The 115,343-nt window shown below is 70.0% G+C and carries 93 protein-coding genes, 1 tRNA gene and 1 pseudogene (2 of these 95 running past the window's edge); 48 read left to right on the top strand and 47 right to left on the bottom strand.

Translation table 11 applies throughout. The annotated features are described in order from the left end of the window. The 4 genes from AB0J93_RS21755 to AB0J93_RS21740 form a co-directional block, all read right to left on the bottom strand. Window positions 1–337 carry the 5' portion of a hypothetical protein gene (locus AB0J93_RS21755; RefSeq protein ID WP_363924134.1) on the bottom strand. 308 nt of this gene lie to the left of the window's left edge, so 337 of the gene's 645 nt are visible here — the first part of the coding sequence; it begins with the start codon at window positions 335–337; the stop codon falls past the left edge of the window. 251 nt (window positions 338–588) lie between these two features. Further along, complete coding sequence (locus AB0J93_RS21750) at window positions 589–1,128, bottom strand: hypothetical protein (RefSeq protein WP_363924133.1); 540 nt, start codon at window positions 1,126–1,128, stop codon at window positions 589–591. After that, window positions 1,103–1,570 carry a hypothetical protein gene (locus tag AB0J93_RS21745; RefSeq protein ID WP_363924132.1) on the bottom strand — a complete coding sequence of 156 codons (468 nt, stop codon included), beginning with the start codon at window positions 1,568–1,570 and terminating at the stop codon, window positions 1,103–1,105. Before AB0J93_RS21745 ends, AB0J93_RS21750 begins: the two co-directional genes overlap by 26 nt. 951 nt (window positions 1,571–2,521) lie before the next feature. Next, window positions 2,522–3,154 carry a helix-turn-helix domain-containing protein gene (locus AB0J93_RS21740; RefSeq protein ID WP_363924131.1) on the bottom strand — a complete coding sequence of 211 codons (633 nt, stop codon included), beginning with the start codon at window positions 3,152–3,154 and terminating at the stop codon, window positions 2,522–2,524. On the opposite strand from AB0J93_RS21740, the gene AB0J93_RS21735 reads away from it, so the two are divergent. Further along, complete coding sequence (locus AB0J93_RS21735) at window positions 3,126–3,530, top strand: nuclear transport factor 2 family protein (protein ID WP_363924130.1); 405 nt, start codon at window positions 3,126–3,128, stop codon at window positions 3,528–3,530. The two genes, AB0J93_RS21740 and AB0J93_RS21735, sit on opposite strands and share 29 nt — an antisense overlap. Before the next feature lie 45 nt (window positions 3,531–3,575). Here the strand turns inward: AB0J93_RS21735 and AB0J93_RS21730 are convergent, their stop codons facing one another. From AB0J93_RS21730 to AB0J93_RS21720, 3 genes are all read right to left on the bottom strand, one after another. After that, a complete protein-coding gene (locus AB0J93_RS21730) occupies window positions 3,576–4,139 on the bottom strand; it encodes a histidine phosphatase family protein (RefSeq protein ID WP_363924129.1) in 564 nt (187 codons plus the stop codon). Window positions 4,140–4,383: 244 nt separating this feature from the next. Further along, window positions 4,384–5,037 (bottom strand): SAM-dependent methyltransferase, encoded by a 654-nt coding sequence (locus tag AB0J93_RS21725; RefSeq protein WP_363924128.1) that lies wholly within the window; start codon window positions 5,035–5,037, stop codon window positions 4,384–4,386. A gap of 87 nt (window positions 5,038–5,124) precedes the next feature. After that, window positions 5,125–5,589 (bottom strand): hypothetical protein, encoded by a 465-nt coding sequence (locus AB0J93_RS21720; protein WP_363924127.1) that lies wholly within the window; start codon window positions 5,587–5,589, stop codon window positions 5,125–5,127. Window positions 5,590–5,643: 54 nt separating this feature from the next. Between AB0J93_RS21720 and AB0J93_RS21715 the strand changes: the two genes are divergently transcribed. Beyond that, window positions 5,644–6,180 (top strand): hypothetical protein, encoded by a 537-nt coding sequence (locus AB0J93_RS21715; protein WP_363924126.1) that lies wholly within the window; start codon window positions 5,644–5,646, stop codon window positions 6,178–6,180. 7 nt (window positions 6,181–6,187) lie between these two features. On the opposite strand, the gene AB0J93_RS21710 is transcribed toward AB0J93_RS21715, so the two are convergent. Beyond that, window positions 6,188–6,562, bottom strand: a complete 375-nt coding sequence (locus tag AB0J93_RS21710) for a VOC family protein (RefSeq protein WP_363924125.1) — start codon at window positions 6,560–6,562, stop codon at window positions 6,188–6,190. 83 nt (window positions 6,563–6,645) lie between these two features. After that, window positions 6,646–7,169: pseudogene (pyrE, locus tag AB0J93_RS21705) on the bottom strand (orotate phosphoribosyltransferase). Window positions 7,170–7,432: 263 nt separating this feature from the next. Between pyrE and AB0J93_RS21700 the strand changes: the two are divergent. Continuing rightward, the gene (locus AB0J93_RS21700; protein ID WP_363924185.1) at window positions 7,433–7,900 is read left to right on the top strand and encodes a hypothetical protein; all 468 of its coding nucleotides are present in this window, start codon (window positions 7,433–7,435) and stop codon (window positions 7,898–7,900) included. 228 nt (window positions 7,901–8,128) lie between these two features. Here the strand turns inward: AB0J93_RS21700 and AB0J93_RS21695 are convergent, their stop codons facing one another. Next, on the bottom strand, window positions 8,129–8,608 hold the full coding sequence (locus tag AB0J93_RS21695) for a barstar family protein (protein WP_363924124.1): 480 nt from the start codon (window positions 8,606–8,608) through the stop codon (window positions 8,129–8,131). Between the two features lie 277 nt (window positions 8,609–8,885). On the opposite strand from AB0J93_RS21695, the gene AB0J93_RS21690 reads away from it, so the two are divergent. Then, complete coding sequence (locus AB0J93_RS21690; protein ID WP_363924123.1) at window positions 8,886–9,398, top strand: hypothetical protein; 513 nt, start codon at window positions 8,886–8,888, stop codon at window positions 9,396–9,398. Window positions 9,399–9,526: 128 nt separating this feature from the next. On the opposite strand, the gene AB0J93_RS21685 is transcribed toward AB0J93_RS21690, so the two are convergent. Further along, a complete protein-coding gene (locus AB0J93_RS21685; protein ID WP_363924122.1) occupies window positions 9,527–9,817 on the bottom strand; it encodes a hypothetical protein in 291 nt (96 codons plus the stop codon). 97 nt (window positions 9,818–9,914) lie between these two features. On the opposite strand from AB0J93_RS21685, the gene AB0J93_RS21680 reads away from it, so the two are divergent. Then, entirely contained in the window at window positions 9,915–10,292 is a 378-nt protein-coding gene (locus AB0J93_RS21680; protein ID WP_363924121.1) for a hypothetical protein, read from the top strand. A 273-nt stretch (window positions 10,293–10,565) separates the two neighbouring features. Here AB0J93_RS21680 and AB0J93_RS21675 read toward each other — a convergent pair. Beyond that, a tRNA-Leu gene (locus AB0J93_RS21675) sits at window positions 10,566–10,649 on the bottom strand. Between the two features lie 216 nt (window positions 10,650–10,865). Here AB0J93_RS21675 and AB0J93_RS21670 point away from each other — a divergent pair. The 5 genes from AB0J93_RS21670 (at window position 10,866) to AB0J93_RS21650 (ending at window position 20,980) form a co-directional block, all read left to right on the top strand. After that, window positions 10,866–13,700, top strand: coding sequence for a tetratricopeptide repeat protein (locus AB0J93_RS21670; protein WP_363924120.1), 2,835 nt, complete (start codon window positions 10,866–10,868; stop codon window positions 13,698–13,700). 209 nt (window positions 13,701–13,909) lie between these two features. Continuing rightward, window positions 13,910–16,534 carry a fibronectin type III domain-containing protein gene (locus tag AB0J93_RS21665; RefSeq protein ID WP_363924119.1) on the top strand — a complete coding sequence of 875 codons (2,625 nt, stop codon included), beginning with the start codon at window positions 13,910–13,912 and terminating at the stop codon, window positions 16,532–16,534. A gap of 25 nt (window positions 16,535–16,559) precedes the next feature. Further along, entirely contained in the window at window positions 16,560–17,555 is a 996-nt protein-coding gene (locus AB0J93_RS21660) for a MoxR family ATPase (RefSeq protein ID WP_204002867.1), read from the top strand. 15 nt (window positions 17,556–17,570) lie between these two features. After that, window positions 17,571–18,731, top strand: a complete 1,161-nt coding sequence (locus AB0J93_RS21655; protein WP_363924118.1) for a DUF58 domain-containing protein — start codon at window positions 17,571–17,573, stop codon at window positions 18,729–18,731. Then, the gene (locus AB0J93_RS21650) at window positions 18,725–20,980 is read left to right on the top strand and encodes a transglutaminaseTgpA domain-containing protein (protein ID WP_363924117.1); all 2,256 of its coding nucleotides are present in this window, start codon (window positions 18,725–18,727) and stop codon (window positions 20,978–20,980) included. The genes AB0J93_RS21655 and AB0J93_RS21650 overlap by 7 nt, the downstream gene beginning before the upstream one ends. 34 nt (window positions 20,981–21,014) lie before the next feature. Here the strand turns inward: AB0J93_RS21650 and AB0J93_RS21645 are convergent, their stop codons facing one another. Together AB0J93_RS21645 and AB0J93_RS21640 are read right to left on the bottom strand one after the other, a co-directional pair. Further along, window positions 21,015–21,851 carry an SDR family oxidoreductase gene (locus AB0J93_RS21645; protein WP_363924116.1) on the bottom strand — a complete coding sequence of 279 codons (837 nt, stop codon included), beginning with the start codon at window positions 21,849–21,851 and terminating at the stop codon, window positions 21,015–21,017. Next, entirely contained in the window at window positions 21,848–22,828 is a 981-nt protein-coding gene (locus AB0J93_RS21640) for an LLM class F420-dependent oxidoreductase (RefSeq protein WP_363924184.1), read from the bottom strand. The genes AB0J93_RS21645 and AB0J93_RS21640 overlap by 4 nt, the downstream gene beginning before the upstream one ends. A 104-nt stretch (window positions 22,829–22,932) precedes the next feature. On the opposite strand from AB0J93_RS21640, the gene AB0J93_RS21635 reads away from it, so the two are divergent. Continuing rightward, the gene (locus AB0J93_RS21635) at window positions 22,933–23,796 is read left to right on the top strand and encodes a DUF1028 domain-containing protein (protein ID WP_363924115.1); all 864 of its coding nucleotides are present in this window, start codon (window positions 22,933–22,935) and stop codon (window positions 23,794–23,796) included. Between the two features lie 124 nt (window positions 23,797–23,920). Here the strand turns inward: AB0J93_RS21635 and AB0J93_RS21630 are convergent, their stop codons facing one another. Both AB0J93_RS21630 and AB0J93_RS21625 read right to left on the bottom strand, forming a co-directional pair. Further along, the gene (locus tag AB0J93_RS21630; protein WP_363924114.1) at window positions 23,921–24,658 is read right to left on the bottom strand and encodes a maleylpyruvate isomerase N-terminal domain-containing protein; all 738 of its coding nucleotides are present in this window, start codon (window positions 24,656–24,658) and stop codon (window positions 23,921–23,923) included. Window positions 24,659–24,662: 4 nt separating this feature from the next. Continuing rightward, window positions 24,663–25,550, bottom strand: a complete 888-nt coding sequence (locus AB0J93_RS21625) for a phosphatase PAP2 family protein (protein ID WP_363924113.1) — start codon at window positions 25,548–25,550, stop codon at window positions 24,663–24,665. Between the two features lie 82 nt (window positions 25,551–25,632). Here AB0J93_RS21625 and AB0J93_RS21620 point away from each other — a divergent pair, with 82 nt between their 5' ends. After that, the gene (locus AB0J93_RS21620; RefSeq protein ID WP_363924112.1) at window positions 25,633–26,358 is read left to right on the top strand and encodes a DUF3159 domain-containing protein; all 726 of its coding nucleotides are present in this window, start codon (window positions 25,633–25,635) and stop codon (window positions 26,356–26,358) included. A gap of 277 nt (window positions 26,359–26,635) precedes the next feature. Here AB0J93_RS21620 and AB0J93_RS21615 read toward each other — a convergent pair whose 3' ends face one another. After that, the gene (locus AB0J93_RS21615) at window positions 26,636–29,536 is read right to left on the bottom strand and encodes a glycoside hydrolase family 48 protein (protein WP_363924111.1); all 2,901 of its coding nucleotides are present in this window, start codon (window positions 29,534–29,536) and stop codon (window positions 26,636–26,638) included. Between the two features lie 965 nt (window positions 29,537–30,501). On the opposite strand from AB0J93_RS21615, the gene AB0J93_RS21610 reads away from it, so the two are divergent. After that, window positions 30,502–31,995 carry a GH1 family beta-glucosidase gene (locus AB0J93_RS21610; RefSeq protein WP_363924110.1) on the top strand — a complete coding sequence of 498 codons (1,494 nt, stop codon included), beginning with the start codon at window positions 30,502–30,504 and terminating at the stop codon, window positions 31,993–31,995. 60 nt (window positions 31,996–32,055) lie between these two features. Continuing rightward, window positions 32,056–33,279: an MFS transporter gene (locus tag AB0J93_RS21605; RefSeq protein ID WP_363924109.1), complete on the top strand. Its 1,224-nt coding sequence runs from the start codon at window positions 32,056–32,058 to the stop codon at window positions 33,277–33,279. On the opposite strand, the gene AB0J93_RS21600 is transcribed toward AB0J93_RS21605, so the two are convergent. Further along, a complete protein-coding gene (locus AB0J93_RS21600) occupies window positions 33,271–33,711 on the bottom strand; it encodes a MerR family transcriptional regulator (RefSeq protein ID WP_363924108.1) in 441 nt (146 codons plus the stop codon). The genes AB0J93_RS21605 and AB0J93_RS21600 overlap by 9 nt on opposite strands. Window positions 33,712–33,740: 29 nt before the next feature. Between AB0J93_RS21600 and AB0J93_RS21595 the strand changes: the two genes are divergently transcribed. Beyond that, window positions 33,741–34,415 carry a class I SAM-dependent methyltransferase gene (locus tag AB0J93_RS21595; RefSeq protein WP_363924107.1) on the top strand — a complete coding sequence of 225 codons (675 nt, stop codon included), beginning with the start codon at window positions 33,741–33,743 and terminating at the stop codon, window positions 34,413–34,415. 30 nt (window positions 34,416–34,445) lie between these two features. On the opposite strand, the gene AB0J93_RS21590 is transcribed toward AB0J93_RS21595, so the two are convergent. The 3 genes from AB0J93_RS21590 to AB0J93_RS21580 all read right to left on the bottom strand — a co-directional run bounded on the left by AB0J93_RS21590 (window position 34,446) and on the right by AB0J93_RS21580 (window position 38,888). Then, window positions 34,446–34,859: a roadblock/LC7 domain-containing protein gene (locus AB0J93_RS21590; RefSeq protein ID WP_155218583.1), complete on the bottom strand. Its 414-nt coding sequence runs from the start codon at window positions 34,857–34,859 to the stop codon at window positions 34,446–34,448. Between the two features lie 5 nt (window positions 34,860–34,864). After that, a complete protein-coding gene (locus AB0J93_RS21585; protein WP_363924106.1) occupies window positions 34,865–37,381 on the bottom strand; it encodes a nitrate- and nitrite sensing domain-containing protein in 2,517 nt (838 codons plus the stop codon). Window positions 37,382–37,505: 124 nt separating this feature from the next. Beyond that, window positions 37,506–38,888, bottom strand: a complete 1,383-nt coding sequence (locus tag AB0J93_RS21580; protein ID WP_363924105.1) for an FGGY family carbohydrate kinase — start codon at window positions 38,886–38,888, stop codon at window positions 37,506–37,508. 254 nt (window positions 38,889–39,142) lie between these two features. Here AB0J93_RS21580 and AB0J93_RS21575 point away from each other — a divergent pair, with 254 nt between their 5' ends. Beyond that, the gene (locus AB0J93_RS21575) at window positions 39,143–41,053 is read left to right on the top strand and encodes an anthranilate synthase family protein (protein ID WP_363924104.1); all 1,911 of its coding nucleotides are present in this window, start codon (window positions 39,143–39,145) and stop codon (window positions 41,051–41,053) included. Window positions 41,054–41,147: 94 nt separating this feature from the next. On the opposite strand, the gene wrbA is transcribed toward AB0J93_RS21575, so the two are convergent. After that, a complete protein-coding gene (gene wrbA / locus AB0J93_RS21570) occupies window positions 41,148–41,765 on the bottom strand; it encodes an NAD(P)H:quinone oxidoreductase (protein ID WP_363924103.1) in 618 nt (205 codons plus the stop codon). A gap of 200 nt (window positions 41,766–41,965) precedes the next feature. Here wrbA and AB0J93_RS21565 point away from each other — a divergent pair, with 200 nt between their 5' ends. The 3 genes from AB0J93_RS21565 to AB0J93_RS21555 all read left to right on the top strand — a co-directional run bounded on the left by AB0J93_RS21565 (window position 41,966) and on the right by AB0J93_RS21555 (window position 44,487). Further along, entirely contained in the window at window positions 41,966–42,454 is a 489-nt protein-coding gene (locus tag AB0J93_RS21565; protein WP_363924102.1) for a GNAT family N-acetyltransferase, read from the top strand. A 43-nt stretch (window positions 42,455–42,497) separates the two neighbouring features. After that, window positions 42,498–43,088, top strand: a complete 591-nt coding sequence (locus AB0J93_RS21560) for an HAD-IA family hydrolase (protein WP_363924101.1) — start codon at window positions 42,498–42,500, stop codon at window positions 43,086–43,088. Window positions 43,089–43,332: 244 nt separating this feature from the next. Continuing rightward, window positions 43,333–44,487, top strand: a complete 1,155-nt coding sequence (locus tag AB0J93_RS21555) for a winged helix DNA-binding domain-containing protein (RefSeq protein WP_363924100.1) — start codon at window positions 43,333–43,335, stop codon at window positions 44,485–44,487. Here AB0J93_RS21555 and AB0J93_RS21550 read toward each other — a convergent pair. Beyond that, window positions 44,471–44,884, bottom strand: coding sequence for a hypothetical protein (locus tag AB0J93_RS21550; RefSeq protein ID WP_363924098.1), 414 nt, complete (start codon window positions 44,882–44,884; stop codon window positions 44,471–44,473). The genes AB0J93_RS21555 and AB0J93_RS21550 overlap by 17 nt on opposite strands. Before the next feature lie 344 nt (window positions 44,885–45,228). On the opposite strand from AB0J93_RS21550, the gene AB0J93_RS21545 reads away from it, so the two are divergent. From AB0J93_RS21545 to AB0J93_RS21535, 3 genes are all read left to right on the top strand, one after another. Beyond that, the gene (locus AB0J93_RS21545) at window positions 45,229–48,123 is read left to right on the top strand and encodes an AAA family ATPase (protein ID WP_363924097.1); all 2,895 of its coding nucleotides are present in this window, start codon (window positions 45,229–45,231) and stop codon (window positions 48,121–48,123) included. An 81-nt stretch (window positions 48,124–48,204) separates the two neighbouring features. Beyond that, the gene (locus tag AB0J93_RS21540; RefSeq protein WP_363924096.1) at window positions 48,205–48,357 is read left to right on the top strand and encodes a hypothetical protein; all 153 of its coding nucleotides are present in this window, start codon (window positions 48,205–48,207) and stop codon (window positions 48,355–48,357) included. A 14-nt stretch (window positions 48,358–48,371) separates the two neighbouring features. Beyond that, window positions 48,372–54,557: a S8 family serine peptidase gene (locus AB0J93_RS21535; protein ID WP_363924095.1), complete on the top strand. Its 6,186-nt coding sequence runs from the start codon at window positions 48,372–48,374 to the stop codon at window positions 54,555–54,557. 136 nt (window positions 54,558–54,693) lie between these two features. Here AB0J93_RS21535 and AB0J93_RS21530 read toward each other — a convergent pair whose 3' ends face one another. Continuing rightward, the gene (locus tag AB0J93_RS21530) at window positions 54,694–55,563 is read right to left on the bottom strand and encodes an alpha/beta hydrolase (RefSeq protein ID WP_363924094.1); all 870 of its coding nucleotides are present in this window, start codon (window positions 55,561–55,563) and stop codon (window positions 54,694–54,696) included. Next, complete coding sequence (locus AB0J93_RS21525) at window positions 55,560–56,063, bottom strand: hypothetical protein (protein ID WP_363924093.1); 504 nt, start codon at window positions 56,061–56,063, stop codon at window positions 55,560–55,562. The genes AB0J93_RS21530 and AB0J93_RS21525 overlap by 4 nt, the downstream gene beginning before the upstream one ends. A 92-nt stretch (window positions 56,064–56,155) precedes the next feature. Between AB0J93_RS21525 and AB0J93_RS21520 the strand changes: the two genes are divergently transcribed. Next, complete coding sequence (locus tag AB0J93_RS21520; protein ID WP_363924092.1) at window positions 56,156–56,734, top strand: TetR/AcrR family transcriptional regulator; 579 nt, start codon at window positions 56,156–56,158, stop codon at window positions 56,732–56,734. A 199-nt stretch (window positions 56,735–56,933) separates the two neighbouring features. Beyond that, the gene (locus AB0J93_RS21515) at window positions 56,934–57,947 is read left to right on the top strand and encodes a reductase (protein ID WP_363924091.1); all 1,014 of its coding nucleotides are present in this window, start codon (window positions 56,934–56,936) and stop codon (window positions 57,945–57,947) included. 262 nt (window positions 57,948–58,209) lie between these two features. On the opposite strand, the gene AB0J93_RS21510 is transcribed toward AB0J93_RS21515, so the two are convergent. Both AB0J93_RS21510 and AB0J93_RS21505 read right to left on the bottom strand, forming a co-directional pair. After that, window positions 58,210–58,401, bottom strand: a complete 192-nt coding sequence (locus AB0J93_RS21510) for a DUF397 domain-containing protein (protein WP_363924090.1) — start codon at window positions 58,399–58,401, stop codon at window positions 58,210–58,212. Further along, window positions 58,388–59,194, bottom strand: coding sequence for a helix-turn-helix transcriptional regulator (locus AB0J93_RS21505; RefSeq protein WP_363924089.1), 807 nt, complete (start codon window positions 59,192–59,194; stop codon window positions 58,388–58,390). Before AB0J93_RS21505 ends, AB0J93_RS21510 begins: the two co-directional genes overlap by 14 nt. Window positions 59,195–59,509: 315 nt before the next feature. Here AB0J93_RS21505 and AB0J93_RS21500 point away from each other — a divergent pair, with 315 nt between their 5' ends. Next, window positions 59,510–59,806 carry a hypothetical protein gene (locus AB0J93_RS21500; protein WP_363924088.1) on the top strand — a complete coding sequence of 99 codons (297 nt, stop codon included), beginning with the start codon at window positions 59,510–59,512 and terminating at the stop codon, window positions 59,804–59,806. Next, on the top strand, window positions 59,803–60,057 hold the full coding sequence (locus tag AB0J93_RS21495) for a flavin reductase (protein ID WP_363924087.1): 255 nt from the start codon (window positions 59,803–59,805) through the stop codon (window positions 60,055–60,057). The genes AB0J93_RS21500 and AB0J93_RS21495 overlap by 4 nt, the downstream gene beginning before the upstream one ends. A 64-nt stretch (window positions 60,058–60,121) precedes the next feature. Here the strand turns inward: AB0J93_RS21495 and AB0J93_RS21490 are convergent, their stop codons facing one another. Then, complete coding sequence (locus tag AB0J93_RS21490) at window positions 60,122–60,880, bottom strand: IclR family transcriptional regulator (protein WP_363924086.1); 759 nt, start codon at window positions 60,878–60,880, stop codon at window positions 60,122–60,124. Window positions 60,881–61,041: 161 nt separating this feature from the next. On the opposite strand from AB0J93_RS21490, the gene AB0J93_RS21485 reads away from it, so the two are divergent. The 6 genes from AB0J93_RS21485 to AB0J93_RS21460 all read left to right on the top strand — a co-directional run bounded on the left by AB0J93_RS21485 (window position 61,042) and on the right by AB0J93_RS21460 (window position 68,851). Further along, window positions 61,042–62,226: a fumarylacetoacetate hydrolase family protein gene (locus AB0J93_RS21485; protein WP_363924085.1), complete on the top strand. Its 1,185-nt coding sequence runs from the start codon at window positions 61,042–61,044 to the stop codon at window positions 62,224–62,226. Beyond that, window positions 62,223–63,746, top strand: a complete 1,524-nt coding sequence (locus AB0J93_RS21480) for an aldehyde dehydrogenase (NADP(+)) (protein WP_363924084.1) — start codon at window positions 62,223–62,225, stop codon at window positions 63,744–63,746. Before AB0J93_RS21485 ends, AB0J93_RS21480 begins: the two co-directional genes overlap by 4 nt. Window positions 63,747–63,795: 49 nt before the next feature. After that, window positions 63,796–65,136 (top strand): extracellular solute-binding protein, encoded by a 1,341-nt coding sequence (locus tag AB0J93_RS21475; protein WP_363924083.1) that lies wholly within the window; start codon window positions 63,796–63,798, stop codon window positions 65,134–65,136. A 76-nt stretch (window positions 65,137–65,212) separates the two neighbouring features. Continuing rightward, window positions 65,213–66,154, top strand: coding sequence for a sugar ABC transporter permease (locus tag AB0J93_RS21470; protein WP_363924082.1), 942 nt, complete (start codon window positions 65,213–65,215; stop codon window positions 66,152–66,154). Next, window positions 66,154–67,038: a carbohydrate ABC transporter permease gene (locus tag AB0J93_RS21465; RefSeq protein WP_363924081.1), complete on the top strand. Its 885-nt coding sequence runs from the start codon at window positions 66,154–66,156 to the stop codon at window positions 67,036–67,038. Before AB0J93_RS21470 ends, AB0J93_RS21465 begins: the two co-directional genes overlap by 1 nt. 85 nt (window positions 67,039–67,123) lie before the next feature. Beyond that, window positions 67,124–68,851 carry an IlvD/Edd family dehydratase gene (locus AB0J93_RS21460; RefSeq protein WP_363924080.1) on the top strand — a complete coding sequence of 576 codons (1,728 nt, stop codon included), beginning with the start codon at window positions 67,124–67,126 and terminating at the stop codon, window positions 68,849–68,851. A 69-nt stretch (window positions 68,852–68,920) separates the two neighbouring features. On the opposite strand, the gene ugpC is transcribed toward AB0J93_RS21460, so the two are convergent. From ugpC to AB0J93_RS21440, 4 genes are all read right to left on the bottom strand, one after another. Continuing rightward, complete coding sequence (ugpC, locus tag AB0J93_RS21455; RefSeq protein ID WP_363924079.1) at window positions 68,921–70,129, bottom strand: sn-glycerol-3-phosphate ABC transporter ATP-binding protein UgpC; 1,209 nt, start codon at window positions 70,127–70,129, stop codon at window positions 68,921–68,923. A 10-nt stretch (window positions 70,130–70,139) separates the two neighbouring features. Continuing rightward, on the bottom strand, window positions 70,140–70,973 hold the full coding sequence (locus tag AB0J93_RS21450; RefSeq protein WP_357582498.1) for a carbohydrate ABC transporter permease: 834 nt from the start codon (window positions 70,971–70,973) through the stop codon (window positions 70,140–70,142). 1 nt (window position 70,974) lies between these two features. After that, window positions 70,975–71,973, bottom strand: coding sequence for a sugar ABC transporter permease (locus AB0J93_RS21445; RefSeq protein WP_363924078.1), 999 nt, complete (start codon window positions 71,971–71,973; stop codon window positions 70,975–70,977). Between the two features lie 76 nt (window positions 71,974–72,049). Beyond that, on the bottom strand, window positions 72,050–73,339 hold the full coding sequence (locus AB0J93_RS21440) for an ABC transporter substrate-binding protein (protein WP_363924077.1): 1,290 nt from the start codon (window positions 73,337–73,339) through the stop codon (window positions 72,050–72,052). Between the two features lie 307 nt (window positions 73,340–73,646). On the opposite strand from AB0J93_RS21440, the gene AB0J93_RS21435 reads away from it, so the two are divergent. From AB0J93_RS21435 to AB0J93_RS21425, 3 genes are all read left to right on the top strand, one after another. Next, window positions 73,647–74,342 (top strand): VOC family protein, encoded by a 696-nt coding sequence (locus AB0J93_RS21435; protein WP_363924076.1) that lies wholly within the window; start codon window positions 73,647–73,649, stop codon window positions 74,340–74,342. Between the two features lie 190 nt (window positions 74,343–74,532). Beyond that, window positions 74,533–74,964, top strand: a complete 432-nt coding sequence (locus tag AB0J93_RS21430) for a hypothetical protein (protein ID WP_363924183.1) — start codon at window positions 74,533–74,535, stop codon at window positions 74,962–74,964. A gap of 47 nt (window positions 74,965–75,011) precedes the next feature. Then, window positions 75,012–75,281, top strand: a complete 270-nt coding sequence (locus tag AB0J93_RS21425; RefSeq protein WP_332907863.1) for a hypothetical protein — start codon at window positions 75,012–75,014, stop codon at window positions 75,279–75,281. Window positions 75,282–75,284: 3 nt separating this feature from the next. Here AB0J93_RS21425 and AB0J93_RS21420 read toward each other — a convergent pair whose 3' ends face one another. The 5 genes from AB0J93_RS21420 to AB0J93_RS21400 all read right to left on the bottom strand — a co-directional run bounded on the left by AB0J93_RS21420 (window position 75,285) and on the right by AB0J93_RS21400 (window position 81,236). Continuing rightward, entirely contained in the window at window positions 75,285–77,105 is a 1,821-nt protein-coding gene (locus AB0J93_RS21420) for an AfsR/SARP family transcriptional regulator (RefSeq protein WP_363924075.1), read from the bottom strand. A 190-nt stretch (window positions 77,106–77,295) separates the two neighbouring features. Beyond that, on the bottom strand, window positions 77,296–77,991 hold the full coding sequence (locus AB0J93_RS21415) for a hypothetical protein (protein ID WP_363924074.1): 696 nt from the start codon (window positions 77,989–77,991) through the stop codon (window positions 77,296–77,298). Window positions 77,992–78,062: 71 nt separating this feature from the next. After that, complete coding sequence (locus AB0J93_RS21410) at window positions 78,063–78,266, bottom strand: hypothetical protein (RefSeq protein ID WP_363924073.1); 204 nt, start codon at window positions 78,264–78,266, stop codon at window positions 78,063–78,065. A gap of 690 nt (window positions 78,267–78,956) precedes the next feature. Beyond that, on the bottom strand, window positions 78,957–80,129 hold the full coding sequence (locus tag AB0J93_RS21405) for a hypothetical protein (RefSeq protein WP_363924072.1): 1,173 nt from the start codon (window positions 80,127–80,129) through the stop codon (window positions 78,957–78,959). A gap of 465 nt (window positions 80,130–80,594) precedes the next feature. Further along, window positions 80,595–81,236, bottom strand: coding sequence for a hypothetical protein (locus AB0J93_RS21400; RefSeq protein ID WP_363924071.1), 642 nt, complete (start codon window positions 81,234–81,236; stop codon window positions 80,595–80,597). Between the two features lie 798 nt (window positions 81,237–82,034). On the opposite strand from AB0J93_RS21400, the gene AB0J93_RS21395 reads away from it, so the two are divergent. Next, window positions 82,035–82,175 carry a hypothetical protein gene (locus AB0J93_RS21395; RefSeq protein ID WP_363924070.1) on the top strand — a complete coding sequence of 47 codons (141 nt, stop codon included), beginning with the start codon at window positions 82,035–82,037 and terminating at the stop codon, window positions 82,173–82,175. A gap of 158 nt (window positions 82,176–82,333) precedes the next feature. On the opposite strand, the gene AB0J93_RS21390 is transcribed toward AB0J93_RS21395, so the two are convergent. The 7 genes from AB0J93_RS21390 to AB0J93_RS21360 form a co-directional block, all read right to left on the bottom strand. Next, window positions 82,334–82,792 carry a hypothetical protein gene (locus tag AB0J93_RS21390; protein ID WP_363924069.1) on the bottom strand — a complete coding sequence of 153 codons (459 nt, stop codon included), beginning with the start codon at window positions 82,790–82,792 and terminating at the stop codon, window positions 82,334–82,336. Then, entirely contained in the window at window positions 82,789–91,497 is an 8,709-nt protein-coding gene (locus tag AB0J93_RS21385) for a DNRLRE domain-containing protein (RefSeq protein ID WP_363924068.1), read from the bottom strand. Before AB0J93_RS21385 ends, AB0J93_RS21390 begins: the two co-directional genes overlap by 4 nt. Window positions 91,498–91,662: 165 nt before the next feature. Beyond that, window positions 91,663–92,367, bottom strand: coding sequence for an HAD family hydrolase (locus tag AB0J93_RS21380; RefSeq protein ID WP_363924067.1), 705 nt, complete (start codon window positions 92,365–92,367; stop codon window positions 91,663–91,665). A gap of 131 nt (window positions 92,368–92,498) precedes the next feature. Continuing rightward, complete coding sequence (locus AB0J93_RS21375) at window positions 92,499–93,506, bottom strand: acetyltransferase (RefSeq protein ID WP_363924066.1); 1,008 nt, start codon at window positions 93,504–93,506, stop codon at window positions 92,499–92,501. A 292-nt stretch (window positions 93,507–93,798) separates the two neighbouring features. Then, the gene (locus AB0J93_RS21370) at window positions 93,799–94,371 is read right to left on the bottom strand and encodes a TetR/AcrR family transcriptional regulator (protein ID WP_363924065.1); all 573 of its coding nucleotides are present in this window, start codon (window positions 94,369–94,371) and stop codon (window positions 93,799–93,801) included. Window positions 94,372–94,438: 67 nt separating this feature from the next. Further along, a complete protein-coding gene (locus tag AB0J93_RS21365) occupies window positions 94,439–94,789 on the bottom strand; it encodes a cupin domain-containing protein (protein WP_363924064.1) in 351 nt (116 codons plus the stop codon). A 70-nt stretch (window positions 94,790–94,859) separates the two neighbouring features. Further along, complete coding sequence (locus tag AB0J93_RS21360; protein WP_363924063.1) at window positions 94,860–97,562, bottom strand: glucosidase; 2,703 nt, start codon at window positions 97,560–97,562, stop codon at window positions 94,860–94,862. A gap of 41 nt (window positions 97,563–97,603) precedes the next feature. Here AB0J93_RS21360 and AB0J93_RS21355 point away from each other — a divergent pair, with 41 nt between their 5' ends. From AB0J93_RS21355 to AB0J93_RS21340, 4 genes are all read left to right on the top strand, one after another. Beyond that, complete coding sequence (locus AB0J93_RS21355) at window positions 97,604–99,535, top strand: amylo-alpha-1,6-glucosidase (protein ID WP_363924061.1); 1,932 nt, start codon at window positions 97,604–97,606, stop codon at window positions 99,533–99,535. A 140-nt stretch (window positions 99,536–99,675) separates the two neighbouring features. Beyond that, a complete protein-coding gene (locus AB0J93_RS21350) occupies window positions 99,676–101,007 on the top strand; it encodes a glycosyltransferase family 4 protein (protein ID WP_363924060.1) in 1,332 nt (443 codons plus the stop codon). A gap of 133 nt (window positions 101,008–101,140) precedes the next feature. Further along, on the top strand, window positions 101,141–102,970 hold the full coding sequence (locus tag AB0J93_RS21345; RefSeq protein WP_363924059.1) for a protein kinase: 1,830 nt from the start codon (window positions 101,141–101,143) through the stop codon (window positions 102,968–102,970). Between the two features lie 57 nt (window positions 102,971–103,027). Further along, window positions 103,028–103,606 (top strand): DUF1707 domain-containing protein, encoded by a 579-nt coding sequence (locus AB0J93_RS21340; protein WP_363924058.1) that lies wholly within the window; start codon window positions 103,028–103,030, stop codon window positions 103,604–103,606. 53 nt (window positions 103,607–103,659) lie between these two features. On the opposite strand, the gene AB0J93_RS21335 is transcribed toward AB0J93_RS21340, so the two are convergent. After that, a complete protein-coding gene (locus AB0J93_RS21335) occupies window positions 103,660–104,046 on the bottom strand; it encodes a VOC family protein (protein ID WP_363924057.1) in 387 nt (128 codons plus the stop codon). Window positions 104,047–104,317: 271 nt separating this feature from the next. Between AB0J93_RS21335 and AB0J93_RS21330 the strand changes: the two genes are divergently transcribed. The 8 genes from AB0J93_RS21330 (at window position 104,318) to AB0J93_RS21295 (ending at window position 114,177) form a co-directional block, all read left to right on the top strand. Next, window positions 104,318–105,127 (top strand): metal-dependent hydrolase, encoded by an 810-nt coding sequence (locus tag AB0J93_RS21330; RefSeq protein WP_363924056.1) that lies wholly within the window; start codon window positions 104,318–104,320, stop codon window positions 105,125–105,127. A gap of 23 nt (window positions 105,128–105,150) precedes the next feature. Further along, window positions 105,151–106,041, top strand: a complete 891-nt coding sequence (locus tag AB0J93_RS21325) for an amidohydrolase family protein (RefSeq protein WP_363924182.1) — start codon at window positions 105,151–105,153, stop codon at window positions 106,039–106,041. 128 nt (window positions 106,042–106,169) lie between these two features. After that, complete coding sequence (locus tag AB0J93_RS21320; protein WP_363924055.1) at window positions 106,170–107,282, top strand: LacI family DNA-binding transcriptional regulator; 1,113 nt, start codon at window positions 106,170–106,172, stop codon at window positions 107,280–107,282. Window positions 107,283–107,319: 37 nt separating this feature from the next. Beyond that, window positions 107,320–108,615, top strand: coding sequence for an extracellular solute-binding protein (locus AB0J93_RS21315; protein WP_363924054.1), 1,296 nt, complete (start codon window positions 107,320–107,322; stop codon window positions 108,613–108,615). A 57-nt stretch (window positions 108,616–108,672) separates the two neighbouring features. After that, window positions 108,673–109,650 carry a sugar ABC transporter permease gene (locus AB0J93_RS21310; protein ID WP_363924053.1) on the top strand — a complete coding sequence of 326 codons (978 nt, stop codon included), beginning with the start codon at window positions 108,673–108,675 and terminating at the stop codon, window positions 109,648–109,650. Continuing rightward, complete coding sequence (locus AB0J93_RS21305) at window positions 109,650–110,525, top strand: carbohydrate ABC transporter permease (protein ID WP_363924052.1); 876 nt, start codon at window positions 109,650–109,652, stop codon at window positions 110,523–110,525. Before AB0J93_RS21310 ends, AB0J93_RS21305 begins: the two co-directional genes overlap by 1 nt. Continuing rightward, on the top strand, window positions 110,522–112,753 hold the full coding sequence (yicI, locus tag AB0J93_RS21300) for an alpha-xylosidase (protein ID WP_363924051.1): 2,232 nt from the start codon (window positions 110,522–110,524) through the stop codon (window positions 112,751–112,753). Before AB0J93_RS21305 ends, yicI begins: the two co-directional genes overlap by 4 nt. Next, window positions 112,750–114,177 carry a GH1 family beta-glucosidase gene (locus AB0J93_RS21295; protein ID WP_363924050.1) on the top strand — a complete coding sequence of 476 codons (1,428 nt, stop codon included), beginning with the start codon at window positions 112,750–112,752 and terminating at the stop codon, window positions 114,175–114,177. Before yicI ends, AB0J93_RS21295 begins: the two co-directional genes overlap by 4 nt. Window positions 114,178–114,253: 76 nt before the next feature. On the opposite strand, the gene AB0J93_RS21290 is transcribed toward AB0J93_RS21295, so the two are convergent. Both AB0J93_RS21290 and AB0J93_RS21285 read right to left on the bottom strand, forming a co-directional pair. Beyond that, window positions 114,254–114,847 carry an NTP transferase domain-containing protein gene (locus AB0J93_RS21290; protein WP_363924049.1) on the bottom strand — a complete coding sequence of 198 codons (594 nt, stop codon included), beginning with the start codon at window positions 114,845–114,847 and terminating at the stop codon, window positions 114,254–114,256. A 144-nt stretch (window positions 114,848–114,991) separates the two neighbouring features. Further along, a protein-coding gene (locus tag AB0J93_RS21285) for a glycosyltransferase 87 family protein (protein ID WP_363924048.1) crosses the window boundary here: on the bottom strand, window positions 114,992–115,343 show its end. It continues 899 nt past the right edge of the window; the window shows 352 of its 1,251 coding nt (coding positions 900–1,251); its start codon lies off the right edge, out of view — the gene reads right to left on this strand; its stop codon occupies window positions 114,992–114,994.

The raw sequence follows: 115,343 nt of genomic DNA, 5'->3' as shown, positions 1-115,343 counted from the left end.
GCAATGACCGCCACACCGCATCCAGGTAGCCGTCAATGGCGTCCTGCTCGGCTTCGGGCCAGGCGCGCCACTGCTCGCGACGCAGCTTGCCCAACATGATTGCTGGGTCGAGTTCCGTGGAGGTGGCCAAGCGCCCCAGCAGCAGGGGCAGCAGACTCTTCAGGTCGTCACGGCTGCCGACCGTATTGCCGAGGCTGATGGCCAAAGAGAACAAGTCCTGACCGTCGACCGGCGCCTGCCCCCGGCAATGCGGGCAGCCATCGAGCACCGCGCTGTCCGGGTACCGGACGAACGCCTCCTGGAGTCGTGCTACCGCCACAATCAGATCGCCGTCCACCGGCCGATTTTCGCAGCCCGCACCGGTTCAACATCGGCGACCTCGGCGAGGAACACGGCCACCGCCTGTTGCGCGGCAAGTGAGACAGCTCCTCCTCTTGTTGTCGCCAGAGCCTTCGATCGGGCATGGACGACCACGACGGTGGGACTGGCCAGCGCCAGCGACCGTGCGATAGGGCATCAGTGGCTCAGACAGCGTGAAAAAGTCGGTTGATCAGCTGCGCACAACTCCCGCGTAGAACGTGTGCCTGATCAAACGGGACGCCAGCCGCTCAGACGCCATGGCTCGCCGGTGGTGTACGGCTCTGGCTCGCCTGATACGGCCAGAGCAAGCCCGGAATCGGTGGTCAGGTGCAGCCAGCCGTCTTCGTCGATCCACGCGGTGTCGATCGTTGTGTTGTTGAGTGCCGCGGCTGTGGTCAGCCAACGAATGTCGTTCTCTACGCCGCCGCTGGTGGAGGTGGTTGTCTCGATGGTCCAGGAAGCGTCGATGTACAGGCGAGTCTCCTGGGCGGGTGTGGATCGGTTGTCGCAGAGCCCGACGAACGGCCATGTCTGCCGAACTCCGATCTCCACCACGAAGGAGCCCACGATCTGGTCAACATCCATGAGCACATGATCCTGCACCTGGTCACCGGTGCACTGATCTGTAGCCGCGAAGCGTTCGTCACCGAGGGTGATAGTGGAGCCGGCCGACATTCGCGTGCGATCGGATCGAAGAGCGCGCGGCTGTCGTCCCGTACAGGTGCTCACCTTGCGGTGGAAGTCATTCCAAAGCCGCTCGCGCCGCATCGAGGAAGTTCAGACGAGGTTCTTCGAGTAGATCCCGGACACTCTGACCTTCAGGCGCTCCCTGCCACACCGCGCCGTTGAGCAACAGGAAGTAGACGCGGGCTGCGTCGTGCACCGGGATGGGAAACAGCAGCCGGATCATCCGCTCCGCGACCCAGAAGCGGTTCATCACATCCTGCGTCCGTGTCGGCCATGCATCGCCGTCCTGCCACTGCATTGGCCGGGAAAACGCGCAGCGCTCGGCCTCGGCCCCGACGTCTACGAACCGTTCCAACATCGCCAGTCGCTCAGCTCGCCGCCTCTCCGCCAGCGCAAGATCCTGTTTGTATTGCTCGATTTGCGCGGCCGTTCGTTGCGTCGTCCGCTGCACCATATAGGACAGACCGCCACCGATCGCGACTCCGCCCAAGGATATCGCCGCCGTCCATATCTCGACTGCCATGGAGGCATCATGGCCGGGACCGCAGAGCGGCGTCGACCCGCATGCGGCGGACAGAGACCCGGCAATCTGCCGAGGACCGACCGTAAGGTCCAGCCGGACAGACAGGCCAGCGTGTCGCCCACCGCAGGGCGATACACCAACCCTGGGCCTTCCGAGGACCGTATCCGCTCATGCCGCCGGGCGGGCGCGCTGAGGAGACCGGCCCCTTAGGGGAGTCCTGCCGTAGACGGTCGACGGGAGAGCCGACTCTCAACGTTCGGTCGTGACGATGGCGGTGACCAACAGCAGGACGCCGATCGTGATCTGCGTGCACAGGGCACCGAAGAAGAGCTTCGGGCGGCTGACGAACAGACGAAGTACTCGGAATGGCCCCGGCAGCGTTCTGCCTACTCGTAGCCGACGCTCGACCCACAGCCGTAGGACGAGATTTCCGAGGGCGAACGTAAGGAACAGAACCCCGAGGAGACCGAGCGGAGCCTTCGGTGATGCGTCTGCGGAGCTGCTAAGGCCAATGGGGATCACAGACCGACGCTCGCACGGCTTTCGAGCCTTGTAAAGATCGTCAGCACGTCACTATCGCTTGTCGACCGGACGGCGGCATCCGTCCTGACGAATTATGCGGGAGTGACTGACTGCCTCGATCTGTCAACTCCGACTGCCCGCATCTGCCGCCGATCGCGCGCTACGCGTGTCACCACAGCTGGATCGAGCCTGCGCCCGGTCGTAGCCGATTTGCGGATGCTCGATCAAGCATCGGAAGGTGCATCGGGCAGCCCGGCCGCTGTGGTCGAGGTAGGGTCGCTGGCCCAGCGCGTCGGCGGCGTCCGGGCGTTCACCGCTGACTCGACCACCTGCGTAGTGAGGACATCCCGCAGTGGTACCGCGTCGCCTTGACGACGATTCGGTCGATCGGTGCCTGCCAAGGGCGCGCCTGATCCACGACGCTGGCGGTCAGTCTTGCTTCAGGCCGGCGAAGATGACCGTGAGCGTACGGGCTTGCAGCTGCTCGTCCCATCCACCGTGCAGGGCCCCCTGGCACACGCTGGCAAGGAGCGCCATCACCTCGGGTAGCCGTATCGGGGCGGCTACGGCCCCGGTGGCCTGGGCCTGTTCCAGCAGCTTGCCCACCGCCTCCTCAAGGTGACCGACCGCGTCCGGCAGCCGGATGTCCACTCCCGACCCGGCAAGCAGGTCGACGACGGTTTTCTTCGCTGCGGCCTGCGCCACGAGATGCGTGAAAAACGCGAAGAGGTCATGTTTTCCGGCCTCCTCGACGAGCTGCGCGAGCAGCCGCTTCATGAGCGCGGCGAGCAGGTCGTTCTTAGTGGGGAAGTGACGAAAGACCGTGCCGATGGCAACGCCGGCCCTTCGGGCCACCTGCTCGGTTGAGGCGCGCGTGCCGAACTCGGCGAAGACCGCCTCGGCGGCGTCCAGGATGCGTGCTCGGTTGCGCTGCGCGTCGGCACGCAGCGGTGGCCCCTCTACCAAAATGAGTCTCCACTCATTATCCTCGGTCCTGCAAGTCGAGTCATGACTCATTATCCAGGAGGACGACATGACACCAAGCGAGATCTTCGACAGCATGCGCGCGCGATGGCTCGCGAACCTGCCCACCTACGACGCAGATTCGCTCGCCGACGACGTGGTGATCGAGACGCCGTTCGCCGCACCCGGCCGCACTACGCGCATCGAGGGGAAGCAACGCGTCCTTGAGTACACGCAAGCGGGCCGGGCGCTGTTCCCGGTCCGGTTCGACGACTGCCGCAACGTGGTCGTGTACGAGACCGCTGACCCCGAGGTGATCGTGGTTGAATACGAACTGGTCGGCATGCACACGGCGACCGGGGTAACCGCCTCGGCGCCGTTCATCGGAGTGCTGCGGACCCGGGACGGCAAACTGGCCCACTGGCGCGAGTACCAGCACACCCTCGCCATCGCTCAAACCGTCGGGCAGGCATAGGCCTGGATCAAGATCCGGCTGCCCATGGCGATGAGCGAATGCCGGCTACAGGTGCCCAGTGTCGTTGAAGCTGACCAAGGTCGGCGGTCGGTCGGAATCCCACTGCACGATGGTGATGGCGCAGTTGGCCTGGTTGAGGCCAATCCACCGCCACTCCGGGGCGTCAAGCATGTGGCGGACGAACCACCCGATGACGAAGTTGTGCGTGATCAGCAGTTCGTGCCGGTCGGTGTCGCCGGCGACACCGAAATGTGCGACGGCAGCTTGCAGGGCCGTGGCGTCTTCGTCGCGTTCGTCGTGGGGCACGCCGTCGAGCCAGGCGTGCCACTGGTCCGGGTATCGGCCGCGTTGCCCTGCTGAGGGCACCGGCGTTCGGTCCGCTACGAACTCGCAGCCGTGTCGCGGCACCTGTGGGAGGTGGCCGGCGACGACGTCGGCGGTCTGACTCGCCCGCGCCAACGGGCTGTGATGGATCGCCGAGAAAGGCACTGTGCGCAGCCGCCGGCCCAGCCGGTCCGCCTGCTCGCGGCCGAGTTGGGAAAGGCCTCCGTCCAAGGCCGCCGGATCCTGCTCGCCATGGCGAACGAGGTACAGCTGTGTACGAGCCACCGTGGGCCACCCTTAAGGTCCTTGTGCGACGAAGAGCACGATAGATCAGGGAGGCACGAGACGATGGGGCCGAGAACGCGGCTAGGTGCACTCTTCTGGCCGCGCTTGGTCAGCTAGCGCTTCTACCCGGAGCGGTAGCGGGTGTCGGTCGGCTGGCCTTGGGCGCGGTAGCGGGTCCGGGACGAGCGGATGTCTTACCCGTCGCTGGTTGTTGTCGTTGGACGGCCAGGGGGAGCGCCGGCAGTCAGATGAAGCTGAACATTCGTGTGCCGGACGGCATCGGTGGGACAGTTGCGGGGCGGGTGGTGAGCCGGTGCATGCCGACCCGGAATCTGGCGTCGGCGGGGCTGGTGAAGGACATTTCGCTGAAGCCGTGCTCGGCGAAGCAGGCGCGGACGTCGTGACTGGGGTCGTGGCCGTCGTCGGTGCGGCCTCGGGTCCAGATCACGATGCCATCGGCGAGGACAAGGGTGTGCAGCATCGCGATGGTCCGGCGTACGTCGTTGACCGTGATGTTGCCGAACACGCCGCAGGCCAGGAGCAGATTTGCGGGCTGGATGTCCACGTAGGTGTCCGTCGCGCCGGCGTCTGCGGTGCGCACGTCGATCCGGGGCAGGCCGAGGCCGATGGCTGCGGTGCGGGCGCGCTGTGACAGTGTCGGGTCACGTTCGATGAGCAGGGCGTCGACGGTGCGACCGCCGTCATGTTCGGCAAGGACCGGCAGCACGTCGCGTCCGTCACCGGCGCAGATGCTGATCAACCGTTGGACGCCGTGTTCATCGTGGGGTGCTTCGGCCAGTGCCCGGCGAAGGTCGTGCTGGACGACGCGCAGTCTGCGCGCCAGCGACGAGTTCGGGGAGTCGTACTCGTGGTGCCACCGGAGCCAGTCCTTGGTCACGACGGCATTCGACCAGCAACGAACGACGAGATCCGTAGGGGACGCCTGCCCCGGCCACGTCCGGTCCACCGGTCGCCCTGCCCTGGGCTACCGATGTGCGGCGTTCTGTGCGGGCTGGAGGGTGGCGGCGATGAGGCGGAGTTGTTCCGGCGACAGTTCACCTCCGTGACGGCGGTAGGTGTGCCGTCCGAGGCTGACGAGGGCGTCGTCGACGTATGTCCATCGGCACGGTGCCCAGTACCTGCGGCTGTTGAGCAGTTGGTCGCTGACCTGACGCACGTCGGATCGGGCGCCGAGCGTGGCCAAGGCTTCCGCGACCAGGTCGACGGCCTTGTGCGGGCGGCTGCTGTCGGCGCAGGCCGGAACGAGCAGGAGCAGCCGCTCGGCCGGGGTGTGATCCGGATCCGGCTGATGCGCTGCGGCGACGACTTCCGGCCATGCGAACGCCGGCCCGCGGAAGTGTCCTTCCATGGCGGCGAGGCGGATCGACGCGTCGCCGGTGCCTGGATCGAGCACGTAGTCGACGCCGCCCTCGTCTTCGACGTTGCGCATGATGACATGCAGGCGACCGGGCCCGGACAGTGGTAGCGAGAACACCGGCCATCTGTGCGGGTCGAGGAAGACGTCGACGATCTGCTCCAGGTCGGCTGGATCGACGTCGAAGGCATCCGGTGCCGGCCCGCGATCCAAGTTTGTCTTGACGAGGAGTTGCCCCGGCTGATCGACGTCGCTTTACGGCATCCCACCGCCGTCGCTCGTGACGCCTGCGTTGTAGCCCTGGTTGTCGTCTCCGCCGTATCCCTTGCCGCGGATATTGCCCCTGTGCCGGTGACGCTGGTCGCGTCCGCTCTGGCGGATGGCGCGGCGAGCTGCCCTCAGCGTTCGATCGGACCTATCCGCGTTTGCCCGTTGTCGGAGAAACAGCGCGAGGCCGGCAATGACAAGAAGGACGGCGACCAGCGACCCGACGATGAACCACGCCCCTCTATTCATGGCACCGATCGTAGGTACGACAACAAGGCTGCCGTCGCCGACCTTGGACAGCCGTCGACTGACGGCAGGAAAGCCTCTTGCGCTGCTGCCCGGCGGTACAGACGACAAGATCAGGTGCACGCTCATGGCCGCGAAGTGGTCGTCACTTGAAGTGATGTCAACGTTGGCTTGGTACGAGGCAGAATGGGTGCCCAGCCGGGTCGAGGAGTATCCGGAACCGGTCTCCACCCGGTTGGTGCTCGGGCTTGGCCGCACCCAGTTCCAGCAGCATGGCCTCAGCCGCGCCGATGTCCTCGACTGCGAAGTCAAGGTGCAGTTGCTGGGGGACGCTCTGCCCGGGCCAGTGTGGCGGCTGGTAGTCGTTGACTCGCTGAAAGCCAATGAACAGCCCGTCCTCCCGGGATAGCCCGGCAAACTCGTCGTCTGACTTGGGGTGCAGTGCGTGTCCGGTGACCCGCTGGTAGAACGCGGCCAGTTCCAGTGGGTCGGCGCAGTCGAGCGTGATCGCCACGAGGGTCAGCGTCGAGCGCACGGCCACTCCTTCAGGCCTCATGGATCGGCTCTCCCGACATCGCCGCATACTCTCATGCGCGAATCGAGTCGGCACCGGAGTTGTCACGCCATCAGGGATGCTTCCAAGTCGTGTCGGGTAAGGGCGGCGTGGAGTTGTAGCGCCTCGGCTGCCAGGTTCTCGCGACCGCCTTGTTCACGGTCGACGGCGCAGACCACGGTGTCCACTTGGGCGCCGATGGCGCGGAGTTGTCCGCACGACGCCAGTAAGGCGCCTCCGGTGGTGACGACGTCTTCGATCAGGACGATCCGCCGTCCGTTCACGGGACCGCCTTCGGCGACCTTGCTGGTGCCGTACTCCTTGGCGTGCTTTCGTACGAAGACCGTGGGCAGCCCGGTCAGTTGTGACATCACGGTGGCGAGGGGATACCGCCCATCTCCATCCCTGCCAACACGTCGCACTCCGGTAGCAGTGCCACCATCGCTTCGGCGACCTCGCGCAACAGATCCGGCTCTCCCTCGAACAGGTACTTGTCGACGTACTCCTCGCTGACCTGCCCGGAGCGCAGACGGAACCGTCCGGTCAGATGGCAGGTGTCGTAGACGCGGCGCGCAAGCGGGTAGGTCACCCCCTCAGCCTCGCATCCGGGCCTGAATCGGGAACACCGTGCCGGTGGCAGCATCGTCAGAATCGTTGTGTCCTGAGCTCTTACGTGTACGCGCCTCTGCCGCACCAACTGTGCGTCATCGAAGGTGACGCCGGTGCCGGTCGCCGGCGTCCGGAACGGGCCGTTGGGCGGGAGTCGACGGACTGGGTGTCTGCACGACACCGGATTTGCCCTGCGCGGCTGGCCGACATCGGCGCTGGCGCGGGTCATAAGCTCGCTGGGTGATGGGCGAGGAAACTACGGAACGTGTCATCGATCGCCTGATCCTGGCGTTGGCGGCGCAACTCGACACGTCGGGACGACCGGTCCTGGCGGCCAGCGCCGCCGAGGCGCTCGCCGACTTGAGCAGAGCCCAGGCCGATGTCATCTTCGGCCAGGCGGGCCATCTGGTTCACTACGGCGCGGACACCGAACCGCTGAAGACTCTCATCCACGCGATCACGGCCATCCAACGCGATGAGGCTCCGGCGGATGCTGCGGTCAAGCCGGGTGACGAAGTGCGACTCGTGGGCGAACTGCCCGAGAGCCTTACCGACTACGACGAGACGTGGCTACGCGGGACCACGTTCGTCGTCCGCTACGTCGACACGAACGCGATGGTCGACGTGCAGCCGGACCTGACCGAGGATTACCTGATAGCGACGGTGCCGGCCGCCAGCGTGGAACCCATGCGAAAGCAGAACATTCCGTAGCATCGCCGCATCGGCTCAGGTACGACTGTCGTCCATGCGGCCGGAGGATACGTCGGCGCTAACCATGATGTGGGACGCCTGAGGGCGAGCGTGCCTGCTCACATCCGCTTCTGGCGCCGACCGGGCATCGTCCGTCGGTGACATCGTCGCACTCCGTGCGCTGTGGTTCGACGGCTGGAGTCCTCGGCAACCCGGTCGCCGTCGCCGGACTTGCGAGAGGTTCGGATTTCAGTGCCTCTTCTGGAGTGCTCGGCTGATGTCTTGCCGCAGATGCACCGCTTCTTCGTCCCGGTCACACAGCAGCAGGACCTTGAACGGGACGACCTTTCCCTCCGGTTGCCGGAGAGGGCTGGCCCAGTGGTGAACTGCCCGGGCGAGGACGCGGAAAAGTGTGTGCCGGTCCTGGGAACTGTCCCGCAGCAGCTCAGGAGCGTTGTCGATGATCACCAGGTAACCTGCCGCCGGCAGCCAGTGCAAATCTCTGAGGCAGTCGGACAGTGCGTCCCAGTTCCAGCCGAAGTAGCTGGGAAAGAGCAAGGCGTCCGAGAAGTCGTAGAAGACCTGACCGGCATCCGCCATCCTCGGGCCGTCGAGGCGGGCGACCACGAACCTGCCGGACGCCGGTAGCACCGCGGCCAACTCCACCAGCGAACCACGCGAGCAGACCACGAGCGGTTCCCTGGAGCGATGCCACGCTTCGTCCGTCATCCTGTCCACCTCGATCGACGTCCCCCACAGCAACTACGGCACCGTGCGCCAGCCGCACCAGCTCCAGTCTGCGAGGAAAGCGAAGCAGCAGGATAGAGCCGCCCGCCGGACGACCGGATCTGCCGCTCCGGGTGGACTGGTGTTCATCACCGGTCGTGACGCACGGTGATGTATGACTACCTCTCCTGCTTCCGCTTCCCCTGTCGTGCTGGCCGATCAACTCGTTGTGCACGCCGCGGTGTCGGCTTTCCTGGGCCGCTACCGTGGCCAGACTCGCGTGCACACCGAGTCCGACCTACGTGTCTTCCTACGCTGGTGCACCAACCACGACCTGGACCCGCTGGCCACGGTGCGGGTGGATATCGAACGGTACGTGCGCTGGCTGCAAGACGTCCGCCGGTACCAGCCCTCGACCGTGTCCCGGCGCCTGTCGGTCGTGGTCGGTTTCTACCGGGTCTGCGTCATCGACGCGATCCTGGAGCACTCGCCGGCCGACTACGTCCGCCGCCCCACCGTGCCGGCCGAGTCACCGACCCTCGGACTCGGGCACCTCCAGTTCGAAGCCCTGATCACCACCGCCCGCAAATCTTCGAACGCGAACGACTTCGCTCTCATCGCCCTCCTGGGCCTACTCGGCCTGCGGATCTTCGAAGCCTGCGGGTCGAACATCGCCGACCTCGGTGAGGAACACGGCCACCGACGTACACCCACGGCACCTGGGGAGCAGGCGAATCGCGCGGGCAGCCCTGCTCGGTCGGCAGGCTCGGCGTCGGCCTCCGCGGCTGTTTGAGCGAGCTGACGTACTTGCATCAGGGACGGCAAGGTGATCGGTCGGTGCCATAGGGTTACCGGCATGGGCATTGACGAGACGCTGGACCACCAGGGCATGGCGATCGAGCTCATCGACGCCTTCACCGCTCACGCGCCGCTGGCCTGACCGCTCTCACCAAGACTGGGCGAGCCGAGCAGCTGCGAGCCCGACAGGCGCTGTACGACTACATCGACAAGATCTGGGAGCAGGCGAAGGCCCGTGGCCTGAACCCGGCGATCCGGCCAGAATGGAACGTCGTCGCCGGGCTGCGTGATCTGACCAACGCGCTGGTCGAACAGGCAGACCAGGCCGAAGCCGAAGCCGACGACGAGGACTGACCCGGCAATGAGCGCCGGCCACGAACACGACGAGGCGATCCGGAGACTGATCGCCAGCATTGGGCAGGTCGGGCGGGTCTCCGGCAGCGAACCGTGGCGCGCAGTGCTGCTCCGGCTGACAGGCAACCGGTGGCCGCAGCGACGCGGTTGGCCGGTTGTGCCCTGGCTGGCTACGCCGTGGCAGGACACCGTCTCGGCGGAGCGGCCCGGCTGGCGGATGCGAGCGGCGAACCTACGCGGCCGCACCGACGACGGCCTCGATCGCGACGAATTCGCCTTCGCCGTCGACTACCAGCTTTGCCGCCGGTGCCGGATCGGCTGGGTGGAGCAGCCCTACACCCAGCCCGCCTACCAGCGGCGTGGCCTTGCCGCCGCAGGTATGGCAGCGCTACACGAGGAGAATCCCGGCTTCACCTGGCACAACCCTGGGCGGGCACATCGACGGCTCCCGCCCTTCTGGGACACCATCGGCGCCGACATTCCCGACGGCTACCGGCCGCGCACCGTATGCGAGCAGGTCACCGCGGGCGGCTAACGGCGCGCTCACCCACCCCGCTGGCGATCCGACGCCCAGCTCCGGGCCGGTCGGCCGCTTTTCGGCGTAGCTAAGGCTCGCCCCATCCCGCAGGGGCTGACCCAGGCCAGCACGCCCACGGCGGTCATGGTAAGCGCCGACCGAAATGCGCCGCTGATGGCCAATGTATCGATGCGGAACTCGCACCCACCGGTGCACGCCCAGCTGCCCGTACCAACAGCCTGTAGTATCAGTGCATGCGCACTCAAAGTGCGCACCAATGCGGAAAATCTGTGTCCGAGGGGGGACTTGAACCCCCACGCCCTATACGGGCACTAGCACCTCAAGCTAGCGCGTCTGCCATTCCGCCACCCGGACCTACTTGCCCAGCCTACCGTGTCAGCCTTGGTGATCCCATCATCCGTAGGCCGCCCGGTGGGCTGCACGGGGAGTTACTGTACACGCCGCAGGTGGATCATGCACATCGGCATCGGGGGCCTCGCCCGGCCGTCCTCGCAGGGTCCTGCGGTGGGCTTTCGGCGGGTGTGTGCGCCGGGTAGCGTCGAGGTGCCCGTACCCGGCAGCATGGGCCTCGTGCCCCATGCCTCTCCCCTGGCCGTCGCTCAGCAACGGGCTCTCGCGCTGCGTGGTGCGGGTAACCTCGCCGCCGCCCGTGACCTGCTGGTCGATGCGGTCGAGTCCACTCGGCCGCCGTTCAGCAAAGATCATCCGGACGTGCTCAGCACCGCTCATCTGCTGGCCAGGCTGCATCGGGAGGCGGACGACCCGAGCGCGGCCCGACGGGTGCTGGAGGAGGCGTTCGCCGCCGGGGAGCGCCGCTGGCCGCATGCCGATCCGCTGATGCTGGCGTTGGCCTTCGAGCTGGGGTCCGTCGCGGACGAGCTGGGCAATCGCCACGAGGCACGCCGGAACTACACCCGCGTGGCCGCCGCCGGCCCCGCCGTGCTCGGTGCCGACCATCCGGCGGTACGGACGGCACGGGAGTATCTCGGCGACGCCGCGCCCGCCCCTCAGCCTGCGGTCCCCGCTGCCCCCCAGCCTGGTCCAGCGAGCCAGCCTTCCCGGGGAGCGCTGGACGAACCGACGGTGTCCCTGGCCGCGCTCTCCACGCTGTGGAAGCCACACGACGCGTCGACGGCAGCACCGGCACGTCCCGCCTCCGCTTCGACGTCGCCATCTGCCGCCATCGATCATCCCATTTCCGGCGGTCCTGGAGCAGCGACCGTCCCTCCCCCGCCCAGCTCACCACTCGAGTCCGCCGTGCTGTCGGCACCGGTCGTTCCCGGGACACCGCCGACCTCGGCCGAGCCGGGACGGCCCGCCCCACCACCGATTCCGTCACCACCCACCGTGCCACCAACCGCGCTGCCGCAGATCCCGCCGGCGTCCACCACGGTGCCGCAGATCCCGCCGCCCACCGTGCCACCAACCGTGGCGTCGCAGGTCCCACCATCACCCGCGGCGCCACCGACGGTCGCGCCGCAGGTCCTGAGGCCAACCTCACCATCACCCGCTACGCCGCCTGGCCCACCTCGCGTACCGCCGTCGATGGTGCCGCCGTCAGTTACGACGCCGTCCGCCCCACCGCCGACCGGCGTGCCTGCGCCGCCGGTGGTGCCGCAGGCGCGGACGGCTTTTCATGATCAGTCGACTCACCCGGTTGCACCTCCGGTCGACCGGGCCCGATCGGCTGGGGCGCCACCCGCGCCGGTGGTTTCGGCTGCCGCCCTGGCCGGGCCGGCAAGCGGGGTGCCGGCCCCGTCGTCGCCCGCTCCGCCCTACCCCGCACCGTCGGTCGCGCCGCCCGGCCCGTCTCCGGCCGGACCGGCTCCGCGCCAGCCGATCGAGGACGACGAACAGACCGGCGTACTGCGGTCCTCCCCGGCCGCCGGCGGGGCGGCGGGCGTCGAGTCTGCCTCGACCGGGCATCCCGAGTGGGCCCGGCCCACTATCCGGGTGCAGCAGATCGGGCCCCTGCTGGAGGAGGAAGCGGCACGGGCCGGCCGTACGCCTGAGCCTCCGGCACCGGCGGACGGTATGTCCTCACCGGTGAGCGCGTCCCCGGCCTGGTCATCGGCGGTCACCGAGCCGCCGGCCGAGGGGCAGCCGGTCAGTGCGCCACCTGCCTCGGCCTGGTCGGTCAGCGCGCTACCGGCGCTGGGGCAGCCCGCCGAGGCGGCCTGGAGCCAGGCCCAGCCGATCAGCGCACCACCGGTCAGCGCACCACCCGTGAGCGCACCACCGATCAGCGCACCACCCGTCAGCGCGCCACCGACCAGCGCGCCGCCGGGTACGCCCGGGCCTCCGCAGGGCACCGCACCGGTCAGCCCGACGGCCGGCCCGCACGACCTGACCGCACCGTTGCCGCAACCCGGCCCGACCAACGCACCACAAGGCTGGGCACCGACAAGCGGTCCACCCCTCAACGCGCCGCCCGTGAGTGCGCCACCGGGTACGCCCGTGCCTCCGCAGGGCACCGCACCGGTCAGTCCGACGGCCGGCCCGCACGACCTGACCGCACCGTTGCCGCAACCCGGCCCGACCAGCGCACCACCCGGCTGGGCACCGCCGGCCAGCGGACCACCCGGCTACCCACCGCCGACCGGTGGGCCATCTGGGTATGCGCCGACCAGCGGAGCGCCCACCAGCGGGCCGGGCGGCTACCCGCCGACCGGCGGAGCCGCCCACCCCGTACCTCCGTCGTACGGGTCGGTGAACGGTGCCGGCTCGTACGAGGGCCCGGGTGGCGGACCCAACCCGTACGGGCCGGGGAGTGGTGTACAGCAGCGTGACCCCCGGCTGGCGGGTCCGGGTCATGGAGCCCAGCCGCCCGGCGCACCGACGTATCCGCAGTCCGGCGGTCACGGTGCGCCGCCGCCCTATCCGGGTCCGGCCGCGCCGCCGGCCTGGGGCCAGTCCGGTGCTCACCATCCGGGGATCGCCGCGCCGTACCAGGGGCCGTTGGCGATGCCGACGGCGGAGCCGGCGCCGGGTCGTAACCGGGTGGCGATCGTGGTGGCGGTGCTGGCGGTGCTGGTGGCTCTGGCCGCGGTGATCGGGGTGGGTTTGTTGGTCCTGGACCGACAGGCCGCACCGCCGTCGGAACCTTCGTCGGCGCCGACGTCGCCGCCGGGTTCGGTCGGTCCGCCTCCCGGTAACCTGACGATGCGCGACGACACTACGACGATCACGTTGACCTGGACCGACCCGTCGGACGGGCTGGTGCCGTTCATGGTGGCCGGTGGGCGCACCGGGCAGTCGCTGGGCATGATGGCCACGGTGGACCCGGGTCGGACCAGCTACACGGTCAACGGGTTGAGCACGCGGGTGAACTACTGCTTCGCGGTGCTCGCCGTCTACGACACCGACCAGTTCGCCACCTCCGACCAGGTGTGCACGTCGCGGTAGGCCGACCGGACCTGACCGAGTGGCGGTGCGAGCGGTCCCGGTCGGACGGTCGTGGCGGGACACGCCGACGACACGCCACGCTGGGTGTCCACAGCCGGACGGTGCGGGTTCCCGGGGTCCGCAGGGTGACCATATGATGGCTCCCGGCTCAGGGGAGGGGTCGCCGTCCGGGGCGCCACCTGCCGAGACGACACGGGAGGCTGCCGGCTGTGGCGAGCATCGACGAGGCCGTTCCGACCCGCACCCCACGATCCCGGTCCCGGGTACGCGGTGGTCTCGTCACCGTGGGTACGGTGCTGGCGCTGCTGGCGGCGATGGGGCTGACCGTGCTCGGTCTGGGTTCGGCGGACAACGCGGTGGCCAACTACGACGCGAGTTCGTGGCTGTGGAGTGCGGCGCGCAGTGAGTTGGCGCGGGTCAACGGGGTCACCGCCCGGGTGGACACCCGGATGGAGGTGCCGGCGGCGCGGCGGCATCCGATGCAGGTGACGCAGACGGACCGGCTGCTGGTGCTGCGGGATCTGAACACGGGTCAGATCAGCGCGTTGGATCTGGCCACGTTGCAGATCACCGCTACCACGCCGACCACTCCCGGGCTCGGGGTGAGTGTGGCGTTGCACGAGGACGCGGCGTTCGTGGTGGACGCGGTCCAGGGTGTGGTGCGGCAGTTGGATCCGCGCTCGCTGGCCCCGGTGGGCGAGCCGGTGCGCTATCCGCCGGGGATCACCGGTGGCGCGTTCGACGGTGCGGGCCGGCTCTGGGTCGCGGTGCCGGCGGAGGGCACTGTCTCGGCGATCACTCCGGCGGTGCTGCCGTCGGAGGCGGCGGACTCGCCTGTGGGTTCACCGCGGGTGCAGACGTACGACGTGGCGGAGGCGAGCCACGAGCTGGTCGTCTCCACCTTGGACGACGGGGTGGCGGTGCTGGACCGCACCGCCGGGGCGTTGGTGACCGTCGTGGACGGTACGACCCGGCGCACGCCGTTGGCGTCGACGTTGACCGGGCCGGGCATCCTGCCGGTGCGTACCAGCGGGCCGGTGGTGCCGGTGACGGTGCCCGGGCAGCGGCAGGTGCACGCGATCGGCGACGGCGGCCAGGTGCGGTCGTTCACGGTGCCGGGCGATGGTGACCGGCTCGGTCCGGCGGTGGCCTGGGCCGGGCGGTTCTACTGCGCGGACGAGGCGGCGGGCACGGTGTACGCGTTCGACGCGGCAGGCCAGCTGACCGACACGATCCGGGGCCGGTGGGGTGGCCCGCTGGAGCTGGAGGTGCGGGAGAACTACCTGTTCATCAACGCACCGGACGCGGCGACCGCGCGGGTGGTCGATGATTCGCACCAGGTGCGGGAGGTCGACAAGTACGCCAACGACGTGCTCGGTGGCGATCCGCCGCCGGAGCCTCCGCCGCCACCTCCGCCGCCGCCGCCGAAGAAGCCTCAGGTGAACAAGCCGGGTGCGCCGCGCAACGTGAGCGCGGCGGCCGGCGACGCGCAGGCCAGGGTGAGTTGGCGGCCGGCGGCGGCCAACGGCGCCGAGATCATCCGGTACGTGGTGGAGGGTGCCGGGCAGCGCCTGGAGGTGGGCGCGAACCAGCGGTCGGTGGAGGTCACCGAGCTGACAAACGGTGAGACGTACCGGTTCTCGGTGCATGCGGTGAACGCGAAGGGCGCCGGTCCGGCCCGGACCAGCAATCCGGTGACGCCGACCGCGGACGTGCCGGACGCGCCGACCGAGGTGACCGCCGAGGCGCGGGCGGACGGGACGGTGGTGGTGACGTGGCCGGAGGCGAACGGTCAGGGCAACACGATCGCCCGGTACGCGGTGTCGGCGACCTCGGCGGGCGCGAACGCCCCGGTCGGTGAGGCAACCGGCACCGAGTTGGTGGTGAAGGCCGGTGAGCTGGAGTACGGCACGCAGTACGCGTTCACGGTCGTCTCGGTCAATGACAAGGGCGCGGCGTCGGAGGCGTCCCCGGTGAGCAACACGGTGGTGCCGTTCACGGTTCCCGGTGAGCCGGTGGAGTTGCGGGCGAGCACGGTGGCCGACCAGCCGGGGACGGTGGCGGTGCAGTGGGCGCCGGCGGTGGCCAACGGCCGGCCGGTGACCGGCTACGTGGTCGAGGTGGGTGACAAGCGCAGCGAGGTCACCGACACCCGGGCGACGGTCGGTGGGCTCGGTGACGGGCAGAACGTGACGGTGCGGGTCCGGGCGGTCAACGAGGCCGGCGAGGGTGCGCAGGCCACGACGACGGCGCGTACGGTGGCCGCGCCCCGGGTGACGGTGACCGGTTCGTCGGCGACCGCGACGGCGGCGACCGTGACGTTCACCGTGGACGCCGGTGGTGGCCAGGCCAGTTGTACGCTGTCCCGGTCGGGTCAGCCGGCGAAGAGTGGCCCGTGTTCGAGCATCACGATGAGCGGGTTGGCGCCCGGCACCAGCTACACGTTCACGGTGACGGCGACCAACGCCGCCGGCAGCGGCACCGCCACCAGAGCGCAACAGACCGACGCCCTGTACGGCATCGCCACCTGCGAGAACGGCCCCGACGGCGACCAGCGCACCTACTGCAACCGGGACCGCGACGGCCGCAACGGCAACGAGATCTTCTCGGTGCCCCGGCAGGACAACGACCGCCAGGTCGGCTGGGCGGAGCCGGGCACCCGGTTGAAGGCGTACTGCAAGGTGCGGGGCACGGACATCGACTCCTGGATCTACAACGACAACAAGCAGAGCACCTGGTGGGTGCAGGTCGAGTACAGGGGACGTAACTACATCCCCTGGGCCTGGCTCAACCTGGAGGGCGGCGACGACATAAACGTTCTGCCCACCTGCTGATCCACCCCAGGCGAGGAGCACCACGGTGAACAGCCAGGAACCGCTCACCCAGCAGGAGGTGCAGGGCTTCGCCGCCCTGGCCGCCCGGCTGGCCGAGAACGTCAACACGGTGGTGCTCGGCAAACCGCAGGTGGTGCGGCTGGCGTTGACCGCGTTGTTCGCCCAGGGGCACGTGCTGCTGGAGGACGTGCCCGGGGTGGGCAAGACGACCCTGGCGCGGGCGATCGCGGCGACGGTGAAGGGGCAGTGGCGGCGGATCCAGTTCACGCCGGACCTGCTGCCCTCCGACGTGTCCGGGGTGACCATCTTCAACCAGGCCACCCGGGGCTTCGAGTTCCACCCCGGCCCGGTCTTCGCCAACATCGTCATCGCCGACGAGATCAACCGGGCGTCGCCGAAGACGCAGTCGGCGCTGCTGGAGGTGATGGAGGAGCGGACGGTCACCGTCGACGGGGTGCGGCATCCGGTGCCGCAGCCGTTCCTGGTGGTGGCCACCCAGAACCCGGTGGAGATGGACGGTACGTACCGGCTGCCCGAGGCGCAGCTGGACCGGTTCCTGGTGAAGTTGTCGGTGGGGTATCCGGACGAGTCGGTGGAGGTGGAGGTGCTGCGCGGGGCGACGGTCCGCTCCCCCGAGGCACTCGCGGCGGTGACCGACACCGCCACCGTGGGCGAGATGGTGCGGATGGCCCGGCGGGTGCACATCGCCGAGCCGCTGTACGCGTACGCGGTGCGGCTGGCGGCGGCCACGCGCACCCATCCGCAGGTTCGCGTCGGGGTCAGTCCACGCGGGGTGATCGCGTTGACCCGGGCGGCGTGCGCGTACGCGTTGATCGACGGCCGGGGCTGGATCATGCCGGAGGATCTGAAGACGCTCACCGAGCCGGTCTTCGCGCACCGGCTGCTGCTCACTCCCGATGCCCAGGTGCGCGGGGTGACCGCCGCGGACGTGCTGCGGCAGGCGGTCGCCTCGGTGCCGGTGCCGCTGCCGTCGGGCCAGCCGGCCCCGGCGCACCACTGACCGGCGAGGTCTGGCGTGGGGATCACCGCCCGGGGCATCGGTCTGCTCGTCGCGGCCGTGCTGCTGCTGGGTGCGGGTTTCCGGTTCGGGTACCCGGAGTTGACGTTGCTCGGCGCGGCGGCCGGAACCGCCGTGGCGGTGGCCCTGGTCGCCGCGGCCCGGCGGCCCCGGCTGCTGGTGTCCCGGCAGGCCGATCCGGACCGGGTGGCCCGGGGCGAGCCGGCCGCGATGACGTTGACCGTCCGCAACGCGGGCCGGATGGGGGCGGCGAGCATGCTGGCCACCGACCGCTGCGGTGACCAGGTGGTGCCGGTGCCGGTGCTGCGGCTGCGACCCGGCGCGGACACCACGGTCAGCTACCCGGTGCCGACGAGCCGGCGCGGGGTGGTGCCGGTCGGGCCGCTGCGGGTGACCCGCCGCGACCCGCTCGGCCTGGTGGTGCTGGCCCGCTCCTACGGCGAGGTCGTGCCGGTGTGGGTGCACCCGCGTGTGCATCCGCTGCGGGCGGTGCCCACCGGCGCGGGCCGCAGTCTCGACGGGCGGGTCGACGCGGTGCCGCACGGTTCGATCACCTTCGACTCGCTGCGCGACTACGTCGTCGGCGACGAGTTGCGTCGTGTGCACTGGCGCACCAGCGCCCGGGTGGGTGAGCTGATGGTGCGGGAGAACGTGGACACCAGCCTGCCCCGGATCGTGGTGCTGCTGGACAACCGGGCCGTCGCGCATCCGGATCGGGTCGGCGGGGTGGCGGAGTCGTTCGAGTCGGCCTGTGAGGCGGCGGCGTCGGTGGTCACCGCGGCGGTCCGTGAGGACCTGCCGGTGGTGCTGCTGTTCGTCGCCGCCGAGGACACTTCCGCCGGATCGATCGGTACCGGTCCGAGTGGACCGCTGGACCGGCTGGCGGCGGTGGCACTGACCGGCGAGGGCACGCTGGAGGCCGCGGCGGCGCGGCTGCGCCGCGACCGGCTCGGCGACACCCTTGTCGTGCTCACCGGACCGGGCGCGGCCGAGGATCTGGGGCACGTCGGCGCGCTGCGCGGCGCGTACCCGTCGGTGTTGGTCGGGATCTTCGGGGCGGGGCAGCCGACGCCGCCGGGCGCGGCCGGCCTGGTCGTCGTCGACGCGGCCGACGGGGCGGCCTTCGCCGCCGAGTGGGACGGGGTACGCCGGTGGTGAGGCTGCTGCGGGCGGTGGCGGTGCCGGCCACGCTTGTCGTGCTGGTCACGCTGGCCGGTGTGGTGCTCGGCCGGGTGTACGCGGGGTCGCTGCTGACGATGCTGGTGGCCGGCGCGGCGGTCGGGTCGGTGCTGGTAAGCGTGGTGACCCGGCGGCTGCCGTCGTGGCTGGTGGCGCCGGTGTCGGTGCTGGCCATGCTCGGGTGGACGGCGGTCTGCCTGCGGGTGGCCGCCGCCGACGCGCAGGTGCCGGGCGGGTTCGTCGAGGTGGCCGGCGACGCCGCCCGTAACGCCATTCCCCGGCTGCTGACCGCGATGATCCCGGTGGAGGCCACGCCGGACACGGTTCTGCTGCCGGTGGTGGCCGCCTGGCTGGCCGGGTTGGCCGGCGCGGAGGTGGCGTTGCGGGCCGGGCGGGTGCTGCTGGGCTACCTGCCGCCGGTGCTGCTGCATGTCGGTGCGGTGTACGTGGTCGGGCCGAACGCGCAGCCGGCGATCGGTGCGACGGTGGCGTTGGTGGTGACGGCCGCGCTCGGGTTGGCGGTGTCGTCCCGACCGGCGGGCGGTGACCCCGCCGACGGGCTCGCCCCGGCGGTGCGGTCCGGGGTACGGGCCCGACTGGCGCTGGCCTCGGCCGCCGGTACGGCAGTGGTGGTGGCGCTGGCGGCGTTGCTCGGCCCGGCGGTGGCCGCCCTGGTGGACACCCGGCCGGTGGATCCCCGGCGGTATGTGGAGCCGCCGCAGGTGGAGACGCTTGACGAGAATCCGCTGATCCGGATCTCCGGTTGGGCGTTGAACCCGGAGCAGGAACTGTTCCAGGTGGCGACCGACTTCCCCGGCGGATCCGGCCCAGCCGACCCGGCCGACGGTGCGGCGACGGGCAGTGCCGGGGTGCGGATCCGGCTGGCCGTGCTCAGCGACTACGACGGGGTCACCTGGCGGGTGGGCGCGACCTACCGCAACGCCGGCCGGATCCTGCCCGCCCGCGAGCCGGCCCCGCACGCCACGGTCGAAACCGTGCGGCAGGAGATCACCGTGGGTGACCTGAGTGGACGGCTGCTGCCTGCGGTGCCCACCCCACGCGAGGTCAGTGGCGCCCGGGTCGCCTACGACCCGGGCACCGGCACGCTGATCCGTCCCGACGGTCTCGCCCCCGGCCTGCGCTACACGGTGACCTCGGCCCGGGAACGCCCCGACGCCAACCTGCTGGCCACCGCGAACACCCCGGCCGGCGACGCGGTGGCCCGGGTGCTGCACGTCCCCGACGGGGCCCCCGAGCAGTTGCGGCGGCTGGCCACCCAGTTGGCCGAGGAGAACGGCGCGCCGTACGCGCGGGCGGCGGCGATCGAGCAGTGGCTGGCCGAGCACTACCGGCTGGTCGCCGACGCGCCGAGTGGCCACGCCTACCCGAATCTGGCGTTCTTCCTGTTCGGGCCGCGCAACGGTGGCGGGCAGCGCGGCACGTCCGAACAGTTCGCGGCGTCGTTCGCGGTGCTGGGTCGGCTCGCCGGGCTACCGACCCGGGTGGTGGTCGGCTTCGCCGCCCCCGGGTCGGGTCCGGTGCGGGCCGCCGACGCGTACGCCTGGCCGGAGGTGCTCTTCGACGGCCTCGGTTGGGTGTCGTTCGACCCGCTGCCCCGACCGGACGAGCAGCCCCGCCCGGTGGAGGAGGACTTCCGCCCCCAGCCGGAGGACCCGCCACCGTCGGAGCAGCCGGAGCCCACCCTGGAGCCGACCGCCTCGCCACCGGCGCAGGCCGCTCCCGGTGGACCCACCGACAGCGGCGGCGTCCCGACGCCGGTGCTGGTCGCTGGCACCGGCGGTGCTCTGCTGCTCGTCGTCGTGGCGCTGCTGGTCACCCTCGCCGGGCTGCGCCGGGCGCAGACCCGGGCCCGGTTGCACCGGGGCGACCCCGGCCACCGCATCGCCGGCGCCTGGCGGGAGCTGACCGACACGTTGCGGTTGGCCGGCCGGCCGGTCGCCGCCGACCTGTCCGCCACCGAGGTCGCCGCGCAGGCCCGGCAGGCCCTGACCGACGTCCGGCCGCCGGCCGCGGCGTACGGGGCAGTCGATGAGCTGGCCCGGCTGGTCAACCAGGTCAGCTTCGCTCCCGGCACGGCCGACGAGGAGCAGGCCGGTGCCGCCGCCGCGGCGGCCACCGCCTACACCGGGGCGGTACGAGCGGCGCGTCCCCGCTGGCGGCGACTGCTCTGGTCGGTGCACCCGGGCCCGCTGCGCTGGCGCCGCTGAGCCTTGCCCCGGGTGCCATTGCCGAGAACGCCACCTACGGTGATGCTGCCGGCTTCGGCGGCGGCGGCGCGTCCTGATCGACGGCGCGCAACCGGCGGACGAGTTTGCGCAGGCCGGACTGCCAGCCGTCGGGGTCCTCGGCGCGACGGCGGGCGTAGTCGGCGACCTCCGGGTGCGGCAGGATCAGGAACCGCTCCTCCGCCATGCCCGCCACCGCCGCCGCAGCCACGTCGTCCGGGCTGAGCACCGCGCCGGAGGCCGCGATGACCCGGGCACCCAGATGACCGGCGGCCAGTCCGTCGGCCAGCATCGCCGTGTCGACCCCCTGCGGGCACAGCGCGCTGACCCGGATGCCCTGGTCGCGGTAGGTCACCGACAGCCACTCGGCGAATCCCACGGCGGCGTGCTTGGTGGTGGTGTACGCGGCGTCACCGACGGCGGTCAGCACCCCCGCCGCCGAGCAGGTGTGGAGCAGGTAGCCGCTGCCCCGGGCGAGCATCGCCGGCAGCACCGCCCGGGCGGCGTACACGTGGGCGAGCACGTTGACCTGCCAGGACCGTTCCCAGCCGGCGTCGTCGACCTCCACTCCCCCACCGCTGCTCACCCCGGCGTTGGCGCAGAGCACGTCGATCCGGCCGTGGCGGCGCTCGGTGTCGGTGACCAGGGCGCGTACCTGCTCCTCGTCGGTGACGTCGACGGCGACCCCACGGGCCCGCGGGCCTACGGCTGCGGCGACCGCCTCGGTCGCGGCACCGTCCAGGTCGGCCAGGACCAGCACGGCGGCTCCCTCCGCGGCGAACCGCCGGGCCAGCGCCGCACCGATCCCCCCGGCCCCGCCGGTGATCACCACTACCCGGTCGGTGAGGTTCACACCGACTCCTTCGCGTCGCGCCCGAGCCGGGTGACAAGCGTGGCCAGGGCCACCGGATCGGTGGCGGTGACCTCCGGCGTGGGCAGCAACGCCAGCACCGGTACGTCCACCCCGGCGTCGACGTACCGACTCACCTGTGCCCGGCACTGCTCGGGTGAGCCGTGCAGGATCAACGCGTCGACCACCTCGTCCGGGATCGCGGCCAGGGCACCGCGCCGGTCGCCCGCCGCCCACGCCGCCCACATGTCGGCCAGCGCCTCCTGCCGACCGAGCCAGCGGTGGAACTCCGCGTACGCGGGCACGGTCAGATAGCTGGTGATCATCCGCCGGCCGAGGGTGCGGGCGTACCCGGCATCCTCGGTGGGACAGACGAAGATCCGGGCGACCACCTCGAAATGCGGACGCCGGTGCCCCAACTCGGCCACCGCCCGGGGCACGTCGGTGGCGGCGAGCCAGTTGAGGATCACTCCGTCGGCCTCGGCGGCGGCCAGCCGCAGCATGCCCGGACGCAACGCGGCCAGCAGCAGCGGCGGCGGCACCACCGGCGGCCGTTCCAGGGTGAACCGGCGGACGGCGAAGGTGTCGAAGGCACCGTCGACGGTCTCGCCGCGCAGCGCCGCCCGCAGGAAACGCAGCACGTCGCGGGTGCGCCGGAACGGTTCGGTGAACTCCACGGCGTTCCAGTCGGAGACCACCACCGGCGAGGACGCGCCGATGCCGAGGGCGAACCGGCCGGGGGCGACGTCGGCGAGCGCGGCGGCGCTCATCGCCAGCAGGCCGGGGCCGCGGGTGAAGGCCGGTGTGATCGCGGTGCCCAGCCGCAGCCCGGGCTGCCAGGCGGCGGCCAACGTCAGCGGCGTGAACGCGTCGGCCCCGTTGACCTCGGAGGACCATACGTCGGTGTAGCCGGCGTCGGCGAGGGCCGCGTACACCGCGGCGTGGTCAGCGAGCGGGATCCCGCCCAACGGCACCGTCATTGCCCATCGCGTCGTCATCGGTCGATGGTGCCCGCCCCGGCGTCGTCGGGCAAGGTCGTCGCGGCGGCGGCCACAGGACCGTCACCAGCGTTAACCTTCCGAGCGTGACCTTCTCGCTCGTGGCCCGCTCCGACGACGGCCGGCTGCACGGCATCGTCGTGGCCAGCCGTTTCCTGGCTGCCGGGGCCCTCGTGCCGGGCGCCGCAGCCGACGTCGGCGCGATCGCCACCCAGGCGCACGTGAACCTGGCCTACCGGCCGCAGGGGCTGGCGCTGCTGCGGACCGGTGTATCCGCCGCCGGTGTGGTGGCCGGCCTGGTCGCCGCCGACCCGGAACGCGATCATCGGCAGCTCGGTGTGGTGGCGGCCACCGGGCCGGGTGCCACCTGGACCGGTGAGCACTGCCGGGGCTGGGCCGGTGGGCAGACCGGCGACGGCTGGGCGGCGCAGGGGAACATCCTCACCGGTCCGCAGGTCGTCGACGCGCTCCGCGACGCCTGGCTGGCCGGCACCGGCCTGCCGTTCGCGCAGCGGCTGCTCGCGGCGCTGCGCGCCGGCGAGGCCGCCGGCGGCGACCGGCGGGGCCGGCAGAGCGCGGGGCTGCTGGTGGTGCGCCGTGGCGGCGGGTACGGCGGCACCGGCGACGCCATGATCGACCTGCGGGTCGACGACCATCCCGACCCGATCACCGAACTCGACCGGCTGCTGGCGGTGCACACGCTGCTGTTCACCCGGCCCGATCCGGCCACCCTGCTGGACCTGACCGGTGCGCTGGCCGGCGAGGTCGCCGGTCTGCTGACCGCGCTCGGGTACCCGGCCGATCCGGCGGAGCCCGAGGACTCGTTGGTCGCCTGGGCCGGGTTGGAGAACCTGGAGGAGCGGCTGGCGCCCGGCCGGATCGACCCGGTGGTCCTGGCTCACCTGCGTGCCGCCGCCCCGCACGTGCCGGCACCCCGCACCGCCGCCTGACCCACCACCGGCCGGCCATGCCCGGGCAGCAGCGGCAGCCCGACACCGCCACGCCGACGCCTGACATACCGGCTACCGGGCCAGCGGCGGCTCGCGCGGGCGGTGCGCGGCGGTCGGGTGCCGGTCAGCCGCCGAAGGCGAGCAGTCGGATGCCGGCGGCGTCGAGGGCGTCCTGCTCGGCCCGGCTGCGGGGGCTGCGGCCGGTGGCCTTGCGGATCAGGGTCAGCCGGTCCCAGCCGAGATCCGCCGGCAGTGCCCGCCCGCCGGTGAGCAGGTCGCCGATCACCCGGGCGGCGGTGGGGGTCAGCCAGGGCGGCCGGTCCAGCGCCTCGGCCAGGTCGAGGCCGTGCACGCCGACCTCCACCACCCGGGTACGCAGGAACTCCGGCACCGTCATCGCGTCGCCGTGCCGGGTGCGTACCACCCGGTCGGCGGGATGGGCGTCTACCGCGGCGAGGGTGGCCCGCCACGCCCGGTCGAAGTCCGCGGCGAGCACCGCACCGGGCCGGCTCGGCGGGGATCCGGCACTGCCCGAGGCAGCCCCGCCCCGGGCGGCCTCGACACGGGCGGACTCGACACGGGCGGACTCGACACGGGCGGACTCGACACGGGCGGCGTCCACCTCCGGGAGGAACTTCGCCGCACCGAAGTAGCCGGCGGCGTCGACCTCGGCCGGACCGGGCACCGTGGCGCGCAGCATGTCGGCCAGCCGGCCGGCTCCGGTGCGGACGTGGGCCAGCAGGTCGGCCACCGTCCACGGCGTGCAGCGGGTCGGGCGGTCGAGGTCCGCCCGGTCGAGGGTACGCAGCACCGTGCCGAGCCGGTCGCACTCGTCGTGGAACGCCGACCGTACGACGCTCATCCGGTCAGCCCTTGTAGCGGGGCACGAGACGGTGCACGGCGGTGAGCACCAGCGCCATCACCACCGCCATGGAGCCGGCGATGCCGGCGGCGCTGCCCGCGTAGCCGACGAACAGCGGACGGCGGGACAACTCCACCGCCGGGGTGGACCGCAGGCCCACCAGCCACCACAGGGCCAGCGCGCAGCCGGCGATCGCGAGCAACCCGGCCGCGCCCAGCAGCAGGGCGGTGAGCCGGTGCGCGTCACCGGGCGCGACCTCCGCCCGTTCCCGCTGGGTGACCAGCAGCAGCAGGCCGGCCAGCGCCGCCCAGACCCCGACCACCAGGAACGCGGCGACCGCGTCGCTGGGCCGGTGCCAGCCCGCCGACAGGGTCGCCACCCCGGCGGTCGCGGCGTAGCCGGCACCGATCACGGCGCCGCCCGCCCGCACCTTCGCCGGGAGCACGAGCACCAGGGCCACCGCCACCGAGCCGGCGACCGTGGTGTGCCCGCTGGGCAGGCTGTTGCCGACGAACGCCCGTTCCAGGTCGATGCCGTAGTCGGGACGGCTCAGTCCGTACTTGAGCAGTTGGGTGGTGACGTTGGCGCCCGCGATCAGCAGGGTCGCCGCGACGGCCAGGGCGACCCGACCTCGGATCAGCGCGATGAACCCGATCATCACGGTGACCGCCAGCAGCGACACCACGGACATGGCGTTGAGGATCCGGTCGACCGGTTCCTCGATGTGGTCGCGGCCGATCCGGTTACCGGTGAGGGCCACCGTGTCGATCCACTGGCCGATCTCCGTGTGCAGGGCGAATCGCCAGACGGCGATGAAGGCCGCCGTCTGGATCAGGGCCAGCACGACCAGCCAGACCGCAGTACCACCCCTGGGCGTCACGCGCACCCGCACAACTTAGCGGCACGCCACCGGCGTCCGGCCGGTGGCCCGTCCGTGGCGTGGAGATAGGTTGGCCGCAGGTGAAGGAGGGCACGTGACCGGTACGTCGGAGCGGGACGTCGCCGTGGCCGGGCGACCCGAGTCACTTGCCGATCTGCTCGGCGGGCGCCGGGGAGCGGTGGACGCCACCGTGCCGCCGGTCGCGTTCGCGGTGGGCTGGCTGGTGTCCGGCCGGTCGGTCATGGTCGGGGTGGTGGCGGCGCTTGTCGCCGGGGCGGTGGTGGCCGGCTGGCGGTTGCGTCGCGGTGACCGGCCCCGGTCGGTGCTGGTCGGGCTGCTCGCGGTCTGCGTGGCCGCGCTGGTGGCGGTGCGCACCGGGCGGGCCGAGGACTTCTTCCTCGTGCAGGTGCTGGCCAACGCCGCCAGCGCGCTGGCGTGGGCGGTGAGCATCATCGTGCGCTGGCCGCTGCTGGGGGTGGTCGTCGGCACCGCGCTGAGGCAGCGCGGACGCTGGCGCCGTGACCCGGCGCTACTGCGGGCGTACGGACGGGCCAGTTGGGTGTGGACGGGGACCTACCTGCTGCGGGTGGCGGTGTTCGTGCCGCTGTATCTCGGTGGTCACGTGCTCGCCCTGACCGCGGCCCGGGTGGGGCTGACCTGGCCGCTGATCGCGGCGGCATTGGCGGGCAGTTGGGCCGTGGTGCGCCGGTCGCTGCCGGCCGGTCATCCGGGGCTGCGACACCCGGTGACGCCGCCGACCGAGCCGGCCGCGAGAACGTCGGACGACGGCGAGCCGCACGCACCGGGGCTGGGACAATAAGGGAGAGGCCGCCACGGGGGGAGCGGCCTCTCCGGTGATGTACGTTACTCCGTCCCGGGCCGGGTTGTGATCCCGGGGCGGTCACTTTTTTTCGCTATGTGCGCGCCGTGCCCGGCGGGTCGGGTGGTGGGGTGGGCCGACCGCTCCGCTGCGTCGGCCAGAGGGCCGACCCACCCCGGCCTGACCGTGGGTGTCAGGCCGTCAACCGGACCTGCCTCTACCCCCGAGGCCCGGCCGGTGCCTCCGGGTGGGTCAATGCCCACCCGGAGGAGTTCGTTCAGCCGTTGGGGAACAACTTCCCGTAGTCGGCGTAGGCCATGGCGACGTCCGCCTGGGCCCAGAAGCGGTGGTAACGGAACTCGGGCTCCGGCCCACCGTCGAGGTACGCCTGCACCTTCGGCCACGCCGGGTCGTTCTTGTAGAACGACCGGATGTCGACGAAGCTCTTGCCCGGGGCGATCACGTCACCGTTGGGCATCTCGCCGGTCCAGCCCGGCGGGATGTACAGGCCCTGCCCGGTGGAGGCGTCGTAGACGTCGTCGAAGCGCCGGTAGTCGCCACGCTTCTCCACCGTCGAGACACCCTGGGCGTCACTGTGGGCGTGCAGCGCGTCCAGCAGCCCCTTGGCGGTTTCCTTCGCCTCGGTGTTGCCCGACTTCGCCGCGTACGCGATCAGCGTGCGGGCGTAGGCGGCGGCGACGCCGACGTCCTGGCCCTTGACCGTCACCTCGACGTGCAGGTTGTTGTTCGGCTGCGGGTTGCTCGGGTTCCAGTTGTTGGGCTGGCCGGTCCACTCCATGTCCGACGGGATGGACCAGTCCTCACCCAGCGTGGTGTGCTCGATCGCCCACGGCACCCACTTGTCCAGCAGCGCCTTGGCCTTGGCGTTGCCGCTTACCAGGTACAGCTCGGCGATGCGCTGCATCGACCAGGCCTGCATGCCGAACCACTGGTTCGACGGCGGGTCGTTGTAGACCGGGTCCTCGTCGTAGAACATGCCGTAGAAGGTGGCCGTGCCGGCCGGCGGCGTGCCGTAGTGCCCGCCCCAGCTGTTGGTCGCGCCACCGGCGATGCCGCCCTCGGCGGACTGGAGCCAGGTGTAGAGCTCCAACTGCCGGTTGAGGCTGTTGGTCCAGTCCGCCGCTGCCGTCGGCGAGCGCGGCTTGAGCTCGTCGACGTTTGTCAGCGCCCAGGCCGCGAACGGGTTCTGGTAGCCGAAGTGGCTGTGGCTGGAACCGATCCGCCAGGACCAGTTCTGGCTGGTCTCGTACGCGCCGCCCCAGGCGTAATACCAGGACAGCAGGTAGTGGGCGGAATCGCGGCCGGAGCCGGCCGGGCAGGCGCTGGCCCCGACGCAGTTGCCGACCCGCTTGAAGTACTTGTCGAACAGGGCGTACCGCAGGTAGTCACCCATCTTGGCGGCCTTGGTCACGGTGGCCGCGACGTCGGCCGCCTTGTTCTGCTCCTTGGCCCAGGTCAGCGCCCAGTACGCGGCCTGCACGGCGCGGGCGTCGGCGTCCGGGGCGTTTGTGTACTTCCACTGCTTGGCCGGCGCCTGCGACTCCTTGATGAACAGGTCCAGGTAGCCGTACTGACCGCCGTGGGCGAAGGTGTCGCAGGACGGCTGCGGCACGGTCTCCCACACCGACTCCTGGGTGCCCCGCTGGAAGGTGTTGATGTAGGCGGGGCGGGTGGTGCCGTCGCCGCAGCGGCCGTAGCCGTAGACGTTGTCGACGTCCAGCAGCCAGTGCATGCCGTAGACGGAGCCGGTGTTGTAGGTCGACCGGAGCTCCGAGCGCAGCGGGTCCTGGCCGACCGGCACGTTCGAGTCCAGCTGCGACGGGTACTGGCTGGGCAGGTCGTGCTCGGCGGCGTAGGTGGCGTCACCGGCGGAGCCGGCGGTCGGCTGGTCGGCGTCGGACGGGATGATGTACCGCTCCATCACCGTCCAGGCGTTGTTGAACGGCGTCCAGTTCTGAGTCACCCGACCGTAGTAGGCCTCCAGCCACAGCCAGAAGCTGAACGCCTCGGAGGTGGTCTCGTGGCCGTGGTCCGGCGCCTCGACGATGAGCGTCTCGATGGAGTGGTACGGCACGCCCTCCGGGCTGAAGTAGCCCGAGTTCTTGATCTTGTTGTACTGGGTGAGGAAGCGCTGCACGTACTCGTCGTCCCCGCCGGGCACGTCGTTGTCGATCTCGGTGACGGTGACCGTCGCCGGGGTGTGCCCGGTGGCCGAGGCGGTGATCGTGGCGGTGCCACCGACGGTGTCTTCGTCCTCCGCCGCCCGGACGGTCACGTCGACGCCGGTGTTCCAGTTCGACGTGGTCAGCGTCGCCGAGGTCGGCGTGACGGTGACGTCCGTGTCGCCGGTACGCGCCAGGCTCACCGCGACGTTCGCGGTGGGCGCCCGGCTCAGCTTGAGGTTGAACGTCGAGTCGCCGCCCTCGGGGACGGTCACCGCGGTCGGCGTGGCGACCAGGGCCGGCGAGGTGGAGCCGGCGACGGTGAACGACCGCTCGGCGATCGCGGACAGCCCGCTGTTGTCGTACGCCCGGGCCTGCACCGTGTAGTCACCGGCCGGCAGGCTCTCCAGGGTGTACGCGTACGGCGCGCTGGTGTCGGTGTTGACCAGCAGCCCGTTGCGGTAGAACTCGACCCGGGCGATGGTGCCGTCCGGGTCGCTGGCGGTGGCGGTCAGCGGCACGGTCGCCGGGGCCGTGAACGGGCCGGCGGGCACCGACAGGCTGACCGTCGGAGGCTGCTGCGCCGTACCACCGCAGGTGACCCCGTTTACCGAGAACGAGGTCGGCTTCGCGTTGGTGCCGGAGTAGGAGCCGTTGAAGCCGATGCTGGTGCTGCCGCCGGCCGGGATGTTGCCGTTCCAGGATTCGTTGACGGCGGTGACCTCGTTGCCGCTCTGGCTCCACCGGGCCGACCAGCCCTGGGTGACCCGCTGGTTGCCGGGGAAGGCGAACTTCAGGGTCCAGCCGTTGATCGCGTCGCCGGTGTTTCTGATGGTGACGTTGGCGGTGAAGCCGTTGCTCCAGTCATTTGTCGTATAAACCACGTCGCAGGCCGGTGCGGCCTGTGCGGCGGCGGCGGGGACGGTCGCCCCACCGATCGCCAGCGCCGCGGCGGCGAGCCACGCCAGGCGCCGACGTCTAGCCAGGTTTCTCATCTGCGCGGTGTCTCCTCGGACCAGGCCGGTGGCGGTGGTGCCCCGGCGGTGGCGCCTCGGGGACGACGGGTCCGCCGAGGTGCCAGTGGATGGTGGTCGCTGCGGCCCGGGTGGGGCCGGCGCGGCGGGGCGCCCCATGGGACGGCAACTGCTCCCGCTGCTGGCAGGACGCCGTACCGGACGAGCCGGAAGCCCTCGGCGACCCGCGCTCACGCGTACCTTGGCTCCGCGCGGTCGATCGACAGTGTGCCATGGAAGCGCTCCCAACGCTAGCAAGGGAACTTCCGGAAACACTGAGTTGTTTCGATCTCGTTTTGGGGCTTTCACAAAGCCGTGACGGGCGTTACAGTCGCAGCAACGTCGATGGGAGCGCTTCCATCGACAGAGTTCCACCCGGAATATCGCCCGGGGTCGTGCCCACGGCTCCGGGGAACAGACCACAGGCCGACGGCGGGCCAGCCCGGACACCGCCGCCAGCCGTCACCCCACCACAGTGGAGGGAGGTGGATCCTCAGCCACTCGCGTGGCCCGGCTCCCGCGCGACACGCACAACTGGGACGCCAATCCGAACGTGCGTGTACCGCAACACGGTGGGGACGGGGGTTGCCCTCCCCCGTCCCCACACTAAACCCCCGTTCACGATGGGAAAAGAGGCCGACGGGTCAGACGCGCACCACCCGCGCGCCCCGCACGGCAGTCGACCCGCCCGCCGACCGCCATCCGCGACGCCCCGCCGACCGCCCGGGCGCGCACCACCGGTCCGCCCGCGGCAATCGGCGCACCCGGTCCCGCCGCACCAGCTGCCCGACCGGCACAGCGCCCTTCCCCACCCCACGTCACCCGCCACCGGGGCAGTCCGCCCCACCCCTCGCGACGACTCGGCCCGGCGGGGACCGCCTACCCTCTACCCTTTGTTGGGAGCGCTCCCGGGCTCAGGCGGTCGTCCCCATCCACGAGGAGAACCCATGTCGATACTCACCAGGCGGCACCTGCTGCGCCGCGCGGCGCTCTCGGCCACCACCGCCACCCCGGTCAGCGCAGTGCTCGGCACCACCGCCGCGGCCACCACGGCCACCGGTCTGGCCGGCTGCCAGCCCGGCGACCCGGCCGACCACACGGCCACCGCGTCGAACCCGGCCACCCGACGGTCCTTCCCGCCCGACTTCGGTTGGGGCGCCGCGACCTCCGCCTACCAGATCGAGGGTGCCGCCAAGGAGGACGGCCGCGGCGAATCGATCTGGGACACGTTCAGCCGCGCACCGGGACGCACCCGCAACGGCGACACCGGCGACGTGGCCGCCGACCACTACCAACGTTATGCCGAAGACCTCGATCTGATGCGCGACCTGGGGCTGCGCAGCTACCGGTTCTCCATCTCCTGGCCGCGCATCCAGCCCGACGGAACCGGCGCCGCCAACCAACGCGGCCTCGACTTCTACCGTCGCCTCGTCGACGGTCTGCACGAACGCGGGATCGCCCCGATGGCCACGCTGTTCCACTGGGACCTGCCGCAGAGCCTGCAGGACACCGGTGGCTGGGAGTCCCGCGACGTCGCCAAACGATTCGCCGACTACGCCGGCATCGTCTTCGACGCCCTCGGCGACCGGGTGCCCGTCTGGCTGACCATCAACGAGCCGAAGACCGTGGTGCAGAACGGCTATATCTTCGGCCACCACGCCCCCGGCCGGCAGGATCCCGACGCGGCGTACCTGGTCGCCCACCACCTTCAACTCGCCCACGGCCTCGCCGTCCGCGCCCTGCGCGCCACCGGCGGCAAGAGCCGCATCGGCCCCGCCTTCAACCTGCACCCCTGCTACCCCGCCGACGACTCCGCCGCCGCAGCGGAGACCGCCCGCCTCTACGACGGCTACGAGAACCGCCTCTACCTCGACTCCGCGTTGACCGGCAGCTATCCGTCCGACGTGCTGGCCGACCTCGGCCCCGGCAGCCGGATGGTCCGCGGCATCCGCGACGGCGACCTGGAGATCATCTCCGCCCCGATCGACCTGCTCGCCGTGCAGTACTACACCCCGATCTACGTCACCGCCGACGGCGGCACGGTACGCCGCTGGCCCACCTCCGAGGCGGACTGGCAGCAGATCTACCCGGACGGGATGTACGACATCCTGACCCGGGTCACCCGCGACTACGGGCCGATCCCCCTCACCGTCACCGAGAACGGCCTGCCCACCCCCGACGAACTCAGCGCCGACGGCACCGTCGAGGACGACGGCCGCGTGACGTTCCTCCGCGACCACCTGACCGCCGCCCACCGGGCCATCGCCGAGGGCGTGCCGCTGGAGAGCTTCCACGTCTGGTCCCTGCTCGACAACTTCGAATGGGCCGAGGGCTACGAGCAGCGCTGGGGGTTGATCTACGTCGACTACCCCACCCAGCGTCGGGTGTTCAAGCGCAGCGCCCACTGGTACCGCCAGGTCATCGCGGACAACGCGGTCTGACCCCGTCAGCTCGGCGGCGGCCCGGCTCCGGGCCGCCGCCGAGGCACGTACCATCTCCGCATGCGTGATCGCCACCGTCTGGGCCGGCCGTTCTGGACCTTCTGGAGCGCCGCCGCGCTGGCCAACCTCGGCGACGGCATCCGGGTGGCCGCCTTCCCGCTGCTGGCCGCCGCACTCACCGACGACCCGCTGGCCGTCGCTGCCGTCGCCGCCGCCCAGTTCCTGCCGTGGCTCGTCTCCGGGCTGCTCGCCGGTGCCCTTGCCGACCGCCGAGGGGCTCGCACGCTGCTCGCCGCCGCCGACACCGGCCGCGTCGTCGTGCTGGCCGCGCTGGCCACCACCGTCGCCCTGGGCTGGGCCACCATCGCGCTCGTCGTCGCCGCCGCGTTCCTGCTCGGCGTCGGCGAGACCATCCGGGACACCGCCGCCCAGACCGCCGTACCCAGGCTCGTCACCGACGCGCAGCTGGAAAAGGCCAACGGGCGCCTGGTCGCCGGGGAGATCGTCGGCAACGAGTTCGTCGGTCCACCGGTGGGTGCCCTGCTGTTCGTGCTCGGTGCCGCCATCCCGTTCGCCGTCAACGGAGCCACCCTGGCCCTGGCGGTGATGCTCGTGCTCTCCCTGCCGCTGACCCTGGCGCACCGGGCCACCCCGGACACCAGCGACGCCGCGCCGGCCACCGACGGCCACGGGGTCCTGGCCGGCCTGCGCTGGCTCGTCCGCCAGCCGATGCTACGCACCCTGGTGCTCGTCACCGCCGCCGTGGCCGCCGCGGACACCGCCTGGTTCGCGATCTTCGTGCTCTACGCCCGCGACGCCCTCGGCCTCGGCGCGTTCGGTTTCGGCCTGCTGCTGGCCACCGGCGCGGCCGGTGGACTGATCGGCTCGTTCGCCGCCGACCGTCTCGTCGCCCGCTTCCAGCACCGGTCCGTGTTGACCTGGTCCATGGCCGTCACCGCCGGCGTACCGGTCCTGCTGGCCGTCGTCGGGCACCGCGCCGTCGCGGTGGTCGTGGTGGTCACCACCAGCGCCGCGTTCGCCGTGCTCAACGTCGCCGCGCTGTCGGTACGCCAACGACTGGTGCCGGGCGGGCTGCTCGGTCGGGTCATCGCCGCCTCCCGGCTGGTCACCTACAGCTGCACCGCGCTGGGTGCGCTGGCCGGTGGTGCGCTGGCCGCGCGAGCCGGCATCGAGGCGCCGTTCCTGTTCAGCGGCGTCGTCGCCGTGGCCGCCACCGTCGCCTGGTGGGTCGCCTCCCGCCCCACCACCCTCGGCCTACGCTAGCGTCGGCCACGCCTCACCGTCGTGCCGTAACCCGGCCGGCAGACGGGCGGCCACCTTCTCCCGCAGCCGGGGACAGACGGTGATGTCCTCGGCGTCGCAAGACGCCGCGTGCTCGATGACGGCCAACGACTCCTGAGCCGCCGCGATCCGGCTGCGCAGCAGGTCACCGTGCCGCTGGTACAGGGCCACCCGCGCCTGCTTGTCGGCCGCCTCGGTGAGCAGGTAGCGGGTCTGGTCCAGCGTCAGCCCCGCCTCCTTGGCCAGCAGGACGAGGGCGACCCGGGTGGCGTCGACCGAGCCGTACACCCGCCGTCCACCGGGATCCCTGGCCGGTGTGAGCAGCCCCATCTGCTCCCAGTGCCGCAGCACGTGGGGGGCCAGCCCGTACATCGCCGCCAGCTCACCGATGGCCATCTCCCGCCTTGACTTCATGTCGACATGAAGATGCACCGTGGCCCGTGATGTCAAGCATCCGGCAACAGTCCGGATCGAACGTGCCGCAGGAGAAAGCAATGTCGCTCGCCAAACGGCTGCACGCCGTCGTCCATCCCTCCCGCCACACCGGCTTCGACCGGCGTCGCAGCGTCTCCTACGACCGGATGTCGCGCTGGGCGCTACGCGGCCTGTATCGAAGGGTCGCCGCCGACGTCGCGGCGGTCGCACCGCAGTCGGCGATGATCCTGGACATCGGCACCGGTCCGGGGCGGCTGCTGCACGAACTCGCCGACCGCCGCCCCGACCTCACGCTGACCGGTGTCGACCCGTCGCCGCACATGATCCAGGTGGCCGAGCAGGCAGCGACGAGCCGCTCACTGGGCCACCGCGTCCGGTTCCAGATCGCCGACGTGGCGGACCTGCCCCATCCCGACGGCAGCGTCGAGGTGGTCGTCTCGACGCTGAGCCTGCACCACTGGCCCGACCTCGCCGCGGCCGCCACCGAGCTGGCCCGGGTCCTCCGGCCCGGCGGCCGGCTCATGATCTACGACTTCCGGTTCGCCCCACTCGACCAGGCGCTCACCGTGCTGCGCTCCCAAAACGCCTTCACGCCGGCCGACATCGGCAGAACGCCGGTCCGCGCCGGCTGGTACCCGGTGACGCCGTTCGCCAGGGTGAACGCGTCGCGGATGCCACGGTGAGACCAATCGGCCGGCCGGCAAGCCGACGGCTCAGCGGGGCAGTGCCTGCTGAAGCTCGGCGCGCAGGGCCGGGGTCAGCATCTCGCCGGCCTGCTTGGCCAGCCGGGCCATCTCGTAGCCCACCACGCCGATGTCGGCGTCCGCCGCCGCCAGGGTGGCCAGGATGGAGCCGTCGCGTACCTGCATCACCAGGAAATAGCCCCGCCCCATCTCCACCACGGTCTGCTTGACCACGTCCCCGTCGAACATCTGGGCGGCACCGGCGGTGATGCTCATCAGTCCCGAGGTCACCGCGGCGAGCTTGTCGGCGTGGTCCCGTGGCAGGTGGTCGGATATCGCGACCAACAGCCCGTCGGAGGAGACCACCACCGCGTGCGCCACCCCGGGCACCCGCTCCGCGAACGCGCTGACCAGCCAGCTCAGGTCGCGAGCCTCCTGCGACATCCCCGTCACTTCCGTCCTCCTTCGCTCCACGCCCCGAGCGGTGGCACGGGTATCTCGGTGGTCTCCTCAGCCTCGGCCCGCCGTACCCCGCTGTACAACCTGGACAACATCCCACCGACGGCTTCCGGGTCCGGTTCGTTGCGGGCCGCCGGCTGCTGCCCCGGACGGGCCGGCTGGGTCACCGCACTGAGCTGCGCCATCGGCACCCGCACCGGCAGGCCCCGCTCGTTCGTCCCGGCGGTCACCGGCACGGCCGGCGGTGCCGGTGCGCCGGCACCGACCGCGGGTACGACCGACGAGGGGCCCTCCCGCGACCACCAGCCGCTCCCTCCACTGGCCGGTGCGACGGCGGGGGCGAGCACGTCCTCGGCGCGTACCGGTACCGGGTGGGCCTGACGGGGCACCGTGGTCGGACGCCGTCCGGCCACCGGCAGATCCGCCAGCCCCGGGTCGGCCGGGGTGACCGGGCGAGGCGTCGCGCCGGGCAGCCCACGCGGCGCCGGCACCGGGTCCAGGCTCGGCGGCGGCGCCGCCGCGAGCAACGGACGCGGCAGCCGTACCCGGGCCACCAGCCCACCGGCACCGCCGTGCAACCGCACCTCGATGCCGTGCCGAGCGGCGAGGTGACTGACCACGAACAAACCCATCCGCTCGACCGTCGCGACGTCCGCGGCCGGCGGGGCGGCCAGCACCCCGTTCGCCTCCGCCAGTGCCGTCGCGCTCATACCGAGGCCCTGGTCGGCGATCTCGATCACCGCCCCGGTCCCCTCCACCCGGGCCATCACCTGCACGATGGTGTCCGGACGGGAGAAGGCGGTCGCGTTCTCCAGCAGCTCGGCGAGCAGGTGCACCAGCTCACCCACCGCGTGCCCGACCACGTGCAGGTCCGCCACCGCCTCGTGCCGCACCCGCTGGTACTGCTCGATCTCGGCGCTGGCCGCGAGCAGCACCGCGCTCAGCCCGATCGGCCGGTTCCACCGGCGGGTCGACTCGGTGCCGGCGAGCACCAGCAGGCTCTCGTCGTTACGGCGCATCCGGGCGGCGAGGTGATCCAGCTTGAACAGGTTCTCCAGCTGCTCGGGGTCGCCCTCCTCGCGCTCCAGGTCGTCGAGCAGCTCCAGCTGCCGCTCCACCAGTACCTGGCTGCGTCGGGCGAGGTTGATGAACATCGCGTTGACGTTGCGGCGCATGTTCGCCTGGTCGACCGCCACCCCGACGGCGCTGCGGTGTACCGCGACGAACGCCTCGGCCAGTTCACCGATCTCGTCGAGCGACCGCACCACGGCCGGCGAGACGTCGATCGGCGGTACGCCGCCGGAGACCGACCGCAGCCGGGCCAGCGCCTCGGGCAGTTCGATCTGCGCGATCCGCAGCGCCTGCGAACGCAGCAGCCGGATCGACCGGGCCAACGACCGACCGATCAGCACCGAGATCAGCACCGCCACCAGCAGAACCGTGATGATCACGCCGACGACCAGCAGCGTCTCCCGCAACTGGGTCTCGCTCGCGTCGTCGGCCTGCCCCGCCGAGGCCGACAACACGTCCGCCTCGAAGCTCTGCAACAGCTCGTGGCGGGCCTCGCTGGCCGTCCACCACTGCTCCGCGTCCAGCACCGACGACCCGGACGTGCCCTGCGACAGCGCCTGCTCCTCCATCCGGGAGGCGGCGATGAAGGCCGGATCCAGGCTCATCTCGTCGTAGCGGGTGACCTGTGCGCTCGTCGCCGCGATCCGGAACGCGCCGAGGGCGGTCAGCTGCCGCGCCCGCAGGTCGGGCAACTGGGCCGCGTCCTCGGAGTCGTAGCTGCCGACCCGGGCCGCCGAGTACAGCTCCGCCCGGACCCGGGAGGAGAGTTCCTTCGCCCGGGCGAACTGCACGTACCGCAGCACCGCATCGGCCAGTTCCGGCCGGTCGGCGCCGGGCGTCGGCTGGGCGAGCAGATTCAGCAGCGCGTCGATCGCCCGGTGGTAGTTACCGATGATGGTGTCGTCGCTGAGCACCACCGTGGTCAGCGTGTTCCGGATGTAGCCGACCTGCTGGTACGCCTGCGACGCCACCACGTAGACGTCCCGCCACGAGGCGTCCGCCTCGGCCAACGGCTCGGCCGCCGCACGCAGTTCCGCCGCCGCCTGGTCGGCGGCCTCGCGGTAGGGCTGCAACACTGCCAGCCGCTCCTCGCTCGCCTCCTCGTCGGTGGCCGCACGCAGCGCGGGCAGCTCCCCGGCCGTACGGTCGCGCTCCAGCTGCAACCGGTGGGTCAACGCGGTGATCTCGCGTCCGATGCCGACCTGGGCGGCGAAGTCACCCAGCACGCTGGCGCGGCTGACCAGGCTCTGGGTCTGCACGCCCGCCAGCACCAGGAAGGCGACCGACGGAATGACCAGCACCGTGGCCAGCTTGGTACGCATCCGCCAGTCCTGCAGGCGCAGGGCGGAGCGACGCCGGTGGGGTACCACCCGGACGTCGAACCGACGCCGGCGGTGCTGCGACACCCCGTGCGCCTGCTCCGGTCCTACACCCACCCGCTCCTCCTCCCCCACGCGTCCGCCGCGGTCCGGGGAGCGCGGTCCATCCAACCAGGCCCGAGAGCAGTGTCAACGCCCTGCCCTTATGAACGGTTAAGGAAGGGTACTGCTGGTCGCCACCCTATGCCGAGGTCGCCGAGTCTTGATCATCCGTCCGGCCGATGTCGGCCACCACCACGGCATCGGCGATCCGGCCGGTGGCCACCAGCGCTGCGCCGGTGGCACCGATCTCCGGGTGCCGCGCGAAGTGCACCGGCCGGGGGGCCAGCACCGCCGCGAACGCCTGCCGCCACCAGGTCGAGGCGGCTATCGCACCGCCGCCGAGGACCACCTCGACCGGCCGACCCACCGTGGACTCCAGCACCACCAGGTCGTCGACGACCTGCTGGCACACCCCGTACATGAGCCCGGCCAGCATCTCCACCGCGGTGGTGCCGAAGCCCAGCCCCCGCAGCTCGCCCAGCCCGGCAGGGCGAATGCCCGGCGGACGGTCACCGCCGAAGCGGACGTTGGCCGGCAGGCCGCCGTCGGGCGGCAACAGAGCCAGCGCCTCCTCCAGCGCCCGGCCGGTCGGCAGCCGCAGCTCCCGGTCCGCCCAGGCGAACAGGTTCCCGCCCGAGGAGTACGCGGCCCCGGTCACCACATGGTCGTGGTCGACGCGGTAGCGCCACAACCGATGCGGCAGAACGGTCGACTCGGCGGGCGTCGACATCCGCTGCAACAGCCGCACCGCCGAGGACGTGCCCACGGTCACCGCCGCCCGGGCCGGGTCGACGCAGCCGGAGCCGACGTTGGAGGCGGCACCGTCACCGAGCGGTGGCGCCCACCGGGCCCGGGCCAGAGCCGGCCACCGCCGGCCGTACTCGGCGCGCAGCCCACCGTGCCAGCCGCGGGGGGCCAGTTCGGGAAGGTCCGCACCGTCGCTACCGGCCAGCGCGCAGGCCTCCGGGTCCCAATCCAGGGTGTGCAGGTCCAGCAGGCCGGTGCCGGACGCCTGGGACATCGACATCGGCGCCTCGGCGAGCAGCCCGCCGAGCACGTACTCGACCAGCCCGGTGAACCGGGCCACCCGGTCCCCGGCGCGGGCCCGCAGCCAGGGCAGCCGCACCGACCAGTAGCAGCGGTGCCACCAGGTGCCGGTGCGCTGGTGGAAGGCGTCCGGGTCGGCCGGGCCGACCGCCGTGGCCGACGGTTCGGGCCGGGTGTCCAGCCAGGTCAGCACTGGGCCGAGCGGCTCGTCGTCGGTGCCCAACGGCACCACCGAGTGCCACTGGCCGCTGATCGCCACCAGCTCCACCCCGTCCAGCCACCCCTGCCCGTGCAGCTCGTCCAGGCACTCGATCAGGCAGGCCAGGTAGTCACGGGCGTCCAGGGTGCCGGCGCCCTCGTCGTCGACGGTGACCAGCATGCGGCGACGAGCCAGCGCCCCCGGCAACGGTTGCGCGCCGTCCAGCACGAGCCCACGCACCGACGAGGTGCCCAGGTCCAGCGCGAGAATCTTCATCGCCGGTCAACGTACCCGGTGATCGCGACGCCACAACGCTGCCGCGCACCGGGTCCGCCGATCGGCTTCCACGCCGACCGTCCGACGCGTAGAGTGTTCCCATGCTCGCGCGATTGACCTGCTGGTGGCCCGCCGACCCGGCGGCCCTCCCCCGCGCGTAGCTTCACCCACGCGGCCGCCCGACGAGGCGGCCGCCGGTCATGTCCCGGTTCCCGGGCCGCCCCCGACGGTGGTCACCCGGCCCGAGGAGACCGATGCACCAGCTCACCGACCTGCTCAACGCGCTCGCCGCCGGCCTCGACCCCGGCCCGTTCGCCCTGTTACACCGCGAGGGCACCGAGCATCTCGACCTGTTCACCGGCACCGTGACGACCGTCGACCGGCTCGCCGACATCCCCCTGCCCGCCGCCTCCCCCGGCCCGGCGACGCTGGCCCTGGTGCCGTACCGGCAGGTCGCCGAGCGGGGCTTCGCCTGTGTCGACGACGGGGTACCGCTGGAATGCCTGCGCATCGACCACCGCCACCGGCTACCGCTGGCCGGCGTGCTGGCGGCGCTGCCGACCGCCCCGGTACGCACCAGCGGCGCCGCCTTCGACATCAGCGACGACGAGTACGCCGACATCGTGGCCCGGGTGCTGGCCGACGAGATCGGCCACGGCGAGGGCGCCAACTTCGTCATCCACCGCACCCTGCGCGCCCAGGTGCAGGGCGCCCCGCTGACCGCCGCGCTGGCCGCGTTGCGCTCGCTGCTGACCCGGGAGCGCGGAGCGTACTGGACGTTCGTGGTGCACACCGGGGCACGCACCCTGGTCGGTGCCAGCCCGGAGCGGCACGTCAGTGTCGACGACGGTCTGGTGATGATGAATCCGATCAGCGGCACCTTCCGGCACACCGGTGCCGGCGCCGACCGAGCCGCGCTGCTGCGCTTCCTCGCCGACACCAAGGAGACCGAGGAGCTGTACATGGTCCTCGACGAGGAGTTGAAGATGATGGCCACCGTCGCCGAGCGGGGTGGGCAGGTCGTCGGGCCGTACCTGAAGGAGATGTCGCACCTGGCGCACACGGAGTACCTGCTGGCCGGACAGGGCTCGAAGGACGTCCGCGAGGTGCTGCGGGAGACGATGTTCGCGCCGACGGTGACCGGCAGTCCGATGGAGAACGCCTGCCGGGTGATCGCTCGGCACGAACGCACCGGACGCCGGTACTACTCCGGGGTGCTGGCCCTGCTCGGTCACGACGAGACGGGCCGGCAGACCCTCGACGCGCCCATCCTGATCCGTACCGCCGAGATCTCCCCCACCGGTGAGCTGCGGGTACCGGTCGGTGCGACCCTGGTCCGCCACTCCACCCCCGCCGCCGAGGTCGCCGAGACCCACGCCAAGGCCGCCGGCGTGCTGGCCGCCCTCGGTCTCGGCCCGCAGGCACCGGCCGGGCCGCACTCGACGCACCGGCTCGCCGACGACCCGCAGGTACGCGCCGCCCTCGCCGCCCGCAACGCACCGCTGGCCCGGTTCTGGCTGGACCAGCGGCCACCGGGCGCCCTGGCCCTGCCCGCCCTGGCCGGACGCCGGGCCCTCATCGTCGACGGGGAGGACACCTTCACCGGGATGCTTGCCCATCAGCTCGGCGCCCTCGGGCTGTCGGTGACCGTCCGGCCGTGGCACGACGAGCAACACTTCGGGGCGTACGACCTGGTGGTGGTCGGCCCGGGCCCCGGCGACCCGGGCGGTGACACGGAGAAGATGACCAGGCTGCGCACCCTGCTCACGCACCTGCTGGACGCCGGGCACCCGACGCTCGCCGTCTGTCTCGGCCACCAGCTTCTCGCCGGTCTGCTCGGGCTGCCCGTGCACCGTCGGGACGCGCCCTACCAAGGGCTGCAACGCACGGTCCCCATCTTCGGCACACCCCGCCGGGTCGGCTTCTACGCCACCTTCACCGCCCGCGCCACCACCGACCACCACGACGGCCCGTACGGACCGGTGGAGCTGGCCCGCGACGAGGCCGACGGCGCGGTGCACGCGCTGCGCGGGCGCGGTTTCGCCGGGGTGCAGTTCCACCCCGAGTCGGTGCTCAGCCCGGACGGGGTGGCGGTCCTGACCGACCTGCTGCGCGACCTGCTGCCGGCCCCGGCCGGTGAGTTGTCCCCGGCGGTGCAGGCATAGCCGCCCCGATCCCGGGTAGCGCTGTGGACGGCCGACGGTCCGGGCGGGTCTGAGAGCCCCCGCCCGGACCGTCGGTCCGGTCGTACCGGACCGCTCAGGCGGCCAGACCCTGCTTGAGCGCCGCACTGATGCTGACCGCCCGCTTGGCGGTCAGCGCGGTCGCCCCCAGCGCGACGTGGTCGGGCGCGGTCTCGCCGTTGTTGCTGGTGTGCGAGGCGCCGTACGGGTTGCCGGCGGTGAACTGGCTCGGCTCGGTGTACCCGGGGGTGACCACGATCCCGCCCCAGTGGTAGAAGACGTGGAACAGCGACAGCAGGGTCGACTCCTGCCCGCCGTGCTCGGTGGCCGTGGAGGTGAAGCCCGAGTAGACCTTGTTGGCCAGCGCACCCTGCGCCCACAACGGGCCGGTGGTGTCGATGAACTGCTTGAGCTGGGCGGCGACCAGTCCGTAGCGGGTCGGCGAACCGAAGATCACCACATCCGCCCAGCTGAGGTCGTCGAGCTGCGCCTCCTCCACGTCCTGGGTCTCCAACCGGTGCGCCTCCCATCCCGAGTTGGAGCGGATCGCCTCGTCCGGTGCCAGCTCGCGTACCTTGCGCAGCCGCACCTCCGCACCCGCCTCACCGGCCGCCTCCGCTGCCGCCAGCGCCATCTGGTAGGTGATGCCAGTCGCGCTGTAGTAGATCACTGCCACCTTGACCTGTGCCGCCATCGCTCGTCCTTCCTTCTCGGGATCAGCTTCGGCGACTACCCGATGGTTGCGCCGACAAACACCGGGCGGTGTCCACCGGTCGACGGAAGCGGCGTTCACCGCATCGTCGTGATGGCCGCCGGCCCGCTGCGGACCGGGGCCACCAGACCGGTGGTTTTCCGGTGGCCGGCACCGGCGGCGTGCTGGCAGGCTGTCCGGTGATGGAGATCAGGATCGCGACCGCCGACGACTGGCCCGGCATCTGGCCGTTCCTGCGGCAGATCGTCGCCGCGGGTGAGACGTACACCTGGCCCCGGGACGTCGACGAGGCACGGGCCCGGCGGATGTGGCTGGTGCCCCCGCCCGGCCGCACCGTGGTCGCGGTCGACCGGGACGGCACGGTCCTCGGCTCGGCGAAGCTGACCCCCAACCAGCTCGGTCCCGGGGCGCACGTCGCCAACGCCAGCTTCATGGTCGCTCCGGCGGCGGCCGGGCGTGGGATCGGGCGGGCCCTCGGCGAGCACGTGCTGGACCTGGCCCGCGCCGGCGGCTACCGGGCGATGCAGTTCAACGCGGTGGTGGCGGTCAACACCCGCGCGGTGGCGCTGTGGCGCTGGCTCGGCTTCGAGGTGGTGGGACGGATCCCGGACGGCTTCCGACATCCCACGGACGGCTACGTCGACCTGCTGGTGATGTACCGACGGCTCTGAGCCGGCAGGCCGGACGTCGCGTGCCGCCGGATAGCCTGGGCCGGTGATGCTGCCCCTGCCGACCGGCGAGTTCCAGGCGTACCTGTTCGACTGCGACGGCACGATCGTCGACTCGATGCCCCAGCACTACACCGCCTGGCGGGACACCCTCGACCTGTGGGGCTGTGCCTTCCCCGAGGACCTCTTCTACGCCTGGGCCGGGCGACCGACCGCGGACATCGTCGTCGCCCTCAACGAACAACACGGCCTGGACATGCCGGTGGAGACGGTCGTCGCGCACCGGGAGACGCGTTTCCAGCAGCTACTGCCCACCGCCACCGGCATCCCCGGGGTGCTGCGGCACATCGACGACGCGCACGGACGCATCCCGTTCGCGGTGGTCTCCGGAAGCACCCGGCAGGCCGTGACCGCCTCGCTGGACGCGCTGGGCATCCGCGACCGGTTCGACCTGCTGGTCTGCGCCGGCGACTACACCCGCCCCAAGCCCGACCCGGAGCCGTTCCTGCGCGCCGCCGAACTGCTCGGCGTACCGCCGAGGTCCTGCCTGGTCTTCGAGGACGCGGACCTGGGCATCGAGGCCGCGACCGCGGCGGGTATGGCCGCCGTCCGGGTGCCGCCGCCCCGCCGGGGCTGAGCGCGAGCACCGCCCGGCTTTGCTCAAGATATCCGCAAGTTGCGCGGAACACAGTTCTCGGCCAGGTAGGAAAACGTCATCCTGATGGCACCGGTGCCGGCGATTCCGTCGCCGCCCCGCACCGGTCGCCTGAACGGGGGATCGCGCTCCGCCACCAACGGCGCTGGCGTAGCGCGATCAGGGGAACCGCTCGGTCCACCGGGCCGGCCGTGTTGTCGGTGGCCGCGCCTATGCTGCCGTCGACATGGGTTCCGGCAGGAAGGCGGCCGACGTCGTGGCACTCCCCGATACGAGCGCGCTCAGCGGTTCCGAGGCCCTCGCGCTACGGATGACGAGCCTCCTGCTGCGCCCCCACCCCACCATCGTCCCGCCGACCAATGTGGCCGACGTGGTGGAGTGGTTCGGTGCGATGCAGGCACAGGACCTGGCCAGCGGCATGTGGTCGCTGGGCGTACGGCTACCCGGGTCCACCCACGCCGACGTGCACGCCGCACTGGAGCACCGGGAGGCCCTACGGACCTGGCCGATGCGCGGCACCATCCACCTGGTGCCGGCCCGCGACGCCCGCTGGCTGCTGGAGCTGACCGGCGTACGCGCGCTCGCCGGGGCGGCGAGGCGACGTGAATTCCTCGGCCTGTCGGAGGCGGAGGCGGACCGGGCGGCCGACGTGCTGGGCGAGACGCTCGCCGGCGGCGGCCGACTGACCCGCGCCGAGTGCGTCGCCGCGCTTGTCGCGGCCGGCATCGACGGCGCCGGCCAGCGCGGCTACCACCTGCTGTGGTACGCGGCCCAACGCGGTGTCACCTGCATCGCCCCCAACGTCGGCACCGAGCAGACCTTCACCCTGCTCGACGAGTGGGCACCCGGCCAGCGACAGCTCGACCGCGACGAGGCGCTGGCCACCCTGGCGCTGCGCTACTTCCGCAGCCACGGTCCCACCACCCGGCAGGACTTCGCCGGCTGGACGGGCCTGACCGCCGCCGACGCCAAGCGCGGCATCGCCGCCGCCGGTGCCGACCTGACCACCGTCCTGGTCGACGGCGTCGAGGCGGTGCTGCACACGCCGCTGCTGGACGCACCCCGCGCCGAGGTGGACGACGTGCTGGCCCTGCCCGGCTTCGACGAATACCTGCTCGGCTACAAGGACCGCGCGCTGATGCTCGCCCCGGAGCACAAGCAGGCCATCATCCCCGGCGGAAACGGTGTCTTCCAGGCCACCGTCGTGGTCGGTGGCCGAGTGGTCGGCACCTGGAAACGCAGCCTGGCCAAGACCCGCGTCACCCTGACCGTGCACCCGCTGGCCGACCTCGACGCGGTCCGCCGCAAGCAGGTCGAGCAGGCGCTGCACCGGTACGCCGACTTCCTCGCCCTACCGCCCCGGGTCAATTGGAGCGACTGAACCGCGGATACTGCGAGCCGGCCACGGCGGCCAGGCTGGCGAGCCCCGCCAACACCGCGACCGGTCCGCCAGGTCCGAGCACCGGGCGGACCGCGGGGACGACCGGGCCGAGGAACACGTCGGCGTAGTTGGTCATGACAACGACGGCGGCCACGACCGTGACGACACCGAGCCCACCGGCCACCAGCGGCAGCCAGCCGCGACGGCCCGGCTGGACGACCGCCCACCCGGTGAGCACGTTGAGCAGCACGGCCGCGCTGGCGTACCCGGCCCATCCCGGGAACTCGGTCAGACGTACGGCCCGGTCCCCGTACCAGGCCCAGGGCAGGCCGAAGGCCGCGACGACGGCGGCGACCGCACCGGACACGGCGATGGCCCGAACGACAACCCTGGACATCATGCCTTCCCCTCAGTCTGCGGACCATGCCACGGGCGCGGCGCCGGCCGGGCGCACAGTCGAGGATGAGATCGCACCGGCCGCCACGAGTGAAGTCCTGCGGAGAGAGCATCGTATTCGCCCTGGGGCGTTTTCTCGGTCCTCCCATCCGGGCATCGCGCATCGGCGAGGCCAACTGGGTGCGCGCAGAGCGCTACCTGATCCGGCACTCCGGCTGAGGATCCGCAACGGGATTCGCCGCGATGGCACTTGTGCCCGAGCAGCCAAAAGCGAGATCATCACGCATGCTCGACCCCTCACCCGAGGACGACGGGACTTCGCCGACTGTTGCTACGCCGGCCTTCGTGGGTCGCGATCGGGAGATGGCGGCGCTGCGGGGTGCCGTGGCCCGGCCACCGGCGATCGTGCTGGTGGAGGGCGAGGCGGGGATCGGGAAGAGCCGGCTGCTGCGCGAATGGTTGGCGGCGCCGGACCAGCGCACCGCCTTGGTCTCGGTGTGCCCACCGCTTCGCGAGTCGCTGACCCTGGGACCGATCGTCGACGCGTTCCGTGGGGTCGACACTCCGGTGTCGCGATTGCCGCTCACCGCGCTTGCGGGTGCGTTACGGCCCCTGTTCCCTGAATGGTCCTCGGACCTGCCGCCCGCACTGCAACCCCTGGACGACGCGAAGGCGGCACGGCATCGCCTGTTCCGCGCCCTGGACGAGCTGCTGGGGGCGCTGCGGGTCGACGTTCTCGTGCTCGAGGACGCTCACTGGGCCGACGAGGTGACCTTGGAGTTTCTGCTGTTCGTCGCCTCTCGGCAGCAAACGGACGGGCCAAGCCTCGTGATCTCCTACCGGCCCGAGGAGGTGGGCGACGGGTCGCTGTTGTTGCGGCTGACGTCCCGGTTGCCTGCCGGCGTGACCCAGCTGAGGATCGCCCTGGCGCCGATGCGACCCGACGACACGGCAGCGCTGGTGTCCTCGATGCTGGACGGCAACCCGGTATCGCACGAGTTCGCGACGTTCATGCACGAGCGGACCGGTGGCGTTCCGCTGGCGCTGGAGGAGTCGGTGCGCCTCGCGTGCGACCGTGCCGACCTCGTCTTCCGCGACGGGCAGTGGGTCCGGCTGAAGCTGCGCGAGCTACGGGTGCCGCCAACGGTGCGCGACTCCACCCGGGAGCGGGTGGGTCGTCTGTCGCCGACGGCGCAGCAGGTGTTGCGGGCCGCGGCCACGTTGGCTGAACGGTCATCGGTGGCCACGATCGCGGCGACCGCCGGCCTGCCACCCGCCGCGTGTCAGGGCGCCATCGCGGAGGCGGCCGACGCCGGCGTCCTGGACGCAGACGACCGCGGCCAGTGGCGGTTCCGGCATGTGCTGGCCGCCACGGCTGTCTATGAAGCGATCCCGTTGACCGACCGTAGACACTTCCACCTGCTGGCCGGCCGCGCCCTGGAGAACATCCATCCGCAGCCGGTAGCACGCCTTGCCCACCACTTCCGGGAGGCGGGCGAAACCCGGCGCTGGGCGCGATACGCCGAACAGGGTGCCGAGCGGGCCATGGCCTCGGGTGACCACACCAAGGCGGTCGACTTGCTTGTCGATCTGTTGAGGTATGCCGTACTGCCGCCGGTAGATCGGACCCGGGTCGCGCGCATCGCCGGAGTGGCCGCACTGGGCCGTCGCGAACCGGTCGACGAGGTCTACCACCGCGTGATCCGTACCCTGCGCTCGGTGCTGGAGACCCCCGGCCTCTCCGCCCGCCAGCAGGCCGAGATCCGCAACCCCCTGGGTCGGCTCCTGATCCGCGGGGGTGAGGCGCAGGCCGCACTCAGCGAGCTGGAGCAGGCGGTGGCAAACCTCGACCATGACCCGGTCGAGGCGGCTCGGGCGATGACCTACCTCGGATGGGCCTATGCGGGACCGTGGCCGGCGTCGACTCATCGGCGTTGGCTTGATCGCGCCGCCGAACTCACCACCGAAGTCGACTCTCCCGCCGAGCGGCTGAACCTGGCCGGCAACCGAGCTGCGGCGTTGCTCATGCTCGGCGAAGAGGAGGCCTGGGACGTCGTTGCTGCATTACCCATCGACGGTGCGGCCTCGGCAGAGCGTCTCGACGTGGCCCGCATCCACACGAATGTCGGGACGGGCGCTCTGATCTGGGGTCGGTACGCCGACGCGGCGGAACACCTCGCCGTGGCCATCCGCCTTGCCGAGGTCGAGCAGGCGTCCCGGTTGCAGCACAACGTCCGACTCGAACAGGCCAACCTGGCGTGGCTCACCGGCCGGTGGGAGGGTCTCGCGGAACAGAGCGCGGCACTCGCCGACGCCGACCGCGACCGGCCGGCGCACTACCTCGGCAGTATCCGGCTCGCGGCGCGGCTGGCAGCCGCAGCCGGACGGCGGCGTGCCGCGGAGGAGCAGTTCCGCCTGGTTCTCGAAGAGGCCGCCCGTCTCGGCGCAGCCGACGACACGATGGAGGCCGCCGCCGCGCTGGCCAGACTGTGGCTGACGGACGGAAACAGCGGCCGGGCGCTGCAGGTCACGAACGAGCCGATGGACACCGTCCGGAGAAAAGGCATCTGGATCTGGGCGACGGACCTCGTTCCCGCCCGGATCGAGGCGCACCTTGCCGCTGGCGACCTCACGACCGCGACCCGCCTGGGCGACCAGCTCGCCAGGGGACTGCGGGGCCGAACGGCGCCTGCGCCCCGCGCCGCGCTCGCCGTATGCCGTGCCCTGCTGCTCGCCGCGACCGGAGACCACGCCCGCACGGCGGCGGCATACGATCGGGCGGCGCGCGCCTGGAGCGCATTGCCGCGCCCCTACGACGCCATGCTCGCTCGGGAACGTCAGGCCGAGGCACTCATCGCGCAAGGCCAGATCGAACACGGCCGAGAGCTGCTGGCCGCACAGTACGAGCAACTGTTTAGGCTCGGGGCCCGCGGCGACGCAGACCGTGTGGCACAGCGGCTTCGCGAACACGGTGCCGAGGTTCCGCGACTGTGGCGCGGTGGCCGACGAGGGTACGGCGACCAGCTCTCACCGCGCGAGCTTGACGTGGTTCAACTGGTTGTCGCCGGCAAGACCAACCGGGAGATCAGCCGGATCCTGGCCAAGTCCCCGGCCACGGTGGATCAACAGCTGCGTGCGGCGATGCGCAAGCTGAAGGTGACCTCCCGGACCGCGCTCGCGGTCAAGGCAGTCGAGGCTGGAGTGTTCGCCGAAGAGGACTCCCTCGACGCCCCGTCGTGAAAATTGACGTATCCGCTGGATAGCGACGGCCACTCGGTCCACCCGAGCATGGCTCCATGATCCATAGCCCTATGGCAATGCATGCCTGAGCAACCATCCGCGCGTGACGATGCCGCCATCGAGCACCCGCCACCAACCGAGCTGCCCCGCGAGCCGCGCGTCAGCGCCCCCGACGCCCACGACGCCGACGGTGGCGACGACCACGAGAACCACGACCCCTACCAACCCCTGTAGGCCGAAGGATCCACATGAAACTCAAAGCCCTAGCGGCTTCGCTGGCCGCAGCAGTCGGCCTGAGCATGATCCAGGCAGCACCGGCGTCCGCCGCCGAGCCGGATCCAGGCGCCGCCGCCAGCAAGATCGCCTCAGACCTGAAGGACCGGTTCCGCACGGCTCCGGCTTCCGACTTCTGGATCACGTTCGGCACCGCAGCCGACCTTGAGCCGGCGAAGAAAGTCACCGACTGGAACGCTCGCGGTCAGTTCGTCTACGACGCGCTGGCCACAGCGGCGAAGGACGCCCTGGATTCCGTCTCCGCCGAACTCGACCGGGCAGGCGTCGAATACACCTCCTACCCGATCGTCAACACGGTGCTCGTCAAGGGGGGCAGCGAAAAGCTCGCCCTGGACGTGGCCACGAAGAAGCAGGTCGCCGAGATCCAGGCGACGCCGCAGGTCGCGCTGATCGAGCCCGTCGACGAGAAGGGCCCAGCCGACCAGGCTGCCCGCCCCGCCGACCCGAAGGCCGCCGCCGAGGAAGGCACCTCCACGTGGGGTCTGGACGCCATCCGGGCCCCCCAGGCGTGGGCCATGGGCGCCACCGGTGCGGGTATCACCGTGTCCAACATCGACACGGGCGTCCAATTCGACCACCCCGCCCTGATGCACCAGTACCGCGGCACGAAGCCCGACGGCACCTTCGACCACAACTACAACTGGATGGCCACCCGGGGCACGTGCACGGGTACCCCCTGCGACGACGACGGACACGGCACGCACACCATGGGCACCATGGTCGGCGACGACGGCACCAACCACGTCGGCGTCGCCCCGGACGCGCGGTGGATCGCGACAGACGGCTGCTGCGACAGCACCGGCGTCGAGTCGCTGCTGCGGTCCGGCTGGTGGCTGCTCGCCCCGACCGACGTCCACGGTGACAACCCCGACCCGTCCAAGCGCCCGCACGTCATCAACAACTCGTGGGGCCAGTCGCTCGAGCACAGCTTCGACGACTTCTTCCAGGCCATCGACGGGGCCTGGAGCGCCGCGGGCATCTTCAGCGTCTGGTCATCGGGCAACACCGCGCCGTACGCGGCCTGCGACACCGTCTCCTCGCCCGGAGCCGCCGCGAGTGCCTACTCCGTGGGCGCCTCCCGGTCGGACGGCACGCTCGCGTCGTTCTCCCGCAAGGGCGAGGGTGAGGGTGGCCGGATCAAGCCCGAGATCTCCGCTCCGGGCGACGGCGTCCGGTCGTCCTACCCGAACAACAGCTACGCCCAACTGTCCGGCACCTCGATGGCGGCACCCCACGTCGCCGGCTCCGTCGCGGCGCTGTGGAGCTACGAGCCGACCCTCATCGGACAGGTCGAGCAGACCCGCCGCCTGCTCGCCGAGTCGGCCGTCGACGTCGACGACACCGAGTGCGGCGGCACCGCCGACTTCAACAACAAGTACGGCGAGGGCCGGCTCGACCTCGTCCGCCTGATCGAGCTCGCGCCCCGTAACGGCGGCACCCTCACCGGTGTCGTCACCGCCGACGGTGCCCCGGTCCCCGCCGCCGAGGTGACGATCAGCGGGTCGTTCAGCCGGTCGATCGGAACCGACAAGGACGGTCGGTTCACCACGAACCTGCCGGTCGGCGACTACCAGCTCAGTACCAAGGCCTTCGGCTACCTGACCGCGACCGCAGACGTCACGATCACCCTCGGCCAGGACACCTCCATCAAGCTGCCACTCACGGCCGCCGCGAGGCACGACATCAGCGGCAGGGTCGTCGACGAGAAGAAACAGCCCGTCCCGAACGCCGACGTCTCCGTCAAGGACACCCCGCTGAAGCCGGTACGCACCGATGCCAACGGCGCGTTCACGATCACCGCTGTCCCCGAGGGCGGGTACACGCTCAACGTCAAGCCCAACGCCTGCTTCTCGCCCACGACCGTCCCGCTGACCGTCGGCGCGCAGAACGAGTCGCGGGAGATTCCCGTCGGGCTCGTCGTCGACGGGGGCGGCTACAGCTGCGCCGTCTCCGAGGGCGAGTACCTGCGCGGCACCGACCCGGTCGCGTTCACCAGTGGCGTGTGGGCGACGGTACAGCTGCCGTTCCCGGTCGCGCTCTACAACGGCAGTCACGACACCCTCGATGTCAGCCTGCGCGGCGTGGTTTCTCCGGGCATCAGCGGACCCGGCACCGGCGGTGCGGGCGTATTCCCGTTCTACGTTCAATCCCCCGTCCAGTTCGCCCCCGGCGGGGGCGTCTTCACGGCAGCCACCAACGTCGGCGGTGAGGACGCGTTCGTCGTCGAGTTCCGCAACGCCAGGATCTGGGCCTATCCGATCCGGTCGGAGTACACGGAGCCGGTCAACTTTTCGGCCACGCTGACCCGCTCGGGCACCGTGATCTTCGGGTACGGCGACGGCGTCGGAACCGACGACCCGGTGACCGCCGGCGTCCGCACCATCACCGGCATGCAGGGCTGGGCCGGCGTCGACGGCATCCGTTTCTCCGACAACGCCCCGGTGCTGCACGACGGGATGATCGTCACCTACGACATGCCTGACTTCGGGTACCTCGACGCGACCGTCGTCGACCAGAACGACGGGCTGCCGGTGGCCGGGGCCAAGGTCTCTTTCACGAACGAGAACGGGCTCGTCGAGACCGTCACGACCGACGGGACGGGCATCGTGCATCGGCAGCTTCCGGTCGGCGACTACACCATGACGGTCGACAAGCCGAACTACCCGAGCGCGGCATTCCCCTTCACCCTCGACAAGCTCTACGCGAATGCCAAGATCGACGTACGGCTGACCACGGGTGTCGCCGGCCTGAAGGCCGACGGCCTCGACGCGCTGTTGGGTACCGACCAGAACGGCGTGGGATCGCTGACGCTTACCAACAACGGTTCCGCTCCGCTCACGTATGACCTGGCCGAGGCCGCGCGCCACCCCGACCTCGACGCCGCGGGCGCCACCACGCGCACCGGGAAGGGCGCGGACAGCACGATCGACCTCACCGCGTGGCAGGCCGGTGCGAGCGGCATGAAGCCGTCGAACGTCGACGGCAAGACGGCGACGTCGAGCACCGCGGAAGCACAGGCGGCCGGCAAGGTCGGCACGACCGCCGGCGGCGACGTCATCACCCGGATCCCCATCCCACGCACGAACGAAAACCTGGCGACCACCGGCATCGGGTACGACGGCGACGTCTGGGTCCACGACTACAACGCGCGGACCAACACCGCCTACACGGTGGCAGGCAAGCCCACCGGGAAGGTCTTCGACGCGTCGTGGAACCCCGCATACCGGGCTTTCGACATGGCGCTCGACACCAAGACCGGTGACATGTGCCAGATGGAGGACAGCCCCGCCAGCTACATCCACTGCTTCGACCGGAAGACCGGGAAGAAGACCCGGCAGATCAAGGGTGACTGGTCGACGCTGCAACTGAGCGGACTCGCCTACAACCCGAAGACGGACGTGTTCTACGTCGGCGGCCGGGCGAACGGCAGGATCGGGACCGTCGCCGGGACGTCGCACGACAACCCGGGTGCGCTGCTGTCCTTCTGCGCCCCACCGCTGCCCGAGGTGATCGGCTTGGCCTACAACCAGACGTCCGACACCATCTGGTACACCGACTTCACCTCGAATCGGCCCACCCGCCTGCTACAGGTCGACCCCGACGACTGCTCGCTGGTGAACGCGTGGTGGTTCCCCGGCCAGAAGCCACGCCAGGGCGGCGGCCTCGAGACCGACGCGACCGGTGCGCTGTGGGCGGCGGACCAACTCGCCGATGATGTCGTGCTGGTTGACGTCGAGGACGACCTGTTGACCGACCTGCCGTGGCTGTCGCTCTCCTCGACCGGCGGCAGCCTCGCCCCGGGTGAGTCGACGACCGTCAAGGTCTCGATCTCCTCGAAGGACACCAAGCCAGGAGTCCTCGGCGCGAACATCGTGGTCAGGTCCAACTCCGGACGCCAGTCCAAGACCTACGTCCCGGTGACGCTCACGACCACGAAGTACCAGGTCGGCGTCAACGCCGGCGGCACCTCGTTCACCGACGCCTCCGGCTACATCTGGTCCGCCGACCAGGCCGCGGGCAAGAAGGCGTGGGGCTACGAGGGCAAGACGAAGGTCGCCACCACGAAGGCCGGGATCGAGGGCACGACGGACGACGCCCTGTTCCAGTCGCAGCGCACCACGCGGCAGAAGGAGCTGTTCTACCGCTTCCCCAACGCGCCCAGGGGCAGCTATGCGATCGATCTCGGGTTTGCCGAGATCGAGAAGGTGGCCAAGGGGAAGCGGGTGTTCGACGTCCTCGTGAACGGATCGCTGGCGGAGTACGCGTACGACGCCGCCGCGGTCGTGGGGTCGAACACCGCCGACTGGCGCACCGCCGTCGTGCAGCACGAGGGTGGTCCGCTGACCGTGGAACTGCGGGGGTCCAAGGGACTACGGACCCCGACCATTGCCGCGCTGCGGGTGACGCGCGACCCGCGCGCGGACACGGCGGAGCCGGAGCCTCAGCCCGAGCAGCCGGAACCGGGCCCCGTGCCGGTGGCCCCCGCCGGTCGCTCGTACTCGGTGACGGTGACCGACGGGCTCTACCGCCAGGGCACAAAGGAGTCCGGGTGGCACGGCGATGACGTCTGCGGGGTGCTGTGGTTCGACTCCAGCTTCCTGTTCCCGTTCTACGACACGGCCTGGGATGGCGTGTGCGTGACGACGAACGGCACGCTTGTCTTCGACCGCTCCAGCACCCTGAGAAACAACACGGCCCTGCCGTCGCGCAGTCCGATCGACGCGATCTATCCGCTCTGGGACGACCTCATCGTCGACGCCCAGGCAGGCATCTACCTCGGTACGACCGAGGTGGACGGGCTGGCGGCGCAGATCATCGAATGGCGCAACGTCACCTTCGACAGTGACCTGACGGCTCGTGTGAGCTTCTCGGTCACCCTGGTCGCGGACGGGCGGGTCCAGATCGGGTACGGCGAGGGTGTCGGCGGAGAGAATCCCCTCACCCGAGGGGCGTCGGCGACGGTCGGCCTGGAGAGCCTGACGCGCAACCCCGCGAGCCAGTACTCCTTCAACGAACCGATCCTGAAGGCCGGCCTGGGGCTGGAGTACACCCTCCCGGCCGCGGGCACGATCGAGGGCACGGTCACCGACGCGAACGACGGCAAGCCGATCGCGGGGGCGATCGTCACGCTCGACGGGCCGAGCGGCGAACGGGTCCTCACGGCCGACGAGAAGGGTCGGTGGAAGGCCCAGGCGCTGGTCGGCGAGAACTCCGTGCAGGTCTCGGTGCCGAACTACGTCACCGTCAGCCACCCGGTGACCATCGCCGAGAAGGATCAGGCCGAGGTGGTCAACACTGCGTTGACCACGGGCGTCGCCACCGTCACGGCAGGTGACCTCGACTGGCTCCTCGACAGGGACCAGAAGGCGACGGCCGACGTGACCGTGACAAACACCGGCTCCGCCCCGCTCGAGGTGCGGATCAGCGAGCAGAAGCGCACCAGCGACGGCGGACACGAGGCCGCCGACCTGCCGTGGCTGACCCTCACTGGCGCGGCGGCAACCGGCACGGTCGAGCTCGCGGTCGGCGAGTCCACCACGGTCACGGCGACGGCCGACAACGCCGACGTCGAGCCCGGCCTGCTCGCCGGCGGCGTGCTCGTGGCGTCGAACGCCGGCAAGGGCGAGGCCCAGCTCAAGCAGGTCCGCGTGGCGACCTCGGCCTACTGGAAGGGCGTCAACGTCGGCGGTTCCGGGTACGTCGGCACCGACGGCTTCGTCTGGTCGCCCGACCAGCGGCTCGATTCGCGCCCGTGGGGCTACGTCGGCGGCAAGGCGCGTGCCACAAAGGCCGACATCGCCGGCACCGAGGACGATGCACTTTTCCGCACCCAGCGGACCGGCGAGACGTTCAGCTACGTGTTCAAGAACGCCCCCGCCGGGAAGTACCGAATCGCCCTCGACTTCGCGGAAATCGAGAAGGTCAAGCCCGGCAAGCGTGCCTTCGATGTTCTGGTCGACGGCAAGGTCGCGCTGCACGACCACGATGTGCAGGCGAAGGTGGGTGCGCGGACCGCCGACGTGAACACGGTCACCGTCGAGCACGCCGGTGGCGATCTGAAGGTCGAGCTTCGCCGCGAGAAGGGCGAGCGCGACCCGATCCTCAACGCCCTCAAGGTCCAGCAGGACCCGCGCCTGTGAGGTAGCCGTACCCATCTGTCAACAGTGGTCAGAGCCTCCACGAACGGATCGCCGTGGGGGCTCTGACCACAACTATGAGGACTGACCAACGCCGCCACCCTGCGTTACCACCCGTCCACCGCTGGTGCCGACCCGCTCAGGATCTCGGGTCGGTGGTCAGGAAGGCGCGCACCGTGGCGGTGATGCTCGGCCAGTCAGCGGCGAACTCGTAGAAGTGATGGTCCGCCTGGCTTTCGAGCAGCTCCGCTCCGGAGATCCCGGCGACCAGGGCCTCGGCGTGCGCGAACGGCACCGCACCGTCGCGGCGGCTGGCGATCACCAGGGCCGGTTGGGTGACCTGCGCGGTGAGGTCGTCGCGGGGCCGCATGTCGTTGCGGAAGCCGGTGCCGGAGCGCATCCGGGAAAAGAGCCAGACCAACTGCGTACGCTGCGCCGGGGTCAACTCGGCCAGCACCTGATCCGCCGGCAGGGTGGCCAGGCCGGCGAGCAACTGCCGCAGACCTCGTTCCGGCGCGCGGCGCAACAGAGCCCGCATTCCACCCCACGTCATGCCCTCGGTGCGGGGCGCGAACATCAGCCGCGCCAACAGCCGGGTGCGGCGGTCCGGATAGGGCAGCGGCCCCAACGCGCCTTGCAGAATCAGCCGCTCCACCAGGATTGGGTGACGGGCCGCGAAGGCCACCGCGGTCGGCCCGCCCGCGGAGATGCCGACCGCCGCCGTGACCCGCTGGAAGCCCAGGTGCCGGCACAGCTCGGCGGTCACGTCGGCGAAGCCGGGCACGGTTGTCCCGGTGGTGACGGGGGTGCGGCCGTACCCCGGACGCGACGGCGCCAGCACTGAGATGTGCGCCTCGGCGTAGACCCGCTCGTCCAAGGTCAGACCGGCACGCATGTGACCACCGTGAAACACCACGACGACCGCGTCCCCGCGCTGGTCCAGCCGATACTCCACCGGGCCGGCGGACAGGGTCACGGTGTTCGTCGGCCGCTCCATCATGGAGGTCATCGGGTCGACACCCCGCTGCAGACCTTGCCCGCCGCGATCCGGGACGCCGCCTTGCGCAGAACGCCGGGCACGAGCCGGCGATGCAGGACCGACAGCGGGGGCCAGACCAGGTGCGCCAGCCAGCGGTCGTAGCGTAGGAATGTTCCCAGAGCCACGCTGTCACCGGACGCCTGGACGACCAGGTTGGCGGCCAGGAACCAAGAAGCAGCCTCGAGTCGGATCCATCCGTCACCCTGCTCGCCGATCCGCCAGCCGGCTACGGTGTCCGCCGACGGGGTCCGGCTCAGCCGCAGGCCCATCAGGCCCCGCCACAGAAACAGCTCGATGGCGTCGGGTGTGTCACCGAACATCACGCGGGCCCATTGTTCGACCGTCGCGGCGGCGTTGGTCGGCAGCACGAAGTGGTCGGCGTAATCGATCCGGGACAGGGAGCTGAGGGTACGCACCGACGCGGGCAGACGTTCGGCCCCGACGGTGGCGACGGCGGCTCCTACGGTCATGGGGACAGCTCCATTCGTAATATACGGTGCCGTATATAGCTACTGTAGCGGCCATATACGGTGGTGTACACAACAGAACGAGGTGAGACGCAGTGGCTGTCACCCGCACGCCCCGCGACAGGTGGATCGAGGAGGGCCTGCTGGTCTTGGCCGAGGGCGGCCCGGACGCCGTCCGGGTCGAGGTGCTCGCGAAGCGGCTCGGTGTCACCAAGGGCGGCTTCTACGGCTTCTTCGACGACCGTGAGACGCTGCTACGCGCGATGCTCGACGTGTGGGAGCGCGAGAGCACGGACGAGGTGATCGCGCGCGTCCAGCGTGAGGGTGGCGACCCGCGCAGCCAGATCCAGCGGGCCGGCGTGCTCACGTTCTCGAGTAGCCGGTTGCTGCCGATCGACCTCGCGATCCGCGCCTGGGCGCGGCGCGATGAGGTGGTCGCCGAGCGGCTTCGCGCGGTGGACAACCGGCGGATGGCGCTGCTACGCCAGATGATCGGCGCCTTCTATTCGGACCCGGAGGAAATCGAGGCCCGCGCCCTGCTCGCCTTCTGCATGGCGATCGGCGTGCACTTCCTGGCCGCCGATCACGAGCAGCGCACCCGAAGTGACGTTGCGCAGCGTGCGGTCGACCTGTTGTTCGATCGCGCGCCCCGATCCGCCGCGACGGCCGAGTAGGCGACAACATCAGAGATGTTGTCGCATCAAGCCGCTGCGAGGCGACAACATCCCCGTAGTTGCGGGCGGCCCGGTGAGCGACGAACGCGCGCCACGCGGACGGGGCGAAGGTCAACGCCGGGCCGCGCCGTCGGCCTCGTGTTCTGCCTACGGCAGAGTCCGTTGGCTACGTCGCGCCACCGCTGCTTGGCTGGGCACCATGCAGACACTGGTGCTGGGCGGGACGGCGTGGCTGGGGCAAGAGGTGGCCCGGCAGGCCGTCGCTCGGGGACATTCCGTCACCTGCCTGGCCCGTGGGGAGAGCGGGGCGGTGCCGGACGGCGCGGTTCTCGTCCGCGCGGACCGCAGCGACCCGACGGCGTACGACGCGCTGCGTGACCGTGACTGGGATGCCGTCATCGAGGTGTCGTGGCAGCCGGGCTTCGTCCGACAGGCCCTGCGCGCACTTGGCGACCGGGCCCGGCACTGGAGTTGCGTCTCGTCGGTCAGCGCCTACGCCAGCCACGACACGCCTGGCGCCGACGAGTCGGCGGCCACCCTGCCGGCTACGATCCGTGACACGGTCGACCGCGAGGAGTACGGCGAGGCGAAGGTTGCCTGCGAGCAGTTCTCCGCCACCACGGTGGGAGAACGGTTGCTGGTGGCCCGCGCCGGGCTGATCGGCGGCCCCGGCGACCACACCGATCGCTCCGGCTACTGGGTCGCCCGTGCCGCCCGCGACCCCGAGGCACCCATGCTGGTACCCCGCACCCCCGACCTGCCGACCCAGGTGGTCGACGTGCGCGATCTGGCCGCCTGGCTGCTGGACAGCGCAACGGCCGGCACCGTCGGCACGTTCAACGCGGTCGGGCCGGTGGTGCCCTTCGGTGAATGGATCGCCCGGTGCCGCGCCGTCGGCGGGCACACCGGCCCGGCGGTCGACGTCGACGCTGACTGGCTGGTGGCCCAGGGCGTGGCCCAGTACATGGGCCCGGAGTCGCTGCCGATGTGGCTTGTCGAACCGGGCTGGTCCGGCTGGTCGGCGCGCAGCGGCGCGGCGGCGGTCGACGCCGGGCTGCGCCACCGGCCGCGCCCGGACCTGCTGGCGGACACCCTCGCCTGGGAGCGGCAGGCCGGGCTGCACCGCGACCGACGCGCCGGCCTGAGCGCCGGCCGAGAGTCCGAACTGCTCGACGCCCTGGCCCGGTCGAGCGGCCCTCGGTCAGCCTGCTGAGGGCTGCTGCCGGACAACCGACGCTGTAGCTGGCCGAGGAGCGACATCATCAGGGATGTTGTCGTGTCAAGCCACCGCGAGGCAGCAACATCCCCGTAGTTGTAGGCGGCCCGGCGGGCGTCACCGGCGAGCGACGCACCTACCGGCACGAGGCCGTGTGTGTTCCCAACGGTTGCTCACAGCGCCGTGCCATGTCGGCGTGTCGCGCTGCCAGCGCAAAGCGCCCGCCCCGCGAAGGGACTGACACCCCCGCGTGTCTGGGTCAGGCCCGATCGGTGAGCGGGGCGACGAACGCGCGCCACGCGGACGGGGCGAAGGTCAGCGCCGGGCCGGTCGGGTCCTTCGAGTCGCGGACACCGACGACGCCGGGAAGATTGTCGGCAACCTCAACGCAGTTGCCGCCGCTCGCACCGCTGCGGGTGCTCTTGCGCCACCGGGCGTTACTGAGGTCCATGATGGCTCTCAACTTCCTTCAACAGTTCGATGGACTGCCGGCGTGGTAGCGCCTCGTTCCGCACGCTCTCCCACCTCGCTTGAAGCGTAGCCACCTCATCATCCTTGTCAACGACATCCCCGCCGAGCTGGTTCTCAAGGTGGGCGACCCAGACACCCTCACCAAACCGTGCCAGCGCGAACGGTCCAGATAGTCCGACGTGCAGGCCGCCGCCAAGGGGGATGACGTGAACGTGAACGTGCGGAAGCTCGGCCATTGCGATCAAGTGGGCGACTTGCTGGGCCATGATCCCGCCCAAGCCGTCGCCGGTACGGCGAAGCGCGGCCTCGTCCAGCACGGCGACGAACTGCGGCGGGCGTGCGCCGGTCAGGATCGCCTGTCTGTCCAGACGCGCCTTGACGCGCTGCTCGACCTCGTCATCGGTCAGGCTGTCCACGGTCCGCAGTACCGCACGGGCGTAGTGCTCCACCTGCAACAGGCCCGGGATCAGGTTGGGCTCGAAGTAGCGGAGCTGCGTCGCACCGCGCTCGGCGTCGAGCCATGGCAGGAACCAGGACGGTGTGCCGAGCTTCATCGCCAGTCGCTCGAAAAGGCCACCGGTGCTCAGCGCGCGGTCGGCGCCTCGGGCGAAGTCCAAGGTCAATGCCCGGGTGCCGCCTTCAACGGCGCTGACGTGGGAGGCACTGAAGCCGGCGCTCCGACCAAATGCCTCCTGCGTCATGCCGGCCGCGCCCCGCGCCCGTCGGATCTCGCCCACGATGAAGGCCGCCACGGGGTTTGGCATGTCAGGCATTCAGGGCTCCCCACACTGAAGGTCAACTACCCACGTCGCCACGGAGTCAGCGGCCGTTTCGCCAGCTCAGCCCGGACGGCGAAAGCACCTTCCGAGAGTAACGGCCTCCATACCAGAGTGTCACCAGCGGAACCGCGGGCGTGGCACGGCCCGTCGGCGGGACCAGCACGGGGCCGCCCGACGGGCGAGCACTCTCGGGCGGCCCTCCCACACTCCGTGTCGACTGAGGAGGCCCGCCGTGCCCGTGCCGAAGCCCACCACCGCCGTACCCGCGTCCCGTCGGCCCGCCCGGCTCGGCCGTCGCCATGTCCGGTGATGCGGGAGGACGGCACGCCTCGGGTCTCGCCCGGCGTGTACCTCCTGGACCGGGCAGCTTCCCCACAGTTCGCCAGCCCGATCCTGGTTCGGGTGATCCGCGAGCTGCCAGACCGGCACCCGCCGTACGGCTGGACCTGGGTCGACTGTTATCAGCTCGACCGGCACGGCGACGCCACGGAGAAGCGGCAGTTGTTCGTGATGCCACAGGGGATGCGTCAGGTGTACCTGGCACCGGTCCCGTACGCCGCGCGGCGGCCCCCGTCCCGCTCCCGCGCCGCGCGGACACGCGGATGAGCACCGGGCCGGATGAGCATGTGCCGTCCCGTCCCACCTGGCGCTGCCGGGCCTGCGGGATCGCCTGGCCCTGTTCCTCGGCGAAGCTGCGCCTGCTCGCCGAGTACCGGGACAACATGCCGGGCCTGATGGTCTATCTCGTGACGGTGCGCGAGGAGGCCGCCGAGCAGCTCGCCGGGCTGAACGGCGGCGGGCCGCCTGTCGACCTGCACCGGCGGTTCACCGACTGGGTGCCGGTCCGGTCCAGATAGGCGGCCCGCCCCGGGTCCGCGCACTCCCCCGACGCGCGCCCGGGGCGGGCTCCGCCGCCTGGGCTCAGTCGATGTCGGGGGTGTGGCCGAGTTCGCCGGAGATCTGGGTCGCTGTGTCGAGCAGCAGGGGAAGGCTGTCCTTCAGCTTGTCGAGGCTCGCGATGACCTCGATCGCGGTCATCGAGGCGGCGGCGATGACCTGCCCGCGCGAGTCCCTGATCGGCGCCGCCACGCACATGACGTACGTGTCGTGTTCGCCGTTGTCGACGGCCCAGCCCTGTTCCCGGATGCGGACGAGTTCGGCTTCGAGCGACTCGCGGTCGGCGTACGTGGTGGGGGTGAATCGTTCGAAGACGACGTGGGAGAGGAGTCGGTCGCGTTCCTCCGTGGGCAGGTACGCCAGAATGATCTTGCCGACGGCGCTCGCATAGATCGAGACCGCGCGCCCGATCCGCGACGGCAGCTTGACGGCGTCGAAGGCCGGACTGTCGACCTTGTCGATGTAGATGATCTCGTCGCCGGTCAACTGTGCCAGGTGCACGGTGTGGCCGGTCTCGCGCTGGAGCGCACGCAGCGGCGCGGCTGCGAACTGGCGCAGGTCCATCGAGCCCAGGGCGAGTTCCGACAGTTCGATGATGCCGCTGCCGAGCACGTACGTCCCGGCGCCGGTGCGGCGGACGAAGCGCGCCGATTCGAGCGTCTGGAGGATCCGCAGGGCGGTGGACTTGTGGACCCCCAGGACCTCCGCCGCCTCGGTGAGTGACAGCGGATGCTCCGCGGCGCGACGGATCAGGTCGACCGCACGGCGAATCGATTGCGACAAGGCGATGTCTCCCTCTGCGCGGCGACCCCGACGGCCGCCGGTTGCATCATATGCAATGTAGTCCGCTCCAACTGCAACCGACTGTTGACACCGTTGCATATAACGCTACGATCGTTGCAGATTTCGGCTCGGCGACTCTGACCTGTTGCAGGGGAGCGACGATGCGCAAGGAGCCCTGGTTCGGAAGTGCCGCTGAGGCGTTGCCGGACGACGTCGACCACAGCGTCCTCATCGGCCGGATCTGGGACCCGTCCGTCGACGGCCCCTCACCCGTGACCGTCCGCGACGGCGAGGTCATCGACGTCAGCCACCGGTTCCCGACCGTCCGGGACATCTGCGAGCTGCCGGACCCCGCCAGGACGGTGGCCGGGTTGGACGGGCCGCGGGTCGGCGGCTTCGACGAGCTACTGGCCAACACCGGCGCCACCAACCGTGACCGAAGCCGGCCCTGGCTGCTCGCACCGGTCGACCTGCAAGCGCTCAAGGCCGCTGGCGTGACCTTTCCCGTCTCGATGATCGAACGGGTCATCGAGGAACGGGCCCGGGGAGACCTGACTCGCGCGGCGGACATCCGTCGCCGGATGCTCGCCGACATCGAGGCCGACCTGCACAGCCTGGTCCCCGGCTCGGCAGCGGCGGAACGGCTCAAGACCGCACTGATCGCGGAGGGCATCTGGAGTCAGTACCTGGAGGTGGGGATCGGGCCGGACGCCGAGATATTCACCAAGGGTCAGCCCCTCTCCGCCGTCGGCACCGCCGTCCCGGTCGGCGTGCTCGCCGCGTCCACCTGGAACAACCCGGAACCCGAGGTCGCACTGATCGTCCAGTCCAGCGGCCGGATCGTCGGCGCCACCCTGGGCAATGACGTCAACCTGCGGGATGTCGAGGGTCGCTCGGCGCTCCTGCTCCCCCTGGCGAAGGACAACAACGCCTCGTGCGCCCTCGGTCCGTTGATCCGGCTGTTCGACGAGCGGTTTCCGCTCAGTCGGGTACGCGAACTCGAGGTGGCTCTCCAGGTCCACGGGGTGGACGACTTCCGCCTGGCGGCAACCTCGGAAATGGCTCGGATGTCACGCGACCCGGCGGCGCTGGTGCGGCAGTTGATCGGCCCCCATCACCAGTATCCCGACGGCGCTGTGCTGATGCTCGGCACCATGTTCGCCCCCACCCAGGACCGCGAACGCCCCGGTGAGGGCTTCACCCACAAGGTCGACGACGTGGTGCGGATCAGTTGCCCGGCGCTCGGCACCCTGGTCAACCGGGTGCGGCACGCCGAGCAGTGCGAACCCTGGCGGTTCGGCGTCCGCGATCTCATGAGCAATCTGGCGAGGAGAGAACTGCTGTGAACGTCACCACCACCGATCCGCGCGACGGCCGACATCACCCGACCGATCTCACCGAGACGGACGAGCCTGGCGTGGCGACGATCGCAGGTCAGGCGTCCCGGGCGGCACAGTGGCTGTTCGGCCTGGGCAGGCTCGGCCGGGCGCAACTGCTGGAAGCGGTCGCCACCTCCCTGGAGTCCCGTCGCGGGGACCTGGTCGCGGCCGCGGAGGCGGAGACCGGGTTGGGTCAGGCGCGACTCGACTCGGAACTGACCCGGGCGGCGATCCAGTTCCGGATGTTCGCGGATGTGCTGCGCGACGGTGGGTACCTGGAGGCGGCCATCGATCACGCCGCCGACACGCCACTCGGGCCCGGCCCGGACCTACGGCGGATGCTCGTACCCCTCGGGCCGGTGGCCGTCTTCGGCGCCAGCAACTTCCCGTTCGCCTTCTCCGTCGCCGGCGGCGACACCGCCTCGGCGCTCGCCGCCGGCTGTCCCACGGTGGCGAAGGCTCACCCGTCCCATCCGCTGACCTCGCGTGCCTCCGCCGACGCGATCGAGTCGGCCGTGCGCGACCTGGGTGGGCCCGAGGGTGTGCTCACAGCCGTGTACGGGGAGCAGGCCGGCCGTTGGCTGGTGCGCCAGCCGGCGATCCGGGCGGCGGCCCTGACCGGCTCCGTCGGCGCGGCCCGCGCCATCCAGGCGGCCATCGACGAACGCACAGACCCCATTCCGCTGTACGCCGAACTGAGCAGCGTGAACCCGATCGTCGTCCTGCCCGAGGCGGCGGCCAGCCGGGGAAACCAGATCGCCGACGGGCTGTTCGCCTCCTTCACCGCCTCGGGCGGTCAGCTCTGCACCAAGCCGGGGCTGGCGTTCCTTCCGGCAGACCCGGGCGGAGACCGACTGGTCGAAGCGCTCCGCGGGAAGGTCGCCTCCGCTGGCGGAATGGTCCTGCTTAACCAGCGCATCCGGGACGCGTACGAGAGCGGGGTCATCGCGTTGGAGAAGGCCGGTGCTCGCCTCTCGGCGCAGCCCCGGATCGACGCTGGCGCGGGCTTCACGGTGGCACCGACGCTCCTGGAGGTCGACCTGCCGGGCCTGACCGCCGAGATCGCCGACGAGTGCTTCGGCCCGCTCATGGTCGTGGTCCGCTACCGCGACGTCGCCGAGCTCGACGCCGCGCTGGCGACCGTACCGCCGTCGCTCACCGGTTCCGTCCACAGCGGACCGGGCGATGACACCGAGGCCGTACGCACGTTGGTGGACGTCTTCGCCGCCCGCTCGGGTCGCATCGTCTTCGACGGCTATCCCACCGGTGTCCGGGTGTCGTGGGCGCAGCACCACGGTGGGCCCTGGCCGTCGACGAATGCCGTGCACACCTCGGTGGGCGCCACGTCGATCCGACGGTTCCTGCGCCCGCTGGCGTGGCAGAACGCCCCGGAATGGATCCTCCCCGAGGAACTGCGAGACGAGTACACCGCCATCCCCCGCCGAGTCGACGGGAGGTGGGTGCCAGGGATCGATCCCCAGCCGTGATGTCGACGCTTGGAACCTCGTGCACCGCGAGCCGAAGGGAACCACGTCAATGAAGACGAGACGAACACTCGCCACGGTAGCGATGCTCGCCGCCGCGAGCGGCCTGGTCGCCTGCTCCTCCGACGAAGGCGGAAGCGACGCGAGCAACTGTACGAACACGATCACCAAGCCGGACCTGCCGGTTGTCACGATGTGGGCCTGGTATCCCAACATGCAACTGGTCGTAGACAACTTCAACAAGACCAACGACGAGGTGCAGGTCTGCTGGACCAACGTCGGGCAGGGCGGCGACCAGTACGACAAGTTCCAGACGGCCATCTCGGCGGGCACCGGCGCACCCGACGTGATCATGGTCGAGATGGACCGGATCCCGACCTTCCAGATCCAGAACGCGCTCGTCGACATCAGCGGGTACGGCCTCGGCGCGGTCCGGGCCAACTACGGCGACGGCGCCTGGAAGGACGTCTCGGTCGGCGACGCGGTCTACGGCGTGCCGGTCGACGGCGGCCCGCTGGCGATGATCTACCGCAAGGACATCTTCGATAAGTACGGCATCACCCCGCCGCAGACCTGGGCCGAGTACGAGCAGGCCGCGCAGAAGGTGAAGGACGCCGGCGGACCGCTCTTCGGTGACCTCGGCGCGAACGTCCCGGCGCTGATGATGGCGCTACAGATCCAGAAGGGCGCTGCCCCGTTCACCTACGATCCCGCCCAGCCGGAATCGATCGGGGTGCGGCTCAACGACCCGGCATCCAAGGACGTGCTGGACTACTGGGGCGGCCTGGTCCGCAAGGGCCTGGTCGGGACGCAGGACCAGTTCACCCCGGAGTACATCTCGGGGGTCATCAACGGCAACTACGCGACCTACATCTCGGCCGCCTGGGCACCCGGTTACCTGACCGGCGCCGGTGTCGGTCAGGGACAGGACACCGGCACGTTCGCGGTGGCGCCGCTGCCGCAGTGGGATTCGAACAACCCGGTCCAGGTGAACTGGGGCGGGTCGGCCTTCTCGGTCACCAGCCAGTCCAAGAAGCCGGACCTCGCGGCCAAGGCAGCCTACGGCCTCTACGCCGACGAGGAGTCGCTCACCGACGGCTGGACCAACCAGATCATCTTCCCGCTCAACCTGACCGCGCTCAACAATCCCGAGTTCGTCGATCTCAAGGTGGCGTTCTTCGACGGCCAGCAGGCGAACAAGGAGGTGTACGTCCCCGCCGCCAACGCCTACCAGGGCGTCGTCTACAGCCCCTTCGGCCAGTACTACTTCGATGCCATGACCAAGCAGATCAGCGAGATGAGCGCCGGCTCCATCACCGGTTCGCAGGCTGCCGACCGGCTCCAGGAGGACGTGACGAAGCACGCCACTGAACAAGGGTTCACCGTCCAGTGACCGACCGGGTGGGCCGCGCCGTCCTCCCCCGGCCGGCCCACCCTCGCCCCCAGCGGCCCTCGTCCCGGAGCCCGAGATGACATCGTTGACCGAGAAGCGCGCACCGCGTACTCATGATGAGAAGCGCAAGATCCGCGGCAAGATCCACCGCCGTGAGCACCTGACGGGGTGGCTGTTCGTCGGGCCGTTCGGGGTCGTCTTCCTCGCCTTCCTCATCGCCCCACTGGGGTACGCGCTGTACCTCAGCCTGTTCCAGAAGAAGCTGATCGGTGGCACCAGCTTCGTCCTGTTCGACAACTACGTGAAGGCGTTCACCGACCCGAGCTTCCTGTCCGGTGCGTGGTTCGTCATCCGCTTCGCGCTCGTCGCCATTCCGGTCCAGATCGGCGTCGCGCTGGCCATGGCGCTCATCCTGGACGCGGTGACCTCGCTGTTCACCCGCTTCTCCCGCCTCATGATCTTCCTGCCGTACGCGATCCCCACGGTCATCGGGGCCGTGATGTGGGGCTTCCTGTACAGCCGGAGCTTCGGCCCGCTCACCGACGTCTTCGGGTTCTTCGGCGCCACCGCACCTGACTTCCTCAGCAGCAACCTGATCTTCTACGGCCTGCTCAACATCGTCACCTGGCAGTGGGCCGGTTACTACATGATCATCCTGTACGCGGCCCTACAGGGCATCGACCCCACCCTGTACGAGGCCGCCCGCATGGACGGGGCCGGACGATGGCAGGTCGCCCGGCGGATCAAGATTCCGCTGATCGCGCCCGCCCTGATCCTGATCCTGGTCTTCTCGCTCATCGGCACCCTGCAGTTCTTCAACGAACCGCAGATCCTGCGATACCTCGCGGCGGGCACGATCGGGTCGGACTTCACGCCCAACATGTACGCCTACCAGCAGGCGTTCGGGCTGGCCAACTTCAACTACGGGTCGGCGATCTCGTTCGCCCTCGGCGGCGTCGTCTTCATCTGCGTCTACGCCTTCCTGTTCTTCACCCGTAAGCGGAGGAGCTTCCTCTGATGGCCGAGCACACAAGCGTCAGCGCAGGCCCCCGCCGAGCGCAGCGCCACCTTCCGCTGCAGATTCTGCTCGGCTTCCTGGTGATCTACTTCCTCGTACCGTTCTGGTGGGTCGTCGTCAACAGCTCGAAGGACGCGCCGGGCCTGTTCGGCGGCGGCAACACCCTCTGGTTCGCCGAGCAGGTCGACTATCTCGGCAACCTCAGACAGTTGTTCACCTACGACGGGGGCATCTACCTCCGGTGGCTGCTGAACTCCACGCTGTACGCGCTCGCCGGCGGCATCGGCGCCACCGTCCTGGCGGTAATGGCCGGCTACGGGTTCGCCAAGTACCGCTTCGCCGCCCGGCGCTTCAGCTTCGCCGTCGTGCTCGGCGCACTGATGGTGCCGGCCACCGCCCTGGTCATCCCGACCTTCATCATGTTCGCCCGGCTCGGCCTGACGAACACGGTCTGGGCGGTGATCCTCCCCTCGCTGCTCAATCCGTTCGGCGTCTACCTGATGCACGTGTACGCGCGCGACGCGGTCCCCGACGAGATCCTGGACGCGGCGCGGGCCGACGGCGCGGGAGAGATACGTACCTTTCTCCAGATCGCCCTTCCGCTGATGCGCCCCGCGGTGGTCACCGTCCTCCTCCTGTCCGCCGTCGCGTCCTGGAACAACTACTTCCTGCCGCTGGCCATGCTCTCCGACAACCGGCTCTTCCCCGTCACCGTCGGCCTCGGCCTCTGGCAGGGGGTCGCCTCCGCGAACAACGCGGGCGGCACCTCCCTGTGGAGCCTGATCATCCTGGGCTCCCTCGTGTCGGTCGTTCCACTGATCATCGCGTTCTTCAGCCTCCAACGACACTGGCGCGGCGGGCTGTCCGTCGGAGGCCTCAGGTAGGTCACCGCCGCCGCCAACTGATCAACAGCTTGCCCCTTGACCGCCGCGCACGTCGCGGCCAGACCGTTGACAGGAAGGTGTGCCGATGTCGATGACGAGTCGACCGCTGCGCAGCGGCCAGTGGTTCGGTGCCGACGGGCGCAACGGGTTCATTCATCGATCCTGGATGCGCAACCAGGGGTTCGCCGACGACGTCTTCGACGGTCGCCCGGTGATCGGCATCGCCACCACCTGGTCGGAGCTGACCCCGTGCAACGCCCACCTGCGCGAACTGGCCGAATCCGTCAAGCGAGGAATCTGGGAGAGCGGCGGCCTGCCGCTGGAATTCCCCGCGATGAGCCTCGGCGAACCCCTCATGCGCCCCACCACCATGCTCTACCGCAACCTGCTCGCGATGGAGGCGGAGGAACTGATCAGGGCCAACCCCCTCGACGGCGTGGTCCTGCTCTCCGGCTGCGACAAGACCACTCCCGGCCTGCTGATGGGTGCGGCAAGCGTCGACCTGCCGACCCTGTTGATCACCGGCGGGCCGATGCTCAACGGCAAGTTCCGCGGCCAGGACATCGGCTCGGGCACCGCCGTCTGGCGCTTCACGGAGGAACTGCGGGCCGGCCGGATGACCGTGGCCGACTGCGCGGAGGCGGAAGTCTGCATGTCCCGGAGCCGGGGTCACTGCATGACCATGGGCACCGCCTCCACGATGGCCTGCGTGACCGAGGCGTTGGGCGTCCAACTGCCCGGGGCCGCCGCGGTCCCGGCGGTCGACTCACGACGGTACGCGCTCGCGCACGCCGCCGGACGCCGCATCGTCGCCATGGTCGAGCAGGACCAGCGGCTGTCCACGGTGCTCACCCGTCAGGCGTTCGAGAACGCCATCCGGGTCAACGCCGCGATCGGTGGCTCCACCAATGCCGTCGTACATCTGCTCGCGATCGCCGGACGCGTCGGTGTCCCCCTGTCGCTTGAGGATTTCGACACCCTCACCACCGACGTGCCGATGCTTGTCAACCTGATGCCCTCCGGCACGTACCTGATGGAGGACTTCGCCTACGCGGGCGGCGTGCCGGCGGTGATGACGGAGATCGCCCCGCTGCTGCACCTGGATCAGATCACGGTCAGCGGAAAGAGCGTCGCCGACAACATCAGCGGTGTCCAGTGCTGGAACCGACAGGTCATCGGCACCCTGGCCGAGCCCTTCCAACCCGCCGGATCGGGCACCGTCGTGCTGCGTGGATCACTCGCGCCGTCCGGGGCGGTGCTCAAGGTTTCCGCCGCCTCGGCGCACCTGCTCACACACACCGGGCCGGCGCTCGTCTTCGACCGGATCGAGGAGTACGCCGTCGCCGCCGACGACCCGGATCTCGACGTCACACCCGACACGGTGATCGTGGTGCGCAACGCCGGACCGCGCGGCTACCCGGGCTTCCCCGAGGTGGGCAACGTGCCGATGCCACGACGCTTGCTCGCCGCCGGCATCACGGACATGGTGCGGATCTCCGACGCCCGGATGAGCGGCACCGGGTACGGCACCTGTGTCCTGCATGCGGCGCCGGAGGCGTCGGTGGGCGGCCCCCTCGCGCTGGTACGCACCGGCGATCCGATCCGCCTCGACGTCCCGACGCGCCGCCTGGACCTACTTGTCGACGAGGTCGAACTCGCCCGACGCCGCTCCGCCTGGCAGCCGCCGCGACCGGTGGCCGACCGAGGATGGGTGCGGCTGTACAGCGAGCACGTCCAGCAGGCCGACAAGGGCGCGGACCTGGACTTCCTCGTCGGTGGCAGCGGCAGTGCGGTGCCTCGGCACTCCCACTGACCCGGGCACCTGGGTACATCTGTTGTCGCCGGGACGACAACAGATGTACCCAGTGGTCATCGCGGCAGGTCAGTCGGCGAGGGTGCCGGCGGCGCGGCCCTCGTGCAGGGTGAGGTTACGGCCGTCGGACGGGTCGAACAGGTGGATCTTCTCCAGGTTGAACCAGACCCGCCGGTCCTCCCCCTCGGTGACGGTCGACTCCGCCGACAGCCGGGTGACCAGGTTCGACCCGGCACCGCTGAAGTCAGCCGCGCCCGCGTCGGCGGCCAACTCCTCCAACTCGGCGGAGGTGGCCCGCTCCCCCTCGACGCTCAGGTAGACGTACTTGTCCGAGCCCATCGACTCGACGATGTCCACCGGGGCGGTGAACTCCATGCCCCGACGGCGGGTCTCCTCGTCGATCAGCTCGGCGTCCTCGAAGTGTTCCGGACGGATGCCGAGAATCAGCTCCCGAGAGGCGTCGGCGCCCTCCAACTCGCGGCGGATCCGGTCGCCGATCGGCACGTCACCCAGGGCGGTACGCAGCGTGCCGTCCTCGACCTTGGCGGTCAGGAAGTTCATCGACGGTGAGCCGATGAACCCGGCCACGAAGAGGTTGTTCGGGTGGTCGTACAGCTCCTGCGGCGGACCGACCTGCTGCACCGCACCACCCCGCATGATCACCACGCGGTCGCCCAGGGTCATCGCCTCGGTCTGGTCGTGGGTGACGTAGACGGTGGTGGTGCCGAGCTGCTTCTGCAACCGGGAGACGACGGTACGCATCTGCACCCGCAGCTTGGCGTCCAGGTTGGACAGCGGCTCGTCCATCAGGAACGCCTTGGGCTGCCGGACGATCGCCCGGCCCATCGCCACCCGCTGCCGCTGCCCGCCGGAGAGGTTGGCCGGCTTACGGTCCAGCAGCGGCGTCAGCTCCAGGACCTTCGCCGCCTCGTCGACCTTCTGGTTGATCGTTTCCTTGTCGAGCTTGGCCAGCCGCAGCGGGAACGCCATGTTCTCCCGCACCGTCATGTTCGGGTAGAGCGCGTACGACTGGAACACCATGGCGATGTCCCGATCGCGGGGGGCCTTGTCGTTGACCCGCTGCCCCCCGATGCGCAGCTCGCCGGAGCTGATGTCCTCCAGCCCGGCGATCATGTTGAGGGTGGTGGACTTGCCGCAGCCGGAGGGGCCGACCAGGATCACGAACTCGCCGTCGGCGATCTCCAGGTCGACGTCCCGCACCGCCGTGGTGCCGTCCGGGAACTTCTTGCTCACCTTGTCGAGCACGATGTCAGCCACGAGTAGTCACCTATCCCTTGACGGCGCCGGAGGTCAGGCCGGAGACGATGCGGCGCTGGAAGAAGAGAACGAACAGGATGATCGGTACCGTGATCACCACGGCGGCGGCGCAGATCGCGCCGGTCGGGTCCTCGAACTGCGAGGCGCCGGTGAAGAACGACAGCGCCACCGGCACCGTGCGCGAGCGCTCGGTGGAGGTCAGCGAGATGGCGAACAGGAAGTCGTTCCAGCAGAAGATGAAGACCAGGATGGCCGTGGTGAACAGTCCGGGCGCGGCCAGCGGCGCGATCACCCGCCGGAACGCCTGCCCCTGGGTGGCGCCGTCCATCTTCGCGGCCTTCTCCAGGTCCCACGGGATCTGCTTGAAGAACGCCGAAAGCGTGTAGATCGCCAACGGCAGCGCGAAGGTGATGTACGGCAGGATCAGGCCCGGCCAGGTGTCGAAGATGCCCAGTTGCCGTTCGATCTCGAACAGCGGCGAGACCAGGGACACCTGCGGGAACATCGCGATCAGCAGGGAGACGCCGATCAGCACCCGCTTGCCGGGGAAGTCCAGCCGCGAGATCGCGTACGCGGCCATCGCGCCGAGCACGACGGCGATCGTGGTGGCGATCAACGCGATGCCGATGGAGTTGATCAACGCTCGGACGAACTGGTCGGTCGCGAAGATCGTCCGATAGTTCTCAAGCGTCCACTCCCGGGGGATGAACTTCCCGTCGGTGAGCGTCGCCGGCGTCTTGAACGACAGCGACATGATCCACAGCACCGGGGTCAGCGCGAACACGACCACGGCGACGTCCAGCAGGCCCCAGCGCACCTTGGCCCGGGTGGTGGTGTCAGCCATGTCAGCGCCTCTCCCCGTCGTCGCTGCCCGGAGCAGCGGTACCGAACAGCTTCACGAAGACGAACGCGATGATCGCCACGGTGATGAAGATCAGCACCGACATCGTCGAGCCGATGCCGAGGTTCAGGCCCCGGATCAGGTTGTTGTACGCGATCATCGACACCGACGAGGTCTCGTTGGCCCCCGACGTGAGCACGTAGATGTTGTCGAAGACCCGGAACGCGTCCAGGGTGCGGAACAGCAACGCCACCAGGATCGCCGGCTTCATCACCGGCAGCATCACCTTGGTGAACCGCTGCCAGGCGGTCGCGCCGTCGGTGGAGGCGGCCTTGAGCAGGTCCTCCGGCACCAGCGCCAGGCCCGCCATCAGCAGCAGCGCCATGAACGGCGTGGTCTTCCAGATCTCCGCCAGCATGATGATCGCCAGCGAGCTGGCCCGCTCGGTCAGCGGCGCGCCGTCGGAGAACAGGTTGGCCAGGTACCCGGTGCCCGGCGTCCACGCGTACCGCCAGGAGAAGGCGGCCACGACCGTGACGATGCCGTACGGGATCAGCGCGGAGGTCCGGACGATCCCCCGCCCGACCAACGTACGATGCATGATCAACGCGAGGCCCATGCCGAGCACCAGTTCCACGGCCACGGTGACCACCGTGATCAGCATGGTCACCCCGAACGCCGTCCACCAGAACTCGTTGGTCAGCACGGTGGCGTAGTTCTGCAACCCGACGAACTCCCGCTCGGCGGGGAACCGCAGGTCGTAACGCTGCAACGACAGCCACACCGAGTACAGGATCGGATAGGCGGTCACCGCCAGCATGACCAGCGCCGCCGGGGCGCACAGCAGCCAGCCCAGCCGACGCTCGGCCCGCTTGTTCTCACTCAGCGGCGCCTTGCCACGCCGGTTGTCCCGCTGCGCGGGCACCTCGACGTGCCGGCCGCTACGGCTGTCGGTGCCGTCGGCGACCACGTCCGCGCCGGCCGGGGTGGAATTCACGCTCATGCCGTCCCTCCGCTTCGCTCCGGCCCGGCCTGAGGCACCGGCACACTGAGCACGATGGTTCGCTCGCGGTGCTCGCTCACGGCAGGACTCCCCTCGACTCCAGGGCGGCGGCGACGGCCTCGCGCAGCTCATCGGCGGTCGCCTGCGGGTCGATCGCCGCCGGCGGCGACAGGATCGCCGAGGTCACGGTGGAGATGCTCTGGTACGCGGGGGTCAGCGGTCGCACCGCCGAGTCCCGCAACTGTTCGAGGATGGTCTCCTTCATCGGGTACGCCTCGTCCATCTCCGGGTCCTCGTACACGCTCTCGATGGTCGGCGGCACCCCGTCGTTGATCGCGGAGAACTTCTGGTTCTCCGCGTTGCGCAAGCATCGGGCCGCCTCGAAGGACTCCTCCGGGTGCTCCGAGTACCGGCTGACGGCCAGGTTGATGCCGCCGATGGTGACCCGGCCCGGCGTGCCCTCCTCGACCCCGGGCACCCGGGCCCAGGCGACCTGCTCCGCCAACTCCGGGTTGGCTTCCTGCATCGCCGGATAGACGAACGGCCAGTTCACCTGGAACGCGCCGTTGCCGCTCTGGAACTCCAGCCGCACCGGATCCTCGGTGGCGTTGCTGAACGACGGCGAGGTCACCCCGGAGGTGGCGAAGTTGCGCAGCACCTCCAGGGCCCGCACGGCACCGTCGTCCACCACGGCCTCGGTGCCGTCGTCGTTGAGGATGTTGCCGCCCGCGCTGGCCACCAGGGTGTTGTAGAGCACCACGAGTCCCTCGTACTGGGCGCCCATGGTGAGCACCTGATGCGGCTGGCCCTGGTCCCGCAGCCGCTGCGCCGTCGAGATCATTTCGTCCCAGGTGGTCGGCGGCTCGGGCACCAGGTCCTTGCGATACCACAGCAACTGGACGTTCGTGTTCTTCGGCGCGGCGTAGAGCTTGTCCTCGTACCGGGCGGTCTCCAGCGGGCCTTCGAGGGTGCCCTCCTCCACCTCGGCGCGGTCCTGCCCGGTCCACTCCCGGATCCAGTCGGCGCTGGCGAACTCCTGGGTCCAGGTCACGTCGAGACCGAGCACGTCCATGCCGTCGTCCTCGGCCGCGAGCCGGCGCACCATCTGCACCCGCTGCTCGTCTGCCTCCCGTGGCAGCACCCGGTTGACGATGCGGTACCGCCCGCCGGCCTCGGTGTTGCACCGGTCGACCACCTGTTGCAGGTTCTGCTCCGGCGGGTAGTACAGGTTGATCGTGGGCACCCCGCCGTCGTCGCCGGATGCGCACGCCGCCATCGGTGCCACAAACGTCAGTGCCGCGGCCGTCGCCGCCATCCGTACGCGGGGCCGGCGCCGAACGCCGACCGGATCACTCCGCTCGCTCATGACCCTCCCCTCGTTCTCGGCCAACAGCCGGGGAGGTCTCCGTGCCCCGGCGCACGGCGAGACGGCCAGGGCGTGTGACCTGCTGCTTCCCACCCCTGCGTTTCGTGGCTGGAACACTGCCCGACCCGTGAAGCCGCGAAACCTGCCCGGACAGACACGCGCTAAACACCAAAGTGTGTGGCCCACGTCACGCGTCAGCAGCGCCCCTGCCACCAGCCCGCACCGGCACACCTGGCATGTTGCTGATCACGACTGAGGCGGCGGCCTTTCGGAGGCGGATGTCGGTGCCGGCCGGCATGATCGGCGGATGATCGCACGCTTCAAGGACCTTTGTCTCGACGCCGCGGATGCGCACGCGCTGGGCACCTTCTGGGCGCGGATTCTCGACGCGCAACTTGTCGACGTCGGTGACGGCGACACCCGGATCGACTCGCCCACCGGTGTCAGCGCCGAGTCGATCTGGGTCAACCAGGTTCCCGAACGGCGTACCGTCAAGACTCGCGTACACCTGGACCTGCGGTTGGCCGAGGCGGGCCCGGCGGCGCTGCTGGACGCCGGCGCGCGGCTGGTCCGCGAGCCGGATTCGGAGATCAGCTGGTGGGTGCTGGCCGACCCCGACGGCAACCAGTTCTGCGCGTTCGCCCCGGGTGACGACTCCCGGCCGGGCCCGTTCGAGCTGGTGGTGGACTCCGCCGACCCTACCGCCCAGGCCACCTGGTGGGCCGGCGTCGTCGGCGGCGAGGTCCAGGTCAGCGAGGAGGGGCACGCCTCGGTCACCGGCGCGGCCGGCTTTCCCTGGGACCATTGGGTCTTCGACCCCGTCCCGGAGCGCAAGAGCGTCAAGAACCGGATGCACTGGGACGTCGACCTGACCGACCCGGAGCCGTCCGCGCTGATCAGGGCCGGGGCCACCCTGCTGCGGGAGCCGGACGACTCGGTGTCCTGGTGGGTGCTGGCCGACCCGGAGGGCAACGAGTTCTGCGCGTTCCCGCCGCGGGACTGACCGGCCGGTGCTACCGGGCAACCGTCAGGTGGACTAGCGTTTAACAAGCTCCGCCGCCAGCGCGTACGCCGTCGCCGTCGATACGCCACCGGCCGACCCCGACCCGCCCGATCGGTTGGTTCTCGCGGGAACAGCCCCTCACCGGTTACCGGTTGGGCAGGATCGTCCCCAACGAGGAGGTGCCGCCGTGGTGCAGGACACCCGCGCTCTCACCCTGACGTTCGAGGTGAGCGGCCTGCCACCGGTCAAGACCGAAGCGCTGTCCATCTTCGCCGCCGGGCATCGGCAGGCGACGAGGGTACGCGCCCTGTTGCAGGCCGCCTGCGCGGCCGCGCAGGAGACCGGCTGGACGCCACTGTCCGGCCCGATCGAGATCGACCTGACCCTGCGCTGCCCGCCCGGGCACCGCACCTCCGACGCCAGCACGCTGCTGGGTGGGGTGTGTGCGGTGCTGCAGGACAAGAAGCGGATCTCCAGCATCGGGCTGGCCCACCTCGGCGTGCTTGTCGACGTCGCACTCTACGACGACGACAAGCAGATCCGCCGGCTGTCCTACCTGGAACAGCCAGCCGAGGAATTCTCCTACCAGGTACGCGTCGCCGCCGTACCGGACGGGGTTTGACCGACGGCAGCGGTGGGGTACCGCAGCCGCCGACGAAGGGAGCACCAATGTCGGAGCCGCACGTCACGCTGGACCCCCACGACCCGGTGCAGGAGAAGCTGCGCGGGCCGCTGGAGGAGCAGCTGACCTCTGCCCTGCAGGTGGCCGCCGACCGGGTGCGCGACAGCTACGCCGGTGAGCCGGTGGAGCAGGTCTGCCAGCGGCTGCTCGACGAGACCCGCGCCGGCCTGCACCCCGACATCGCGGCCGGTTTCGAGCCCGACATGGACGAGTTGTGCCGGGTGGCGGTCGCCATCGTCCGGGGCGCCGCCACCTGAGGTTCATGCCGCGACCGGCCTCGCCCGCGCTCCCGTCCTCGCCGGCCGGGCTGCCAGCTCGGCCACATAGTCGCTTACCAGCGCGGGCAGCCGGTAGCCGAGGGGCTCGTCCCGGTAGACCAGGTGCGCGTCGACCAGGCCCTCCAGGGCCCGCCAGACGCGCTCGGCAGGGACGCCGAGCCGCGCCGCGGTCTGTTCGGGAGCGACCGACGCGTCAGGTGACTCCCCGAGCAGGGCGAGGATCCGGCCGGTCACCTCGTCCGTGGCGCGGACCGCGGCGACCCGGGTCGCGAGGCTCGCCCGCACGGACAGGTCACCGAACGCCAGGACGTCCAGCCGAGCGCGCCCGTCGTCCGCCCGCTCCGCCAGGACGCCGACCGACAGGTCCGGACGGCTCGCCAACCGTGCGGCGGCGATCCGCAGGGCCAGCACCGAACCGGCACAGAGCCGGATCAGCTTCGCCGTGGCGGCGGGTGCCGCCTCGAGCCGGTCGGCGCCGACATGAGCCGCCAGCAGCGCCAGCGCCTCGGAGTCGGTGAGCCGCCGCAACCCGACCGACGGGACGTCGTCCAGGCCGTACAGTTTCCGCAGCCCCACGACGATCAGCGCTGGACCGGGCCCGGCGGGGACGAGCGGTCGCACCTGTTCCGCCCGGATCACCCCGTCGAGCACCAGCAGGATCCGCCGGCCTGCGACCCGCGTCCGGTACCAGCCGGCCCGCTCGTCCACATCCTCCGGCACCTCGTCCGCCGGCACACCCAGGGCGCGCAGCACCCGGCCCAGCACCTCACCGGAGGTCACCGACGGCCGGGAACCGAGGTCGACGAAGACCTGCCCCTCCGGGAACTCCGCGGCGACCGCGTGCGCCGCCCGGACCCCGACCGCCGTCCTTCCGCTGCCGGCCGGCCCGCTGACGACCACGGCGGCCGGCCTGCCGCCGCACGCGGCCGCCACCACGTCCGCCACTTCCCGCGTACGCCCGACGAACGTCGTGAGGTCCGCCGGCAGTTCCCGGGGTACGAGGGCAGCCGGGGTCACGGGCCGGGACCTCTCGTCCGGCCGGCTCTGGGCGCTGTCGCCGTGCGCCAGATCGGGCGACCGATCGAGCATCGACCGGTGCAGCGCTATCAGGTCCTCCCCCGGCTCGATGCCGAGGTGTTCGTCGAGCGCCGCGCGTGCCGCCTGGTACGCGGTGAGCGCCGCCGGCACGTCCCCACACCGGTAGAGGGCGAGCATCAACTGCCCCCAGGCGCGCTCGCGCAGCGGGTGCGCGGCGAGGTGGCGCCGCAGATCGCCGAGGAGGTCGCCGTGCTCGCCGACGGCCAGGCGCGCCTGCGCCCATTCCTCGAACACCTGGAGGCGCTGCTCCTCCAGGCTGGCCCAGTGGCCGTCCAACGCCGGACCCGACGGAAGTCCGTCACCGGCGCGGCCCCGCCAGAGATCAAGCGCACCGGTCAGCGAGGCGACCGCCGAGCCGTGATGCCCGGCCGCCAGGTCCGCCCGGCCCTCACGGGCCAGCCGGTGGAACCGGTCGACGTCCAGTTCCTCATCAGCCAGGCACAGCTCGTACGCGTTGGGACGGGCGACCAGCCGATCACCGAGCACCTTACGGAGCCTCATCGCGTGCGACCGCAGGTTGGCCACCGCGGAAGGCGGCGGCTCGTCGCCCCAGGCCACTTCGGAGAGACGGTTCAGCGAAACCGGCCGGTTCGCCGCCAGGGCCAGGGCGGCGAGGACCGCCTGCCGCTTCACGGATCCCGGCGTGACGGTGACGCCCTCCACGATCAGTTGCATCCGGCCGAGTACCCTGAGATCCACCTGCATCTTTCGCTCCCCCGTTGAGCCTTCGAGCGCGCTCAGGCTAAGTGCCGGCCGCAGGCGACAACAAGGTGCATCGATCGACGACAATCGTGATGAATGTCTATCGGTAACGGCGGCGCGTCAGCGTAACGGTCCGGCTGCTGAAAACGCTTAGCCAGCAAACCCTTGCCGGTCAGGTCCGCCCTCAAATAGATCATCTTGCGGCTAGCGCCGTGGAGATCTCCAGCAGGTCGGCGGGTGAATGCGCAGCTGGTCCCGCCGGGTTGCGCCGACTGTGTCGCCCATCGCACACCAGGGCACCGTTGGCGTCGGACCACCAGCGAGGCCACCTCTCCGGCTGCCGCAGCATATACCCGGCCAGTTCACCTGCTCCCGCTCCCGCGCCGCAACTGGTCAACGCGGCGGTCACCATCCCGTTCGCGTCGGCCGGCAGGTCCGCGTCCCCGAAGGCGGGTAGCAGCAGCAACAGCCGGGCATGCGGCTCGACGATCCCATGCGGTTCGCCGGAGAGGTTGGCGGCGGCTACGAGCTCTGGCCAACTCATCCCCGGTCGGAACTCGTGCCCTCCCACACTTGCCAGATCCAGCTTGGAACTCTGAACGGGTCGACGCAAAACAAACTCCGTACTGTTGTCTTCCGGCTCGTTCCAGTAGACCAGATCGATCTCGTATCCATCACGCAGGCTGATCCGAAACACCGGCCACTCGTCAGGGTCGGTCAGCCGATCGAAGTATTCAAAGCAGGCCGCTACGTCAACCGCGAAAGCCTCGGTGACCAGCGAATCCCGGTGGGGCGCCATCGTGGCCGACAAGTAGGTCGGCCAGAACAGGGGGTCCTGAAGCATCGGCGCACCGTCGATCAGCGGAAATTCCTCACACCCAGCGATCACGAGCCCCTCCTCCAACCTTCGGGCAACACATGTTCCGCGCCCTCCTCTGCGTCAAGGGGTGCGGCTGACGTTCAGCTGTTCCGGTTCGGGTTCGTGAAAGCCTCCCACTCCTCAGCGCTTGAGATCGTCTGTCCGGTCGGCAGGAAGAACGCCTGCCGCGGCGGATCAGCGACCGTGAAGGGCTTGAACTCCGGATCCGCAATCAGTCGATAGACGAACTCAGCGGTCGAGATGTCCAACCCGTGCCACGACGCCAGCGGGTCCTTCCGGGCCACCACCGGCCACCGGTGGATTCGACGGAGCGGTCGGCCAGCCAGAAGTACTCGCCCCGGTCTGGTCCGAGGCCCAGCGAATCAGCCCCGGGCCCTGGTCCGGCTCGTACAGTCGGTAAGGTGCGAGGAACTGCTGGATCATGTCGCCCGCACGGTTGTCCTGTCGATACCGCCTCCACGTCGCGCGTAGTGATGTTGCGCCGTCGTCAGCGGTCGGCGGCGGCACATGCAGGTACGCCGAGAATGATCCCGACCCGAAACGGCGGCAGAGGTCCTGGTAATCGGCCGGCAGTGCGACCCCGAGCTCGGACTCGACATCGCCCCAGCCGCCACCGACGGGCTCCTGACGCCATCCGGTTACGTCAACGATCCGATCCGTCCAGTTCATCTTCTTCCCTCGCCTCAGCAGTACACGCACCCGGGACGTTGGGAATGATTGTGTCGCCGGCAAGGACCACGAGTTTACAGGCGAAGATCGTACATACGCGATCCACATCCACCACCCGGCAAGCAAAGGACTCCGTTTGAAGCGAATAGGCGAAGGCCGGCCACACGTTAACAGGGTGTGACGGCTATCTCCTTGAGCGACGCCGGCCCAGACGTTACGGAGGACGCTATTCCACGGGGTCGAGCAACCCTGCCTGCTTCATTTCAGCACCCAATCGCGTCACTCCCTCCAAGCCTGGCCAGTCTTCACCTGGGGCAACGAGCGAAAAGAGGAATCCGGCTTCTTCGAGACGGGCCGAGGCCGAGATCCGCGAGGGCACCGTTGTAGCTGTCGCGGGAGAGGAACCTGTTCAGGCCGGGGCTGTAGTCGCGGAAGCCCATGTCGTAGGACTCGGAGGCTTGGTCCCACCGTTTGGCGTTGTACCGGTAGGCGTTGTACGGCTCCTTGGTCGGGTCTGCGGCGTCGGGTTTGTCGATGCCGGTGAACTCGGCGTCGTTGTTGCTGCCGTAGGCGGTGTAGCCGTATGTGGCCTTCGTGTTGCCTGTCTCGTCGGTCAGCTGCTCGACGTCGGTGTGCGGGTTGTACCCGTAGTACGCCTCCTCCTCGGTCCCGTCGTCCTTGTGGGTGATCTGCGACAGCCGCTGACCCCACGGCGAGTACTGGTAGGACTTGGTGAGTTCTCCGGCCACCTCCTCGTCGAGTACCTCGGATGACAGGCCCAGGTAGTTGAAGGTGGTGGTCTTCTCCTTCGCACCGCCGGCGTCGGTTGTCTTCGTCGCGGTGCGGTCCAGTGGATCGTAGGTGTACCTCGTGACGGTGGTACTGGTACCGACCTTCTTGCGGTTTTCGGTGATGTGGTCAAATCCGTCGTACAGGTTCTTCTCGATCACCTGACCCGCGGCGGTCACCGTGTCTAGGCGGCCGAACGGGTCGTAGTCGTACGACGAGGTCGACCCACCTGTGGTAACGGTCAGCAACCGGTTGCGGTCGTAGTTGAAGGTGGTCGTCGCGCCCTTGATCGTCTGGGTGATGACGTTGTTGTTGGCGTCGTGGATGTAGGTTTCCGTGTCGGCGCCGTCACCGGTCCTGGCCAGTTGCGCGAGGCGGTCACGCGGGTCGTAGGTGTAGTCGCTTGTCGTGTTCAGGTACGCCGAGTTGTTGTCGGCGTTCATCTTCTTCGCGACGTCCCGCGTGCGGTTGCCGTTCAGGTCGTAGGTGAAGGTGTGCTCCGACACCAGCGTCCCGTTCGACTTCTTCTCGAACTGGGTTCGTAGCAGGCCGTCGAGGTAGTAGGAGTACTCGACGGTGTTGCCGTTGCCCTTGGTCTCCTTCTTCTTCTCACCCCGGTCGGTGTAGGTGAAGGTGGTCGTCTTCTTGCCGGCGTCGGTGGCGGACTTGCCGTTGACCACCGTCGACACCAGATCGCGCTCGTACGCATCCCCTCGACCTGGCCCCGGGCCGAGCAGGTCACCGCCGCGTTCACCCGGATCGCGGCGATCTCCGCACCCGGCTGACCCGCGCAGCCGCCGACCCTACGACCGGAGGAACCCAGGAGACCACGCCCGCCGCCGCGACAATCGGCTCACAACCATGCCCCGCCACCCAAGCAATCGACGTTACTCGATCGCAGCGGCCTGGATGGAGCACGTCCGCGTTACGCGTGAATCGTCGAGGTTAGCTACCCACCACCGCAGCGACCACCTGACCAGTCACCCCATTTCATCCGCATCGAATTCGAGGACATCGTTCAGGGTCGCCGTCCTGGCAGCGCAGGCTCCGGGCCGGCGTACTGGTTCCCAACCCCACCAGTCCGCCGACCCGGCCGGAGCCCCGCACGTTGCCGATTCAGCCCTCACTGCCTCACTGAGAGCTCGCCTGCACCGTTACATCGGAAACATTCCGGCGTACGGATCTGGCTCGCCGGTCCATGGATCAAACCCGGCCTTCCGCAGCCGCGTCTCCTCACCGAACGTCAGGTATTTCGCCGTGGCAATACCCCAGACGTTGGTGCCACTCAGCGGGCATTCCTCAAATTCCGCTTCCAATACCCGCCGCAAGAACTCCACCATGCCGCAGTCATAACGGCGCCATGCCGTGTCATCCCGGTTCCACACCAGAACCGGCCATCCATCCGGATCGTCACCGGACGAATCCCAACACAGAATGTCCGCGCTGGCGCTCACCGCCCACGCGATCAGCATCGGCTTGACCTCGGCAAGCGTGGATTCCTTACGAAACTCCGTCCACGCCGCCTCGGCATTGGCGGTCTCGCAAACCATTCCGCCCACTGCAGCGCCGGAAAGCACCTCCCTGGGCTCGGGCTCCTTGACCACCAAGAACTCAGCTATCGTCCCCGGACCGTACACGTCCATGAACTGGCGGTAGTCGGCCGGAAACTGCTTTCCCCAGGCCCTACTCATCCGTCCCCAGTCCACAGCCACGTCAGGCCCAATTGGGGGTGGCATCATTCGCCGCAGCGCCGTCAGACTCACAATCATCCTCTCGCTCACCTTGGCCCAGATCACGGCATTCCACCGGTCGGGACTGGCTGACCTGTCCGGGGATCGGTACGCCAGTTGCAACCGCAATTGGCCATTTGAGGCGAGTCAGCCGGGAACATGAGAGCGGTAGGGCCACGTTAAGCCCTACCGCCCAGAATCCAACCTCTAGTTGAACGGGTCGCTCTCGTGCCGGCCGGAACTCCGGTATCTACTCACTTCGTCCGTATAAATTAACACCGCCTCTGCATCACGATCAAAATACCTTTCCCAGAATCCCGGCGCCAAGAGCCTGGGCGGCCCAAAGGAGAGAGAACCTGAGGCACCGAATGCCACCCATCCATCTGCCATGTCGCCATCGGCCACCTCGAACATCCGCGAGTCCCAAAGCGCGGGCGTTCGCCAATCATCCCCAATGACTCGGAAACTGACACGTCGGCCATCAGGAACCTCGATCGACAGAACCCGGTACTCTTGCCCCACCTTGATCGATGGATGGCTTTCGACAGGTTCCCATGTGGTCGGACTAATGATCTTTATACATCTAACTAGCATGTCACCTCGCCGTACGGCAGGTCCCGCTGCCGGATGGGTCGTGGCCAACTGATTCACCCGGACCGCCCGTTGCCCGCACTGCGGGCAACATCGCGTCTGCTCATCACCGGTGGATAGACCCACTACCGGGACGTCGTACAGGTTCTTCTCGATCACCTTGCCGCCGGCAGTCACCGTGTTTAACCGGCCGAGCGGGTCGTAGTTGTACGACGCCGTCGGCCCACCGACGCGGCCAGCAGACGGTTACGGTTGTAGTTGAAGAGCGTGCGGGTGCCCTTGATCGTCTACTCGATGGCGTTGTTGTTGGCATCGTGGACCTACGTCTCGTCGCCCGGCGTGTCACGCGCCTTGTTCATCGACACCACCCGGTCACGCGGCTCGTATGTGTACGTGGTGTTGTTCCAGACGTAGGCCGAGGAATTGCCCGACTGCGTCTTGATGTTGCCGCTCGAGTTGTCCTTGCCGCAAACAACCGGGTCCTTACCTGGGGGGCACCCAGCGCTAAACAGCGGCTGGATGCCCGTTACCTCCCTCCCACGATGCACTAGTGAAACAGAGCGTTCCTAGCTCTACAAAGTAGAGGACGACTTCATAACTTCACGAACAAGCCGCCCCACCTCCGCGCTTTCCACCTTGGCTGGTGACTTAATCGAACCTTCCGACCGGAACATGAAACCACCGCGCCGCCCACGATTTTCCGTCGGACTGAAGGTGATAGAGCCGGTCACGTCAGTCTCGATGCCAACTGAGAGAGCGCCTGCGGCAAAGGCAGTGAACGACTTGACGCCGGCAAGCCGCAATAGCGGTTTGAGGTGTTTCTTCAACTCGTCGCTAGACTCCTCCAAGACCTGCCTTCCGCCGACCGCAAGACCTTCAAGCACTGCCTCGCCCAAGGATTCGTCAGGAGAATCAGCAGGCAAAGTCCGACACCAGCCGTTCAGAACGAACGGGCCGTTCAAGGAGCGCGAGTAGCTCACAATATAGAGGTCGCCGTCGTTACGGTGATAAACGTCGACTGTGCCAATCATTTTACGATCACGTACCTCACGTCGATCCCCCTGGCCATACCGTACCGGTACCCGTCAACCATAGCAGCGTACTGCGCTGCCGTAACTCTGCCCGACGGAATGCCCACAATCAGTTGCTTGCTCTTGATCTGCGACCTACTGATCCTAACATTACCCCATACGCTACCTTCATACTTCTCGAGTGCGCGAATATCGCTCCGTATCTCGGTCTGAAGGCTGCTAGTGGTTCGATAGCCCGTTGCAAGATCACGAGTTTTGATACTTACAGCGGCTCCAGTGCTGAAGTCGAAGGAGTCAATAGTCGGATTATTACTGGCCAATCCCCCCGGAAGCCCCAGCTCATCCATGATCTTGCGCTCCAAGGCATACCCTCGATCACTGAATGGCAAGTTCCAGAAGCCACGTCCAGCGGCTACGTCATCGGCGTGCCTGCCCAGCCGCACAGCCGTGACGAAAGCAGACGCCGCTGCGCCGATCGCGTTGGCGATCTTGCCGCCCGGGACAGCATCCACCGCCGTGAACCCGCAGGCGACCTTGTCACCCTGCACACAGGCTGGCGCGTCCGCGAAGGGCACAAATCCAATGGCCGCCTCGACCATCGGGTCCTTGCACAAGTCCTCGGGGATACAGGAAATAGGGATAGGCGTTCCTTGCGGAGAAGGCGACGGGGTCGCCCCCGGCCTAGGAGACCCACCGCCGCTGGAGCCGCCTGAGGTAGGTGTTGGAGTGGGCGAAGGCATGGGCGACGGGCTTGAGCCGCCTTCCCCAACCGTGTGGACGTGACCATCGATTTCGATGGCGCTGATGGGGTTGCCCCCGCCGAAGGCGTAGCGGTTGCCGGTGAAGGGGTTGAGGCCGAGATTCATGTCGGCGAGGGCGCCGTTGTAGCTGTCCCGCGACAAGAACCGGTTAAGGCCGGGGCTGTAGTCACGGAAGCCCATGTCGTACGACTCGGAGCCCTGGTCCCAGCGCTTGGCGTTGAACCGGTAGGCGTTGTACGGCTCCTTGGTGGGGTCCGCAGCGTCCGGCTTGTCGATGCCTGTGAACTCGGCCTCGTTGTTCTTGCCATACGCGGTGTAGCCGTACGTGGCCTTCGTGTTGCCGGTCCCGTCGGTCAGCTGTTCGACGTCGGTGTGCGGGTTGTACCCGTAGTACGCCTCCTCCTCGGTGCCGTCGTCCTTGTGCGTGATCTGCGACAGCCGCTGACCCCAGGGCGAGTACTGGTAAGACTTGGTGAGCTCGCCAGCCACCTCCTCGTCGAGGACCTCCGACGACAGGCCCAGGTAGTTGAAGGTGGTCGTCTTCTCCTTCGCCCCACCGGCGTCGGTCGTCTTCGTCGCCGTCCGATCCAGCGGGTCGTAGGTGTACTGGGTGACCGTGGTGCCGGTGCCGATGTTCTTGCGGTTCTCGATGACGTGGTCGAACCCGTCGTACAGGTTCTTCTCGATCACCTGGCCGGCGGCGGTCACCGTGTCGAGCCGACCGAACGGGTCGTAGTTGTACGAGGCGAGCGAGCCACCGGTCGACGCCGTCAGGAGACGGTTGCGGTCGTAGTTGAAGGTGGTTGAGGCGCCCTTGATCGTCTGGTTGATGACGTTGTTGTTGGCGTCGTGGACGTAGGTCTCCGTGTCGGCGCCGTCACCGGCCCTGACCAGTTGTGTAAGGCGGTCACGCGGATCGTAGGTGTAGTCGCTTGTCGTGTTCAGGTACGCCGAGTTGTTGTCGGCGTTCATCTTCTTCGCGACGTCCCGCGTGCGGTTGCCGTTGAGGTCGTAGGTGAAGGTGTGCTCGGACACCAACGTCCCGTTCGACTTCTTCTCGACCTGGTGCCTCAGCAGTCCGTCGAGGTAGTACGTGTAGTCGACGGTGTTGTCGTTGCCCTTGGTCTCCTTCTTCTTCTCACCCCGGTCGGTGTAGGTGAAGGTGGTCGTCTTCTTGCCGGCGTCGGTGGCGGACTTGCCGTTGACCACCGTCGAGACCAGGTCGCGCTCGTCGTAGCCGTAGCTGGCGTACTGCTTGTCGTGCTCCGTGGTCAGCGGCGCGCTGTTCTCGTTGTAGGTGAAGGACGTCGTGTTCTTGACCGTCCCCGACTTGCGTTCGGTCACCGTCTGCACCTGGTTGAGGCCCGTGTAGGCCACCGAGTACGTGTCCACTCGGGCGTTGGGCGATGAGTCGGTGATGGTTTCCAGGTTGCCGTTCGGGTCGTACCGGTAGGCGTAGTCGACCTTCTCGTTGTCGGTCACACCGGTGTTGTCTCGCACCACCTTCACCGCGTCCGCCACCACCGTGCCGCTCGCCTGGTCGGACAGCGACACCGTGTGGCTGTTGCCCTCGGGGAGGCTGTACGAGCCGAGGCTCACCCACGTCCCGGCGTTGGCGGTCTGGTTGACCGTCTTCACCGTGTCCCCGCCATCGTGCTTGACGGTGTATCGAGCGTCCGTGGCGGCGCCGGACACCTGCGGGTAGCGGGCGAACACCTCGTAGGTGCCGGCCTGCGGCACGTTGAGCTGCCAGGTGAAGGTGTCCGTCCCGGTGCCCGCCGGCCTGGTGGCGTAGTTGGGACCGTATTTGTTCCCGGCCGTGGTCGCGGCCGTCCAGGTGCCGGTGGTGGTGACGTTGTTGAAATCGGAGTTGTCCACCAGCACCACGTGCTTGCCGACCGGCACGCCGTCGTCCGTGCGGGACGCCAGCTTGCCGTCCGGGAAGTACGACCAGGTCATCGTCCGGTTCGACGATCCACCCGCCGACGTCACCGTCCGCGCCGTCTGCGCGCCGAGCTTGTTGTAGTCGTACGTCGTGACGATGTCCCACGGGTCGCTGCTGGACTTGGTCCAGCCGTTGTCGAAGTACGAGTACGTCGTGTCGTTACGAACCGACTCCCCCGCCGACGGCGGCATGCTCACCTTCGCCAAGCGGCCCACGTCGTCGTAGTGGTATGTGGTGACGTCCGCGGTCGTGTATCGGGCGTCGTCCTTGTCGTACGCGGTGCGGGTCTCCTTCACCCGGTTCAGCTCGTCGTAGACGCTGACGGTGGCGAAGTCGTCCGGGTCGTCCGTGGTGGCCACACCGCGCGGGCTGATGACCCGCGTCTGGTTGCCGACCTCGTCGTACTCGTACTTGGTCGTCCGGTAGGTGATGTCGCCGTTGTCGTTCTTGTGCGGCACCTTCACCTCGGTCGGCTTGCCCCGCCGGTCGAGGGTCACCTCGGTCGTGTTGCCGAGCTGGTCGGTGGTCGCGGTGACGAGGCCGTCCCGGTCGTACCGGCTGGTGGTGAACTTGCCGATGGCGTCGGTGACCTTGGTGACCCGATGCGCCCAGTCATAGTCGTAGAGGGTCGTGTAGTCGGAGGTCGATGCCGACGCGTTCTTGCGCGGGTCGACCACCTTCCTCACGTTGCCGACGTTGTCGTACTCGTAGGTGATGCGGTGCCCCTCGGCGTTTGTCACGCTGGTGAGCTGGTAGATCGGGTCGTACGCGTTGGTGGTGACGTAGTCGCCAGCCACCGTCGTCAGGTTGCCCTTCGGCTCGGTGGCGGTCAGCAGGTTGCCGACCTTGTCGTAGGTGAAGGACGCCCTCCGCTCCGGGTCACCGGTCTGGTCGACCGGCGCCAGCGTGTAGGTCAGCTGGTCCGCCTTGTCGTACGACGCGGTGGTGTACGCGCCGTTCGGGGCGTACGACTTCACGACGTTGTCGTTCTGGTCGTACTCCGGGGCCGGGGTGACGATGAAGTCGCCGGCCGCCTGGTCCTTCGGCACCCGGTTCTCCAGCGGACGGCCGAACGTGTCGTACGTCTGCGTGGTCTCCTTCTCGTACGCGTCGATCACCTTCGTGACCTGGCCGCGCACGTCGTAGACGAACTCTGTCTCCTTCAGCGTCGCGTCGATGATTTTCTGTGGGTAGCCGTTGTCGTCGAACAGGTCGTTCTTGGTGGTGTTGCCGTTGGCGTCGGTCGCCGTCAGCATCTGGCCCCACGCGTCGTAGGTGTAGGAGGTCTTGTAGTCCTCCGGGTCCGACGTCGTGTTGCCGATCGGGTCGATCACCCAGGAGAGGTCACCGTCGGCCTCGTAGCCGAAGGTGTGTTTGCGCCCCTCCGGGCTGGTCTTCTCGGTGAGGTCGGCGACGTAACCGTTGAGCTGGCGCTGGTAGGTCAGCACCGTGCCCGAGGTGCCGTTCTTGACCGCCTCCGCGTCCTTGATCTCGGTCGGGTAGCCGGTCTTGGCGTCGTACGCCCAGGTCGAGACCGCGCCGTTGGCCTCCTCCAGCCGGGTGACGTTGTGGTCGTCGTCCCAGCCGAGCTTGGTGATCTCGTTCTTCGCGTTGGTGGTCTGGTACGGACGGCCGTAGCCGTCCATCCGGTACGCCGTCGCGTGGTTCTCCGCGTCGGTGACCGTTGTGTCGATGTTGTTGCCCTGCGGCCCGTCCGGGTCGGTGTACGCGAAATGGGTCGCGTGGTTGAGCCGGTCGGTGTAGGTCTTGGTCGTCCAGTGGAACTTCGGGTCGTCGCCGGTCTGCGGGTAGTTGTAGACCAGGTTGGTCGCGTTGGCCCGCGGGTCGGTGACCTTGACCAGCTTGACGTTCTTGTTGCCCTGGGTCATGTCGTAGGCGAACTTGAACGTCTTCGGCGCGCCGTTGGTGGAGCCGGCGCCGTCGATCAGCTCACCGAGCAGGCCCTTGTCGGTGTACGTGAAGGTGAGCTTCCGTCCCGAGATGTCGGTGATCTGCGAGACCTTGTCGATGATGTGCGGGTTGGTCAGGTTGGTGCCTGACTTCCGCGTCCAGGTCGTGTCGTCGATGTAGTCGAACGCCTGGCCCTTGGCGTGGTAGTCGACGGTGAGGGTGCGCCGGTCGGCCGCGTCGGTGATGTAGCGGAGGAACTTGGTCGGCTTGTTGTTGCTCTTGCGCTCCTCGTAGGTGAACACCATCTCGTTGCCGTTGTTGTCCACCACGCTGGACAGAAAGCCCTCGCAGTCGAAGAAGAACTGCGTACGGTCCGGCTTGGTGAGCACCCAGGCCCGCGGCTCCTGCGTGTTGGGCTTGCACTGCACCGGGCTGTGCTTCTGCAGGTACAGGTGCACGCCCTTCGGGCTCTTCCACTCGTTCGCCGCCGAGTCCCACGTGAACCAATGGCTGGTGCCGTCCCCATCGGTCAGGGTGACCTTGGTCGGGTTCGGGTTGGGGTGGAAGTCCAGCGGGGTGCCCAGCCGCATCAGCGACGACGCCTGCAGCGACCAGCCGTAGCCGGCGACCGTGTCGCTGGTGTCCAGCGAGTTGTACGCCAGCCGCACGAACGTCGAAAGACCCCGCGACGGGTTGGTGAACGCGTTGTACGACCAGACGGTGTTGCCGGCGTACAGGTTGTTCATCACGGTGGAGCCGGCGCCGGTGTTCTTGCCCGCGTACGAGTAGAACTTCTCCAGGCCGAGCTGGTCGGAGGTCGGCTCCTCGACCGCCACGTTCTGCGGCAGCGCCTCGATCGGCGTGGTCTCCGACAGCTTCTTGCCGGTGAGCTTGTTGCGCAGTTCCCACTCGATGACGTACGGCGTGCGCTTGCTGCCCTCCGTCGACGATGGCGGGGCCTTCACCTGGGCGGCGACGTCCACCGTGCCGCCGGCCGGCACGTTCTTCGGCAGCGGCGTGCGCGGCTCGAAGCTCGCGTCGGCACCGTCGGTGACGCCGTCGGCGCGCTTCCAGTCGTACGACAACTCCCAGTCGCTGGTGTTCCAGGCCGCGAGGGTCGGGTTCGACACGGTCACCGGCAGGGTGTACGTGGTGTTCGGCGTGAGCACCTGCGGGGTCGAGGCGGCGTGGTACGTCGACTCGGCGGTCTGCTCGAGGTAGGTGACCTCCAGCGTCGGCCGCAGCATCGGCTCGGCGCCCTCGGAGGAGAGCAGCATCGCCCGGGCGGTCTGGTTGACCTCGTCGCGCTGGCGCAGCAGCAGGCCGTAGTTGCTGGCCGGGGTCTTCACCCAGCCGTCGACGGCGGCGGTGACGTCCCAGGTCTCCCACTCGGGGTCGTTGGTGAAGCCGTTGAAGCTCGCCTTCCAGGCGGCGTCGTAGTCACCGCCCGGCGTGGTCCAGGCGTTCACCCCGTCGTAGGTGTTCCACGTCGCCTTCGTCTCGTTGAAGGCGCGCTTGAGCTTGTAGACGTCGACGAACTCGTCGGTGTCCGTGCCGGGGAACAACGCGTTGTTGTACATCCGCAGCTCGGCGCCGACGACCCTGGCATCGGTCGGGATGCCGGTCAGCGTCGGGAACTTCACCACACCCCGGGAGTCCCCGTAGTACGGCGAGTTGTTACCCGGGCTGACGTAGGGGTCCCCGTCGTAGACGTCGACGTTCTCCGTCGGCCGCGCTGCGGAGAGCGTGGTGTCGATGACGCCGTTCGAGCCGGTCGCGTCGGTCGCCGCCGTCCGGTAGATCCGGGTGATCTGGCCGGCCTTCGGCAGCATCGCCGGCTGGGTCGGGCCGGCGAGCAACTGCCCGTCGCGGGTCTTCACCGCGACCATGTAGTAGAAGAACTTGCGTGCCATCGGGTCGGTGTTGTCGGCCGCCGTCGGCTCCGCGGTGGTGTCCTGATAGGTCCGCGTGCCCGACGAGACGGGGGCGATAAGCGTCGCCGCCGACGGCGTGAAGGTCTGGTGCACGCTGCGGTGTACCTGGTACTCGACGATGTCGTCACCGGTCGCCGTTGACGGGTCGACGTACGCCGGCCAGGTCAGCACCGCACCGGTCGAGGTGATCGTGGTCGGTGGCTCCACCGAAACTCCCGGCCGCCCGTAGGTGACCACCAGCTTCGGCAGGTTGTAGTCCCGCCGGTCGTTCGCGTACGCGTACTCCGACGCCTCGTAGATCGGGCCGCCCCGGTTCTTGGTGGCCTCGTCCAGGGCCTTGATCATGAAGCCGTGGTTCGAGTGCGTTCCGTTCACCCAGTCCTGCACTAGGTTGCGGACGGGGAACGACGTCCACACGCTCGACTTGGCGTTCTCCTTGACCGCACCGGCCTTGGTGAAGCGCACCGCGTCGGCGTTCGCCGACGTGCCCGGGACGCCGTTGAGGACCACCTTGCCGGTGGTGCCGGCCACGAACGGGTGGGTGCCGAGGGTGACCCACTTGCCGGCGCTGTCGGGCGTCGTCTGGTCGACGGTGTAGGCCTTCGAGCCGCCGCTGTGGTGCACGGTGTACTTCGCGTTCGTGGGCCGGTCGGAGGCGCCGACGTAGTGCACCTCGACCTGGTAGTCACCCGACTCGGTGATGGTGGGCACCCAGGTGTGGGTGTCCGACGAACTGGCGCTGCCGTGGTAGCGGTAGTCCCCGTTGACCGCCTTCGGCGTCAACGTCGCGTTGCTCGAGTACGGCCACGAGCCGACCACCGACGTGCCGGAGTCCCCGTCGTCCTTGGTCACCACGTTGCCGGCTGGGGCGCCCGCGATGTTGCCATTCATGTTCGCCCAGTTGGCGGTGTCTTCGGACCATGCCGTCGTGACCCGCCGCGCCTCCATCGGCACGTCGTAGGCCCACTGGGTGTGGGTCTGCGAGTAGTACAGCTGCAACTGCGCGTCGTCGATGGGCGTGCTCGCCGGGATGGTGCCGAGGTTGAACTTCAGCAGCGATCGCCAGGTGTGGGTCGCCTCGGTGCCGACCTTCAGCTGGTAGGTGTCGTTGTAGTTCTTGGTCGCGTTGCCCGAGTAGATCTGAACGTCCTGCGCGTCGGCGGGGACGGGCTGGATCTTGATCGTCGGGTCGATGACCACCGGGTAGACGCGCGCCGGGTCGGCAAGCCAGCCGACGTCGGCGGTCACCGTGATCGTCGAGGTGCCACCGGACCGGGTCACCGTCTGGGTGACCTTGTCGCTCCACACCTTGCCGTGTGGGGACGACTTGTCGTCCTTGTCGTCGTACATGAACGGCGCCGGCATCACGAAGGCCGGCTTGCCGCCGCCCGGACGCACGAACGCGATCGAGCCGTCCTCCCGCTGCTGCGCGGTCAGGCCGGCGGTCTCCAGAGTGAACGTGTACGACGTCGGTCCGCTCGGAGCCTTGCGCAGAACGATTTTCTCCTTGAGCGCGGTCGCGGTGACGTCGTAGACGACGTCGGCGCCGTCGGCGATGCCCGGGTAGGTGACCGTCGAGCCGCTGACGTTCGGCGTCACGTCCTTCGCCGCACCGGCGAGGCCCAGCTCGATGCTGCGCCCGTCCCGTTCGAAGCGGACGAGCTCGTCCGAGCTGTCACCGAACAGGCTGGTGAAGGTGTTGCTGCGGTTGCCCTGGACGTAGCCCTTCTCGGTGGTCGGGCGGACCTTGGTGTCGATGGGCTGGAAGTGGCCCTTGGCGTCCTTGTAGTGCAGCGGCACCGCGGAGATCTCCGCCTGCGTCCGCCCGTCGGAGAGCTGGTAGACGCGGGCGTTCGCGGTCCGCTTGCCGGTCAACTCCCGGACCCGCTTCTGCGGCGGCCATGCCTTGGCCGGTAGCGCCTTCTCGTGGACCGTCAGCCCGGCGCTGACCACCTCGGGCTTGGTGCGCCTGGTACCTCCGTCGACCAGGTCCCGCGCAGCGCCGCCGATGCGCTCCAGCAGGCCCGGCCCATCGTCGGAACTCGCTGCCGGGTCGGGTCGGTCATAGGTCAGCAGCTGCGTCCCGCCGACGGTGCTGCCCACCAGCGTGACCGCCAGGACCGCGATCAGCGGTCCCCGTAGTCTTCTCTTCACCCGTCACCCTCCGATCAAGGGCCAATACGACGGGTAGAAGCTAGGTAGGGTCGATACATCCCGGGCTATCGATCAGATAGCGATGCGTCCGAGCTTTCCGCGCGTCCGGTCGCCCCTCGAAGCGAGGATTGCGCGGACGCTTTGCGGCGGGCGGCCAGACGCCGCTCAGAAGTGGTGGAGCAGCTCCGGGAAGGCGGCGAGGCGCAGCAATCCCGCGTCCGCCAGGTCCAGCTCGTCGTGCTCCAGCACCCAGGTGTTCTCGTTGGGGATGAACACGGCGTTCATGCCAGCTGCCCGGGCCGGGGCGATGTCGGACTTCGGGGAGTTGCCGATCATCCAGGCTCCCGCCGGGTCGAAGCCGTGTTCCTTTGCCAGCCACCGGTAGGTGTCCACATTCTTCTCCGGCACGATGTGCGCAGCCCGGAAGTGGTGCAACAATCCGCAGGCGTCCAGCTTGCGCTGCTGCTCCTCCCGCTCGCCCTTGGTCAGCAGCAGCAGCTCGTGCCGGCCGGCCAACTCGTCCAGGGCGTCGGCCACGCCCGGCATCAGCTCGACCTGGTGGGTCACCAGCGCCACCGCCAGCTCGTCGATCTCACGGCGCTCCGCCTCGGTCGCCGGACGCTGACGCAGCTGTTCCAGACACTCCCGCAGACTTTGCAGGAAGACCTTGCTGCCGTACCCGTGGGCGACGGCGTTGGCCCGCTCGATGTCGTCGAGCACGGCCCGCAGCTGCGCCCGGTCGAGGGTGGGATGGTCCAACCACTCCAGGAAGTCGTCGATCACCCGCTCGAACACGACGTTGTTCTCCCAGAGGGTGTCGTCGGCGTCGAAAACCAGCACCCGGCCCGGCTCGATGGCTGCCTCACGCATCACCTCGCGGACTCTAGGCGAACAGGCGCACGGCGGACCACCGGATAACCGGGGACCCGTCCTTGATCGCCTGCATTCCAGTGACCGTCGTGCCGTGCTGTCGAGTCACTGGAATGCAGACGATCATCGGCTCAGGCCGGGGTGAAGACCACCCGCGAGCGGATCCGCCGGAAGCCGGTCCGCTCCAGCTCCGCCACCACCGCCACCCGGTGCGCGTCCACGTCGGCGACCACCTCGTACGCCCCGCCGCCGGCCAGCGCCGCGACAGAGTCGGCCAACAGCTCGCCCAATGCCGTACCGCCCTGCACCGTTTCGCCCAGTAGTCCGAGGTAGGCGATCATCGGGAAGCAGGCGTCGGCCGTCGGTCCCGCCAGGCCCACCGGTTCGTCACCGTCGAGGGCGACGCGCCAGTTGCCTGGCGGCGTACCGGTCAACCAGCCAAGCGGGTCGCGGGCCAGGTCCACCCCGGCGACCACCCGGGCGGTCTCGACACCGGTCAGCACGACCGGTTCACCGATCCGGGCCACCAGAGCCTCGACCTCCGCGGCATCGGCGGCGGAACGGAACGAGAACCGGCCGGACGGAGCTGGCAGCGGGCCACCCGCCCAACTGAACCTGATCCGCTCTCCCCGCTCGACCAGTCCCGCGAGCCGGGCCGCCGCCATCGCCGCCTCGGCGACGGACCGCACCTCGGGTTGCCGACGCCAGTACGCCGGCAGAGCCGCGTGGTACACCTTCGGGCCGCCCAGCGCGTCGTGCGCGGCCCGCAGCAACGCAGCACCGATCTCCGGCGCCGTACCGGTTGGCCGCGTTGGGTCGACCAGCGGCGGGTCGACCAGCCGCGTGGTGTCGACCGACCCGGCTGGGTCGGCCGACCGTGCCGCATCGGCGGACGGCCTGAGGTCCAGGTCGAACCGTTCCAGCCACGGTTCGCCGACGGATCCGGGTGGCAGCAGCCACGCGGCGCGACCCACCACCCGCCCGGCGCGCAGGGCGATCCAGGTGTGCTCCGGCCGGTAGCCGCCACCGGCGATCCCGTCGGCGTAGCTGATCTGTCGCAGTTGCGGCAACGGGTCGGGCATCGAGTCGAACAGTTCTTCCTCGCCCGCGACGAGCGGGCGGATGACCAGATCGGTCATGGCAGATCCTCCGGGGACAGCGACGCCCCGGGTCAGATCCGCGTGGACGCCGGGCCGCGGACGGGGCGCAGAACATCGGACATTGTTCTGACCTCCTCTCCCACTCGACGGCGTGCCAGCGAACCTACGCCCCCACCCCACCCCCCGCAACCACACCCCACCCACCCCGCCCAACCCAACCCGTTGATCAAGAAGTTTGCGTCGTCCTCGCCCGCGAAATCCGACGCGAACTTCTTGATCAACGAGGCCGAAGGGCCGGGCGGGAGGCCGAAGGGCGGCCGGGTGGGGTGGGTCAGTGGGGGGTGAAGAGGTCGGTGCTGAGGAGGCGTTCGCGGTGGTCCTGGGTGTCGGGGCGTAGGCGACCGCCGCGGGTGAGCATCACCATGCCGTGCAGCAGGCTCCAGCCCAGCTCGGCGAGGATGTCGGCGTCGCGGCCGGCGGCCAACGGCGTCAGCGCGGTGCGCAGTTCGCCGAAGGTGGCCGCGACCGTCTCGGGGACCTGCTCCACACCGAGGGTCAACTCCGGCGTGTGGGCGAACATCGCGTCGTAGACCTCCGGATTGGCGTACGCGAAATCCAGGTAGGCCGCCAGCACCGCCGGCCAGACCTCCGCCGGGCGCTCGACCGCGGTGCGGGCCCCGGTCAGCGCGGCGGCCAGGTCGGCGAAGCCGCGCACCGCGACGGCGGCGACCACGGCGTCCCGGTCGGCGAAGCGTTGATAGAGGGCACCGAGGTCGACGTCGGCGCGTTCGGCGAGCCGGCGGGTGGTCACCGCGGCCAGGCCCTCCGCCTCGGCCAACTGCCAGGCGGTGGTGACGATGGCGTCACCGTCCCGCCCGGTGCCTGGTTCGTCTGCTCCGGACACGCCGCTGATGCTAGCCCTGCTCCACGCAGAGTCATTCGGTCGCGACGGATTGGCGACTGAAGGGAGGTCAGTGATCGGGTGATCCGACCACCGTCGAGTGGTACCGCCCCCAGATGGTGGCCCGCTCCTCGTCCGTGGATGCCGTGTGCAGGGCCGCGACCAGTTCATCCACCTCCGGCGACATGATCGCGATGATGTCGGCACCCTCCGGATCGACGGTGGCGAAGGTGTGGGTGGTGCCGGCCGGAATCACCACGTGCTCGCCCGGTTCGAGAATCCGTCGTTCGGCACCGACGAGGACCTCCAGACGCCCCCGGAGGACGACGAAGCCCTCGGTGGACCGGTGGTGCTGATGCGGTGGCGCCTGATCGCCCGGGTAGTGGTCCAGCTGCCACCTCCGCACCACGAAGTCACTCATGGCGGTGACCATACCCACCGCAGGCGACACTGTGGACCGCACCGACGCGGCCACGGCACGGCAGCCCTGGTCAGCGGCGCAGGGTGAGGATGAGGTCGGCGACCAGGGCGGTCCAGCCCGTCTGGTGCCAGGCACCCAGGCCGGCGCCGTTGTCGCCGTGGAAGTACTCCGGGAACGCGATCAGGTCACGCCAGTCCGGGTGGGTCTGAAAGAGCTGCGCCGCACCGTAGATCGGTCGGCGGCCCCAGCCGTCGCGGGTGAACAGCGCGATCAGCCGGGCCGACAGGTCGTCGGCGATCTCGTCGAGGGTCTTCTTCACCCCGGAACGGGTCGGATACTCCACCTGGAGGTCGTCGCCGAAGAACGCGGCGTAGTCCCGCAACGCGCTGATCAACAGGAAGTTCGTCGGCATCCAGATCGGGCCGCGCCAGTTGGAGTTGCCACCGAACAGACCGCTTGTCGACTCGGCGGGCTCGTAGCCGACGCAGAACTCCTGCCCACCGAGGGTCACCGCGAACGGCTTGTCCAGGTGGGCACGGGACAGCGTACGCAGCCCGTACTCGGAGAGGAACTCGTCGGTGTCCAGCATCCGGGCGAGCAGCCGCACCACCTGCTCCGGGCCGCACATGGACAGCAGCCGCTGCTGCCGCCCGTCCGGGCCGAGCCGCCGCGCGCCGACCACCGAGGCGTACTCGGGCCGGTTGGTCAGGAACCAGCGCAGTCGGGCACCCAGTTCGGGCAGCCGGTGCAGGGTCCGCGCGGTCAGTCGGGTCACCGCGGCCAGCGGCAGCAGGCCCACCACCGAGCGCACCTTCAACGGCACCTGCGTGCCGTCGGCCAGCCGCAGCACGTCGTAGAAGAACGCGTCCTCGTCGTCCCACAACCCCTGGTCGTACGCGGCCGCCGCGATGTAGGCGAAGTGTTCGAAGAACTTCGTCGCGGTGTCCACCCAGGTGCGGTCGTGCTCGGCCAGCACGATGGCGATGTCCAGCAGGTTGAGCGCGTACATCGCCATCCAGCCGGTGCCGTCGGACTGCTCCAGCACCCCGGCCACCGGCAGCGCCGCCGAGCGGTCGAACGGGCCGACGTTGTCCAGCCCGAGGAACCCGCCCTCGAAGACATTGTTGCCGCCGGTGTCCTTGCGGTTGACCCACCAGGTGAAGTTCATCAGCAGCTTGTGCATCATCCGGGCCAGGAAGTCGTGGTCCCGGCTGCCGTCGATCTCGAACACCTTCAACGCCGCCCAGGCGTGCACCGGCGGGTTGACGTCGCCGAAGGCCCACTCGTACGCCGGAATCTGCCCGTTGGGGTGCAGGTACCACTCACGCAGCAGGAGCAGCAACTGCTCCTTGGCGAAGCCGGGGTCGACCCGGGCGATGCTCACGCAGTGGAAGGCCAGGTCCCAGGCGGCGTACCACGGGTACTCCCACGGGTCGGGCATGGAGATCACGTCGAAGCTGGTCATGTGCCACCAGTGGCTGTTACGCCCGTGCCGGCGACCGGCCGGCGGGTTCGAGCCGGGGTCGCCGTCCAGCCACCGTTTGACGTCGAAGTGGTAGAACTGCTTGCCCCACATCAGCCCGGCGATGGCCTGCCGGGCGATCAACGCCTCGTCGGCGCTGGCCTTGGCCGGGATGACCGCGTCGAAGAACCGGTTCGCCTCGGCGCGACGGGCCCACACCATCGCGTCGAAGCCGTCGCCCAGCTCGGCCGGCGGCGGCTCGCCGCCGCCGGGCGGCGGGGCCGTGCGGGTCAGCCGCAGCCGGATCCGCCGTTGCTCACCGGCCGGCACGTCCAGCACGTAGTGCAGGGCGCCCTTGGTGCCCTCCAACTGCGGGTTGACCGTCTCCGCACCGTCGACCACATGGTCGTTGATGCCGTCCTTCGGGTACGGGGTACGACTCGGCAGCCCCCACAGCCGCTCGGCGTTGGTGTCGTTGTCGCAGAGCAGCGGCGTCGGGTCGCCGTCGCCTTCGAGCATGATCTGACCGAGCACCCAGTGCTCGCCGACCAACCGCCGCCCGGCCCCGACGATCCGGGGCACCCGGTCACCGCCGGGCAGCCCCCACGCCCAGGTGTTGCGGAACCACAGGTGCGGCAGCACGTGCAGCCGGTCGGCTTCCTCGCCGCGGTTGGCCACGGTCACCACGATGCACATGTCGGTCGGGCCGGCCTTGGCGTAGTCGACGGTCACCGCCCAGTACCGGTCGTCGTCGAAGATGCCGGTGTCGACAAGCTCGTACTCCGTGTCGTCCCGGCCACGCAGGCCGTTGACCGCGACCAGCTCGTCGTACGGGAACGCGGCCTGCGGGTAGTGGTAGCGCCAGCGCATCCAGGAGTGGGTGGGCGTGGAGTCCTCGTACCACCAGTACTCCTTGGCGTCCTCGCCGTGGTTGCCGCCGTCGCCACCGAGGCCGAACATCCGCTCCTTGATGATCGGATCGCGTCCGTTCCACAGCGCGAGAGCGAAACAGAACGTCTGCCGGTCGTCGCACACGCCCGCCATGCCGTCCTCGGACCACCGGTAGGCTCGGGAGCGCGCATGGTCGTGGGGAAAGTAGTCCCAGGCCGTGCCGTGCTCGCTGTAGTCCTCCCGTACCGTCCCCCACGCCCGCTCGGACAGATAGGGACCCCATGCGCGCCAGTCCTGCTCCCCGGCATCGGCCTGGGCGAGCCGGATCCGCTCGACGTCGGGGGCCGGCGCGGAGGACGAACTGTCAGTGATCACCTGAACATCTTCGACGCCGCCGGGGTACTTCACCACAGCGGCCATTGTCGTCGTGTCGTGTTACACCTCGCCGCCGTGGAGGAAAGTTGATCGAGATTCGCTACGGTTCGCAGGTCTGCGGCGAGCTGACCAGCGCCGCCAGCCGCGAGTGGCTGGTGCCCGACGGCCTCGGCGGGTACGCCATGGGCACCGTCGCCGGTCTGCGCACCCGCCGCTACCACGGGCTGCTGGTGATCCCGGGTGAAACCCCGGCCTCCCGCAAGGTGGGACTGGTCAGCCTCGATCCGGCGGTGCTGCTGCCCTCCGGTGCCCGGGTGCGCCTCGGCGCGCACGAGTGGGTCTCCGGCGACGTCGACCCGCGCGGCTTCGAGCTGCTGGAGCGCTTCGACCTGGCCGACGGGCTGCCACGCTGGCGGTGGCGGGTCGGCGATGTGGTGATCGAGCGGGAGCTGGCCATGCTGCCCGGCCGGTCCTGCGTGGCGGTGGTGCACCGGCTGGTCAGCGGTGGCCCGGTCGAGCTGGAGCTGGCCGCCGCCTGCACCTGGCGGGATGCGCACGGCGAGCGACGCGGCGACGGGCCGCCGCTGCGGATGGACCCGGTCGACGGCGGCGCGTTGATCGAGGGGGCATACCGGCTTTCCGGGCCCGGTTGGTCGCCGCAGGGCCACTGGTGGCGGGGCGTGTACCACCGCGAGGAGGCGGCGCGGGGCCTGCACCCGGAGGAGGACCTGTGGTACGCGGGCCAGTTCCACGACACCCTGCACCGCCCCGGCGACACGCTGTCGGTGCTGGCCTGGGCCACGGACCTGGAGCAGGAACCGCCGCCGGGCCCGCAGGTGGTGGCGGCGGCGCGGCAACGCAACCGGCAGGTGGTCGCGGCGGCCAGGCCGGCCGACGCGGTCGAGGCGACCCTGGCGCTCGCCGCCGACGCGTTCGTCGTACGGACCGCCACCGGACCGGACGTGGTGGCCGGTTACCCGTGGTTCGGCGCCTGGTCACGAGACACGATGATCTCGTACGAGGGGCTTTTTCTGCGCACCGGCCGGGCCGACCTGGGTCGTGAGCTGCTGCGCTCGTACGCGGCGACGCTGTCGGAGGGGATGCTGGCCAACACCGCCGACACCGGACGGGTCGAGTACAACACCGTCGACGGCACGTTGTGGTTCCTGCACGCGGTCAGCCGGCACGTCACCGTCACCGGTGACACCGACCTCGGCGACCAGTTGCTGCCGGCGCTGCGCGCGGTGATCGACGCCCACGTGGCCGGTACCCGGTACGGCATCGCCGTCGACCCGGCCGACGGGCTGCTCACCTGCGGTGCCCCCGGTGCCGCGCTGACCTGGATGGACGCCCGGGTGTACGGGGTGCCGGTCACCCCGCGGCACGGCAAGCCGGTCGAGGTCAACGCCCTGTGGATCAACGGGGTGGCCGGCGTCGCCGAACTGGCCGAACTGGCCGGGCAGGACGCCGACGGGCTGCACCGGCTGCACGAGCGGGCGGTCAAGGCGTTCCGGGACCGGTTTCCCACCCCGGCCGGCTGGCTGCACGACGTGGTCGACGCGCCCGCGCCGGCGTACCCGCTCGGTGGTGCGGCCCACCACGACGACGATCTGCTGCGCCCCAACCAGCTGCTGGCCTGGTCGTTGCCGTTCGCGCCGATGAAGCCGGATGCTCCGGCGCTGGGGCACCTCGGCGCCGGGCTGCTCACCCCGCTCGGCCCGCGCAGCCTCTCCCCCGACTGTCCCGGCTTCCTCGGCCGGCACCGGGGCGGGCCGGCCGAGCGGGACACCGCGTACCACCAGGGCACGGTCTGGCCGTGGCTGATCGGCCCGTACGCCGACGCCGTCCGGCGGGCCGGTCTGCCGGTCGACGACCTGTTCACCGGCCTGGAGGCGCACCTGAGCGAGTACGGCCTCGGCTCGGTGAGCGAGACCGCCGACGGTACGGCCCCGCACACCGCCACCGGGTGTCCCTTCCAGGCGTGGTCGGTCGCGGAGCTGCTGCGCGTCCGCCGGTAGCGCTTTACACCCCCGCAACGGTTACGTCTCCGCTGGTTAGCCAGGTACGACCAGGATTGGTCCCGATCCGGCCGCAACGCGAACGCCACCCGCCAGGGGGCTTCCCAGGGGTGCGCGGAGACAACTCAAAGGGGGCGCGTATGTCACCGAACGCCGACGTGATCGACATCAACCCCGCACGCTCGCAGCGGGTGCTGATGCTGTCGTGGGAGTACCCACCCGTTCTCGTCGGCGGTCTCGGCCGACACGTGCACGCCCTGTCGGTGGCGCTGGCCGCCGCCGGTCACCAGGTCACCGTCGTCACCCGCCACACCGACGGCGCACCCCTGGAGGAATACGTCGACGGCGTCCGCATCATCCGCGCCGCCGAAGACCCCGTCACCTTCCCCCTCGCCACCAACTCACTACTGGCCTGGACCATGGCCTTCAACCACACCCTCACCCGCGCCGCCCTACGAGCAACCGCCACCGACACCTACGACGTCATCCACGCCCACGACTGGCTCGTCGCCCACACTGCCATCACCCTGCGCGACCACCTCGACCTCCCCCTCGTCACCACCATCCACGCCACCGAAGCCGGCCGACACCAGGGCTGGCTCCCCGAAGACATGAACCGCACCATCCACGGCGTCGAACACTGGCTCAGCAACGCCTCGAACCGGGTCATCGCCTGCTCCGGCTACATGCGCGATCAGGTCACCACGCTGTTCGACACCCCCGGGCACCGCGTCGACGTGGTGCCCAACGGCGTCGACGACCGGGCCTGGCGGGCCCGGCCCCGCGCGGTCGCCTCGGCCCGCGCCCGCTTCGCCGGCGACGGGCCGCTGGTCGGGTACGCCGGTCGACTGGTCTACGAGAAGGGCGTGCAGCACCTGGTCGACGCCGTGCCGAAGCTACGCGCGCGGCATCCCGGGCTGCGGGTGCTGATCGCCGGGGACGGACCCTACCGGGGTGAGTTGGAGGACCGGAGCCGTCAGCTCGGGCTCGCCGACACCGTGCGCTTCGCCGGTTTCCTCGACAACACCCAGTTGCCGGCGGTGCTCGGCGCCACCGATGCGACTGTCGTGCCGAGCCTCTACGAACCCTTCGGCATGGTGGCGTTGGAGGCCGCCGCGGCCGGGGCGCCACTGGCCGTGGCCCGCACCGGCGGGCTCGCCGAGATCGTCGAACCGGGCGTCACCGGCGTCACCTTCCCGCACAGCGACCCGTCGGCGCTGGCCGGTGCCGTCGGGCAGCTCCTCGGCGACGAGGTCTTCGCCCGCCGGGTCGCCCGGCAGGCACGCAGCATGGTCGGCCGACGGTACGGCTGGGCCACCATCGCCGCCCGCACCGCCGACACGTACGCCGCCGCCCGCCGCGAGCACACCGCGCCGCAGCCCCGGCGCATCACCGCCGAGCTGCCCGCGTGCCGGCAGACGATCGCCATCCCGGACGGCAACCTCCTCGCGGTCGGAGGAGCCGCCTCCTGAATGGCTGCGTCGGATAGGTGATTCCCGATCCGCTGGCTAGGGTCTGTGTCGAGGTCCGCGGTCCGACCGTGGGCCTCGACCAGACCCTAGGGGTGTACGCCGGACCGCGGCGGATGGGAGAGATGTGCGAGCGGTGATCGCCGGCCGGTACCGGCTGCTCGATCTGGTCGGGCGCGGCGGGATGGGGACGGTCTGGCGGGCCGAGGACGAGCTGCTGCACCGCCAGGTGGCGATCAAGCAGGTGGTGCTGCCGGCCTGGCTCGGCGGCGACGAGTTGGACCAGTCGCGGGCCCGCACGCTGCGTGAGGCGCGTACCGCGGCGCGGCTCAACCACCCCAACGTGGTCCGCGTCTACGACGTGGTCTCCGAGGCCGACGAGCCGTGGATCGTGATGGAGTACGTGCCGTCGCGCACCCTCCAGGACCTCCTCGACGCCGACGGGCCGCTGTCGCCGCAGCGGGCCGCTCGGATCGGTCTGGCGCTGCTGGACGCGCTGCGGGCGGCGCACCACGCCGGGGTGCTGCACCGCGACGTCAAGCCGGCGAACGTGCTCGTCGCCGACGACGGGCGGGTGCTGCTGACCGACTTCGGGTTGGCCGTGTTCGACGGTGGCGATCAGACGATGACCAGGCCCGGCACCATCCTGGGCTCACCGCAGTACGTCGCCCCGGAGCGGGCCGCCGAGGGGGTGTCCAGTGAACGCGCCGACCTCTGGTCGCTCGGCGCCACGCTGCACGCCGCCGTCGAGGGACGCGCCCCGTACGCCCGCAGCACCGCCATGGCGACGCTGAGCGCGCTGGCCTCCGCACCACCGGACCCGGCACCGCACGCCGGCCCGCTGTCGGCGGTGCTGGCCGGGCTGCTGCGCCGCGACCCCGCGCACCGCACCGACCACGCCGAGACGCGCCGCCGACTGCTGGCCGCGGCCGGTCCCGACCCGGCCGACGAACCCGACCGGTCCGGTGAGGACACTGCTCCCCTGCCCACGACCGGATCGTCTCCCGCCGGCACCGCCGCGTCCATCGAGGCTGCTGACGCTCCGGCGATGACCGCCGGCTCGCCCCGCAGGGAGCCGACCCGGCACCCGAGCGCCGACGAGGCGACCCGGCGGTCAGGCGGGCACGACCCGGATCAGACCGGCGGGGACGGCCCGGACCGGACCGGCGGGTCACCTCCACCGACCGCGCCCGCCGGCACCCCGGCGGCGACGCCGGAAACCGGGCAGCGCCGGGAGCCGGTGGCCCGGTCCTGGGCACTGGCGGGGGTCGCCGTGCTGGTCGCCATGGCGGCCGGGATCGGCACCGCACTCACGGTGGTCGGCACCGGCGCGGACCAACCCGACCCGGGGACGCAGAGCCCACAGTCGTACGACGTGGGCGCGCCGGGGCCCGGCGGCTCGTTCCCGCGCGACGGGCGACGCCCGCCCGGCCCGCCGCCGGGCGGCGTCATTCCCCCGCCGCTGCCCTGCGTACGGCCGTGGGTCGACGGTGTCTCGCTGCGCACCGCAGCGCCCCGGCCCGGCGACGGTTTCCGGCCGCCCGCCGGGTGGGTGTGGCATGCCGATGCCGGCGGATTCCGGGTGGCGTTGCCGGCCGACTGGCGGCACTCCCGCGACGACGACGTGGCCTGCTTCCAGGATCCGGCCACCGGTCGCGCGTTCACCGTCGCGGACAGCGCCGACGTCACCACCGAACCGGCCGCCCGGCTCCGGGCGGTGCGGGACCGGGAACTGGCCGACGGCACCCTGCCCGGCTACCAGGAGTTCCGCCTCGGCCGGGTCGGCGACGCCATCGAGTGGGAGTTCGGGTGGTTGACGCCGCACGGTGACCGGCTCCGCGCCACGCAGATCGTGCCGGATCCGACGCGGGGCCGTTCCTGGACGTTGGGTTGGATCACACGCGAACACGACTGGGCGGCCGCGGCGAGCGAGCTGGCGACCGTCCGGCTCAGCTTCCGACCGTAGGCCGCGTTGAGACATGCCCTGGCAGACGGCCTCGCGGGACGCCGTTAGTCTCGGACCGTGGAACCGGACCGACACGACGACACCGACCAGCTGCGAGTCTCCGACCGGGAACGGGAGGAGGTCGTGGAGTTGCTCGGCAAGGCGACGGCCGAGGGCCGGCTGACCCTCGACGAGTACTCCGAGCGGGCCGGCGTCGCCCACGCCGCACAGACCCGCGGCGAACTGGCCCGGGTGACCAGGGATCTGCCCGACGCGGCGACCCGCCCTGCGGCCGGCGCGCTCGCCCCCGCCCCGGAGAAGCTGCTGGCCGTCTTCGGCAACGAGGTACGCAAGGGCGCGTGGCCGGTACCGGAGCGCATCGAGGCCCGAGCGGTCTTCGGTGACTGCCGGATCGAGCTGCACGAGGCCCGGCTGCCCGGGCGGGTGACCCGGATCGACGCCGAGGCGATCTTCGGCAACGTCACGATCGTCGTGGCGGAGGGCACCGATGTCCGGCTCACCGGCAGCGCGATCTTCGGTAACAAGCAGTCCAAGCTCAGTGGCCCCGTCGCGGCGGGCGCACCGGTGATCGAGGTGCACTGCCGGGCGATCTTCGGGGACGTGACCGTCCGCGCGCCCCGCAAACGCTTGTGGTGACCCCGGTGACACCCGCCGACTCGGCATAGCAGGGCAGTGGGGAGCCGCATCCGTCAGCTGTCGGACCGCGTCCCGGGGATTGGCGAGCCCACCCGGTGCAGTGTGCCGTCGGGGTCGACGAAGGCGAACTCCCGCAGGCCGTACGGGGTGTCCCGGGGATCGGTCAGCCGACCCTCGACACCTGACGCAGCCCACTCGGCGTGCAATGTGTCGGCGTCGGAGACGTAGAGGTAGAGGGTCGAGGCGGTGTGGGCAGGATCGTGCTCGGCCCACTCGGTGAGGTGCACCGACACAGCGCCGCGTTCGACGAAGCCGTACCGCTCGCCCCCGGCGTAGGCACGCGTGGTGAAACCCAGCCTCCGGTAGCGGCCGAGCGCGGCATCCAGGTCACGTACCGGCACGACCGGGGCGACCCGGTCGAACCTGATCTTCTCGGCCATCCGGTCCTCCCCGTCCAAGGCTCACCCGTCAGGACGGTAACCCAGCCCACCGACAGCCACGCGCGGCTCGGGCGGCACCGCCGTCCCATCGCCGACAGATCGGGCCGGTCGACCATCACGCGCTGCCATACTCCCTGGTGGTCGGCGTGGTCCACCGACCGACTCCGATAACTGTCCGAAGTAGACGTGGCGGGTGGTCCCCCTGCGGCGTCGCCGCGAACTACAGTGGCGTAGTTTTGGCGCTCAAGATCCCTGGGGAGGGCGAGCCGAGATGATGGGACCGTCGCACGCGCTGTCTGGCGCGGCGGTATGGCTGAGCGGGTCCTGGGCGCTACAGCACTTCTACGACTACGAGCAGTCGCCGTTGGCGTTGGCCGTCGGCACCGCCGTCTGCGCCGGTGGAGCGCTGCTGCCCGATCTCGATCTGTCCGGCAAGGTCACCCGCAACCAGGGTGGCGCGACCGTGGCCCGCACGTTCGGCGTCTTCTCGCTGTTCATCGCCGAGGTGGTGGAGAAGGTCTCGCTGGGCGTCTACTACGCCACCAAGCTCAGCCGCGATCCCAAGCGCAGCAACGGCCACCGCACCCTCACCCACACCATCCCGTTCACGGTGCTGGTGGGTTGGGGCACGACCACGCTGTGCGCGCGGTACGGCAAGTGGGCGGTCATCGGCATCCTGTTCTTCATGATCGGCCTCGCCCTGCGCGGCCTGTTCGACGAGTGGGCCGAGCGCGCGGGCTGGGTCATCGTCACCCTGGTCTCGGCCGGTGCGGCCATGTTCACCGCCGCGAACCTGCCCGGTGACCGGGGCTACCCGATGATCGGACTGGCCGTCGGCGTGGGCTGTTTCGTGCATATCATCGGTGACATGATCACCCGGGCCGGCGTACCGATTCTCTGGCCGATTCCGATCAAGCGCCGGATGTGGACACCGATCAGCCTGCCCGACAAGATCGCGCTGCGGGCCGGCGGCAAGACCGAGATCGTCGTGGTCCGCACCGCACTGACAATCGTGTCCGTGCTGGCAGCGGTCGGGCTGGTCGCTCCCTCGGTACTACAGAAGTTCAACCTCGACCTGTGAGTGTCGAGGCCGTCGACCCGGCGATCGTGGCCGCCGACGAGGCGGTGCCACGATTCTGGCAGGGGCTCGGCCTGCCCGGCCTGGCCGACGTGCACGTGCACTTCCTGCCGCCGAGGCTGCGCCGCCGGGTGTGGGAGTACTTCGAATCGGCGGGCCCGCTGGTGGGGCTGGAGTGGCCGATCCGGTACCGGTGGAGCGACGCCGAACGCGTCGACCACCTCCGTCGGCTGGGGGTACGGGCGTTCAGCGCGCTCGCGTACGCCCACCGCCCCGGCATGGCCGAGCAGTTGAACCGGTGGACGCTGGACTTCGCGCGCGACACCCCCGGATGCCTGCCGTCGGCCACCTTCTTCCCCGAGCCGACAGCGGCACGCTACGTCGCCGAGGCGATCGACGCCGGCGCCCGGGTGTTCAAGGTGCACCTCCAGGTGGGTGGTTTCGCGCCCACCGATCCTGCGTTGGAGCAGGCGTGGGGCCTGCTCACCGAGGCCGGTGTGCCGGTGGTCGTGCATGCCGGGCACGCGCCGGTGGGCACCGCACACACCGGGCCGGACCCGTTCGCCGCGCTGCTCGCCCGGCACCCACGGCTGCCCGCGATCGTCGCCCACCTGGGCGCCCCGGACTATTCCGCCTTCCTGGATCTCGCGGAGCGCCACGAGCGGGTGCGGCTGGACACCACCATGGCGTTCACCCCGTTCCTCGACCAGTTCGTGCCCTTCCCGACCGAGGAGCTGCCGCGACTGCGGGAGCTGGGGCTGGCCGGGAAGGTGCTGCTGGGCAGCGACTTCCCCAACATCCCCTACCCGTACGCCGACCAGTTGACCGGTCTGGCCCGGCTCGACCTGGGCGACGACTGGCTGCGGACGGTCTGCTGGCAGGCCGCCGCGGACCTGTTCGACCTGCCCGCGCACTGATCGAGCGGGATCCGACCTCAGTTCGTCACCGCCTATTGACGTGGTCGTAACACCTGACCTACCTTCTGTCGAACCGCCTAGTCGAAGCGCTTCGACAACGCCCCGGGCGTACCGCGAGGAGGTGCCGGATGGCCACCATGCAGGACGTCGCGCGTCGCGCCCAGGTCTCGGTCAGCACCGTGTCGTACGTGCTCACCGGCACCCGACCGATCTCCCAGGCCACCCGGGACAAGGTCCTCGCCGCCATGGCCGAGCTGGACTACCAGCCCAACGCCCTGGCCCGCGGGCTGGCCAGCCGGCGCAGCCGGATCCTCGGGCTGCTGCTGCCGATGGACGAGCGCGGCATCGGCGCCACCGAGACCGCCTTCGTCACCGGCGCGACCGCCGCCGCCGTGGCCGCCGGCTACCACCTGGTGCTCTCCCCGATCGGCGTCGGCGACCTCGACGAGCTGCGCCGACTGGCCAGCCAGCGGATCCTCGACGGCGCGCTGCTGATGGAGGTCCAACTGCACGACCCCCGGGTGGACGTGCTGCGCGAGGCGGGCGTGCCGACGGTACTTATCGGGCGCACGGAGGACCCGACCGGCCTGTCGTACGTCGACATCGACTTCGACCGCACCGTCCGCGCGGCGGTCGACCACCTGGTCGGCCTGGGCCACCGCCGCATCGTCTACGTCAACCACTCGGCCGACACCATCGCCGAGGGTTACGGCCCGGCCCTGCGCACCCGTGACTCGTTCACCGCCGCGATGACCGAGCACGGCCTGGCACCGCTGATGATCCCCGCCGAGGACAGCGCCGCCAGTGGTCGAGCGGCGCTGGCCACCGCGCTGCGAAAGGCGCCCGACCTCACCGCCGTGCTGGCGATGAACGAAAGTGCCGTCTTCGGGCTGCTCGGCGAGTTGTCCACCCGGGGGCTGGGGGTGCCCGACGACGTGTCCGTCGTCTCGATGGTCACCTCTCCGCAGGTCGCCGAGCTGGCCACGCCCGCGTTGACCGCGATGACGTCGCCCGGCTCGGCGCTGGGGCGCATCGCGGTGCAGACGCTGCTGCGGCACGTCGAGGGCGGCGACGGGGAGATCCACCAGGAACTGCTGCCGTGTGTGCTGGAGGTCCGCGGTTCCAGCGGCCCGCCACGTACGCCGGCGGCCAGCACCACCGACCCGGGGCCGGCCGACGACCGGTCGTCCCCGAGTACCGAAACAGCCCGCCGCCGCGCTGCCACGCGACGACGGGCTTGAAGGAGTACCGGCTCGATACTCACCAGGGAGACTAGCAATGCGACGATTCCGTAGCGTAGCCGTGGCCGCCACGGTCGCGGCGCTCGCGGCGACCAGCCTGGCGGCCTGCGGCGACGACGGTGGCGACAGCGAGGCAAACGTCCTCAAGCTCTGGCACTACGAGAGCGCCAACAGCGCCATGGGCATCGCCTGGGACCGGGCGATCGAGATCTTCAAGGAAGAGCACGAGGGCGTCGAGGTGCGCTTCGAACGTAAGGCGTTCGAGCAGATCCAGCAGAACGCCGGCATGATCATCAACTCGTCCGAGGGGCCGGACGTGATGGAGTACAACAAGGGCAACGCGACCGCCGGGCTGCTCTCCTCGCAGGGCCTGCTCACCGACCTCACCGAGGAGGCGACCGAGCGCGGCTGGGACACCGCGCTCAGTCCCAGCCTCCAGACCACGGCCAGGTACGACAACGGCGTCATGGGCTCCGGCAACTGGTACGGCGTGCCCAACTACGGCGAGTACGTGATGGTCTACTACAACAGGGACCTCTTCGCCGAGCACGGGGTCACGGTGCCGACGACGCTGGCCGAGATGACCGTGGCGATGGACACCTTCGTCGCCAAGGGCGTCACGCCGCTGGGCATGTCCGGCGCCGAGTACCCGGCCGGGCAGCTCTTCTACCAGCTCGCCCTCTCCCGGGCCGACCGGGCCTTCGTCGACAACTACCAGCTCTACGCCAACCCGGTGGACTTCACCGCCGACCCGCTCAAGTACGGCGCCGAGACCTTCGCCGAGTGGGTCGACAAGGGCTACATCGCCAAGGACTCCGCCAGCCTCAAGGCCGAGGACATGGGTACCGGTTTCATCTCCGGCAAGACACCGATGATCGTCTCCGGCAGCTGGTGGTTCGGCCGCTTCAAGAGCGAGATCTCCTTCGACTGGGACACCTTCCTCTTCCCTGGCAACACCCTGCACGCCGGCTCGTCGGGCAACCTGTGGGTGGTCCCGGAGACGAGCAAGGCCAAGAGCCTGGCGTACGACTTCATCGACATCACCATGCGACCGGAGATCCAGGCGTTGATCGGCAACAACGGCGGCGTGCCGGTGGCCAGCGACCCGGCCACGATCAACGACCCGAAGGACCGCAAGCTGATCGAGGACTTCAACACGGTCAGCTCCCAGGACGGCCTGGCCTTCTACCCGGACTGGCCGGTCCCGGGCTACTACGACGTGCTGGTCTCCGGCTTCCAGGGCCTGATCAACCAGTCCAGGTCGCCCGCGCAGGTCCTCGACGCGATCGCCGAGCCGTACCAGGACGGCGTCGCGGAGATCAAGCGCGACTGACGGCGGCCGGGGCAGGCGCGACGTCCGGCGCGCCTGCCCCACCCTGGAAGGACTCCCATGGCATCCCCTGACACGGTCGTCGTCGCACCGGCGACCTCGACACCCCCCTCGGCACGGACCTCCGGGAGCCGGCGACGGCGGTCGCGCTCCGACGCCGGGTACTGGCTCTACCTGCTCCCCGGCGCGGTGCTCTTCCTGCTGGTCATCGGCGGTCCGCTGGTCTACACCGGCTACCTCTCACTTACCAAGTGGTCCGGTGTCGGCGACCCCACCTTCATCGGGCTGGACAACTACCGCGATCTGCTGACCGACGACGTCTTCTGGACCTCGTTCAAGAACACCATCGCGATGATCATTGCGATGGTGGTGCTGCCCACCCTGATCGGGCTGGTGCTCGCCGCGGTGCTCTTCGACACCATCGGACGCCGGTTCCGGCCCCGCACCGCCGCCGCGCTACGGGCCGCCTTCTACCTGCCGCAGGTGCTCCCGGTCGTGGTGGCCGGCATCGTCTGGGGTTGGATCCTGCGGCCCGACGGCGCGCTCAACGGGCTGCTCGACGCGGTCGGGCTCGGCTCGCTGGCCCACGACTGGCTGGGCGATCCGAACACCGCGCTGCCCGCCGTGATGGCCGTGATGATCTGGGTGCAGCTCGGCTACCCGGTGGTGGTCTTCATGGCGGCCCTGGAACGGGTGAACCCGGAGCTGTACGAGGCGGCGGAGATCGACGGAGCCGGCTGGTTCCGGCGGTTCCGGGCGATCACCCTGCCGCAGATCCGGCCGGAGACGTTCGTGGTCGGGCTCACCTGCACCATCGCGGCGATGAAGGTCTTCGGCCCGATCTTCGCGCTGACCCGGGGCGGGCCGGAGAACGCCACGAACGTGCCCTCCTACTTCGCGTACTTCACCTTCTTCAAGCGGTTGCAGGTCGGCTACGGCTCGGCGATCTCGATGGTGCTGACCCTGATCATCGTCGTGGTCGCGGTGCTGTTCATCCGGGCGCAGAACCGTGCCGAACGCCGGGACGGAGTGCTCTGATGGCGATCACCCTCACCCCGCCCCGACGGGTACGGCGCCCCGCCGACCGGCGGCGCCGGGGCGCCGCCCGGTGGATCGTGCTCGCGCTGGTCGGCGCCGCGGCACTGGCCATGCTTGTGCCGTTCGCGTTCATGCTGCTCAACGCCTTCAAGTCGCCCGGCGACTACTCGACAAACGGCCCGTTGAGCTGGCCCGGCGAGTTCTACACGACCGGCCTGCGAACCTACTGGGAGCAGGTCGACTTCCCGGTGAAGCTGTGGAACTCGGTGCTCATCTCCGGCTCGGTGGCGGTCCTCGCGGTCGTCGTGTCACTACTGAGCGCGTACGCCCTGGGCATCGGCCGGGTCCGCGGCCGACTCTGGATCATCGGGCTGTTCCTGCTGGCCAACATGCTGCCGCAGGAGGCGCTGATCTACCCGCTGTACCACTTCGCCAAGGAGGCGGGGCTCTACAACACCCGCCTGGCGGTCATCATCATCTTCACCGTCATCCAGGCGGCCTTCGGCACCTACCTGCTCGCCTCGGTGCTCGGCACCTTCCCGCGCACCCTGCTGGAGGCCGCCGCGCTCGACGGGGCCGGCCGGTGGCGGACCCTGTGGCGGGTGGTGCTGCCCAACATCCGGCCCACCATCTCGGTGCTGCTGGTCTTCTTCTTCATCTGGACCTGGAACGAGTTCCTCATCCCGCTGGTCATGCTCATCGACAACCAGACCCAGACCGTCCCGGTCGCGCTGGCCTCGTTGCAGGGCGACCGGCTGATGGACGCCCCCACCACAAACGCCGGGGCACTGATCAGCCTCCTTCCGGCGATCCTGTTCTTCCTCATCTTTCAGCGCACCCTCTCGCGCGGCATCACGGCAGGAGCCGACAAGTGAAGTTCACCGACGGGTACTGGCAACTGCGTCCCGGGGTCAGCGTGCTGCGCCCCGGCACCGTGGAGTCGGTGGAGCCGGACGAGCGCTCCTTCACCGTCTTCGCACCCATCGGACGGATCACCGGACGCGGCGACACCCTCAACCGGCCGGTGATCACCGTACGGTTCTTCTCCCCCGCACCCGGCGTGGTCGGGGTGACCATCGGCCACCACACCGGTGGACTGCCCAAGCAGCCGCGGTTCACGCTCGCCGAGAGCACCGAGCATCCCGTCCAGGTGGAGGTCACCGGGCTCAGCGCGCGGTTGACCACCGGCGAGCTGACCGTCCGGGTCGCGCTGACCGGGCCGTGGCGGGTGGACTTCCTGCGCGGCGACCGGTTGGTCACCTCGTCCACCGAGCGCAGCATCGGGGCGGTCACCGACGGCGAGGGCCACAAGTACGTGCACGAGCGGCTCGCAGTGGGCGTCGGCGAGACCATCTACGGGTTGGGCGAACGCTTCGGCGCGTACGTCAAGAACGGCCAGACCGTCGACATCTGGAACGCCGACGGCGGCACCGCCAGCGAGCAGGCGTACAAGAACGTGCCGTTCTATCTCAGCAGCGCCGGCTACGGGGTCTTCGTGGACCATCCGGAGCACGTCTCCTTCGAGGTGGGCTCGGAGGTGGTGTCGCAGACCCAGTTCAGCGTGCCGGGTCAGTCGCTTACGTACCACCTGATCGACGGACCCACCCCGAAGGACGTGCTGCGCCGCTACACCGCGCTGACCGGCCGGCCGGCGCGGGTGCCGGCCTGGTCGTACGGGCTGTGGCTGTCCACGTCTTTCACCACCTCGTACGACGAGAAGACGGTCACCGAGTTCATCGACGGCATGGCCGAGCGGGACCTACCGCTGTCGGTGTTCCACTTCGACTGCTTCTGGATGCGGCAGTTCCACTGGGTCGACTTCATCTGGGACCCGGCGACCTTCCCGGACCCGGAGGGGATGCTGCGCCGGCTGCACGAGCGTGGCCTGAAGGTGTGCGTCTGGATCAACCCGTACATCGCCCAGCGGTCGTACCTGTTCGAGGAGGGCCGGCAGGCCGGCTACCTGGTCCGCAACCCGGACGGTTCGGTCTGGCAGTGGGACAAGTGGCAGGCCGGCATGGCGCTCGTCGACTTCACCAACCCGGACGCGGTCGACTGGTTCGCCGGCAAGCTCAAGGTGCTGCTGGACATGGGCGTCGACTGTTTCAAGACCGACTTCGGCGAACGCATCCCCACCGACGTGGTGTGGCACGACGGCTCGGACCCGCAGCGGATGCACAACTACTACGCGTACCTGTACAACAAGACCGTTTTCGAGCTGCTGGCGGCCGAACGCGGGGAGGGCGAGGCGGTCGTCTTCGCCCGGTCGGCGACCGCCGGCGGTCAGCAGTTCCCGGTGCACTGGGGCGGCGACTGCGAGTCGACATTCGTGGCGATGGCCGAGTCGCTGCGCGGCGGACTGTCGCTGGCCGCCTCCGGGTTCGGCTACTGGAGCCACGACATCGGCGGCTTCGAGGGCACCCCCGACCCGGCGGTGTTCAAACGCTGGATCGCCTTCGGCCTGCTGTCGTCGCACTCGCGGCTGCACGGCTCCGGCTCGTACCGGGTGCCGTGGGCGTACGACGACGAGGCGGTCGACGTGCTGCGCCACTTCACCCGGCTCAAGCTGAGCCTGATGCCGTACCTCGCGGCAGCGGCCGAGGAGGCCCACCGCGAGGGCGTACCTGTGATGCGGCCGATGATCCTGGAGTTCCCGGACGATCCGACCGCCGCGTACCTCGACCGGCAGTACATGCTCGGCCCGGACCTGCTGGTCGCACCGGTAATGAGCGCCGACGGCCAGGTGACCTACTACGTGCCCGCCGGCACCTGGACCCACGTGACCACCGGTGCCCAGGTCACCGGGCCGGGCTGGGTCACCGAGAAGCACGACTTCGACAGCGTTCCCGTACTGGCCCGGCCCGGGTCGGTCATCGCGTTCGGCTCGGTCACCGACCGCCCGGACTACAGGTGGGCCGACGGTGTGCGGCTGCGGATGTTCGCTCCGACCCCCGGGCAGCGGACCCGGGTTCGGATACCGTCGCCGGACGGTGGTGCGGGCACCGAGTTCGAGATCCACCACCGGAACGGGAAGGCCACCGTCGAACTGGTGGCCGGTGTCTCGTCGGGATACAGCTGCGAGGTCACGGAGGTGGCGAAGTGAGCGATGTGGAATTTCCCCAGGGTTTCGTCTGGGGCTCGGCCACGGCGGCGTACCAGATCGAGGGCGCGGCGCGCGAGGACGGTCGGGGCCCGTCGATCTGGGACACCTACAGCCACACCCCGGGCCGCACCCTGAACGGGGACACCGGCGACGTCGCGGCCGACCACTACCACCGGTGGGCCGACGACCTCGACCAGGTGGCCGCGCTCGGGCTGGGCGCGTACCGGTTCTCCATCGCCTGGCCCCGGGTGCAGCCCGGCGGTTCGGGGCCGGTGAACCAGGCCGGGGTGGACTTCTACTCCCGGCTGGTGGACCGGCTGCTCGAACTCGGCATCCGGCCGGTGGCCACGCTGTACCACTGGGACCTGCCGCAGGAGTTGGAGGACGCGGGCGGCTGGCCGGTCCGGGACACCGCCGCGCGCTTCGCCGACTATGCCGAGAAGATCGTCGGGGCGCTCGGTGACCGGGTGCACACCTGGACCACGTTCAACGAGCCGTGGTGCTCGGCCTACCTCGGGTACGCCTCCGGGGTGCACGCGCCGGGGCGGACCGAGCCGGCCGCCGCACTGGCCGCCGTACACCATCTGAACCTGGCGCACGGCCTGGCCGGCCGGGTGATCCGCGACCTGGCACCGGCGGCGCAGCTGTCGGCCACCCTGAACCTGCACGTCATCCGACCGGCCTCGGACTCGGCCGCCGACGTCGACGCGGCGCGCCGGATCGACGCCCTCGCCAACCGGGCGTTCCTCGGCCCGATGCTCGACGGGGCGTACCCGGCGGACCTGCTCACCGACACCGCCGCCGTCACCGATTGGTCGTTCGTCCGGGACGGCGACGAGGCCACGGCAGCCGTCCCGCTGGACGTGCTCGGGGTCAACTACTACTCGACCACGCTGGTCCGTGCCTGGGACGGCGTGTCGCCCAAGTCGGACTCCGACGGACACGGCCGCTCGGCGCACTCGGCGTGGGTCGGCTCCGAGCAGGTCGAGTTCCTGCCGCAACCGGGTCCGTACACGGCGATGGGCTGGAACATCGAGCCGGCCGGCCTGACCGACTTGCTGCTGCGCCTGCACCGCGAGTATCCCGACCAGCCGCTGATGATCACCGAGAACGGCGCCGCCTTCGACGACGTGGTCTCCCCCGACGGTGCGATCCACGACGACCGCCGCGTCGACTACCTCCACCGGCACATCGCCGCCACGCACCAGGCGATGGTCGCCGGCGCCGACGTACGCGGCTACTTCGTCTGGTCCCTGCTGGACAACTTCGAGTGGGCCTACGGCTACGACCGCCGCTTCGGCATCATCCACGTCGACTACGACACCCAACAGCGCACCTGGAAAGACTCCGCCCACTGGTACCACCGCCTCACCACCACCAACCGCCTCCCCGACCCCGCTCTCACCCCCGGCCTTACTCGTTGATCATGAGGTTGGCGGCAGTTTGAAGATCATCCAGTGCCGCCAACCTCATGATCAACGGGGGCAGGGGCGGCGCAGGTCAGACGCCGACGCGTTGTTCGGGGACGGTCAGGCCGTAGAGGGCCATCAGCTCGGGGGTGTCGACCCGGCTGCCGTCGGCCACCGTGTCGCAGGCGATGTCGACGATCTGGTCCTTGTGCGCCAGCAGGTACGGGCGGGCCCCGACGTCGGCACTAGCCAAAGTGGCGATGCCCGGCCAGTGCCGACGACCGAACAGCATCGGGTAACCGCGCAGCCCGTTGTAGGTGGCACAGACCAGCACGTCGGGGAAGGGCAGCGCGGCCACCCGGCTCACCGCCGCGGCGGTGAGCCCGGGCATGTCCACCGGCACCACCACCGCCGCCTCGACCCGGTCGTCGTCGATTCCGGCGAGACCGGCCCGGATGGACGAGCCCACGCCGGTACCCCAGGCGCGGTTGACCACCACCGTGGCGCGACTCAGGTCGGCGGTCTCGCGGACCTGGTCGGCCGCGGCGCCCAGGACGACCACGATCTGCCCGCAGCCCGCCTCCGTCAGCGTGTCGATCATCTGGTCGACCAGCGGCTTGCCGCCCTGGTGCAGCAGGGCCTCCGGTCCGCCGATCCGGCGGCCACCCCCCGCGGCGATGATCATTCCTGCGATCCGGTTCAGAGCTGCGCTCCCTCCAGCGTGGGAGCGGTCGGGGCCACGTGACCCCGACCCTCCCGTCCTACGCACACCGTTTGCAACGACGGCGGTCGGACGAGAGTGGCGGGGCATTTGGTGTAAATTGGGTATCTATCCGGACTGCACGGACATCCCCTCCGGCGCGCGATGGTCCGCACCGCCCGAAACCGGCAGCAGCACCAGCATCCCCGCCGCGACCAGCAGATAGGCGTTGCCGCCGAAGAAGCCGTGCGGCCCACCGGACCCGTTGGCGAAGATCCACACAACTCCGCTGCACAGCACCGCGTACCCGACGACGCCGGCCCGCAGCCGCCGCCGCGCGACGGGTCGGGCCGGCGGCCACGGCAGCGTCACACCGACGAGGACGATCAACCCGGGCACCAACCACACGAGATGGTGCACCCAGCTGACCGGACTGACCAGCACCCCGAGGACCCCGGTGAGGGCGAACCCGACCCGCTCG

It is taken from the genome of Micromonospora sp. NPDC049374 (genome assembly GCF_040677165.1).
Taxonomy (GTDB): Bacteria; Actinomycetota; Actinomycetes; order Mycobacteriales; family Micromonosporaceae; genus Micromonospora.
This window is presented reverse-complemented; position numbering and strand designations above follow the sequence as displayed.

Excerpts from the sequence above, each read along its gene's own strand:
- AB0J93_RS21750 (WP_363924133.1), bottom strand. The coding sequence starts at position 1,128 with ATGCGGCGCGAGCGGCTTTGGAATGACTTCCACCGCAAGGTGAGCACC.
- AB0J93_RS21745 (WP_363924132.1), bottom strand. The coding sequence starts at position 1,570 with ATGGCAGTCGAGATATGGACGGCGGCGATATCCTTGGGCGGAGTCGCG.
- AB0J93_RS21735 (WP_363924130.1), top strand. The coding sequence starts at position 3,126 with ATGACACCAAGCGAGATCTTCGACAGCATGCGCGCGCGATGGCTCGCG.
- AB0J93_RS21740 (WP_363924131.1), bottom strand. The coding sequence starts at position 3,154 with ATGCTGTCGAAGATCTCGCTTGGTGTCATGTCGTCCTCCTGGATAATG.
- AB0J93_RS21720 (WP_363924127.1), bottom strand. The coding sequence starts at position 5,589 with ATGCGCAACGTCGAAGACGAGGGCGGCGTCGACTACGTGCTCGATCCA.
- AB0J93_RS21700 (WP_363924185.1), top strand. The coding sequence starts at position 7,433 with ATGGGCGAGGAAACTACGGAACGTGTCATCGATCGCCTGATCCTGGCG.
- AB0J93_RS21695 (WP_363924124.1), bottom strand. The coding sequence starts at position 8,608 with ATGACGGACGAAGCGTGGCATCGCTCCAGGGAACCGCTCGTGGTCTGC.
- AB0J93_RS21685 (WP_363924122.1), bottom strand. The coding sequence starts at position 9,817 with ATGCTGGCGATCAGTCTCCGGATCGCCTCGTCGTGTTCGTGGCCGGCG.
- AB0J93_RS21640 (WP_363924184.1), bottom strand. The coding sequence starts at position 22,828 with ATGACGGTGCCGTTGGGCGGGATCCCGCTCGCTGACCACGCCGCGGTG.
- AB0J93_RS21630 (WP_363924114.1), bottom strand. The coding sequence starts at position 24,658 with ATGAGCGTCGTACGGTCGGCGTTCCACGACGAGTGCGACCGGCTCGGC.
- AB0J93_RS21615 (WP_363924111.1), bottom strand. The coding sequence starts at position 29,536 with ATGAGAAACCTGGCTAGACGTCGGCGCCTGGCGTGGCTCGCCGCCGCG.
- AB0J93_RS21610 (WP_363924110.1), top strand. The coding sequence starts at position 30,502 with ATGTCGATACTCACCAGGCGGCACCTGCTGCGCCGCGCGGCGCTCTCG.
- AB0J93_RS21605 (WP_363924109.1), top strand. The coding sequence starts at position 32,056 with ATGCGTGATCGCCACCGTCTGGGCCGGCCGTTCTGGACCTTCTGGAGC.
- AB0J93_RS21600 (WP_363924108.1), bottom strand. The coding sequence starts at position 33,711 with ATGAAGTCAAGGCGGGAGATGGCCATCGGTGAGCTGGCGGCGATGTAC.
- AB0J93_RS21595 (WP_363924107.1), top strand. The coding sequence starts at position 33,741 with ATGTCAAGCATCCGGCAACAGTCCGGATCGAACGTGCCGCAGGAGAAA.
- AB0J93_RS21590 (WP_155218583.1), bottom strand. The coding sequence starts at position 34,859 with ATGTCGCAGGAGGCTCGCGACCTGAGCTGGCTGGTCAGCGCGTTCGCG.
- AB0J93_RS21580 (WP_363924105.1), bottom strand. The coding sequence starts at position 38,888 with ATGAAGATTCTCGCGCTGGACCTGGGCACCTCGTCGGTGCGTGGGCTC.
- AB0J93_RS21575 (WP_363924104.1), top strand. The coding sequence starts at position 39,143 with ATGCACCAGCTCACCGACCTGCTCAACGCGCTCGCCGCCGGCCTCGAC.
- wrbA (WP_363924103.1), bottom strand. The coding sequence starts at position 41,765 with ATGGCGGCACAGGTCAAGGTGGCAGTGATCTACTACAGCGCGACTGGC.
- AB0J93_RS21565 (WP_363924102.1), top strand. The coding sequence starts at position 41,966 with ATGGAGATCAGGATCGCGACCGCCGACGACTGGCCCGGCATCTGGCCG.
- AB0J93_RS21555 (WP_363924100.1), top strand. The coding sequence starts at position 43,333 with ATGGGTTCCGGCAGGAAGGCGGCCGACGTCGTGGCACTCCCCGATACG.
- AB0J93_RS21550 (WP_363924098.1), bottom strand. The coding sequence starts at position 44,884 with ATGTCCAGGGTTGTCGTTCGGGCCATCGCCGTGTCCGGTGCGGTCGCC.
- AB0J93_RS21540 (WP_363924096.1), top strand. The coding sequence starts at position 48,205 with ATGCCTGAGCAACCATCCGCGCGTGACGATGCCGCCATCGAGCACCCG.
- AB0J93_RS21535 (WP_363924095.1), top strand. The coding sequence starts at position 48,372 with ATGAAACTCAAAGCCCTAGCGGCTTCGCTGGCCGCAGCAGTCGGCCTG.
- AB0J93_RS21530 (WP_363924094.1), bottom strand. The coding sequence starts at position 55,563 with ATGACCTCCATGATGGAGCGGCCGACGAACACCGTGACCCTGTCCGCC.
- AB0J93_RS21525 (WP_363924093.1), bottom strand. The coding sequence starts at position 56,063 with ATGACCGTAGGAGCCGCCGTCGCCACCGTCGGGGCCGAACGTCTGCCC.
- AB0J93_RS21515 (WP_363924091.1), top strand. The coding sequence starts at position 56,934 with ATGCAGACACTGGTGCTGGGCGGGACGGCGTGGCTGGGGCAAGAGGTG.
- AB0J93_RS21510 (WP_363924090.1), bottom strand. The coding sequence starts at position 58,401 with ATGGACCTCAGTAACGCCCGGTGGCGCAAGAGCACCCGCAGCGGTGCG.
- AB0J93_RS21505 (WP_363924089.1), bottom strand. The coding sequence starts at position 59,194 with ATGCCTGACATGCCAAACCCCGTGGCGGCCTTCATCGTGGGCGAGATC.
- AB0J93_RS21500 (WP_363924088.1), top strand. The coding sequence starts at position 59,510 with ATGCGGGAGGACGGCACGCCTCGGGTCTCGCCCGGCGTGTACCTCCTG.
- AB0J93_RS21495 (WP_363924087.1), top strand. The coding sequence starts at position 59,803 with ATGAGCACCGGGCCGGATGAGCATGTGCCGTCCCGTCCCACCTGGCGC.
- AB0J93_RS21485 (WP_363924085.1), top strand. The coding sequence starts at position 61,042 with ATGCGCAAGGAGCCCTGGTTCGGAAGTGCCGCTGAGGCGTTGCCGGAC.
- AB0J93_RS21475 (WP_363924083.1), top strand. The coding sequence starts at position 63,796 with ATGAAGACGAGACGAACACTCGCCACGGTAGCGATGCTCGCCGCCGCG.
- AB0J93_RS21470 (WP_363924082.1), top strand. The coding sequence starts at position 65,213 with ATGACATCGTTGACCGAGAAGCGCGCACCGCGTACTCATGATGAGAAG.
- AB0J93_RS21465 (WP_363924081.1), top strand. The coding sequence starts at position 66,154 with ATGGCCGAGCACACAAGCGTCAGCGCAGGCCCCCGCCGAGCGCAGCGC.
- AB0J93_RS21460 (WP_363924080.1), top strand. The coding sequence starts at position 67,124 with ATGTCGATGACGAGTCGACCGCTGCGCAGCGGCCAGTGGTTCGGTGCC.
- AB0J93_RS21450 (WP_357582498.1), bottom strand. The coding sequence starts at position 70,973 with ATGGCTGACACCACCACCCGGGCCAAGGTGCGCTGGGGCCTGCTGGAC.
- AB0J93_RS21445 (WP_363924078.1), bottom strand. The coding sequence starts at position 71,973 with ATGAGCGTGAATTCCACCCCGGCCGGCGCGGACGTGGTCGCCGACGGC.
- AB0J93_RS21440 (WP_363924077.1), bottom strand. The coding sequence starts at position 73,339 with ATGAGCGAGCGGAGTGATCCGGTCGGCGTTCGGCGCCGGCCCCGCGTA.
- AB0J93_RS21435 (WP_363924076.1), top strand. The coding sequence starts at position 73,647 with ATGATCGCACGCTTCAAGGACCTTTGTCTCGACGCCGCGGATGCGCAC.
- AB0J93_RS21425 (WP_332907863.1), top strand. The coding sequence starts at position 75,012 with ATGTCGGAGCCGCACGTCACGCTGGACCCCCACGACCCGGTGCAGGAG.
- AB0J93_RS21420 (WP_363924075.1), bottom strand. The coding sequence starts at position 77,105 with ATGCAGGTGGATCTCAGGGTACTCGGCCGGATGCAACTGATCGTGGAG.
- AB0J93_RS21390 (WP_363924069.1), bottom strand. The coding sequence starts at position 82,792 with ATGATTGGCACAGTCGACGTTTATCACCGTAACGACGGCGACCTCTAT.
- AB0J93_RS21380 (WP_363924067.1), bottom strand. The coding sequence starts at position 92,367 with ATGCGTGAGGCAGCCATCGAGCCGGGCCGGGTGCTGGTTTTCGACGCC.
- AB0J93_RS21375 (WP_363924066.1), bottom strand. The coding sequence starts at position 93,506 with ATGACCGATCTGGTCATCCGCCCGCTCGTCGCGGGCGAGGAAGAACTG.
- AB0J93_RS21365 (WP_363924064.1), bottom strand. The coding sequence starts at position 94,789 with ATGAGTGACTTCGTGGTGCGGAGGTGGCAGCTGGACCACTACCCGGGC.
- AB0J93_RS21360 (WP_363924063.1), bottom strand. The coding sequence starts at position 97,562 with ATGGCCGCTGTGGTGAAGTACCCCGGCGGCGTCGAAGATGTTCAGGTG.
- AB0J93_RS21350 (WP_363924060.1), top strand. The coding sequence starts at position 99,676 with ATGTCACCGAACGCCGACGTGATCGACATCAACCCCGCACGCTCGCAG.
- AB0J93_RS21335 (WP_363924057.1), bottom strand. The coding sequence starts at position 104,046 with ATGGCCGAGAAGATCAGGTTCGACCGGGTCGCCCCGGTCGTGCCGGTA.
- AB0J93_RS21330 (WP_363924056.1), top strand. The coding sequence starts at position 104,318 with ATGATGGGACCGTCGCACGCGCTGTCTGGCGCGGCGGTATGGCTGAGC.
- AB0J93_RS21320 (WP_363924055.1), top strand. The coding sequence starts at position 106,170 with ATGGCCACCATGCAGGACGTCGCGCGTCGCGCCCAGGTCTCGGTCAGC.
- AB0J93_RS21315 (WP_363924054.1), top strand. The coding sequence starts at position 107,320 with ATGCGACGATTCCGTAGCGTAGCCGTGGCCGCCACGGTCGCGGCGCTC.
- AB0J93_RS21310 (WP_363924053.1), top strand. The coding sequence starts at position 108,673 with ATGGCATCCCCTGACACGGTCGTCGTCGCACCGGCGACCTCGACACCC.
- AB0J93_RS21305 (WP_363924052.1), top strand. The coding sequence starts at position 109,650 with ATGGCGATCACCCTCACCCCGCCCCGACGGGTACGGCGCCCCGCCGAC.
- AB0J93_RS21290 (WP_363924049.1), bottom strand. The coding sequence starts at position 114,847 with ATGATCATCGCCGCGGGGGGTGGCCGCCGGATCGGCGGACCGGAGGCC.